This is a genomic window from Streptomyces sp. NBC_01142 (genome assembly GCF_026341125.1).
Lineage (GTDB): Bacteria > Actinomycetota > Actinomycetes > Streptomycetales > Streptomycetaceae > Streptomyces.
Genome location: NZ_JAPEOR010000002.1, coordinates 2,182,501 through 2,295,790, shown reverse-complemented (window position 1 = coordinate 2,295,790; position 113,290 = coordinate 2,182,501). Strand labels below are relative to the sequence as shown.

General features: G+C 70.2%; 102 protein-coding genes and 4 pseudogenes (2 of these 106 running past the window's edge). 49 read left to right on the top strand and 57 right to left on the bottom strand.

The genetic code is table 11. The features are described from left to right. The 3 genes from OG883_RS27840 to OG883_RS27830 all read right to left on the bottom strand — a co-directional run. On the bottom strand, window positions 1-304 hold the 5' portion of the coding sequence (locus OG883_RS27840; protein ID WP_266549507.1) for a hypothetical protein. 512 nt of this gene lie to the left of the window's left edge; 304 of the gene's 816 nt are visible here — the first part of the coding sequence; its start codon is at window positions 302-304; its stop codon lies beyond the left edge, outside the window. A 543-nt stretch (window positions 305-847) separates the two neighbouring features. Further along, window positions 848-2,068 (bottom strand): acetyl-CoA C-acetyltransferase, encoded by a 1,221-nt coding sequence (locus tag OG883_RS27835; RefSeq protein ID WP_266546132.1) that lies wholly within the window; start codon window positions 2,066-2,068, stop codon window positions 848-850. Window positions 2,069-2,649: 581 nt separating this feature from the next. Next, on the bottom strand, window positions 2,650-3,657 hold the full coding sequence (locus OG883_RS27830) for an SGNH/GDSL hydrolase family protein (RefSeq protein WP_266546129.1): 1,008 nt from the start codon (window positions 3,655-3,657) through the stop codon (window positions 2,650-2,652). Between the two features lie 147 nt (window positions 3,658-3,804). Here OG883_RS27830 and OG883_RS27825 point away from each other — a divergent pair, with 147 nt between their 5' ends. Further along, a complete protein-coding gene (locus tag OG883_RS27825) occupies window positions 3,805-5,193 on the top strand; it encodes a cystathionine beta-synthase (RefSeq protein ID WP_266546126.1) in 1,389 nt (462 codons plus the stop codon). Between the two features lie 362 nt (window positions 5,194-5,555). Here the strand turns inward: OG883_RS27825 and OG883_RS27820 are convergent, their stop codons facing one another. After that, window positions 5,556-6,413 (bottom strand): helix-turn-helix transcriptional regulator, encoded by an 858-nt coding sequence (locus OG883_RS27820; protein WP_266546124.1) that lies wholly within the window; start codon window positions 6,411-6,413, stop codon window positions 5,556-5,558. 196 nt (window positions 6,414-6,609) lie between these two features. On the opposite strand from OG883_RS27820, the gene OG883_RS27815 reads away from it, so the two are divergent. After that, window positions 6,610-7,371 (top strand): SDR family oxidoreductase, encoded by a 762-nt coding sequence (locus tag OG883_RS27815; RefSeq protein WP_266549506.1) that lies wholly within the window; start codon window positions 6,610-6,612, stop codon window positions 7,369-7,371. Window positions 7,372-7,499: 128 nt separating this feature from the next. Here the strand turns inward: OG883_RS27815 and OG883_RS27810 are convergent, their stop codons facing one another. From OG883_RS27810 to OG883_RS27800, 3 genes and pseudogenes are all read right to left on the bottom strand, one after another. Continuing rightward, window positions 7,500-7,919: a hypothetical protein gene (locus OG883_RS27810; RefSeq protein WP_266546121.1), complete on the bottom strand. Its 420-nt coding sequence runs from the start codon at window positions 7,917-7,919 to the stop codon at window positions 7,500-7,502. A gap of 11 nt (window positions 7,920-7,930) precedes the next feature. Then, window positions 7,931-9,376: a cytosine permease gene (locus tag OG883_RS27805; RefSeq protein ID WP_266546119.1), complete on the bottom strand. Its 1,446-nt coding sequence runs from the start codon at window positions 9,374-9,376 to the stop codon at window positions 7,931-7,933. Between the two features lie 60 nt (window positions 9,377-9,436). Then, window positions 9,437-9,814 (bottom strand): annotated as a pseudogene (locus OG883_RS27800) (hypothetical protein); the annotation flags it as partial. A 210-nt stretch (window positions 9,815-10,024) separates the two neighbouring features. Here OG883_RS27800 and OG883_RS27795 point away from each other — a divergent pair. The 3 genes and pseudogenes from OG883_RS27795 to OG883_RS27785 form a co-directional block, all read left to right on the top strand. Next, window positions 10,025-10,183 (top strand): annotated as a pseudogene (locus OG883_RS27795) (histidine ammonia-lyase); the annotation flags it as partial. Then, on the top strand, window positions 10,180-11,016 hold the full coding sequence (locus OG883_RS27790) for a MurR/RpiR family transcriptional regulator (RefSeq protein WP_266546117.1): 837 nt from the start codon (window positions 10,180-10,182) through the stop codon (window positions 11,014-11,016). The pseudogene OG883_RS27795 and the gene OG883_RS27790, both read left to right, overlap by 4 nt. A 156-nt stretch (window positions 11,017-11,172) precedes the next feature. Next, window positions 11,173-11,736: a hypothetical protein gene (locus OG883_RS27785; protein WP_266546115.1), complete on the top strand. Its 564-nt coding sequence runs from the start codon at window positions 11,173-11,175 to the stop codon at window positions 11,734-11,736. Between the two features lie 7 nt (window positions 11,737-11,743). Here OG883_RS27785 and OG883_RS27780 read toward each other — a convergent pair whose 3' ends face one another. From OG883_RS27780 to OG883_RS27750, 7 genes are all read right to left on the bottom strand, one after another. Next, complete coding sequence (locus OG883_RS27780) at window positions 11,744-12,118, bottom strand: hypothetical protein (protein WP_266546106.1); 375 nt, start codon at window positions 12,116-12,118, stop codon at window positions 11,744-11,746. A gap of 68 nt (window positions 12,119-12,186) precedes the next feature. Continuing rightward, window positions 12,187-12,615 carry a roadblock/LC7 domain-containing protein gene (locus OG883_RS27775; RefSeq protein WP_266546105.1) on the bottom strand — a complete coding sequence of 143 codons (429 nt, stop codon included), beginning with the start codon at window positions 12,613-12,615 and terminating at the stop codon, window positions 12,187-12,189. A 37-nt stretch (window positions 12,616-12,652) separates the two neighbouring features. Next, window positions 12,653-13,426: a transcriptional regulator gene (locus OG883_RS27770; RefSeq protein WP_266546102.1), complete on the bottom strand. Its 774-nt coding sequence runs from the start codon at window positions 13,424-13,426 to the stop codon at window positions 12,653-12,655. Further along, window positions 13,423-13,866, bottom strand: coding sequence for a hypothetical protein (locus OG883_RS27765; RefSeq protein WP_266546099.1), 444 nt, complete (start codon window positions 13,864-13,866; stop codon window positions 13,423-13,425). Before OG883_RS27765 ends, OG883_RS27770 begins: the two co-directional genes overlap by 4 nt. A 287-nt stretch (window positions 13,867-14,153) precedes the next feature. After that, window positions 14,154-15,512 carry an APC family permease gene (locus tag OG883_RS27760; protein WP_266546096.1) on the bottom strand — a complete coding sequence of 453 codons (1,359 nt, stop codon included), beginning with the start codon at window positions 15,510-15,512 and terminating at the stop codon, window positions 14,154-14,156. A 221-nt stretch (window positions 15,513-15,733) separates the two neighbouring features. Beyond that, on the bottom strand, window positions 15,734-16,201 hold the full coding sequence (locus tag OG883_RS27755; protein WP_266546094.1) for an SRPBCC family protein: 468 nt from the start codon (window positions 16,199-16,201) through the stop codon (window positions 15,734-15,736). A 4-nt stretch (window positions 16,202-16,205) separates the two neighbouring features. Next, the gene (locus OG883_RS27750) at window positions 16,206-17,555 is read right to left on the bottom strand and encodes a diaminopimelate decarboxylase (RefSeq protein ID WP_266546091.1); all 1,350 of its coding nucleotides are present in this window, start codon (window positions 17,553-17,555) and stop codon (window positions 16,206-16,208) included. Between the two features lie 118 nt (window positions 17,556-17,673). Between OG883_RS27750 and hutU the strand changes: the two genes are divergently transcribed. The 4 genes from hutU to hutI all read left to right on the top strand — a co-directional run bounded on the left by hutU (window position 17,674) and on the right by hutI (window position 23,159). After that, window positions 17,674-19,338, top strand: coding sequence for a urocanate hydratase (hutU, locus tag OG883_RS27745; RefSeq protein WP_266546088.1), 1,665 nt, complete (start codon window positions 17,674-17,676; stop codon window positions 19,336-19,338). A gap of 89 nt (window positions 19,339-19,427) precedes the next feature. After that, window positions 19,428-20,618: an allantoate amidohydrolase gene (locus tag OG883_RS27740; protein WP_266549504.1), complete on the top strand. Its 1,191-nt coding sequence runs from the start codon at window positions 19,428-19,430 to the stop codon at window positions 20,616-20,618. Continuing rightward, window positions 20,609-21,961, top strand: a complete 1,353-nt coding sequence (locus tag OG883_RS27735) for a formimidoylglutamate deiminase (RefSeq protein WP_266546085.1) — start codon at window positions 20,609-20,611, stop codon at window positions 21,959-21,961. The genes OG883_RS27740 and OG883_RS27735 overlap by 10 nt, the downstream gene beginning before the upstream one ends. A gap of 28 nt (window positions 21,962-21,989) precedes the next feature. Then, window positions 21,990-23,159 (top strand): imidazolonepropionase, encoded by a 1,170-nt coding sequence (gene hutI, locus OG883_RS27730; protein WP_266546082.1) that lies wholly within the window; start codon window positions 21,990-21,992, stop codon window positions 23,157-23,159. Window positions 23,160-23,162: 3 nt separating this feature from the next. Here the strand turns inward: hutI and OG883_RS27725 are convergent, their stop codons facing one another. Next, window positions 23,163-23,828, bottom strand: a complete 666-nt coding sequence (locus OG883_RS27725; protein ID WP_266546080.1) for a response regulator transcription factor — start codon at window positions 23,826-23,828, stop codon at window positions 23,163-23,165. Between the two features lie 5 nt (window positions 23,829-23,833). Next, window positions 23,834-24,901 (bottom strand): sensor histidine kinase, encoded by a 1,068-nt coding sequence (locus OG883_RS27720; protein WP_266546077.1) that lies wholly within the window; start codon window positions 24,899-24,901, stop codon window positions 23,834-23,836. Between the two features lie 207 nt (window positions 24,902-25,108). Here OG883_RS27720 and OG883_RS27715 point away from each other — a divergent pair, with 207 nt between their 5' ends. Further along, window positions 25,109-25,738 carry a hypothetical protein gene (locus tag OG883_RS27715; RefSeq protein WP_266546074.1) on the top strand — a complete coding sequence of 210 codons (630 nt, stop codon included), beginning with the start codon at window positions 25,109-25,111 and terminating at the stop codon, window positions 25,736-25,738. Between the two features lie 28 nt (window positions 25,739-25,766). On the opposite strand, the gene OG883_RS27710 is transcribed toward OG883_RS27715, so the two are convergent. The 4 genes from OG883_RS27710 to OG883_RS27695 all read right to left on the bottom strand — a co-directional run bounded on the left by OG883_RS27710 (window position 25,767) and on the right by OG883_RS27695 (window position 28,719). Next, the gene (locus OG883_RS27710) at window positions 25,767-25,922 is read right to left on the bottom strand and encodes a hypothetical protein (protein WP_266546071.1); all 156 of its coding nucleotides are present in this window, start codon (window positions 25,920-25,922) and stop codon (window positions 25,767-25,769) included. Between the two features lie 125 nt (window positions 25,923-26,047). Next, complete coding sequence (locus OG883_RS27705; protein ID WP_266546069.1) at window positions 26,048-26,914, bottom strand: SDR family oxidoreductase; 867 nt, start codon at window positions 26,912-26,914, stop codon at window positions 26,048-26,050. A 227-nt stretch (window positions 26,915-27,141) separates the two neighbouring features. Further along, window positions 27,142-27,939, bottom strand: a complete 798-nt coding sequence (locus tag OG883_RS27700) for a helix-turn-helix domain-containing protein (RefSeq protein ID WP_266546067.1) — start codon at window positions 27,937-27,939, stop codon at window positions 27,142-27,144. Window positions 27,940-28,284: 345 nt separating this feature from the next. After that, on the bottom strand, window positions 28,285-28,719 hold the full coding sequence (locus OG883_RS27695; protein WP_266546064.1) for a DUF6196 family protein: 435 nt from the start codon (window positions 28,717-28,719) through the stop codon (window positions 28,285-28,287). Window positions 28,720-28,789: 70 nt separating this feature from the next. Between OG883_RS27695 and OG883_RS27690 the strand changes: the two genes are divergently transcribed. Then, window positions 28,790-29,533: an aspartate/glutamate racemase family protein gene (locus OG883_RS27690; protein ID WP_266546061.1), complete on the top strand. Its 744-nt coding sequence runs from the start codon at window positions 28,790-28,792 to the stop codon at window positions 29,531-29,533. Beyond that, window positions 29,530-30,099 carry a MepB family protein gene (locus OG883_RS27685; RefSeq protein WP_266546059.1) on the top strand — a complete coding sequence of 190 codons (570 nt, stop codon included), beginning with the start codon at window positions 29,530-29,532 and terminating at the stop codon, window positions 30,097-30,099. Before OG883_RS27690 ends, OG883_RS27685 begins: the two co-directional genes overlap by 4 nt. A 323-nt stretch (window positions 30,100-30,422) precedes the next feature. Here OG883_RS27685 and OG883_RS27680 read toward each other — a convergent pair whose 3' ends face one another. Next, on the bottom strand, window positions 30,423-31,307 hold the full coding sequence (locus tag OG883_RS27680; RefSeq protein ID WP_266546057.1) for an NAD(P)-dependent oxidoreductase: 885 nt from the start codon (window positions 31,305-31,307) through the stop codon (window positions 30,423-30,425). A gap of 49 nt (window positions 31,308-31,356) precedes the next feature. Between OG883_RS27680 and OG883_RS27675 the strand changes: the two genes are divergently transcribed. From OG883_RS27675 to OG883_RS27655, 5 genes are all read left to right on the top strand, one after another. Continuing rightward, on the top strand, window positions 31,357-31,764 hold the full coding sequence (locus OG883_RS27675) for a MerR family transcriptional regulator (RefSeq protein WP_266546055.1): 408 nt from the start codon (window positions 31,357-31,359) through the stop codon (window positions 31,762-31,764). 144 nt (window positions 31,765-31,908) lie between these two features. Further along, window positions 31,909-32,844: a hypothetical protein gene (locus tag OG883_RS27670; protein WP_266546053.1), complete on the top strand. Its 936-nt coding sequence runs from the start codon at window positions 31,909-31,911 to the stop codon at window positions 32,842-32,844. A gap of 325 nt (window positions 32,845-33,169) precedes the next feature. Continuing rightward, a complete protein-coding gene (locus OG883_RS27665) occupies window positions 33,170-34,240 on the top strand; it encodes a GNAT family N-acetyltransferase (RefSeq protein ID WP_266549501.1) in 1,071 nt (356 codons plus the stop codon). A gap of 52 nt (window positions 34,241-34,292) precedes the next feature. Then, window positions 34,293-35,837 (top strand): glycosyltransferase family 2 protein, encoded by a 1,545-nt coding sequence (locus tag OG883_RS27660; protein WP_266546050.1) that lies wholly within the window; start codon window positions 34,293-34,295, stop codon window positions 35,835-35,837. Next, on the top strand, window positions 35,834-36,646 hold the full coding sequence (locus tag OG883_RS27655; RefSeq protein WP_266546048.1) for a polysaccharide deacetylase family protein: 813 nt from the start codon (window positions 35,834-35,836) through the stop codon (window positions 36,644-36,646). Before OG883_RS27660 ends, OG883_RS27655 begins: the two co-directional genes overlap by 4 nt. A 97-nt stretch (window positions 36,647-36,743) precedes the next feature. Here OG883_RS27655 and OG883_RS27650 read toward each other — a convergent pair whose 3' ends face one another. The 6 genes and pseudogenes from OG883_RS27650 to OG883_RS27625 form a co-directional block, all read right to left on the bottom strand. After that, window positions 36,744-37,757 carry a glycoside hydrolase family 26 protein gene (locus OG883_RS27650; RefSeq protein ID WP_266546045.1) on the bottom strand — a complete coding sequence of 338 codons (1,014 nt, stop codon included), beginning with the start codon at window positions 37,755-37,757 and terminating at the stop codon, window positions 36,744-36,746. Between the two features lie 74 nt (window positions 37,758-37,831). Continuing rightward, window positions 37,832-38,335, bottom strand: coding sequence for a hypothetical protein (locus OG883_RS27645; RefSeq protein WP_266546042.1), 504 nt, complete (start codon window positions 38,333-38,335; stop codon window positions 37,832-37,834). Continuing rightward, window positions 38,332-40,179, bottom strand: coding sequence for a glycosyltransferase (locus tag OG883_RS27640; protein ID WP_266546039.1), 1,848 nt, complete (start codon window positions 40,177-40,179; stop codon window positions 38,332-38,334). The genes OG883_RS27645 and OG883_RS27640 overlap by 4 nt, the downstream gene beginning before the upstream one ends. A 91-nt stretch (window positions 40,180-40,270) precedes the next feature. Continuing rightward, the gene (locus tag OG883_RS27635) at window positions 40,271-42,529 is read right to left on the bottom strand and encodes a lipopolysaccharide biosynthesis protein (protein ID WP_266549498.1); all 2,259 of its coding nucleotides are present in this window, start codon (window positions 42,527-42,529) and stop codon (window positions 40,271-40,273) included. Window positions 42,530-42,971: 442 nt separating this feature from the next. Next, window positions 42,972-44,105 (bottom strand): annotated as a pseudogene (locus OG883_RS27630) (DegT/DnrJ/EryC1/StrS family aminotransferase); the annotation flags it as partial. Window positions 44,106-44,294: 189 nt separating this feature from the next. Continuing rightward, window positions 44,295-45,236, bottom strand: a complete 942-nt coding sequence (locus OG883_RS27625) for an RNA polymerase sigma factor SigF (RefSeq protein ID WP_266546036.1) — start codon at window positions 45,234-45,236, stop codon at window positions 44,295-44,297. 296 nt (window positions 45,237-45,532) lie between these two features. Here OG883_RS27625 and OG883_RS27620 point away from each other — a divergent pair, with 296 nt between their 5' ends. From OG883_RS27620 to OG883_RS27595, 6 genes are all read left to right on the top strand, one after another. Continuing rightward, on the top strand, window positions 45,533-45,901 hold the full coding sequence (locus OG883_RS27620; protein WP_266546033.1) for an STAS domain-containing protein: 369 nt from the start codon (window positions 45,533-45,535) through the stop codon (window positions 45,899-45,901). 158 nt (window positions 45,902-46,059) lie between these two features. Then, window positions 46,060-46,554, top strand: a complete 495-nt coding sequence (locus OG883_RS27615) for an ATP-binding protein (protein ID WP_266546031.1) — start codon at window positions 46,060-46,062, stop codon at window positions 46,552-46,554. 190 nt (window positions 46,555-46,744) lie between these two features. Continuing rightward, a complete protein-coding gene (locus OG883_RS27610; RefSeq protein ID WP_266546029.1) occupies window positions 46,745-47,419 on the top strand; it encodes a peptidase in 675 nt (224 codons plus the stop codon). Window positions 47,420-47,511: 92 nt separating this feature from the next. Further along, window positions 47,512-48,372, top strand: a complete 861-nt coding sequence (locus OG883_RS27605) for a hypothetical protein (RefSeq protein ID WP_266549496.1) — start codon at window positions 47,512-47,514, stop codon at window positions 48,370-48,372. Between the two features lie 2 nt (window positions 48,373-48,374). Next, window positions 48,375-49,502 (top strand): hypothetical protein, encoded by a 1,128-nt coding sequence (locus OG883_RS27600; RefSeq protein ID WP_266549494.1) that lies wholly within the window; start codon window positions 48,375-48,377, stop codon window positions 49,500-49,502. A gap of 14 nt (window positions 49,503-49,516) precedes the next feature. Beyond that, the gene (locus tag OG883_RS27595) at window positions 49,517-50,878 is read left to right on the top strand and encodes a hypothetical protein (RefSeq protein WP_266546026.1); all 1,362 of its coding nucleotides are present in this window, start codon (window positions 49,517-49,519) and stop codon (window positions 50,876-50,878) included. Between the two features lie 94 nt (window positions 50,879-50,972). Here the strand turns inward: OG883_RS27595 and OG883_RS27590 are convergent, their stop codons facing one another. After that, window positions 50,973-52,478 (bottom strand): peptide MFS transporter, encoded by a 1,506-nt coding sequence (locus tag OG883_RS27590; RefSeq protein ID WP_266546024.1) that lies wholly within the window; start codon window positions 52,476-52,478, stop codon window positions 50,973-50,975. A gap of 464 nt (window positions 52,479-52,942) precedes the next feature. Between OG883_RS27590 and OG883_RS27585 the strand changes: the two genes are divergently transcribed. Both OG883_RS27585 and OG883_RS27580 read left to right on the top strand, forming a co-directional pair. Then, a complete protein-coding gene (locus OG883_RS27585; RefSeq protein WP_266546021.1) occupies window positions 52,943-53,620 on the top strand; it encodes a response regulator transcription factor in 678 nt (225 codons plus the stop codon). Between the two features lie 964 nt (window positions 53,621-54,584). Beyond that, entirely contained in the window at window positions 54,585-55,853 is a 1,269-nt protein-coding gene (locus tag OG883_RS27580) for an ATP-binding protein (protein WP_266546018.1), read from the top strand. 13 nt (window positions 55,854-55,866) lie between these two features. Here the strand turns inward: OG883_RS27580 and OG883_RS27575 are convergent, their stop codons facing one another. Next, window positions 55,867-56,415 (bottom strand): GtrA family protein, encoded by a 549-nt coding sequence (locus OG883_RS27575; protein ID WP_266546015.1) that lies wholly within the window; start codon window positions 56,413-56,415, stop codon window positions 55,867-55,869. Between the two features lie 202 nt (window positions 56,416-56,617). Between OG883_RS27575 and OG883_RS27570 the strand changes: the two genes are divergently transcribed. From OG883_RS27570 to OG883_RS27560, 3 genes are read left to right on the top strand one after another with little or no spacing between them, the layout of a single operon-like run. Continuing rightward, window positions 56,618-57,757, top strand: a complete 1,140-nt coding sequence (locus OG883_RS27570) for a 5-(carboxyamino)imidazole ribonucleotide synthase (protein ID WP_266546013.1) — start codon at window positions 56,618-56,620, stop codon at window positions 57,755-57,757. Beyond that, window positions 57,754-58,314 carry a 5-(carboxyamino)imidazole ribonucleotide mutase gene (gene purE / locus OG883_RS27565; protein ID WP_266546011.1) on the top strand — a complete coding sequence of 187 codons (561 nt, stop codon included), beginning with the start codon at window positions 57,754-57,756 and terminating at the stop codon, window positions 58,312-58,314. Before OG883_RS27570 ends, purE begins: the two co-directional genes overlap by 4 nt. Before the next feature lie 6 nt (window positions 58,315-58,320). Further along, complete coding sequence (locus OG883_RS27560; protein WP_266546008.1) at window positions 58,321-59,529, top strand: dipeptidase; 1,209 nt, start codon at window positions 58,321-58,323, stop codon at window positions 59,527-59,529. A gap of 168 nt (window positions 59,530-59,697) precedes the next feature. On the opposite strand, the gene OG883_RS27555 is transcribed toward OG883_RS27560, so the two are convergent. From OG883_RS27555 to OG883_RS27545, 3 genes are all read right to left on the bottom strand, one after another. After that, window positions 59,698-60,876 (bottom strand): serine hydrolase, encoded by a 1,179-nt coding sequence (locus tag OG883_RS27555; RefSeq protein WP_266546005.1) that lies wholly within the window; start codon window positions 60,874-60,876, stop codon window positions 59,698-59,700. Between the two features lie 311 nt (window positions 60,877-61,187). Next, window positions 61,188-61,733 (bottom strand): YciI family protein, encoded by a 546-nt coding sequence (locus OG883_RS27550; RefSeq protein ID WP_266546002.1) that lies wholly within the window; start codon window positions 61,731-61,733, stop codon window positions 61,188-61,190. A gap of 278 nt (window positions 61,734-62,011) precedes the next feature. Further along, window positions 62,012-63,355 (bottom strand): UDP-glucose/GDP-mannose dehydrogenase family protein, encoded by a 1,344-nt coding sequence (locus tag OG883_RS27545; RefSeq protein WP_266545999.1) that lies wholly within the window; start codon window positions 63,353-63,355, stop codon window positions 62,012-62,014. 166 nt (window positions 63,356-63,521) lie between these two features. On the opposite strand from OG883_RS27545, the gene OG883_RS27540 reads away from it, so the two are divergent. After that, window positions 63,522-64,679, top strand: a complete 1,158-nt coding sequence (locus tag OG883_RS27540) for an acyl-CoA dehydrogenase (RefSeq protein WP_266545996.1) — start codon at window positions 63,522-63,524, stop codon at window positions 64,677-64,679. 200 nt (window positions 64,680-64,879) lie between these two features. Here OG883_RS27540 and OG883_RS27535 read toward each other — a convergent pair whose 3' ends face one another. The 12 genes from OG883_RS27535 to OG883_RS27480 all read right to left on the bottom strand — a co-directional run bounded on the left by OG883_RS27535 (window position 64,880) and on the right by OG883_RS27480 (window position 74,916). Continuing rightward, a complete protein-coding gene (locus tag OG883_RS27535) occupies window positions 64,880-65,578 on the bottom strand; it encodes a site-specific integrase (protein ID WP_266545993.1) in 699 nt (232 codons plus the stop codon). 228 nt (window positions 65,579-65,806) lie between these two features. After that, window positions 65,807-66,865 (bottom strand): integrase core domain-containing protein, encoded by a 1,059-nt coding sequence (locus OG883_RS27530; protein ID WP_266540380.1) that lies wholly within the window; start codon window positions 66,863-66,865, stop codon window positions 65,807-65,809. Next, the gene (locus OG883_RS27525; RefSeq protein ID WP_266540382.1) at window positions 66,856-67,185 is read right to left on the bottom strand and encodes a hypothetical protein; all 330 of its coding nucleotides are present in this window, start codon (window positions 67,183-67,185) and stop codon (window positions 66,856-66,858) included. Before OG883_RS27525 ends, OG883_RS27530 begins: the two co-directional genes overlap by 10 nt. Window positions 67,186-67,797: 612 nt before the next feature. Beyond that, complete coding sequence (locus tag OG883_RS27520) at window positions 67,798-68,301, bottom strand: hypothetical protein (RefSeq protein ID WP_266545990.1); 504 nt, start codon at window positions 68,299-68,301, stop codon at window positions 67,798-67,800. A gap of 593 nt (window positions 68,302-68,894) precedes the next feature. Further along, a complete protein-coding gene (locus OG883_RS27515; protein WP_266545987.1) occupies window positions 68,895-69,743 on the bottom strand; it encodes a helix-turn-helix transcriptional regulator in 849 nt (282 codons plus the stop codon). A gap of 12 nt (window positions 69,744-69,755) precedes the next feature. After that, entirely contained in the window at window positions 69,756-70,244 is a 489-nt protein-coding gene (locus OG883_RS27510; protein ID WP_323180995.1) for a DUF6879 family protein, read from the bottom strand. A 10-nt stretch (window positions 70,245-70,254) separates the two neighbouring features. After that, a complete protein-coding gene (locus tag OG883_RS27505; protein WP_266545981.1) occupies window positions 70,255-70,530 on the bottom strand; it encodes a hypothetical protein in 276 nt (91 codons plus the stop codon). A gap of 245 nt (window positions 70,531-70,775) precedes the next feature. Then, window positions 70,776-71,027, bottom strand: a complete 252-nt coding sequence (locus OG883_RS27500; protein WP_266545978.1) for a hypothetical protein — start codon at window positions 71,025-71,027, stop codon at window positions 70,776-70,778. A gap of 346 nt (window positions 71,028-71,373) precedes the next feature. Continuing rightward, window positions 71,374-71,937 carry a dihydrofolate reductase family protein gene (locus OG883_RS27495; protein ID WP_266545975.1) on the bottom strand — a complete coding sequence of 188 codons (564 nt, stop codon included), beginning with the start codon at window positions 71,935-71,937 and terminating at the stop codon, window positions 71,374-71,376. Window positions 71,938-72,612: 675 nt separating this feature from the next. Next, entirely contained in the window at window positions 72,613-73,200 is a 588-nt protein-coding gene (locus tag OG883_RS27490) for a Uma2 family endonuclease (protein WP_266545972.1), read from the bottom strand. Between the two features lie 52 nt (window positions 73,201-73,252). Next, the gene (locus tag OG883_RS27485) at window positions 73,253-74,194 is read right to left on the bottom strand and encodes a helix-turn-helix domain-containing protein (protein WP_266545969.1); all 942 of its coding nucleotides are present in this window, start codon (window positions 74,192-74,194) and stop codon (window positions 73,253-73,255) included. A gap of 281 nt (window positions 74,195-74,475) precedes the next feature. Further along, entirely contained in the window at window positions 74,476-74,916 is a 441-nt protein-coding gene (locus OG883_RS27480) for an ATP-binding protein (protein ID WP_108149065.1), read from the bottom strand. 144 nt (window positions 74,917-75,060) lie between these two features. On the opposite strand from OG883_RS27480, the gene OG883_RS27475 reads away from it, so the two are divergent. Both OG883_RS27475 and OG883_RS27470 read left to right on the top strand, forming a co-directional pair. Further along, window positions 75,061-75,933, top strand: coding sequence for a helix-turn-helix transcriptional regulator (locus OG883_RS27475; RefSeq protein ID WP_266545958.1), 873 nt, complete (start codon window positions 75,061-75,063; stop codon window positions 75,931-75,933). Then, window positions 75,930-76,136 (top strand): DUF397 domain-containing protein, encoded by a 207-nt coding sequence (locus OG883_RS27470; protein ID WP_266545956.1) that lies wholly within the window; start codon window positions 75,930-75,932, stop codon window positions 76,134-76,136. The genes OG883_RS27475 and OG883_RS27470 overlap by 4 nt, the downstream gene beginning before the upstream one ends. Window positions 76,137-76,279: 143 nt before the next feature. On the opposite strand, the gene OG883_RS27465 is transcribed toward OG883_RS27470, so the two are convergent. Then, window positions 76,280-77,554 carry an LCP family protein gene (locus tag OG883_RS27465; protein WP_266545953.1) on the bottom strand — a complete coding sequence of 425 codons (1,275 nt, stop codon included), beginning with the start codon at window positions 77,552-77,554 and terminating at the stop codon, window positions 76,280-76,282. A 107-nt stretch (window positions 77,555-77,661) separates the two neighbouring features. On the opposite strand from OG883_RS27465, the gene OG883_RS27460 reads away from it, so the two are divergent. Continuing rightward, entirely contained in the window at window positions 77,662-78,210 is a 549-nt protein-coding gene (locus OG883_RS27460; protein WP_266545951.1) for an acyl-CoA thioesterase, read from the top strand. 124 nt (window positions 78,211-78,334) lie between these two features. Here OG883_RS27460 and OG883_RS27455 read toward each other — a convergent pair whose 3' ends face one another. Beyond that, window positions 78,335-79,708: an LCP family protein gene (locus OG883_RS27455; RefSeq protein WP_323181028.1), complete on the bottom strand. Its 1,374-nt coding sequence runs from the start codon at window positions 79,706-79,708 to the stop codon at window positions 78,335-78,337. Window positions 79,709-79,944: 236 nt separating this feature from the next. On the opposite strand from OG883_RS27455, the gene OG883_RS27450 reads away from it, so the two are divergent. After that, entirely contained in the window at window positions 79,945-80,958 is a 1,014-nt protein-coding gene (locus OG883_RS27450) for a glycosyltransferase family 2 protein (protein WP_266545945.1), read from the top strand. A 125-nt stretch (window positions 80,959-81,083) separates the two neighbouring features. On the opposite strand, the gene OG883_RS27445 is transcribed toward OG883_RS27450, so the two are convergent. The 4 genes from OG883_RS27445 to OG883_RS27430 form a co-directional block, all read right to left on the bottom strand. Next, the gene (locus OG883_RS27445) at window positions 81,084-82,574 is read right to left on the bottom strand and encodes an LCP family protein (RefSeq protein ID WP_266549492.1); all 1,491 of its coding nucleotides are present in this window, start codon (window positions 82,572-82,574) and stop codon (window positions 81,084-81,086) included. 242 nt (window positions 82,575-82,816) lie between these two features. Then, window positions 82,817-84,571 (bottom strand): LCP family protein, encoded by a 1,755-nt coding sequence (locus OG883_RS27440; RefSeq protein ID WP_266545942.1) that lies wholly within the window; start codon window positions 84,569-84,571, stop codon window positions 82,817-82,819. Between the two features lie 221 nt (window positions 84,572-84,792). Beyond that, window positions 84,793-86,166, bottom strand: coding sequence for an LCP family protein (locus tag OG883_RS27435; protein ID WP_266545940.1), 1,374 nt, complete (start codon window positions 86,164-86,166; stop codon window positions 84,793-84,795). A gap of 172 nt (window positions 86,167-86,338) precedes the next feature. After that, window positions 86,339-87,091, bottom strand: a complete 753-nt coding sequence (locus tag OG883_RS27430) for a TIGR03089 family protein (RefSeq protein WP_266545938.1) — start codon at window positions 87,089-87,091, stop codon at window positions 86,339-86,341. A 127-nt stretch (window positions 87,092-87,218) separates the two neighbouring features. Between OG883_RS27430 and OG883_RS27425 the strand changes: the two genes are divergently transcribed. The 3 genes from OG883_RS27425 to OG883_RS27415 all read left to right on the top strand — a co-directional run bounded on the left by OG883_RS27425 (window position 87,219) and on the right by OG883_RS27415 (window position 90,895). Then, window positions 87,219-88,616 carry a peptidoglycan recognition protein gene (locus tag OG883_RS27425; RefSeq protein ID WP_266545936.1) on the top strand — a complete coding sequence of 466 codons (1,398 nt, stop codon included), beginning with the start codon at window positions 87,219-87,221 and terminating at the stop codon, window positions 88,614-88,616. 87 nt (window positions 88,617-88,703) lie between these two features. Then, window positions 88,704-89,786 (top strand): NDP-sugar synthase, encoded by a 1,083-nt coding sequence (locus tag OG883_RS27420; RefSeq protein ID WP_266545933.1) that lies wholly within the window; start codon window positions 88,704-88,706, stop codon window positions 89,784-89,786. A gap of 98 nt (window positions 89,787-89,884) precedes the next feature. Continuing rightward, entirely contained in the window at window positions 89,885-90,895 is a 1,011-nt protein-coding gene (locus OG883_RS27415) for a DNA-3-methyladenine glycosylase (protein WP_266545930.1), read from the top strand. Between the two features lie 145 nt (window positions 90,896-91,040). Here the strand turns inward: OG883_RS27415 and OG883_RS27410 are convergent, their stop codons facing one another. The 3 genes from OG883_RS27410 to OG883_RS27400 are packed head-to-tail and all read right to left on the bottom strand — an operon-like array spanning window position 91,041 to window position 93,806. Continuing rightward, entirely contained in the window at window positions 91,041-92,339 is a 1,299-nt protein-coding gene (locus OG883_RS27410; protein ID WP_266545927.1) for a coenzyme F420-0:L-glutamate ligase, read from the bottom strand. Further along, window positions 92,336-93,292: a 2-phospho-L-lactate transferase gene (gene cofD / locus OG883_RS27405; RefSeq protein ID WP_266545924.1), complete on the bottom strand. Its 957-nt coding sequence runs from the start codon at window positions 93,290-93,292 to the stop codon at window positions 92,336-92,338. Before cofD ends, OG883_RS27410 begins: the two co-directional genes overlap by 4 nt. A gap of 13 nt (window positions 93,293-93,305) precedes the next feature. Continuing rightward, window positions 93,306-93,806 (bottom strand): cysteine dioxygenase family protein, encoded by a 501-nt coding sequence (locus OG883_RS27400; RefSeq protein WP_266545922.1) that lies wholly within the window; start codon window positions 93,804-93,806, stop codon window positions 93,306-93,308. Window positions 93,807-94,470: 664 nt separating this feature from the next. On the opposite strand from OG883_RS27400, the gene OG883_RS27395 reads away from it, so the two are divergent. The 3 genes from OG883_RS27395 to OG883_RS27385 all read left to right on the top strand — a co-directional run bounded on the left by OG883_RS27395 (window position 94,471) and on the right by OG883_RS27385 (window position 100,433). After that, the gene (locus OG883_RS27395) at window positions 94,471-94,734 is read left to right on the top strand and encodes a WhiB family transcriptional regulator (protein ID WP_023541320.1); all 264 of its coding nucleotides are present in this window, start codon (window positions 94,471-94,473) and stop codon (window positions 94,732-94,734) included. Window positions 94,735-95,043: 309 nt separating this feature from the next. Then, a complete protein-coding gene (locus tag OG883_RS27390) occupies window positions 95,044-98,850 on the top strand; it encodes a glycosyltransferase family 2 protein (RefSeq protein WP_266545920.1) in 3,807 nt (1,268 codons plus the stop codon). After that, window positions 98,847-100,433, top strand: a complete 1,587-nt coding sequence (locus OG883_RS27385; RefSeq protein WP_266545918.1) for a DUF5719 family protein — start codon at window positions 98,847-98,849, stop codon at window positions 100,431-100,433. The genes OG883_RS27390 and OG883_RS27385 overlap by 4 nt, the downstream gene beginning before the upstream one ends. Before the next feature lie 170 nt (window positions 100,434-100,603). On the opposite strand, the gene OG883_RS27380 is transcribed toward OG883_RS27385, so the two are convergent. Next, window positions 100,604-101,032 (bottom strand): metallopeptidase family protein, encoded by a 429-nt coding sequence (locus OG883_RS27380; RefSeq protein ID WP_266545916.1) that lies wholly within the window; start codon window positions 101,030-101,032, stop codon window positions 100,604-100,606. Between the two features lie 274 nt (window positions 101,033-101,306). On the opposite strand from OG883_RS27380, the gene OG883_RS27375 reads away from it, so the two are divergent. From OG883_RS27375 to OG883_RS27345, 7 genes and pseudogenes are all read left to right on the top strand, one after another. Beyond that, a complete protein-coding gene (locus OG883_RS27375) occupies window positions 101,307-101,735 on the top strand; it encodes a DUF3499 domain-containing protein (protein ID WP_266545913.1) in 429 nt (142 codons plus the stop codon). Between the two features lie 360 nt (window positions 101,736-102,095). After that, window positions 102,096-102,664, top strand: a pseudogene (locus tag OG883_RS27370) (L-lactate permease); the annotation flags it as partial. Window positions 102,665-102,914: 250 nt separating this feature from the next. Then, the gene (locus tag OG883_RS27365) at window positions 102,915-104,279 is read left to right on the top strand and encodes a phosphomannomutase/phosphoglucomutase (RefSeq protein WP_266545912.1); all 1,365 of its coding nucleotides are present in this window, start codon (window positions 102,915-102,917) and stop codon (window positions 104,277-104,279) included. Between the two features lie 200 nt (window positions 104,280-104,479). Further along, a complete protein-coding gene (locus OG883_RS27360; RefSeq protein WP_100107426.1) occupies window positions 104,480-104,662 on the top strand; it encodes a Trm112 family protein in 183 nt (60 codons plus the stop codon). A 202-nt stretch (window positions 104,663-104,864) separates the two neighbouring features. After that, complete coding sequence (locus tag OG883_RS27355; RefSeq protein WP_266545910.1) at window positions 104,865-106,001, top strand: SIS domain-containing protein; 1,137 nt, start codon at window positions 104,865-104,867, stop codon at window positions 105,999-106,001. Window positions 106,002-106,045: 44 nt separating this feature from the next. Next, window positions 106,046-107,224, top strand: a complete 1,179-nt coding sequence (gene manA / locus OG883_RS27350) for a mannose-6-phosphate isomerase, class I (protein WP_266545908.1) — start codon at window positions 106,046-106,048, stop codon at window positions 107,222-107,224. Between the two features lie 99 nt (window positions 107,225-107,323). Then, window positions 107,324-108,301 (top strand): cation diffusion facilitator family transporter, encoded by a 978-nt coding sequence (locus OG883_RS27345; protein WP_266545906.1) that lies wholly within the window; start codon window positions 107,324-107,326, stop codon window positions 108,299-108,301. A 134-nt stretch (window positions 108,302-108,435) separates the two neighbouring features. Here OG883_RS27345 and lepB read toward each other — a convergent pair whose 3' ends face one another. After that, entirely contained in the window at window positions 108,436-109,095 is a 660-nt protein-coding gene (gene lepB / locus OG883_RS27340; protein ID WP_266545903.1) for a signal peptidase I, read from the bottom strand. Window positions 109,096-109,182: 87 nt separating this feature from the next. After that, window positions 109,183-109,413, bottom strand: coding sequence for a hypothetical protein (locus tag OG883_RS27335; RefSeq protein WP_266549700.1), 231 nt, complete (start codon window positions 109,411-109,413; stop codon window positions 109,183-109,185). Between the two features lie 340 nt (window positions 109,414-109,753). On the opposite strand from OG883_RS27335, the gene ahcY reads away from it, so the two are divergent. Further along, window positions 109,754-111,211: an adenosylhomocysteinase gene (gene ahcY / locus OG883_RS27330; protein WP_266545900.1), complete on the top strand. Its 1,458-nt coding sequence runs from the start codon at window positions 109,754-109,756 to the stop codon at window positions 111,209-111,211. Between the two features lie 140 nt (window positions 111,212-111,351). Then, window positions 111,352-111,966 (top strand): hypothetical protein, encoded by a 615-nt coding sequence (locus OG883_RS27325; RefSeq protein WP_266545897.1) that lies wholly within the window; start codon window positions 111,352-111,354, stop codon window positions 111,964-111,966. Between the two features lie 21 nt (window positions 111,967-111,987). On the opposite strand, the gene OG883_RS27320 is transcribed toward OG883_RS27325, so the two are convergent. Next, window positions 111,988-113,082: an RDD family protein gene (locus OG883_RS27320; protein WP_266545894.1), complete on the bottom strand. Its 1,095-nt coding sequence runs from the start codon at window positions 113,080-113,082 to the stop codon at window positions 111,988-111,990. Between the two features lie 119 nt (window positions 113,083-113,201). Here OG883_RS27320 and OG883_RS27315 point away from each other — a divergent pair, with 119 nt between their 5' ends. Continuing rightward, on the top strand, window positions 113,202-113,290 hold the 5' portion of the coding sequence (locus OG883_RS27315) for a stage II sporulation protein M (RefSeq protein WP_266545891.1). Its footprint extends 919 nt past the window's final position; the window shows 89 of its 1,008 coding nt (coding positions 1-89); its start codon is at window positions 113,202-113,204; its stop codon lies off the right edge, out of view.

Here is a 113,290-nt window from a genome sequence, read left to right as displayed (position 1 = left end):
CCAGGCCACCGAGCAGCGAGGGAGCGTCCGCGGCGTCGCGGGTCTCCTGCGCGGCCCAGAACGCGCGCGCCTCGGCCAGCTCACGCTCGCGTTCCTCGGCGAGCGCCTCGGCGACGGCGGCGCGTATCTCGGCGGCGGGGCTGGTACGGGCATGCGGCACGAAAGGGGTGCGGCCGGTGCTGTGCACCACCGCCAGCTCGCTGCGCAGGGCGGCAACCTGCTTACGCAGACCGTGTGCGGCGTGCAGGGCAGCGGCGCCCACGGCCGTGGCTGCGGCGGTGGTCAGCAGCAGGGCAAGAAACATGGCGCTCACTGACTTACTCCTGGTTTCAATCGATCCCCCCGACTTCCTACATCAGCTTGCGGGGAGCCCGCGCCCCCTGTCAGTGCATTACGTCACGAATTGGACAGGTCTTTTGGCCCGGGGTTTAGCCCCGGAACGGTCCTGACCTGGGGGAATGGCTCTCCCCCAGGAGATAGGTCACATCCTGGGGGAGATTCAGTCACGACTTGAGCTCCGAGGGACCCGAAAAGCGCATCAGCTCAGGCATTCCGCCGCCGTCAGCTGTTGGTCGCGTTCCGCTTCGCCTGTGCTGGGGGCAGGTGCCGCCTTCGTGCCTCAGGCGACCCCTACCCTCCGCTCCCGCTCAGCTCAGCCGCGCGTTTTGTTGGTCGCGTTCCGCTTCGCCTGTGCTGGGGGCAGGTGCCGCCTTCGTGCCTCAGGCGACCCCTACCCTCCGCTCCCGCTCAGCTCAGCCGCGCGTTTTGTTGGTCGCGTTCCGCTTCGCCTGTGCTGGGGGCAGGTGCCGCCTTCGTGCCTCAGGCGACCCCTACCCTCCGCTCCCGCTCAGCTCAGCCGCTCGATGACCATCGCCATGCCCTGGCCGCCGCCCACGCACATGGTCTCCAGGCCGAACTGCTTGTCGTGGAACTGGAGGCCGTTGATCAGCGTGCCGGTGATGCGGGCGCCGGTCATGCCGAAGGGGTGGCCGACGGCGATGGCGCCACCGTTGACGTTCAGCTTGTCGAGCGGGATGCCCAGGTCGCGGTACGAGGGGATCACCTGGGCGGCGAACGCCTCGTTGATCTCGGCCAGGTCGATGTCGTCGATGGTCAGGCCGGCGCGCTGCAGCGCCTGCTTGGACGCCTCCACGGGGCCGTACCCCATGATCTCGGGCGACAGGCCGGAGACGCCGGTGGAGACGATGCGGGCGAGCGGGGTCAGGCCGAGCTCGCGCGCCTTCGTGTCCGACATGATCACGAGGGCGGCGGCGCCGTCGTTCAACGGGCAGCAGTTCGCGGCCGTCACCAGGCCGTCGGGGCGGAAGACCGGCTTGAGGCCCGCCACGCCCTCCACGGTGACGCCGGCGCGCGGGCCGTCGTCCTTGGAGACGACGGTGCCGTCGGGGAGCGTCACGGGGGTGATCTCGCGCTCCCAGAAGCCGTTCTTGATGGCTTCCTCGGCGAGGTTCTGCGAACGGACGCCGAACTCGTCCATGTCCTGGCGGGTCACGCCCTTGAGGCGGGCCAGGTTCTCGGCGGTCTGGCCCATCGCGATGTACGCGTCCGGGACCAGGCCGTCCTCGCGCGGGTCGTGCCAGCCGGCGCCCTCGCTCTGCGCGACGGCGGCGGTGCGGGCCTCGGCGTCGGCGAAGAGCGGGTTGTGGGTGTCGGGTAGCCCGTCGCTGGAGCCCTTCACGCTCCGGGAAACCATCTCGACACCGGCGGAGATGAAGACATCACCCTCGCCGGCCTTGATGGCGTGCAGCGCCATGCGGGAGGTCTGGAGGGAGGACGAGCAGTACCGGGTGATGGTGCAGCCGGGGAGATGGTCCATCCCCATCTGCACGGCGACGATACGGCCCAGGTTGTGGCCCTGCTCGCCGCCGGGGAGGCCACAGCCGAGCATCAGGTCGTCGATGTCGCGCGGGTCGAGCTCGGGGACCTTGGCGAGGGCGGCCTGAATGATCGTGGCGGTCAGGTCGTCGGGACGCAGCTCCTTCAGGGAGCCCTTGAAGGCCCGGCCGATGGGGGAGCGGGCAGCAGAGACGATCACGGCTTCGGGCATCACGGCTCCATGAGGGCGAGTAGGCAGGACTGTCAGGGAAGTTACCCGTACGTATCGCATAGGTCACCCGGCGGGCTGTGTGACGAGGGCCTCTTTTCTAAGCGCCCGCTCAGCCCGCGGGGTGCGGGCGCGTGCACCCGGGGGTTGTTCCCCTGCCCCGCCCCTTCCCATAACGGGGGACGGCACCCCCAGGCCCCCTGAGAGGAAGTGGTTACGTGGGGGCTGACGCCCCCGCACCCCCACCATGCTGCGGCTTCGCGCCGCGGGGTCCGCCGTGAGGACCTTCGAGGTGTGAGGGCTGCCGCACCCGCACCTCACGGGCCGGCCTGCCCCTGTGTGGCGTTCCGCTGGGGAGGGGCCGTGCAGGGTCGTCCCCGCAGGGGATTGGCGGCAAAACCCGGCCCACGAAAACCGGACCCTGTATGCCGCCGACCCCGAGGAGTCGAGCCCGGAGGGGCCCCGGAACCCGCACCGTGCAGGACCCCGCACCACGGGCCCGGGCCACCCGGGCCCGCACCGGACAGGACCCCGCACCACAGGCCCGAGCCACCCGCACCCGCACCCGCAGGACCCCGCACACGTCAGGCGCGGTGAGGTTCCGAGGAGGAAGAGGGGGAAGGGGCCGGTTCCGGGGACGCTGTCGGCGTGGGGAGGCGGCGCCTGCGGCGGTGCTTCAGCAGTGCCCAGGGCGCCCGCGCCCCCGTCACCTCCGTACCCGCCTCCGCCGCCGCTGTCGCCGCCGCCGTAGCCACCGGGAGCACTCTCTCGTGGCGGTCCGGCTCCGGGCGGTCCGACTCCGGCCACAGGCCCAGCACCGCGCACAGCGTCGGCAGCACCGCCATCGCCGCCGTCGCGTACCCCTCCGCCGACGGGTGGTAGTTGTCCGCGCCGAACATCTCGCGCGGGTTCGCCGCGAACTCCGGACCCAGCAGGTCGCCCAGCGAGACCGTACGGCCCCCCTGCTCCACGACCACGATCGTCTGAGCCGCCGCAAGCTGGCGCGAGACTCTGCGGGCCATCCAGCGCAGCGGCTGGTACACCGGCTCGATCGTGCCCAGATCCGGGCACGTGCCGACGACCACCTCCGCACCCGCCGTACGCAGTCTCCGCACCGCGGCGGACATATGGCGGACGGACTGCGTGGGTGGCACCCGGTGAGTGACGTCATTCGCGCCAATCATGATCACGCACACGTCCGGCGTCCGGGTCCGGTCCGCGAGCAGCAGCGTGACCTGGCGCTCCAGATCGTCCGACATCGCACCCGGAAGGGCGATGTTGCGTACTTCCACCGGCCGCTCCGCCACCGCCGCCAGCCCGGACGCGAGCAGCGCCCCCGGCGTCTGGCCCGCGCGGCGCACCCCCTGTCCCGCCGCCGTCGAGTCGCCGAGTACGGCCAGGTACAGCGGGTCGGTGTGCCCGAAGGCCAAGCCGTACAGCCCGTCACCGCGTGGCGGGACGGGCGCCGTGCCCCCGCCCACCGAGCGTTTCGCCAGCTGCACCTCGGCGAGCACCAGACCGACGGCCGCCGCTCCGAGCAGGCCGATGCCGCCACCGCCGTACGCCGCACCCGCGGCGATGCGTCGTGCCACCCTCGCCCTCGACACAGTCCCAGCCACCTCCTCGTAGCCGACCGCCGTACTTCGGTCATCAGCTAACTGCCCCGTAGCAACCGTCGCCCAATCTCGCGCTCGTCCGCATACGCTGGCCGCACCATTACGGAGACCCCGGAGAACATTGTGCGTATTCACCACTCGATGATCAGCCTCGTCGGCAATACCCCGCTGGTGAAGCTGAACACCGTGACCGCAGGAATTCAGGCGACCGTCCTGGCCAAGGTCGAGTACTTCAATCCCGGCGGGTCGGTCAAGGACCGCATCGCCCTGCGCATGATCGAGGCGGCCGAGCAGAGCGGAGCGCTCCAGCCCGGCGGCACGATCGTCGAGCCGACCAGCGGCAACACCGGCGTCGGACTCGCCATCGTGGCCCAGCAGAAGGGCTACAAGTGCATCTTCGTCTGCCCGGACAAGGTGTCCACGGACAAGATCAATGTGCTGCGTGCGTACGGCGCCGAGGTCGTCGTCTGCCCGACGGCGGTCGACCCCGAGCACCCCGACTCGTACTACAACGTCTCGGACCGGCTGGTGCGTGAGACGCCGGGCGCCTGGAAGCCCGACCAGTACTCGAACCCGAACAACCCCCGTTCGCACTACGAGACCACCGGTCCCGAGCTGTGGGACCAGACGGACGGGCGGATCACCCACTTCGTCGCGGGCGTCGGCACCGGCGGCACGATCTCCGGAACCGGCCGCTATCTCAAGGAGATCAGCGACGGCAAGGTCAAGATCATCGGCGCGGACCCGGAGGGCTCCGTGTACTCCGGCGGCTCCGGCCGCCCCTACCTCGTCGAGGGCGTGGGCGAGGACTTCTGGCCGACGGCGTACGACGCGACCGTGACCGACGAGATCGTCGCCGTGTCCGACAAGGACTCCTTCCAGATGACGCGCCGCCTCGCCAAGGAGGAGGGCCTCCTCGTCGGCGGCTCCTGCGGCATGGCCGTGGTCGCGGCGCTGCGCGTGGCCGAGGGGCTCGGCCCCGACGACATCGTGGTCGTTCTGCTGCCGGACAGCGGCCGCGGCTACCTCAGCAAGATCTTCAACGACGAGTGGATGGCGGACTACGGCTTCCTGGAGGGCGAGGGCCCGTCCGCGAACGTCGGCGACGTGCTGGCGCACAAGGAGGGCGGCCGCATCCCCAGCCTGGTGCACATGCACCCGGAGGAGACCGTCGGCGAGGCGATCGAGGTGCTGCGGGAGTACGGCGTCTCCCAGATGCCCATCGTCAAGCCGGGCGCCGGACACCCGGACGTGATGGCCGCCGAGGTCATCGGTTCGGTCGTCGAACGCGAACTGCTGGACGCACTGTTCACGCAGCGCGCCTCGCTGACCGACCCGCTGGAGAAGCACATGTCCACGCCGTTGCCGCAGGTCGGCTCGGGTGAGCCGGTCGCCGACCTGATGACGGTGCTCGGCGAGGCGGACGCGGCGATCGTGCTGGTCGAGGGGAAGCCGACGGGCGTGGTGAGCCGTCAGGACCTGCTGGCGTTCCTCGCCAAGGGCGGCAAGTAACCGGCACAGGGCGGAGCTTCGCGCAAACGGTACGAGCACGACACGTCTGCGCAGCACCCGCTTAACACGCGTCCGGCACAGTGGTGGATGTCGACAGGGAGACCAGGCAGGGACCCCGGTCGGCGACACAAGCGGCGTCTAGGACTTCCGGAGCGGCTCCCGGACTCTCACGACGCCCAGGACGCGGACCGGCCTGACCCGGCACCGTGTCCCATGCGGGGACCGCCGTCGTCCCGCCCTCCGGTTCGCCGGGGGTGCGGCGGTCCCCGCCCATCTCCATTTCGGCGATCGGTGCGCCTCCGGGGCGTCCGCCCGCTTGCCCGTTTACCGGGTTGCCCGGTCGGCCGGGGCGAACCTGCCCGTCAGCGCGCGGGCGAAGCCGCCCAGCTCGCCAGGAGCGCGAGGCGGTCCGCCGTTGCCGAGCGCGGCTCGGGAGTGTAGATCACCAGCAGCTGGTCCGGGTCGCCGGGCAGGGTGAGTGTCTCGTACGGGAGTGTCAGCTCGCCCACCACCGGATGGGCGACGCGCTTCACGCCGTACGTCTTGTCCTTGACCTGGTGGTCGGCCCACAGTCGCCGGAAGTCCTCGCTCTTCACCGACAACTCGCCCACCAGCGCCGACAGCTGACGGTCGTTCGGGTGGCGACCCGCGTTCAGGCGCAGATACGCCACGACCTCGGCGGCCACCGCCGCCCACTCCGGGTACAGCTCGTGCGCGGCCGGGTCGAGGAAGACATGGCGGGGGATGTTCCGCGCCTCGGGCGGCACGGCCGAGTAGCCGGAGACAGCGTCGCCCAGGGCGTTCCAGGCGAGGACGTCCATGCGCCGGCCGAAGACGAAGGCGGGAGCCTTCTCGATGGTGTCGAGCAGCAGTTGCACGCCGGGGCGCACCCGCCCGGCGGGGGTGGTCACGGGGCGCTTCTGCGCCGGGCGGGCCAGGGACCGCAGATGCTCCCGCTCGGTCTCGTCCAGGCGCAGTACCCGTGCGATCGAGTCGAGTACGGCGTCCGAGACTCCCCCGGGCTTCGTCCGGGAGGGGCCACCGGGTCCGCGGCCCTGTTCGAGCCGGATGTAGTAGTCGACGCTGACGCCCGCGAGCTGCGCGACCTCCTCACGGCGCAGGCCGGGCACCCGGCGCCGGCCGTACGACGTCAGTCCCACCTCCCCGGGCTGGATACGGGCGCGCCGCGAGCGCAGGAAGTCTCCGAGTTCGCCGTCCATGATGCCGAGCGTAGGCGAGAGCCCGTTATCGAGCCTGGTACTGGCAGACCCAGGAAAACCGCAGCCCTGGGTGCGGGCGGCCGCGGCGCTGACAGTGGTGGACGTCAAGCACCGAACCCGTACAGGAGAACCCGACATGAGCTACGGCATGACTCACGACCTGAGCCCCGGCATGAGTCACGACTCGAGCCCCGGCATGCGTGACGACAGTCTCGCCGGACGCACCGCGGTGATCACCGGGGCCGCCAGCGGCATGGGTGCCGCCATCGCGCGGCTGCTCGCCGCCCACGGCGCCCGGGTGGCCCTGCTGGCCCGCCGGGCCGAGCGGCTCGACGAACTGGCCGCGAAGATCACCGCTGACGGCGGCCAGGCCCTCGCGGTCACCGCCGATGTCACCGATGACACCTCCGTGGCGGCCGCGGCCGAACGCGTCCACGCCGTCTTCGGGCCCGTCGACCTGGTGGTCAACTCCGCCGGTGTGATGCTGCCGAATCCGGCAGAGGCCGGCCGGATCGACGAGTGGCAGCGGATGCTCGACACCAATGTGACGGGCGTGCTGCGGGTGATCCGGGCGTTCACCGCGGATCTGACGGCCGCGGCCGCCGACGGCCGGACCGCCGACCTCGTCAACATCTCCTCGGTCGCCGCGCACGCCGTGTTTCCCAACTACGCGGTGTACGGCGCGACCAAGGCGGCACTCACGTTCCTCTCCCAGTCACTGCGCACCGAGCTCGGGCCGCGCGATGTGCGTGTCACCAACATCGAGCCGGGGCTCACCGACTCCGAACTGCGCGACCACATCGACAACCCCGAACTCACCGGGCAGCTGGACGCCTTCGTCGAATCGATCGAGACGCTGACGTCGGACGAGATCGCCGACCTCGTGGCGTACACCGTCAGCCGCGCGCGGCACATCAATCTGCGTCAGATGGTCGTACTGCCCACGCGTCAGCCCTGAGGCGGTGCATGTTCGCCCGTGGGCGCCTGCGCCTGCGCCTGCGCTTGGGCCTGCGCTTGGGCCTGGGCCTGGGCACGGGCATGGGCATGGGACTGGGCCCATGCCCGCGCCCAAGCCCATGCCTGGGCTCAGTCCTCCCAGTCGGACTTCTCCTCGCGCCGCGGGCGCACCCACGGCCACCCGCGCGTCGCGTGGACCGTGTTCACGCCGACGATGCCGGCCCAGGCGACGATCAGGCCCGGCAGGTCGGCGTTGGCCCCCGCGATCGCCGACAGCGGGACGGCCAGGATCAGCGAGATGATGCCGAAGCCGAAGCGCTCCCCGAAGTTGGACTCTGCGGAGCGCGGGGGGCGGCTGCCTCGGGCGACGACCATCTGCTGCTCGGCCAGCTGGCGGCGGACACGGCGGTCCACCGTGCCGTCGAGGCGTTGTTCCACCTTCTCCAGGAACGATTCGACGAGCGCGGAGTCGTACTCTTCCCCCAGCTCACGGCGGGCGTGCAGGGTGGCGTCGAGCTCCTTCTTGAGCTCAGGGTCGCGGGCTTCCATAACCGTTCACGCTACGTGCGGGTGGCCGCCGCGTCAGTGGGGGTAGCCCCACTGTTTTCCCCTGGGGGTAGCTGGGGGGCGAGGATCGTACGGTCCGGGATGTGCGCGGTGTTGCGGCGGGCCAGCAGCCAGTACAGCAGGGCCGGTACGACCAGGCCGATCACCCAGGAGATGTCGGCGCCGCCCAGCGGCTCGACCAGCGGGCCGGTGTAGAAGTGCGTCACCAGGAACGGCAGCTGGGCGAGCAGCCCTGTCGCGTACACGGTCAGGGCGTCCCAGCGCCAGGCGCCGTAACGGCCGCGCGGGTCGGCGAGGGCCGGGATGTCGTACCGCTCCCGGGATATCAGGTAGTAGTCGACCAGATTGATCGCCGACCACGGGGTGAAGAAGGTCAGCAGGAAGAGCAGGAAGTCCTTGAAGGAGGCGAGGAAGCTGTCCTTGCCGAGCAGCGCGACGACCGTGCCGGCCACCATGATGCCCGCGATGTAGAGGGCCCGGCCGCGCGGTGAGAGGGACCTCTGGCCACGGAAGCCGCTGATGCTGGTCACCATCGACATGAAGCCGCCGTAGGTGTTGAGCACATTGATGGTGAGCTTGCCGAGCGCGATCACGAAGTAGAGGAGCGAGGCGATCAGTCCGGTGCCGCCGAGGGCGACGACATAGTTCACCTGGCCCGCCAGGAACGCCTCCCCGGCGGTGGCGGCGACCAGGACGCCGAAGACCATCGACCACTGGGAGCCCAGCGCCGAGCCGGAGAGCGTCCACCAGAAGGTGGCGCGGCCACTGGTCGTACGCGGCAGATAGCGGGAGTAGTCGGCGACGTACGGGCCGAACGCCAGCTGCCAGGACGCCGACAGAGAGACCGCGAGCAGGAACATCGGCAGATCGAAGGCGCGGTCGGCGAGAACGGCCGACAGGTCGATACGGTCCAGCAGACGGATGCCGAGATAGACGAAGGCGAGCGCGCAGATCACGCTGGCGATCCGGCCGAGCACATGGATGACGCGGTAGCCGATCGTCGCCATCAGGGCGGTGACCAGCGCGAAGATGACGATGCCGGGTGTCTCGCCGAGGTGGGTGAGCTCGCCGACCGCCTGGCCGGCCAGCACACTGCCGCTGGCGAAGAAGCCGACGTACATCACGATCACGAGGGCGAGCGGGATGACCGCGCCCTTCACCCCGAACTGGGCGCGGGACTGGATCATTTGGGGCAGACCGAGGCGCGGGCCCTGCGCGGAGTGCAGGGCCATCACGGCTCCGCCGAGCAGATTGCCGAGCGCCAGTCCGGCGATCGACCAGAAGGCGCCGCCGCCGAAGACGACCGCGAGCGCGCCGGTGACGACGGCGGTGATCTGGAGGTTCGCGCCGAGCCAGAGCGTGAACTGGGAGAAGGCGGTGCCGTGCCGTTCGCTGTCCGGTACGACGTCGATGGAGCGTTGTTCGACCAGGCCTGCCATGGGTCAGCTTCCCTTCTTGGTCCGGGTGTGGCGGTGCTGCGCGGTGGTGCTGCTCAACTCCTGCTGAGGACGGAGCAGTTCGTCCTGGAGCCGGGTACGCACGACCGGGTCGACCACTACGGGCAGCGCGCCGAAGAGTAGACCGACCGTCTCCAGGGGTTCGATGACGTGTCCGACGGAGCGGCGCAGCTCCGCGGCGTCCTGCGTCAGGACGTACCTGCCGCCGGCATGGAAGGCGCCGGTGTGGAGGGCGCCGGTGTGGAGAGCGCCGGCGGTCGGCTCGATCGTCCGGTCGGCCGTGCGGAGGGTGGTGGTCCTGCCGCATCCGGAGGATCCGGCCAGGCCGGTGATATCTCCCCGTTCTCTCGCCGGGGTGAGGCCGTGGACTGCCGTGGTGCCGCTGGGGAAGCGCTTGTTCACTGCCTCGGATTTGGTCATCAGTTGTCCCTTGCCCGGCTGCATATGGTCATGCAGAGTTCTTGGTGTCTGAATAAGTTGTCAATGCCCCGGGCTGAATCGCTGGTTACGGATGCTCGGAAGGCAAGACGGACCGTCCGGAGAAGGAGGGGTTTGCGCATGATGTCGTCCCAGATGCTGGACTCGCCCACCGGCGTCGTGGTCCTCGCCCTCGACGAGCCCTCCCTCACCCGGCTGCGGCCCGACCCCGGGCTCCCGGTGGGCCGGGCCTCCGAACCGGCCGGGAGTGTCCTCGAAGACGAGCTCGCCGACCGGTCGCTGACCGATGATGTGACGGGGGCGGCAGCGCTGCTCGACCGGTTCACCGATCTGATGAGGGGGATGGCATGAGCGACAGCCCTGCCGCACGGCTGCAGCAGCTCTTCGAGGGCCACCGGCTCACCCCCACCCAGCGGCGCATCGCGCACAGCATGGTGCGCCGGGCCGGTGACGTGCCGTTCCTGTCCAGCGTGGAACTCGCCGAGCTCGCCGGGGTCAGCCAGCCGTCCGTCACCCGCTTCGCCGTCGCGCTCGGCTTCGACGGCTACCCGGCGCTGCGCAAGCATCTGCGGGAGGTCGCACCCGCGGAGATCGAGGCGGGCCAGGACGCGTACAACGAGTACCAGCAGGCGGTTCAGGCCGAGATCGAGAACCTGCGCCACCTGTCCGAACTGCTCGCCGACCCCTCCCCGGTCGAGCGCGCGGGCCGGCTGCTGGCCGCGTCCCGCCCGCTCCCGGTGCTCGGCCTGCGGGCCGCGTCCTCGCAGGCCCGCGGCTTCGCGTACTTCGCGGCCAAGGTCCACCCCGACGTACGCCTGCTCGACGAGGGCGGCACGATGCTCGCCGACCGTATCGACGCGGCCCGGCGGGCGGGCGCGAGCGCGCTGCTGTGCTTCGCGCTGCCGCGCCATCCCAAGGAGGTCGTGGAGGCGCTGGCGTATGCGCGGTCGGCCGGTCTGAAAGTGGTGACGGTCGCGGACTCCGCCTTCGCGCCGGTGGCCGGGCACAGCGACCTGCTGATCCCGGCGGCGGTCGGTACGGGCCTGGCCTTCGACACGGCGTGTGCGCCGATGCTCCTGGGCCGGGTGCTGCTGGAGGCGATGTGCGACGACCTGCCGGACGCGCAGGCGCGGCTGGAGGAGTTCGACGCCCGGGCGGCGGCACGGGGCCTGTTCGCCGAGTAGCCGGGCCCGATGACCGGCCGCATCGCGCCCGGCTGCTCGATGTCCGGGCCACCGGTGATTCTCCTGATTCCCCGATGATTTCGCGCTTTCTCACGCGGGCCTCAGAAACAGCCGCTAATCTCCGCGCCCAAAAGGATCTGCGGAGGGGGTACGGACGTGGGGCGCGGGGCGCAGTCGCTGGCGAGAGTGGCAGTGGTGGTACGGGCCGGGGCAGCGCCCCTGTGGTGGTCGGGGCTTCTCGCCACCGGCGTCGGGGCGCTGCTCCCCGGGCTCACCGGACGCCGGATCGGGCTGCTGGCCGGGGCCGCGCTCTTCCTGGTGACGGCGGCCGTGGTCGCACTGGCCCGCCGCGGCCGGTACGCGGCGCTGGCGGACGGCGCCACCCGTGCCGCACGCACCGACTTCCTCCAGGACCGCCGGGTGACCTTGCGGGCCCGGCGGCGCGCCCGCCGATGGTGGCTGTTGTGTGCCTTCCTTGCCGCCGTGGGCAGTTCCTTCGTACTGCCCGGTGCCGGCGGTGCGCTGCTCGCCGGAGCCGGGGCGGGACTCTGGGCCAAGGCCGGGTGGCTCGGCCGCCGGGAGCTCGCCGCACAGACTCTGCTGTGGATCCGTACCGACTGGACCACGAAGGGCCCGGTGGGCAAGCCGGTCAAGGGCTACCGCAGCACGGGCATCGCGGCCGGCGACGCCGCGCCCGGTGGGGCGCGGCGCCGCCGCTGACCCACCGTCAGACCTCCAGATCTGCCTCGATCTTCCTGAGCTGGTGCCGGGCCATCGCGAGATTCGCGCGTTGTTTGTCCAGCGCAAGGTAGAGGAACAGGCCGCTGGTGCCACGGCCCTTGAGGAGCCGGATCAGGTGGTACTGGGAGTCGAGCGTGATCAAGATGTCCTCGATGTCTTCCTTGAGGCCGAGGTGTTCCATCGTGCGGACCTTGGCGCGGACCACATCGGTGTTTCCCGCCGCGGCCACCGTCAGGTCGAGGTCCTTGCCGCCGCCGATGGTGCCGAGGGCCATGCCACTGGTGTAGTCGACGAGTGCGGCGCCGAGGGCGCCCTCAATGACAGTGGTGGCTTCCTTGAGGGCTGTTTCGGTGTTGGCCATGAGAGGCGCACTTCCTTTCCGTCTGTTGGGTGTTCGTGCGGGTGTGGTCGAGGGGTTGGCAGCCATGGTCAGGGGCTCTCCGGTCGTTCGAGGGCGGAGTCGACCAGCTCGCCGATACGGGCGCTGGAGCGACGGGCCTCGAGGTGGAGCCGGCCCACGTTGATGCGTGGCTCGGCCAGAAGGGTGAGGACGGCGGAGGAACCTGCCGCATAGGTCGCGACATAACCCCGGTCGCCCCTCACCAGCAGCTCCCGGAACCCGCCCTGGCCGGTGGCCTCCGTGAGCCGCAGGGCGACACCGAGGGCGGCGGCGGTGAGCGCGGCGACGCCCTCCGCCTCCGTCGTGTCCGTCGCCAGCACCAGACCGTCGGCGCTGGCCGCGAGCGCGCCGGTCAGCTGCGGCACGCGGGCGCGCAGGCGCTTCAGTTCACCGAGCACATCGGCCTCGGCCGTCATGAGCTGTCTCCTCTCGGCGCGCAGCCTCAGAGCGCGCCTCATGACGGTGTGCGCAAGGCCCGGTGGGTCCAGCGGGGTGTCACAGGCTTGCCTCCAAAGCGTCGCGGAGCCGGCGTAACAGGGCGATGTCCGGGTCGGCCGGGAACTCCGAGACCCAGGACGGGAGCGGATGGGGGGCAGCCGCCGCAGGCTCGGCCGGTGTCCCGACGAGCCCGGCCGCCGCCAACCGCCGTACGTCGATGAGGGTGTTGAAGGCGGGACGGCCCAGCGTCCTGGCGATGTCAGCCGGGGTGCGTACTCCGTCGGCGAGCTCCAGCAGGGCCCGCTGGCGACGGGTGGCCGCCGGGCCGGGGGTGGTGGGACGGCGCTCGACCGGTGCCGTGTCGACCTCGGGGTAGGGCCATACGGAGTCGAGCAGTTGGCGGCGCCGTATGGCTTCGCGTTCGACGACATCGGCGGGCACCGAACGCACCCGGCCGATCCAGTGGGCGACCCCGTAGCGGAAGCGGGTCGGCCCGCTGCCCGGTGCCAGGGCGAAGAACGCGGCGTCGAAGAGGGCGCCCAGATGGCAGATCTCCAGTTCGCCGTCGCCCACTTGGCCGCTGTCGACCAGGAAGCGCGCCACCTCGCGGCGTGCGCCGGCCTGCTGGACCGCCTCGTCCCAGCCCTCGCGCGCCAGCCGTCCGTTCGCGGTCAGCAGGATGTCCAGTCCGGGGGCCGCCGGACTCTCGGCGTGCACGATCTGGCCGTCGGCCAGATAGAGCGCACCGTGGTCACGGACGAGTACACCGGTGGCCCGCTCGTCCGCGAGTCTGACGAGCATCGGGGAGACGGCCGCTCTCGCCGGGGTCATCCCAGCACCAGCCGCTCGGCGAGGTCCTGGAGGCGCATCCGGGCCAGGGCGAGATTGCCCGTGTCCCGGTCGAGCCACAGATGAAGGAACACACTGCTGTCGAAGGTCGTCTCCACGAAGCGCACCACGTGATAGCCGGTGCGTGTGGTGATGATGAGGTCCTCGACGGGCAGTCCTTTGCCCGCGCCCGAGCTCGCACTGCCACCGCTGCCACCGCTGTTGCCGTCGTTCCGGCCGGCCGGGTCGTCGGGCGCGAACGAGGCGTACTCCGCGGCCATCCTGGCCAGTTCGGCCGTCTCCGCCGCAGTCGCCTCGTGGTCACCGCCGGGCGTCTCCCCGACGGTGCCGAGCGCGAGCCCGCTGGTCCAGTCCACGATGGAGGCTCCCCGGGCCCCCGGCACCACCATGGCTTGCAGCAGACACTCGTCGATTCCGGGCACGCGGACTCCCCTCCCCGCCTCGGTGTGCCGCGCACTGGTGTGCGGCAGTGACGAGGAGATTACGCAACGTGTGCAGCGTTGGGAGGAGTTCTGGCATTTTCCAGCTGAACATGCCCGCACTCGATAAAGTCCGCTGCCGGATGACCTGTTCCTGGCGCATCAGGACCGGGTCGTTCGGCATGCCCGCGATTGGTCCGGCGTGCTCGCGGGGAGTCAGGCATGCCCGCGGGAGTCGGGCATGCCCGCGGGAGTCGGGCATGCCCGCGGACCGTCGCAGGAATTCGGGATCAGGGCAGTTCCTCGTGGCGCGCCTTCAGCACCAGCTTGTTGACCGCCCACAGCCCGATGCCGATCAGCACGAGGATGCCCGCGCGGATGTACACCTCCGCGTCCCGGTCGGCGAGCGGGCTCGCCAGGATCAGTGCGGCGATCGCGCCGAGCACGGGCAGGGCCGTCGGCGTACGGAAGTGGGCGTGCTCGACCGGGTCCTTGCGCAGGACCAGTACCGCGATGTTGACCACCGCGAAGACACACAGCAGCAGGAACGCCGTGGTGTCGCCGAGCCCTTCGATCTCGCCCGTCGACACCAGCCCGATCGCGATGACCGAGACGAAGATGATCCCGGTGACGGGCGTACGCCGGCGGGGGAGCACTTTGCCCATGGCGCGCGGCAGGATGCGCTCGTTGGCCATGCCGTAACAGAGCCGTGAGGCCATCATGATGTTGATCAGCGCGGAGTTGGTCACCGCGAACAGCGCGATCAGCGAGAAGAGTTTGGGCGGGAAGTCCAGCCCGCCCGCCTTGACGACCTCCAGCAGCGGGCCGCTGGATTTCTCCAGCGTCCGGTAGTCGACGAGCAGCGACGAGACCAGTGCGACCAGGACGTAGACGGTGCCGGTGACGGCGACACCGAGGAAGATCGCCTTGGGGAAGGAGCGGGCCGGGTCCTTGGTCTCCTCGGCCATGTTCACCGAGTCCTCGAATCCGACGAAGGCGAAGAAGCCCAGCGCGGTGGCCCCGAGGATGCTGGTCATCAGTGCGAATCCGGTGCCGCTCGCCTCGAACTCGCCCAGCCGGGACGCCTGCCCGTCGCCCGCGAGCACGGAGTACGCGCCGATGACGAGGATGACCAGCAGCCCCGAGAGCTCGACGATCGTCAGAACGACATTGGTCTTCACCGACTCCGAGACGCCGCGCAGATTGAGCGCGGCGAGGGCGAGGATGAAAAGGATCGCGATCAGCGTCGGCGGCACGGCATCGGTGAACTCGGTCAGATAGTCACCGCTGAAGGCACGGGCCGCCGCGCTCGCGGACGACAGCCCGGAGCACATCACCATGAAGGCGATGATGAACGTCAGGAAGGGGACCTTGAAGGCCTTCTGGGTGTAGAGCGCGGCACCGGCGGCCTTGGGGTACTTGCCGACGAGCTCGACGTACGACGCGGCCGTCAGGAGTGCGACGGCGAAGCCGATCACGAACGGCAGCCAGAGCGCGCCGCCGACCTTCCCCGCCACCTTGCCGGTGGTGGCGTAGATGCCGGTGCCCAGGATGTCGCCGATGACGAAGAGGATCAGCAGCTTCGGCCCGATGGCCCGCTTGAGCGGGGTGTCGCCAGAGGCCTCTGGTGCTTCGGATGTGGTGGTCATGGGACCTCCGCCGGTGTTCTGTGTGGGGAAACTTCTGCCCGGTGGGGCGCGGGTGAATACGTGCGAGATCGCGTGCGCCCGCGCGTGCGGCGGTCGGTGTACGCGACCGGCCGCGCATGCCCCCCGCCGCCGTTCCTCGCCGGCTCTCGCCGGCCCTCGACGGCCTGTGAGCCGGCCCCTGCGGCACTGCGTACGGATCAGCCCGGATCAGCCCGTACCGATCACATGGTCTTTCGCTCCACCGCGGCCGCGACGTCAGCGAGGTCCTTCGCGATCGCCTTGCTCACCGCCCGCGCGCCGAGGCCCCCGAATATCCTGGCCAGCAGCCCGGCCGCGCCTCCGGGCGGCGGGGTGGCGGAGAAGGTCATCTGTGCGACGGTCGCCCCGGGCCCGTCGGCCTGCAGGACGAACTCCGACACATAGTGGGTTCCGTGCGAGTCGGCCTCCACCACGTACGTCAGCGGTGGCTTGCTGGCCGTCACATACATTTCCTCGGTGGCCTGCTTGCCCAGCATCCGGCGGGTCTCGCGCCAGCGGGTGCCGACGCCGAAGGGGCCCTCGGACAGGACCTCCACCTTGTCCACGCCGCTGAGCATGCGCGGGATGCCCTCCAGGTCGGTCATGGCGCGCCAGACCTCCTCCGCGGGGGCTTCGATGCGGCGCTCGACGACAACGCTCTCGTTGGCCATGCCTTCATGGAAGCAGCCGGGTCCGGTAATCGCCCCCCGACTCGGCGACGATCTCCTCCAGGCGCTGCGGGGCCCGTACCGTCATGAACCGAACGGCTGCCCCCTCCGCGTCGTCCGCAGTGCCGTCCGCACGGCCTTCGTCGGTGACAAAGCCGTGGACGCCGGGGCGGGGGAGGCTGTTGTAGCCGTAGTGGCTCGAGAAGTAGTACGCGCCGGTGTCGAGCGCCGCGATCACATCGCCCGGCCGGAGCAGTGGCAGCGAGCGGCTCTCGGCGAGCAGATCGCCCGCGAAGCAGGCAGGTCCGGCGACATCCTGCACGACGTCGGGCCCGGCTTTGGGGCGGCCCTCGGCGTCGTACGCGGCGATGCGCAGCGGCCAGGAGGCGGGGTCGTACACCGTGCGGGTGGCGACCTGGACGCCGGCGTGGGTGACCGCGATGGGGCGGGAGCCGGCGCTCTTGGAGTACTCGACCCGGGCGAGGATCAGGCCGTGCTTGGCGAGCAGGGACCGGCCGAACTCGGTGACCAGGCCGTAGCGGCCGTCGAAAAGCCCGGGCACCTCCTCCTTCAGCAGGCCGGCGTACTCGGCGAAGGTCGGGGTCTGCTCGTCGGAGGCGAAGTTGACCGGGAGGCCGCCGCCGATGTCGAGGGTGTCGATCTGCTGGCGGCCGGCCGCCGTGTTGATCTCCTCGGCCAGCTCGTACACCGCCCGGATGCCGTGTGCCAGGAGAGTCAGCGGTATGCCCTGGGAGCCGGAGTGGGTGTGCAGCCGGGTCAGCCAGGGGCGGTCGAGATATGCCCGGACGACCCAGTCGCGGGCGCCCTCGTCGCGCAGCGCGACACCGAACTTGGAGGTCGGGGTGGCGGTGGACAGGGCGGTGATGGAGCCGCCGCCGACCTGCGGGTTGACGCGCAGGCCGAGCGGCGGGGCGGGGTCCGCCGTGCCGACCAGGGCGTCGATCCGCGCCAGCTCCTGCGGGTTGTCGGCGTTGACGGCGATGCCCAGATCGAGAGCCTCACGCAGCTCGGCGGGCGTCTTGGCGGGGGAGTCGAGGACCATGCGGTCCGGGCGCACCCCGGCCGCGCGGGCCAGGGCCAGCTCGCCCGGACTCGCGACCTCCGCGCCGATGCCCTCGGCGTCCAGCAGTGCGAGTACGGGGACGAGGGGAGCCGCCTTCACGGCGAAGGCGTGCAGTACGGGGGCGTCGGTGACGGCGGCGAAGGCGGCCCGCAGACAGGCGGCGGAGGCGCGGATCCCGGCCACGTCCAGGAGGGCGGCGACCGGCTGCTCCTCGCTCAGGAGCCCCTGTTCCACTGCCGCGCGTACGGCCTGATCCCGACGGTCTGAAGCCATGTGTGCCAGCCAATCATCCAGCAGGAGGCGTCGCAGCTGTTGACTACAACTATTCAGCGCGTCAGGATGTGAATAGATAGACCAACAGTCATGGTCGCAGTCGCGAGGAGGCATTGCCATGTCAGGACCCCGCCCCGTACGGGCACCGCGCGGTACGGAACTGAGCGCCCTGGGATGGCAGCAGGAAGCCGCCCTCCGCATGCTCCAGAACAACCTCGACCCCGAGGTCGCCGAGCACCCCGACAAGCTCGTCGTCTACGGCGGCACCGGCAAGGCGGCCCGCGACTGGCGCTCCTTCGACGCGATGGTGCGCACGCTGCGGACGCTGAAGCAGGACGAGACGATGCTCGTCCAGTCCGGCCGGCCGGTCGGCGTCATGCAGACGCACGAATGGGCGCCGCGGGTCCTGATCGCCAACTCCAACCTCGTCGGCGACTGGGCGAACTGGGAGGAGTTCCGGCGGCTGGAGGCTCTCGGGCTCACCATGTACGGCCAGATGACCGCCGGGTCGTGGATCTACATCGGCACGCAGGGCATTCTGCAGGGCACGTACGAGACGTTCGCCGCCGTCGCCGCCAAGAAGTTCAACGGCACGCTGGCCGGGACGATCACGCTGACGGCCGGTCTCGGCGGGATGGGCGGCGCCCAGCCGCTCGCCGTGACGATGAACGACGGCGTCGCGATCTGTATCGATGTCGACCCGCGCGCCATCGAGCGCCGTATCGAGCACCGCTACCTGGACGTCCGCGCGGACTCCGTGGAGCACGCGCTCCAGCTCGCCGTCGAGGCCCGCGACGCCCGCCGCCCGCTCTCCATCGGCCTGCTCGGCAACGCCGCCGAGCTGCTCCCGCGCATGCTCGCGGAGGGCGCCCCGATCGACATCGTGACCGACCAGACCTCGGCCCACGACCCGCTCGCCTACCTCCCGCTCGGCGTCGACTTCGACGACATGGCCTCGTACGCCGCCGAGAAGCCCGCCGACTTCACGCAGCGCGCCCGCGAGTCCATGGCCAAGCACGTGGAGGCGATGGTCGGCTTCATGGACGCCGGCGCCGAGGTCTTCGACTACGGCAACTCCATCCGCGGCGAGGCCCAGCTGGCCGGATACGACCGGGCGTTCGCCTTCCCCGGCTTCGTCCCCGCCTACATCCGGCCGCTCTTCTGCGAGGGCAAGGGCCCCTTCCGCTGGGCAGCCCTGTCCGGCGAGGCCTCGGACATCCACAAGACCGACAAGGCGATGCTCGAACTCTTCCCGGAGAACGAGTCCCTGCACCGCTGGATCAAGATGGCGGGGGAGAGGGTCCACTTCCAGGGCCTGCCCGCCCGTATCTGCTGGCTCGGCTACGGCGAGCGCGACAAGGCCGGCGAGCGCTTCAACGACATGGTGGCGAGCGGCGAGCTGGCCGCTCCCCTGGCCATCGGCCGCGACCACCTGGACTGCGGCTCGGTCGCATCGCCGTACCGCGAGACGGAGGCCATGCTCGACGGCTCCGACGCGATCGCGGACTGGCCGCTGCTCAACGCCATGGTCAACGTCGCCTCGGGCGCGTCCTGGGTCTCGATCCACCACGGCGGTGGCGTGGGTATGGGCCGCTCCATCCACGCGGGTCAGGTCTCGGTGGCCGACGGCACCAAGCTCGCGGGCGAGAAGATCCGCCGCGTGCTGACGAACGACCCGGGCATGGGCGTCATCCGCCATGTCGATGCCGGTTACGACATCGCGGAGTCGGTCGCGGACGAGAAGGGCGTGCGGGTCCCGATGCGCGAGGGCGGGACGGCGTGACCGAGGAGACGTTCCCCCGCCCCGCCCACGCGGCGCAGCCGCATATCGATGCTGCGGGAAGGGGCGGGGCCGGGGACTCCTTCCACCGGATGTGGCAGGACCTCGCCCCCATCGGGCGCGACACCTCCACCCGCGGCTACCGCCGCTACGCCTGGACCGCCGCCGACGCCGACTGCCGCGCCTGGTTCAAGGCCCAGGCCGAATCCCGCGGCCTGACCTACGAGCTCGACCGCAACGGCAACCAGTGGGCCTGGCTCGGCGACCCCCTCGCCGGTGACGCCGTCGTCACCGGCTCCCACCTCGACTCCGTCCCCGACGGAGGCGCCTTCGACGGCCCCCTCGGTGTCGTTTCCTCCTTTGCCGCGCTCGACGAACTCCGCCGCAGGGGAGCCGAGCTCACCAGGCCGCTCGCCATCGGCAACTTCGGCGACGAGGAGGGCGCGCGCTTCGGCCTCGCCTGCGTCGGCTCGCGCCTCGCCTCCGGACAGCTCACCGCGGAGAAGGCGTACGCACTGAAGGACGGCGACGGGATCAGCCTGCCCCGGGCCATGGAGGCGGCCGGATACGACCCGTCCGCGATCGGCCCCGACCCCGAGCGGCTCGCCCGCATCGGCGCGTTCGTCGAGCTCCATGTCGAGCAGGGCCGGGCGCTCGACCTGTCGAACGACCCCGTCGGCATCGCCTCCGCGATCTGGCCGCACGGCCGCTGGCGGTTCGACTTCCACGGCGAGGCCAATCACGCGGGCACCACACGGCTCGTCGACCGCCGCGACCCGATGCTGACGTATGCCGAGACGGTCCTCGCCGCCCGCCGCGAGGCCGAACTCGCGGGCGCGGTCGCCACGTTCGGCAAGATCTCCGTCGAGCCGAACGGCGTCAACGCCATCCCGTCGCTCGTCCGCGGCTGGCTGGACTCCCGCGCCCCCGACCAGGCCTCGCTCGACACGGTCGTCGCAGCGATCGAGCAGGCCGCCAAGGAGCGGGCCGAGCGCGACGGCGTCGACCTGAACATCGTCCGCGAGTCCTTCACCCCCGTGATCGAGTTCGAGCATGCGCTGCGCGACGAGCTGAACAAGATCCTGGGCGGCCGGATCCCCGTGCTCGGCACGGGCGCCGGACACGACGCGGGTATTCTGTCCGGTTCCATTCCGACCGCCATGCTGTTCGTACGGAACCCCACGGGTGTCTCGCACTCCCCGGCCGAGTTCGCGGCGGAGGACGACTGCGTGGCCGGGGTGCTCGCACTCGCCGACGTACTGGAAGGGCTCGCGTGCAGGTGACGACGTACTGGCTGGAGCACGCCTGGCTCGACACACATGTCGAGCCGGGTGTGGCGGTGTCCGTGACCGACGGACGGATCACCGAGGTACGCACGGGGGCCGAGGCCCCGCCGCAGGGGGCCGTACCCCTGCGCGGCCTGACGATCCCGGGCCTGGCCAACGCGCACTCGCACGCGTTCCACCGGGCGCTGCGGTCCACGGTGCAGGTGGGGTCGGGGACGTTCTGGACCTGGCGCGAGGTGATGTACCAGGTCGCGTCCCGGCTGACCCCGGAAACGTACTTCTCGCTCGCCCGTGCGGTGTACGCGGAGATGGCGCTGGCCGGGATCACGGCGGTGGGCGAGTTCCACTATGTGCACCACGCGCCCGGGGGTGGCGCCTACGCCGACCCGAACGCGATGGGCGAGGCGCTGATCGCGGCGGCGGCGGACGCGGGAATCCGGATCACGCTGCTGGACACGGCGTATCTGTCGTCGGCCATCAAGAACAAACACAGCGGCCAGGCCCCCAACCAGCACCAGCTCCGCTTCTCCGACGGCACGGCGGAGGCGTGGGCGGAGCGGGCGTCGGCGCTCAAGGACAGCGACCACGCCCGTATCGGCGCGGCGATCCACTCCGTACGGGCAGTGCCCGCAGGGCAGTTGAGCACCGTCGCCGAGTGGGCGGCGTCCCGGAACGCCCCGCTCCATGTCCACCTCTCCGAACAGACCGCGGAGAACGACGCCTGCCGGGCGGCCCACGGCTGCACCCCCACCCGGCTGCTCGCCGACCACGGGGTCCTGGGCCCGCGCACGACCGGCGTCCACAACACGCACCTCACCGACATGGACATCGCGCTCCTCGGCGGTACGAACACCGGCACCTGTATGTGCCCGACGACGGAACGCGACCTGGCCGACGGCATCGGCCCGGCCGCCGCACTGCAGCGGGCGGGCTCCCCGCTCTCGCTCGGCAGCGACAGCCACGCGGTGATCGACCTCCTCGAGGAGGCGCGCGCGATGGAACTCGACGAACGCCTGCGCACCCGCACCCGCGGCCACTGGACCGCAGCGGCCCTGCTCCGCGCCGCCACGGCCGACGGCCACGCGGCCCTGGGCTGGGACGGCGCGGGCAGCATCGAGGCGGGTGCGCTCGCGGACTTCGCGACGGTGGCACTGGACTCGGTCCGCACGGCGGGACCGCTGCCGCGCCTGGGCGCGGAGACGGCGGTGTTCGCGGCGACGGCGGCGGATGTGCGCCACACGGTGGTGGCGGGCCGTCAGGTGGTCCGGGACGGATCCCATGTGCTGGTGCCGGACGTGGCGTCGGCGCTGTCGGAGGCGATCGCCGCCCTGCGTTCGTGACGCTGCAACCCCCCACCGAGAGGAACCCATGCGCACCACACTGATCACCAACATCGGCAGCCTCGTCACCAACGACCCCGCCCTCGGCGAAGGCCCTCTCGGGCTGCTCGAAGACGCGGCCGTCGTCATCGACGGCGACCGCATCGCCTGGGTCGGCCGAACCCAGGACGCCCCCGCCGCCGACACCGCGTACGACGCCACCGGCCGCGCCCTCATCCCCGGGTTCGTGGACTCCCACTCCCACCTCGTCTTCGCCGGCGACCGCACCAAGGAGTTCAACGCCCGCATGTCCGGGCGCGCCTACTCCGCCGGCGGCATCCGTACCACCGTCGCCGCGACCCGCGCCGCCACCGACGCCGAGCTCAGCGCCAACGTCGCGACCTACATGGCCGAGGCGCTGCGCCAGGGCACCACCACCTTCGAGACCAAGTCCGGCTACGGCCTGACGGTCCAGGACGAGGCCCGCGCCCTGCGGATCGCGCAGGAACACACCGACGAAGTCACCTACCTCGGCGCACACATCGTCTCCCCCGACTACGCCGACGACCCCGCCGGCTACGTCGCCCTCGTCACCGGCGAGATGCTCGACGCCTGTGCTCCGTACGCCCGTTGGGTCGACGTCTTCTGCGAGAAGGGCGCCTTCGACGGCGACCAGGCCCGCGCGATCCTCACCGCGGGCAAGGCCAGGGGCCTGCACCCCCGCGTCCACGCCAACCAGCTCTCGTACGGCCCCGGCGTGCAGCTTGCCGTCGAACTCGACGCCGCCTCCGCCGACCACTGCACCCACCTCACCGACGCGGACGTCGACGCCCTCGCCCACGGCGCGACCGTCGCGACGCTGCTCCCGGGCGCGGAGTTCTCCACCCGCGCCGAGTGGCCCGACGCGCGCCGGCTCCTCGACGCGGGTGCGACCGTCGCGCTCTCCACGGACTGCAACCCCGGCTCGTCGTTCACGTCCTCGATGCCGTTCTGCATCGCTCTCGCCGTACGCGACATGAAGATGACCCCGGACGAGGCGATCTGGTCCGCCACGGCGGGCGGCGCCCAGGCCCTTCGCCGGGAGGATGTCGGACGCATCACCCCCGGCGCGCGCGCCGACCTCGCGCTCCTGGACGCCCCGAGCCATGTCCACCTCGCCTACCGGCCGGGCGTTCCGCTGGTCTCGGTGGTCTGGCGACGCGGGGTACGCGAGGTCTGAGCTTCAGGCGCCCGGCTCCACCAGGCCCGTCGCCCATGCCCAGGCGGCGATGGCGACCCTGTTCCGTACGTCCAGCTTCGCCTGGATGTTGGCGACATGGGTCTTCGCCGTGCCCGCCGAGATGAAGAGCTCGGCCCCGATCTCGGCGTTGGTGCAGCCGCGCGCGATCAGGCGGACGATGTCCTGTTCGCGCTCGGTGAGCGGGTTGGGGCGCGCGGGCGCCGGTGACGCCGACGCCGGGGGAGCGGTCAGCTGCCGCAGCAGCCGTACGGTGATCTGCGGACTGATCAGCGCGTCCCCCGCCATCGCCGCTCGGACCCCCTCGATCAGCAGCGCGGGGCCCGACCGTTTCAGCAGAAAGCCGCAGGCGCCGTTGCTCAGCGCCGTATGCACATAGTCGTCGAGGTCGAAGGTGGTGACCACGACGACCCGGGTCGGCTCCGCGGCCTCCGGTCCGGCGAGCAGCCGGGTCAGCTCCAGGCCGTCGAGGCGCGGCATGCGGATGTCCGCCAGGACGACGTCCGGCCGCAGGCGGCGCGCCAGGTCCAGTGCGGCGGCGCCGTCCGCGGCCTCGCCGACGACGGTCATGTCCGGCTGGGAGTCGAGGACGAGGCGGAAGCCGCTGCGTACGTCGTCCTGGTCGTCGGCCAGCAGTATGCGGGTGGTCATGTCGTTCATGATCCACCCGCCGGGAGTACGGCCGTCAGCCGCCACCCGCCGTCGTGCGGACCGGCCGACAGCGTGCCCCCTGCCGCCTGCACCCGCTCGCGCAGCCCGGTCAGTCCGTGCCCGCCCCTCCCGAGCCGTGGGCGTGGCCGGGCCGTCCCGCGGTCGTTGGTCACCCGGACCTCGACGGCGGGGGAGCCGTCCGGCAGGCGTATGGCGGTGAGGGTGACGTCCACCCGCGTGGCGGCCGGTGCGTGCCGGCGGACATTGGTCAGGCCTTCGACGACCACGCGGTAGGCCGTCGCCCCGGCATCGCGCGTCATCGTGTCCGCCGCCCCGGGCGCGAGCAGGAGGTGGGCGGCGGTGGTCCCGGCAGCCGTGAACCGCTCGACGAGGGAAGGGAGTTGATCCAGTCCCGGCAGCGGCTCCACGCTTCCGCCGTGGAGCATTCCCACCATGCGGTCCAGGGAGGCGAGCGCGTTCAGCCCGGCCTTCTCGATACGTTCCAGGGCGGGGCCCGCCTGGTGCGGGTCGGAGGCGGCGACATACTGCGCCGCCTGCGCCTGCACCACGATGCCGCCGATGTCATGGGCGACGAAGTCATGGAGATCGCGGGCGATGTGGAGCTGCTGGGTCCGCCGTGCCGCGAGGACCGCCTGCCGCCGGCGTTCCTCCATCAGGCGCGGGTAGCCGCCCGCTACGGCCGCGCCCGCCGTGGGCAGAGACCAGAAGGCGAGGGCGCCGACCCGCTCCAGGAACGAGCCGGAGGGCATCAGCGGCAGGGTCCACACCGCGACGGCGAGCCAGACGATCACAACGGCCGGAACCGCCTGCCGTACGGGAGCCCAGCGGAACACCGCGGTCAGCAGCGCGGACAGGGCGGTCATCTCGACGAGCCGCCACAGCGAGGCCCCTTCTGTCTTCGGCGTAGTGGCGGCGACGGTGGTCGCCAGCGAGAGGACACCGGCCAGGGCGACGGGGAGGGCGAGCCGGTTGCGGATGCGTGAGCGGCGGGCTGCCACCCACGGCAGCAGCGCGACGGCCGCGGCCACGGATCCGATGCCTATGACATTCACGCAGTTGATCTTAGGGAGGGCGGCGCGTCGGCACCCTCTGCCGAACGGCAGAGGCCGGGCCCCCGCCCGCCACCACGATCCGCTGATCGGCAGATGGCCGCGGGTCGGTCCCCTGGAGCAGATTTGAGGCATCGCAACACGGCGTCGAACCAGGTCGAATCACTCGGACAACACGGCGTCGAACCAGTCGGATCAAGGGAGTTCATCATGAACCGCAGGACCGTCACGACCGCCCTCGCTGCCACCGCGGCACTGGCCGCCCTCGCCGGAATCTCCTCCTCGGCCTCCGCCACCACCCCCGCCCCGGAAAAGACGGCAAGCATCAGCGGCTCGGCACGCATCGACTACGCCTACTCGCCGAACGACGACATCCGCTTCAGCTTCGACGCCCGGGCCGTCCCGTTCTCCAAGCCGCTGCCCGGCCTGCCCACGGGCCTGCCCACCGATGCCCGCGGAACGGTCAAGATCTCCCACTGGTTCGCCGCCGAGAACAAGACCGTACGGGCGGAGGGCACGGTCGACTGCCTGGTCACCGGCGGCAGGACCGCGTCGTTCACGGCCGTCATCACCCGGGCCGACCCCGAGGTCGCCGACTGGGTCGGCAAGCGGCGGGGCTTCAGCGTCTACGACGGCACGGGCAAGGGCGGTGACCGCGACCGCTTCGGCTTCCACTGGGGCGTGAGCAACCTGGACACCGACGACAAGGGCGAGGCCGTCCAGGCCAAGGTCGGCACCTGCATGGCGCCGGCGCCCTTCGCCCCGGTCCGGACGGGCGGCTTCACCGTCCGCCACGCGGACCTGCCCCCGCTGCCGGCCGCCGCGCCGACGCGTCGCTGAAGGAGCTGAAGCGGCCGAAGGAAGCGGGCTAGGCGAAGACGAAGACGAGGATGAGCAGCACAAGGAGAAGGCCGAACATCTCCCAGCGGGTCGCACGCCTGAGCGTACGCAGCGATATGGGCTTCCCGGACCGCGAGGTCGGCGATGGGCTGTAGGTGGCGTCATCGGACGTGTCGTCGCTCATCCCGTCATGCTAGCCACGTCGCATCCGGTGCTCCCGTCCACGACCGCCACGGCACCCGTTGATCACCGCGATGATCCGGCCCCGACGCATCGGATGATCGTCCGGACATGGCCTGGCCGAAGGAGCTAGGGGAGGAGATGCCGGTAGCTGTCCGGGTTCTCCTTCAGGAACTGGGCGAGGGTCCTGGCCGGATGGCCGGTCAGCCGCGGTACGACATCGGAGACGGTGGCCATCTCGCCGGTGGCCATCGCCTCGTACGACGACACCCAGCCGGCCACCTCCCACTGCTCTGCGCCGTACTCGGCCCGCGAGGCGTAGGCGTCCTCGCGTGTCTCGGCCACGTAGCGCACCGTGCGCCCGGCAGCGCGGCTCAGTTCGGCGGCGGCCTCGGCAAGGGAGAACGCCTCGGGCCCGGTGATGTCGTACGTGGCCCCGTCGTGCCCCTCGCCCAGCAGCACGGCCGCGGCGACGTCCGCGATGTCCTCGTGCGCGACGGCGGCGACCCGCCCTTCGCCCGCCGGCCCGCGGATCACCCCGTCGGCCCCGGCCAGCGCCGGGATCGCGGCGAGATAGAAGTTGTCCCGCAGGAAGGTGTGGCGCACCCCCGAGGCGCGGATGTGCTCCTCGGTGTGGAAGTGGTCGCGGGCGAAGGTGAAGGTGGCGTCGGGCGTGGCGCCCATGAAGGAGATGTACACGATCCGCCCGACTCCTGCGGCGACGGCGGCGTCCACGGCACTGACATGCTCCCGCACCCGGTCGGCCGCCTCGTGCGCGGAGACCAGGAAGAGCGTGTCCGCACCCTCCAGTGCGCGCTGCATGGCCGCGCTGTCCCCGTAGTCGGCGGGCGGCGCTTTGACGGAACCGGTCAGCTGGGCCAGCCGCGCGGGATCACGGCCCAGCAGACGGGTGCTCACCTCCCGCTCGGCCAGCCGCCGCGCGACCCGCACGCCGACGCGGCCGCTCGCTCCGGTGACTGCGATGACTGGAGCCATGGGAGTGTCCTCTCGTGCTGACGCTTCGTCGTGCTGAGCCTCCGGTTCACGACCCAGTGTCGGCGACCCCTCCTCACATCGCGGGGATCTCCGGCTCGACCTGGCGGGTCAGGCGGGCCATGGCCGATTCCAGCAGGCCGGTCGGAAGGCTCCGGGAGAAACCTTCACGGAGCAAGTGGCCTTGTTGGTCAGTGGCCTCGTTGAATGCGGGCTCACCCTGCGGACGCTCACGCGGCGCGGGTCGCCGGAGGACAGTCGCTGCAGCGGCCCGGCTCCGGGGCCCGGAAGGCTCGCTCGCAGCCGTCGCAGGTCTGGAATGGGTCGGGCGGGGCGGCCGATGCCGGAGCCGCGGGCAGCACGGGTGGCAGCCACTGGGTGAGCCGGTGGGCCAGGAGTCCCGCCGGGCGCCGGATGATCCCCGCCGGGAGGTCCCCGGTGAGTGTGCGGGCGACCTGTGCGGGACCGACGCCGCGGTCGAGCCAGATGCGGACGGCGGGGGCGAGGCGGCGGACATCCCGCTCGGAGAGCAGCAGCCGGGGGTCCTGGCGGCGGAGCCCCGCGAGAAGTCCGGCGGCGAGCGGATCACCGGGCTCCGGCCGCGGTGCCTCTGTGCGTACGGGCGCGGGTACGGGCCCCGGCTCGGCCGGGACCTGCGCGGCGACGGGCGGGGCGCCCGGCTTCTCGTACCAGGTCGTACGGGTCACGACCCGCCCACCGGCTACCCGCTCGCGCCGCCGCTCCAGGTATCCGGCGGCCTCCAACTCCCGCAGCGCGCGGCCGATACGGACCTCGCCCTCCGGGAAGCGCTCGACGAGCTGCGCGATGCCGACGCGGGAGCCGTCCGGGAGGGACTGGATGTGGACACCGATGCCGATCGCGACGGCGGAGAGCTCACGGTGCTGGGCGAGGTGGTTGCCGACGACGGTGAAGCCGGAGTCGTGGCGGTGCCGGACGTGGATCACGCCGGCATGAGGGTCGGTCTCGGCGCGCGCGGACACGGGCGCGCTAAACTGCGTCGCAGTCATCGGGAAGCCCTACTTCCTGGATGAACAGGCCCTCGTTGGGATGCCAGTCCCGGCGGGGGCCGTCGTCATATGCGGTTGGTATGGCGCGACCGTACCGCCCCTCCCCGAACATCTGCCACTTCGTCACCTGAACGAGTGAGAAGGCCGGTTGGGTTGAGGAAAGTTCTTTCCCTGATTCTTTAAAGGGACCTCCAGCAGGGCCGGTTGACGGCCCACCGCCCCCCGGAATCCACACCCCCGGCGCAAGCGCCCTCAGCCCGCGCGCAGTTCGGCGCGCACCAGCAGCGTGCCATCCAGCTGTCCGACGACTTCATCGCTTCCCCGAACCCGAGCCCCTCGCCGATCTCAGGCCGCCCGCAGCTCCGCGATCGCCTTGATCGCCTCGGCGGCCAGGTCGGCCGGGCACCCCCAGTAGTCGTAGATCCCACCGCGGCCGCGGTTGCTGCCGCAGACCACGAAGACACCCGTGCCCAGGCGTGCCTTCAGATGGGTGGCCAGCCAGCCGACGAAGCCGCTGTTGTCCGCGCCGTCGGGGAAGTGGAAGGAGAAGATCCCGAACTTTTCGGCATCGCCCCCGTCCGTTGCCGCGGGGGCCAGTCGGCTCCAGCTGATCTCGTCGCGGACCACCGCCAGCGTGTCGGCGGTCAGCGCCGGCGGCCGGTCCGCCGGGAATTCCTCGAAGGACCAGACGCCCTCATGGATCATGAAGTCTGCTTCGGCGATCACGCGTTGCAGGCGCTCCTCGGTCTGCTGGGCCGTCTCGACGCTGACACTGACCATGAGCGCTCTCCTCGATGCCTGGGAAGCCTGGGATCCAGATCCAGATCCAGGTTGAGGCTAACGTGGGGCGATGAGAACCATCGGGCTGATCGGCGGCATGAGCTGGGAATCCAGCGCGGAGTACTACCGGCTTCTCAACGAGCTCGTACGCGAACGGCTCGGCGGGCTGCACTCCGCCAAGTGCATCCTGCACTCCGTCGACTTCGCCGAGATCGAGGAGCTCCAGGTCGCCGGCGAGTGGGAGCGTGCCGGCGAGATCCTCGCCGAGGCCGCCAGGGGTCTCCAGACCGCGGGCGCGGACCTGTTGCTGATCTGCACCAACACCATGCACAAGGTCGCGGGTCAGGTCGAGGCGGCCGTCTCCGTGCCGCTGCTGCATCTCGCGGACGCCACCGCCGATGCCGTACGGGCGCGGGGGCTCACCAGCGTCGGGCTGCTGGGGACCGCCTTCACCATGGAGCAGGCCTTCTACCGGGACCGGCTGGCCGGACACGGCCTCGAGGTGCTCACTCCCGACGACGAGGGGCGTGCCCTGGTGCACCGGGTGATCTACGAGGAGCTGTGCCTTGGTGTCGTACGGGAGGAGTCCCGCGCGGCCTACCAGGACGTCATCGGCCGGCTCGTGGCCGCCGGGGCGGAAGGCGTCGTGCTCGGCTGTACCGAGATCGAGCTGCTGATCGGGGAGAAGGACAGCCCGGTGCCGGTCTTCCCGACGACCCGGCTGCACGCCGAGGCCGCCGTGAATGCCGCGTTGCATGCCGCGTTGAGTGCGCGACACAGCGACAGCCCCGGTGATGACAGGATGAAGCAATGACTGCGAAAGATGGGGATGCCTCCGAGGTCTGTGCTGCTGATCCCGGGCACTGGTCGCGCGGGGAGCCGGTCCATGGTGACCTTCTCGCGGCGAAGGCGCTGGTGTACGACCCGAGCGGGTTCACGTGTTCACGGCCGGTACCCGAGGTGGAGAGCGCCGAGTACGGGGCGTACGAATTCACTCTCGACGGCCTCTGCGTCAGGTTCCGTGCAGCCAAGACAACCCCGACAAAGGTCGGCCAGTTCGTGACGGTGTGGAAGCGGTCCGCGGGTGGGCCGATTCAGCCCTTCGACGCTGAGGATCCCGTCGACATCGTCGTCGTCAGCACGCGTGACGGCCACCACTTCGGACAGTTCGTGTTTCCGCGGGACGTGCTCTGCGAGCGGGGCATCATGTCGCGGAATGGTTCCGGCGGGAAACGGGCATTCCGCGTCTATCCACCGTGGGTGACGACGACCAGCCGCCAAGCCGGCAGTACGCAGGCGTGGCAGGTGAAGTATTTCCTGCCTGTTCATGAGGACGGGCCGGTCGACACTGCCCGTTCCCGAGCGCTCTATCACCCCTAGCCTCGATGTTTCGTGACGGGTCATCAGCTCTGCTGGTGGCCCGTTCCCCCGTGTCGATAGAGGTGCGGGCAGGCGGGGGGCCCGGCTGTCGCGACGGGTGGGCGCCGGCTTCTCGCGGCGGTGATGACATCGGTCCAGGGCCAGTGCTGCGCCGGGTAGGAGCCGAAACGCTGCTTCACCTGGAAAGTGCCTCCGGACCACGCGCGAACAAGGACCTCGGCAATCCTCAATTCTCGCTGGGCAGAGGCATTCCTCGTTCGTGATCACGATCCGGGCAGCCCGCCGCGCGAAACCCCGAAGCCAGAGCCCGGTGTCGGGATCGGTCAGTCGTTGCGGGGTTTGCCGAACTCTTCGATCAGCACGGGATACTGCTCCCCACCGTGTCCGGCGGCGATCGAGCGGTCGGCCATCGCCTTGATCAGCTTCGGCAGTTCGGCGTTGACACCCACCGCCTCGCTCTCCTCGATGAGGTGTGCCATCGCCCGCGCGTCGTTCTCCAGGGCCGACACCTCGGCCGGGAAAGATCCGTTGTCGATCTGCTCGGCATACCCGGGCAGCCATGCGGCCACACCGACAGCGATCTGCTGCGCAAACGGCGCATACGTGGTGGCGTCAACACCGGCCGTCCTGAGCAGGGCGGTGCCCTGGAGCCAGGCGTTCAGGACGCTCCACATCATGGCCAGGCCCGCGACGTCGTACAGCGACGCCAGCCCATGGTCCGCACCGAGGTGGGTGACGGTGCCGAGCGCGTCGAGTGCTGACTTGTGTGCCTCGAAGTCGGACTGCGGCCCGCTGTTCAAAATCACCGCCTCGGCGGTCCCGATCGCCGACGGGATGGCCATGATGGCGCCGTCCAGGTAACGGGCGCCGCGCTGCTCGGCCCATTGGGCGGCTTCCCGGGCCTGGGCCGAGTCGCCCGAGGTCAGGTTGATCAACATCGTGCCGTCCAGCTCGGTATCGCTCGCACCGAGCAGCTCGTGCATGGCCTGGTAGTCGGTGACGCAGATGATCGTCAGGGAACCTGCCGTGAGCGCGTCGCCAACCGTTGGTGCCAGCTGTGCACCCTCGGCCACCAGCTGGTCGGCCTTGGAGGCCGTACGGTTCCACACGGTTGTGGGGTGCCCGGCCTTCAGGAACGCGCCGGCGAGTGCCTGGCCCATCAGTCCGAGTCCGATGACTGTCACGGGTGTTTCGGGTGTGTTGTTCATGGCAGCATCGTCAACGTTGATACCGGTCTGAAGGTCAAGTGAGGTTTCGATGCGCATCGGGGAACTGGGTCGTCGGACGGGCGTCAACGCCCATCAGTTGCGCTACTACGAGGCCCAGGGCCTGCTGGAGGCAGACCGCGGCGCGAACGGTTACCGCGAGTTCGACGAGAACGCCGTGCTGCGGGTGAAGCAGATCCGGCACCTGCTCGGTGCCGGTTTGTCCTCCGAGGACATCGCGTACCTGCTGCCCTGTGCGGTCGGCGAGGCCCCGGAGCTGCCCGGGTGTCTCGAGTTGCTGACCGCGATGCGGTCACGGCTGCAGCGACTGGACGATCAGATGGACAGGCTCGCTCAATCCCGCGACGCTCTCGCCGACTACATCGATGCGGCCGAGCGAATGGGCAACGAGAGCTATCCGCCCTTTGAGGATGCTGACCTGGAGCCCGTCCCCGCCTGAGCGGCCGGGGTGTCCCGTCTTGCGGACCGTCTCGACCAGCAGCACCCCCGTCGGCCCCTTCGGAAGCCGTATCGCCCGCAACTCCCCCAGCGGCCTGCCCGCCACATCACGTCGATGTCGGTCGCGTCCGTTTCAATGTGCGCCATGGATGAACAGGAAGAGCTTCTCTCGGCCGTCCACCACCTGGCCTGGCCGGGCACGGGCGATCTGGCGTGTGACGAGGCAGGACATTCCGCAGGACACGTATGCCTGGCGCCTTCGGACGAGAACAATCTCTCCGTGCTCCAGGAGGCGCTCAGCGGACGGTACGGGCGGCCGCGCACCCTGGCCATGGGCGGGTTCGCCGATCCGACCGTGAACGACCGGACCGGGCTTCCGCTCCTGGCCCCGTTCGGCGATCGGATCGTGGAGATGCGCGCGTGGGCGCACGCGGGCCGATGGATCGGCTGCGGAACAGCCCGCTACGACGACGGCGTACGCATAGTGGCGCTGGTCGCGGAGCGGGAGGATCCGGCGGCGGACCTGGCGGAGGTGACGTCCTGGGTGGACGGGGTCGTCGCCGTCACGGGATGGGACACAACGCGTGTGCGTACGGTCGACTGGGCGGCGGTCGAGACCCGGATCGGGACCGCGCTGCCCGGTGACTACAAGCGGCTCGTCGAGGTGTTCGGGCACGGCGCGTTCGACGGCTACCTCCAATTCCACGTACCCAACGCCGATTTCAAGAGCGATGACATCGTCCTGCACACCGAGTGGCTGGGCGAGTGGGCCACAACGCACCGCAGCGGCCTGTGGGAGCCGTACGAGGTGTACCCGGTCCCCGGCGGGCTGCTGGAGTGGGCTGGCTCCGAGCAGGCCGACCAGTTCTACTGGCTCACCGAGGACCCGGACCCCGACAGGTGGCCCATCCTCGTGAAGGAGGACATCCCCGACTCGTGGCAGCGGTTCGACGAGACGACTGCCGAGTTCGTCTACCGCATGCTCACCGACCGGCAGCACCCGTTCTCGACGGCCCGATACTTCGACACCCACTGGTTCGAAAGCTACGAAAGCGAAGGTCAGGCCGTAACCGAGATCTGAAGGATCTCCTCGCCCCGCACCGAGATCACAAGTGGGGGCACCATCGAACAGCGTGGCAACTCTCAGGTGCACCGCGGCGATCGAGACCCCTGTCACTCCACCGCCTCCTGCCTCAGCCGTCACTCGCACACCACCCATCTCGCCCCTTTCCGGCTCCTTCACGGATCGGTCACAAGAAGGGCGGCGCTCCCTACCCTGTCGGGATATCGACCGGTAGCGTCCTGTCCGGGGGAAGCTCAGGGAACAGCTCAGGGAGCGGCTCGAGCAGCGGCTCGAGCAACAGCTCACGGGGCATGACCGGGGGGTCGAGTTGAGCGGTGTACGCATTCGTGTGGTGAAACCGGATGAGCTGGGCGAGGGAGAGATCGAAGCCTGGCGGGAGCTGCGCGCCAAAACCGGTGCGCCCGCCAATCCCTTCATGGAGCCGGAGTTCACTCTCACCGTCGGCCGCGTGCGGCCCGCCGCGAGAGTGGCCGTGCTGTGGGAGGACGGGGAACCGGCCGGCTTCTTCCCGTACGAACGAGGGCCGCTGGGCCACGGCCGCGCCATCGGCATGGGGGTGTCGGACTGCCAGGGCGCCGTCCTGCGGGCCGGGCTGACGATCACGCCCCACGAACTGCTCCGCGCCTGCGCGCTGTCCACCTGGGAGTTCGACAATCTCGAAGCGGGCCAGGCGGTGTTCCGGCCTGACTCCGCCGAGGAGTTCGGCTCTCCCGTCATCGACATCGGCGCGGGATACGCGGCGTACGAGGCCGTACTGCGCACGCAGTCGCCCAAGTTCCTCAGGACCACGCTGGCCAAGGAGCGCAAGCTGGGGCGGCAGGCCGGCCAGGTGCGGTTCGTCTTCGACGAGCGCGACCCGGCCGCCCTGCGCACGCTCATGGAGTGGAAGTCCGCGCAGTACCGCCGCACCGGCCGCCGGGACCGCTTCGCCAAGGAGTGGATCAGCACCCTGGTGCGCCGGCTGCACGTGACACGCACCTCCGGCTGCTCCGGAGTGCTGTCCGTCCTGTACGCCGCGGACAAGCCCGTCGCCGCACACTTCGGTCTGCGCTCGCGCACCGTGCTGTCCTGCTGGTTTCCCGCGTACGACCCCGAGTTCGCCACGTACTCACCAGGTCTGATCCTGCATCTGCGGATGGCCGAGGCCGCCGCCGGCGAGGGCATCGGCATGCTCGACCTGGGGCGCGGGGCGGCGGAGTACAAGGACGCGCTGAAGACCGGCGAGCTGCGGGTCCACGAGGGCTCCTCGGTACGGCCGGGGGCGCGAGCCGCCCTGTACTGGCTGAGCCGCGAGCCCGCGCGCCGCGCGCACAGCTTCGTACGCAGCCGGCCGCGGCTGGCCGGATACGCGCAGAAGACCCTGAACCAGGTGGGCAGATTGCGGGGCCAGTGAACAGCCCAGCAAACCGGAGCACCCGGAACATCCACGTCAGTGGGGGAGTCGCATGCCCAGCACACCGCAGGGAACGCCGCACATTCCGCAGTTGTCCGGGATGCGGTCCGAGATTCATGTCGCCGAGCTGGACCTGGACGGGCCCGGCGGCGCCGTCCTGAAATTCGGCCCCGCCCTGGACGGCGGCAGCCCCGCCGTCCCCGGCGGTGACGTCTACGCCCTCGTCCGTCTGCGCGGCCGGCCCGTCGCCACCGTCGTCTGCCGTGTCCCGCCGGGCGAGGACCCCGCGGCCGCCGTCGCCGCGGCAGCCCGGAGCGAGCTCGCGCACTACGAGCCGCCCGCACCCTCGGCTGCCGTCGGGAGAGCCGCCCACCGGGCAGCAGCCGCCAACGCCCCCGGCCCACGGCGGCCACAGGACTCCGTACTGGCCCCGCCGGGCGATCTGCCCCGTACCAGCGTCGTCGTCGCCACCCGCGAGCGCGCCGACCAGCTGGCCCGCGCGCTCGACTCGCTGCTCGCCCAGGACCACCCGGACTTCGAGATCGTCGTCGTCGACAACGCGCCCGTCACCGGCGCGACGCAGGACCTCGTCGAGAACAAGTACGGCGGGTACGGAGAGTGCGGCGGGTACGGAGAGTGCGGCGGGTACGGAGAGCATGGCGGAGACGGCGAGTACGGCGGCTACGGCAAGCGCGTCCGGTACGTCCGCGAGCCCGTGCCCGGCCTCGCCGTCGCCCACAACCGCGGCATCGCCGTCGCCGACGGCGCGCTCATCGCCTTCACCGACGACGACGTCGTCGCCGACCCGCACTGGCTCACCGCGCTGACCACGCCGTTCGCGCAGGACCCGGGCCTCGGCTGTGCCACCGGACTGATCCTTCCGGCCCGGCTGCGCACCCCGGCCCAGATCCTCCTGGAGAGCCACGGCGGCTTCGCCAAGGGCTTCGTGCCGCGCAGCTACGACCCCGCGCACCCGCCCGCCGACGAGCCGCTCTTCCCGTTCACCGCAGGCAGCTTCGGCTCCGGCGCCAACATGGCCTTCCGGGCCACGGTGCTACGCGAGATGGGCGGCTTCGACCCCGCCACCGGCACCGGAACCCCGGCCAGGGGCGGTGACGACCTGTACGCCTTCGTCAGTGTCCTCGCCGCCGGCCACCGGCTGCGCTACACGCCCGACGCGCTGGTCTGGCACCACCACCGCGAGACCTGGCAGGACCTGAAGAACCAGGCGTACGGATACGGAGCGGGCCTCACCGCCTACCTCACCGCCATCCTGGTGCGCCGGCCCGCCCTGTTGCCCGCGCTCCTGAAGAAACTTCCGCAGGGCCTGGCCCACGCCCGCACCATCACCGCCCACCGCGAGACGGGCGGGGCGTCGGTGCCCGGCGCACACGGGGCGCAGGGATATCCGTGGCCGCGCCAGCTCTCCCGGCTGGAGCGGCGCGGGATGCTGGCCGGGCCGCTCGGCTATGCGAAGGCGCGTCGACGGGTACGCGGCGTACGGCCTCCCTGGGAACAGAGCCCGCAGCGGGAGGAATGGCGACAGGAAGAGCAGCAGGAGAAGCGGGAAAGCCGGGAGAGGTGGGAGGAAAGATGAGAGGCAACGCTACGACGGTGCCCCGGATACCCGTGCTGCTCTACCACGCGGTGATGGACGATCCCCCCGACTGGATCGCCGAATTCGCCGTCGCCCCGAAGGAGTTCGGGGCCCAGCTCGACGCGATCGTGGCGAGCGGCCGCACCCCGGTCACCATCAGTGCGCTCGTGGACCATCTCGCGGGCCGCGGCCCGCTCCCGCCCCACCCCGTCGTCCTCACCTTCGACGACGGCTTCGCCGATCTCCCGGGCCCCACCGCCGAGGCGCTCGCCTCCCGCGCACTGCCCGCCACCGTCTACCTCACCACCGGGGCCATCACCCCGGGCCGGCGCAGCCTGCTGCCGCCCGCGCCGATGATGACCCTCTCCCAGACGCCGCTGCTGGAGCAGTACGGCATGGAGGTGGGCGCGCACACCGTCACCCACCCCCAGCTGGACACCCTTCCGCCCAAGGCACTCCGCCGTGAACTGGCCGAACCCAAGGCGGTGCTCGAGGACGTCCTCGGCCACGCGGTGACCCACCTCGCCTATCCGCACGGCTACAACAGCCGTGGTGTGCGCAGGGCCGCAGCCCGCGCCGGCTATGCGTCCGCGGCCGCCGTGCGGCACGCCCTGAGCTCGGAGGCGGACCAGGCGTACCGCATCGCCCGCCTCATCCTGCGCCGCAGCCACACGGTGGCGGACATCGAGACATGGATGGAGGGCGGGGGCGCCCCCGTCGCACCGTTCCCCGACTCGCTGCCGACGATCGGCTGGCGGCTGTACCGGCGTGCCCGCGCGGCCGTGAAGGGCCCGGTGTTCGCGGGCTAGGCACCATGAGCCGTACGGACCCGGGCCAGGCACCTTAGGCCGTACGGACCCGGGCCAGGCGCCGTCGGGGGCCGCCCGCGCACACCGGGCATCTTCCTCAGGTTCCTCGGGGCCGCGGCTGGTTGAAGTACGGATCGGCCGCGACCTTGCGCAGGCTCTTCCAGGACTCGTCCCTGGCCAGCGCAAGATCACACCCCGGCCCGGGGTCGCGGTAGTTCCACTGGAGCGCGGCCCGTACGCCGTCCAGCTCCTTGACCACACGCGGCACTTCCTCGTACCACTCGGCCTGTGCCTTCGGCTTCGAGGGATCGTCCGCCGTGCCGAACTCCGAGAGCATCAGCGGCTTGTCGTCGGAGAGGTTCTTGCGGATCCAGTCGTGCGACGCCGTCTGCGTCTGCTCGAAGCTCTGCCACTTCGCCTTGTGGCAGCGGTAGTAGTTGTACTGGTTGTAGCCGATCCAGTCGACGTACGCGTCTCCCGGATAGAGCTTGCGGAAGAGCTCGCTGTGACCGGTGTAGCCGGTGATGACCCAAGCCCACACCACATTGGTGACACCCAGCTCGCGGAACCGCTCATGGATGTGGCGGTAGGCGGCGACGTACTCGGCCGGTGTGCCGTTGTCCGGCGTACGGGTGTCCATCTCCAGGTCGAAGGAGAGGAAGAGCGGCTTTCCGTACTTCTTGATCCGCTCGGCCTGGACGTCGATGACGGTCTCGTCGAGTGCCCCCGAGGCGATCTGCTTCCAGCTGGGCTGCTGGGCCGGGGTGCCGTTCCACCACTTGCTCTCCCAGGACAGCAGCAGCATCCGCTCCTTTCCGACGCGCTGCTCCTGCTCCGTCAGCAGTGTTCCCTCCAGACCGTCGTCCACGGACATGTCGTGGTACGCGTAGACGATGTCCAGCGTGCGGCCGATGCGCTTCTCGTAGGCGAGGACCTTCTCCTCGAGGTCGGGCTTGCTGTGCCGTACATAGGCACCGAACCAGGCGCCGCACTTCGGTACGAGCAGTTCGGTGGGCCGGCATTCCGCGCTGTGCGCCGAGGGGTCGGACCCCGACGACTTCTGCAGGGCGAGTACGCCGGCGAGCAGCACTGTGACAGCGGCTGTGGACACGGCCAGCAGCCGGCGGCGGTCGCGCGGCCTGCGATGGATGCCTGGCGCCCCGTCACCGGGGCGTCGGGTTAACGTCACAGAGGTGAGCCTTTCTGTGGCTGCTGTGGCTGCTGTGGCTGCTGTGGCTGCTGTGGCTGCTGTGGCTGCTGTGGCTGAGGCGGCGAGGGCGCGCGTGCTGTCCGTGCCCGGCCGGGCAGCGGCGGACAGCAGGCGGCGAGCATCGTCAGCAGAGTGAGCAGCACCAGGACCCGCTGCCCGCTGAAGGCATGCACGGCCATCAGCGCGGTGGCGCAGACGAGCGTCGCGCTCACACTCAGGAAGATCATCAGAAGGAGCCGCTCGATGCGGTCGGAGTCCCGTGCGAAGCCGTGGTCCCAGCTCTCCGCGGGCCCGACGGCCTGATGGGCTCCCAGGGCGGGTGCGCAGACACGCAGGACGGCGGCGCCGGGGCCGGCGAGCAAAAAGACGGCGACGGGCGCGGCCCGCAGCGCCGAGCCCGCGGGCAGTACGGTCGCACCGATGGCGACCCAGCCCGCGAAGGGTGGCAGCAGCCGGATCGCGAGGGTCTGGGGTCTCATGGGGTCCTCCCCGTGGAACTGGTGGAACTGCCGGTGCGCTTCAGTTCGTAGATGACACCTGCGTCGTTGCGGCCCACCTGTTCGAAGAGCGGCGAGGCGGCGACGGATCTCTCGACGCTCCGCAACTGGTCTGCGGTGAGCATGCCGTTCATCTCGGAGTTGGCGATCTGGCCCTGGGTGAGCAGGAGATACGCCCGGGCGGGCGGCTCCACCGCCGCCATGTCCCGGGCGAGCGTGCCGGCCGGGTCGTTCAGGATCTCCTCGACATGGCTCTTCGCGTCGTCGAGGAACCAGTAATGCTGCACATTCCAGTACGAAGCGTATGCGAGCGGGTAGTTGCGATGTGCGGCAACGACGAGAGAGCCCTCGGGCGCCCGGTCGAAGACCTGCCGGACCAGCGCGACCTCCTGCGGCGGGAAGTAACTGAGCCGGTCCTTGCCCGAGTAGCTGGGCACGAACGCCGGGGTCAGCGCGAGCAGCACCACACCTGGCAGCACGGCGAAGCGCAGGCCGACCGCGGGCCGCGGGGCCCCGGCGCCGTCCGGATCCGCCGCCAGCGGCCGTACGTCGGGCAGCAGCGCGGCGGCCGCGAAGAAGCAGGCCCCGGGCAGCATGAACAGCAGTACGCGGAAGATCATTTCGCTGCCGTAGTCATTGGCCACCAGCATCAGCAGCGGCACGGCGGCGAGCAACAGCAGTGGCCGGGCCCGGTGGCGCAGCACACGCCGGCGCAGTACACCGATCGCGGCGAGCAGCAGTACGGACGCCGACAACAGCCGGGCCACCCAGGAGACGATCACCGGTCCGGTGCCGGTCGGCGTCGACCCGTACCCCGTCTCCAGATTGCCGCTCACATCGCCGAACGAACGCACCATCTCGGGCACGGCCTCCCGCAGGAACGGAAGCGAGGCGGTGAGGTTCCATGCCAGGAACACCAGCAGCAGAGTGACCAGCAGGGTCCAGTCGCGGTAGCGCCGGGTCAGACACAGCGCGGCCAGGCTCGCGATCAGCATCACCGGCGTGAGCTGGTGGGAGATGACGATGGCGGTGATCAGGGGGATGAGCAGTACGGTCCACAGCGCCTGCCGCGGCCTTCTGCCGCGTACGGGACGCTCGCCCCGGCGCAGCACGATCGCGATCACGCCGAGATAGAGGGCGAGGGCGAGGGACTGCGGCGAGAAGTAGTCCTGTCCCACCCAGTTGGCGACGTAGAAGAGCCAGACCGCGGTCCAGATCAGGCGGCGGTCCTGGGTGAAGGTGCGGTAGATCAGCAGCAGCGGCGCCAGCAGCATCAGGCTGGAGATCAGCGGCCACCACGCCATGAACATCGCCGCGTTCTCCACCCCGGTGAGCCGGACCAGTGCGGCCTGGGCGGCGAAGAACCCGGGCCACTGGTCGTACACGGCCATGTCGCCGAGCTGATCTCCCCGCTGGAGCCCGCCCGCGGTGAGCAGATGCTCGATGACCGCGTCGTGTTTCCACGCCCAGGAGTAGAGCGGGGTGGGATAGACGACGGCCTGGGTGGCGCGCTCCAGCACGATCAGTCCCACCGTGTACGCCAGCGGCCATCCGTTGCTGCGCAGCGGGTCGCGTACACAGATCCAGAAGCCCGCCGTCAGCAGCGCGAGCGCGATCCAGAACACGACGGGCAGCGCCCCGACGAGACCGAACGCGCCGAGTGCGGTGGTGTCGGTCCGCACCATGGCGTACGTCCACAGGGCGAGCGCCGCGGCGAGCGGTGCGGCCAGTCGCAGCGGCCCGGCCCAGCGGCCGCGGTCCGGGCCGGGCAGGTCGGCGAGATCCATGGCGGGATCGTTGGCGGGCTGCTGGTCGGGGGCGGCCACAGGTCTCCCGGCTGCTGAGGTGGCTGGCTGTTGCACGCTTCCCCCTGGTGGATCAGATCTGTGCCGATGTGGAACGGGCCGCACGCCGCCGTCATTCGCGGCTGCGGCTGCGGCTGCGGCTGTGTTTGTGGCTGCGGGTGTGGCTGCGATGTCGGATGAGTACGAGCGTCAACGCCGCGCAGGAAAGGCCCAGTTGAAGCGGGAGTGCAGCGGGCGCGAGGTGCTTCTGCAGGGCCCAGCCGCACACCGCGAGCAGCCACAGCGCACCCCACTGCGCCGCCACCGGCAGCCGGGTTGCCCCGAGAATCGGCAACAGCGCGACAAGGCAGAGCAGCTGGAACACGGTCGGCAGCCAGCGCAGCAGTGGGTCCGGGCTGTCGAGACCGGCGGCCACGGCGAGGAAGCTCGCCAGTGACTCGTACCACGCGCCCCGAACGGGCTCCGGTTCCCAGCCGAGCACCGCGGGCGCGGTGTGCAGCGCGGCGAAGGTGACCAGCAGCCCCGCGCCGAGCAGCACCGGGCGCGGGCGCAGCAGCGAGACGGCGGCGCTGTGGACGACGATCAGCAGGACACCGGCGGTGAGGGTGACCGGCGGCAGGGCCCGCAGCAGCTGCGAGCCGGAGAGCTGCTCCATGGTGGGGCCCGGGGCGATGTCCGGGGCCTGGAAGAGCGGAATCCAGAACAGCCCGGCGGCGAGTCCGAGCAGCAGCCACAGCGCGGTGGCCAGCCTCCCCTCGCCCGGGTCGACGGACGGCCGGCCGGCCTCCCCGTCCGCGGTCCGCTCCCTTCCCGACCGGTCGTCTCCGGACCCCTCCGGTCCAGGCCCCTCCTGCCCCGTCCCCTTCGGTCCGGGTCCCTCCTGCCCCGTCCGCTCCTGTACGTAGACGGGGAAGCCGAAGGCGGGTGTCGCGGTGTCCTCGTGCACCCCGCGCAGATACGCGGTCTGCCGCGCCCAGTCCGTCCCGTACTCCCGCGCGTACTCCGCCGCTGCCTCCGCCCGCCGCTCGGCGGCCCGGCGCGCCCAGGTCGTGCCGTACTCCTCCTCCACCTCGGCGCCCCGGTGCCGCACCAGCCTGGTGAACCAGGCCTGCCGGGGCTCGCGGCCCGACAGCGCGGCGCGCAGCCCCGGCGCGGCCACCAGGGCCGTCAGCGACATCGAGAGCAGCATCGCCAGGCCCGCCCCGGAGATCCCGGTGGGGCCGAGCAGCAGGGCCGCGCTGCCCAGTACCAGGGCGCACATCGTGCCCTGGAGGGCGGCGAGCATGCCCGTACGTCCCTGGACCCGCAGGACCCCGATGTAGAGCTCGACGACGACCCGAGGCAGCGCTGCGGCGGCGAGCAGCCGCAGCACGGTGGTGCCGTGCGCGGCGTAGTCGTCGCCGAACGGGGCGAGGATCTGCGGGGCGAAGACGACGAGGAACAGCACGACGGGCACCAGCAGCACGCTCATCCTGCGCAGCGCGCCGCGCACCCCGGCGGCCAGGGTCTCCGGGCTGTGCGAGGCGTGCGCGGTCAGCGAGGAGGCCATGTTGATGGCCATGAACTCCATCGTTCCGCCGACGGTGTACGCGATGTAGAAGAAGCCGTTGTGCGCGGCGTCGAAGCGGACCGCGACCATCACCGGCAGCAGATTGATCATTGCCAGTGAGAAGAGCGAGCCGACCGAGTCCCCGGCGAGGAAGCGCCCGATCTCGCGGATGCGCAGCGGTTCGCGGTCGTGGTCGGCCGCGGCCTGGCGGGGGATGAGCCTGCGGAAGATCAGCCAGCCGAGGGGCAGTACGGACACGGCGATGGCCGCGGCCCAGGAGACGAAGATGCCCAGTACGGGCAGGGCGGTGGCGAAGACGGCGAGCAGCAGCAGCTTGCCGATGGAGAAGGCGGCGTTGCCGACCGGTACCCAGACGGCTTTGCGCAGCCCTGTCAGCACCCCGTCCTGGAGGGTCAGCAGCGCCCAGCCGACGCAGGAGGCGGTGAAGATCAGACCGGCGCCGAGCCCGCCGAGGGGTGCGTACGAAGGCCCCCAGAGGTCGAGCGTGAACAGGAACGCCACGGACGCGAGGCACACCACCAGCGAGCTGAGCGCGTAGGCGCGCCACACCAGGGGCCCGGTGGCGCGGCCGGCCCGGGGCACGTACCGCACGACCGCGCCGATCATGGTGGTGGCGGTGAGGGAGGCGAGCAGCCGCATGGCGGCGATGGCGGCGGAGCCCTCGCCCACGGCCTGCTCGGTGTAGTAGCGGGCGGCAACCAGCCAGAAGCCGAGGCCGAGCGCGGCGGAGACGCCGGTGGAGAGCATCAGGGCGTAGGCGTTGCGGAACATCGAGTCGCCGCTGGCGGCGGTGGAGGTCACCGCACCGTCCGCCGCGGGCGGCGGGGCGGCGGAGGCATCCGGCTTGTGCAGCCGTGCGGTATCAGACACCGGTCCCGCCCGGCCCCGGAGACCGCCCCGCGCCGTCGGCGGCCGGTTCCGGCGGTCGACCTGCGCCGCCGTCGGCGGCCGGTTCCGGCGGTCGACCTGCGCCGTCGTCGGCGGCCGGGCGTGCCGACCGGTGTGCGGCGGGTCGTGCGGCGGGTCGTGCGGCCGGGCATGTGGTCGGGTGCGCGGCCGGTTGTGCGGCGGGGCCGGGACCGCCGCCTTGTGGCGGTGCGCCGATAGGGCCGGAGTTCTCTGCGCCGCCGCCGACGGCGGGGCCGGGACCGGCGCGTCCCGGCGGCTCGCCGGCGCGGGCGGAGCCCCGGCTCGCGACGGCGGCGACGCCCCGTCCGGCGGCTGTGGGGTGCGAGCCGAGCTCCGGGGGTATCTCCGCCCGGCGCGCGCCGGATGCTCTCAGCACCGCGATGGCCCGGTCCGCGTGCAGCGGATCCACCGGCAGCACATGGCGTGCGAACCAGGCCGCCCGCTCGGGAGCCGGCGACGGGTCCGTGAAGACCTCGCCCGCGTACGCGTCGAGCGGCGGGTCGTAGAGATAGCCCACGGTCATCCGGTGGCGGGCGAGCGCGGCGACGGCGGCGTCGCGGTCGGCGACCAGCAGCGGCACCCGGAACAGCGGCTGTACGGGACCGGGCCGCGGCACGGCCCACCGGGTGTCCAGCAGCCGCTGTGTACCCGCTCGATGTGCGGCGAGCCGGCGATCGAGGCGGGCCAGCAGCCGTTGCGTGCGCCGCAGCCGCAGCCCGCCGGGTCTGAGCCGGTAGTCGTGCATGTCCACCCGCACCCAGGAGTGGAACTCCGCGAGCCCGGGCGCCGCCGCCACCGCCTGTTTCAGCTCGCCGGGCCGCAGCTCCATCCGGATGTCCTCGCGCTCCTGGAGGCCGAGCTGCCGCAGGGTGGCGCGGGCCGCGCCGGCCAGCCGCAGTCCCCGTACCCCCGCCTCGGCATACGGTCGCAGGCCGTACGCGATCTCCGCCGACAGCCGTGCCGGTTCGAGGAGCTCGTCCCGTGCCCGCTCCAGTCCCGCCCGCAGCGACGGGTCGTCGATGGCCAGGAATCCGCCCGTCTTGGCCCCGGTGTGCTTGGAGAGGCTGAAGACGGACGCGTCGCCGAAGCTGCCGACCGGCCGGCCCGACACCTCGCTGCCGATCGCGTGCGCGGCGTCCTCCAGCAGCGGGATCCCCAACTGGTCGCAGTGCGCCCGCAGTTCGGGAACCGGATCGGGATTTCCGTACAGATTGGTGGTGAGCACGGCGGACAGTCCGTGCCACTCGGCGGCCGGGACGGCGGCCGCGTCGATCGAGCCGTCCTCGGCCTTCAGCGGCGCCTGTACGGGACGCAGTCCCGCGGCGAGCACCACAAAGAAGATCACGTCGTCGTTGACCGGTGACATCAGCACCCGGCCGCCGGGAGGGCACCAGTGGCGCAACGCCACATAGAGCCCGAGACGGCATGACGGCACGTACAGGCATTCTCTGCCGAGGCGGCGGTGCATCAGCTCTTCCAGACGTGCGTATGCCGCCGGGCAGCCCTCCCCAAGAGCCATGTTGGTCCCCCCACTTACCCCGGGCTCAATGTGGACCAATCCGGACTGCCCCGTCAATAACGGGGAAGGGCCCATTCCTTGAGGAATGGGCCCTTCCAACGGCGCCGGTGCGCTGCGTCCCCGGTTGCTACTGCTCGGTCACTCCTCGAGCGTGAGGCCCTTTCTGAGCCTGACCAGGGTGCGCGACAGCAGTCGCGACACATGCATCTGCGAGATCCCGAGCTCCTCGCCGATCTCCGACTGCGTCATATTGGCGACGAATCGCAGGGAGAGAATTTTACGGTCCCGTGGCGGAAGGCTTGCGATCAGCGGCTTCAGCGACTCGACGTACTCGATTCCTTCGAGTCCGTGGTCCTCGTAGCCGATGCGGTCCGCGAGGGCGCCCTCGGTCTCGTCCTCCTCGGGCTGGGCGTCCAGCGAGCTCGCGGTGTACGCGTTGCTCGCCGCCATGCCCTCGACGACCTCGTCCTTGCTGATGGCGAGCCGCTCGGCGAGTTCACCGACGGTGGGCGCGCGGTCGTACTGCTGGGAGAGCTCGTCGCCCGCCTTCGCCAGGTCGAGCCGCAGCTCCTGGAGGCGGCGCGGCACCCGCACCGACCAGCTGGTGTCGCGGAAGAAGCGCTTGATCTCGCCGACGATGGTCGGCATCGCGAAGGTCGGGAACTCGACGCCCCGGCTGAGCTCGAAGCGGTCGATCGCCTTGATCAGACCGATCGTGCCGACCTGGATGATGTCCTCCATCGGCTCGCTGCGGGAGCGGAACCGGGAGGCGGCGAACTTCACCAGTGCCAGGTTGAGTTCGACCAGGGTGTTGCGGACGTACGCGTACTCGTGCGTGCCCTCTTCGAGGGATTCGAGACGCCCGAAGAGGGTCTTCGACAGCGCTCGCGCGTCCAGCGGTCCCACCTGGTCGAAGGGCGGGATCTCCGGGAGGCCGTCGAGGCTCTCCAGGTTCTCCACGCTCTCCAGGTTCTCCAGGCCGTCCTGGACGGGGCCCTCGGCCGGTTCGGTGGCGGGGATGGGCAGTGTCGACGGCGCGGTGCGCGATTCGTCGAGCCGGGGTGACATGGTCTCCTCCATCGTTCTCGGCATATGGCCGCCGATGCCAATACATGCTGCTGCGGTGAGCGGCGCCTCCAAAGCCGGCCGTGGTCGGTTGTGTCTGTACTAGGCCTACCCGGTCCCCATGGACAGTTGCAAGTGTCAAATGTCCTATTTGTCGGTTTTGATGGGGAGTTCGGCTACCGGTCGACGCATGGAAGGCGTAATGTTCGTCGGACGTCACGGCCGTCCTGCGACGGTGTGTGACGCTGGGTGCGACACGACGGACGGCGCGGCGCAATGCGCGGCAAATGACACGGCGAAAAGGGACGGGCATGGACCGCGGGACGGTCGGCAGCGCGAACCGGGGCCGACTTCAGGTAGAGGTTCGGACCGAAGGCCTCAGCGAGGTTGTAAAACCGGCGGGTGAGTTGGATCACCACACCGCCGATTTGTTGCGTGCGCCACTGGACGAGGCGCTCGAGCAGGGCCGCGTACGACTGGTCATCGACTGCTCGGAGCTCGAGTTCTGCGACTCCACCGGACTCAATGTGCTGCTCGGAGCCCGGCTGAAGGCCGAGGCCGCCGGGGGAGGGGTGCATTTGGCCGGCATGCTGCCCGTGGTGGCCAGGGTCTTCGAGATCACCGGAGCGGAGGCGGTCTTCACCGTGCACGACTCCCTCGGGGCGGCCCTGCCCGACTGAGCGACCCACCCCCTGTTGCCCGCGTCACGCGTATCGCGTGACGTAGTGGGTGTTGTCACGATGAGGCCGGGCAGGAGAACCCCGCAGACCGTTGAAGGCCCTGCACTCTGTGTATCGATGTAATTGGCAAATTGGTGAATCGGTGAGGTGAAGCGCTGATGAGCACCACCCGGCAGCAGCCGCCGGGCGACCTCGGCCCTGAGCCGGAAGGCGCCGGCGCCACCCCTGCCTCGGGGGTACCCGGCGGTGCGGTGCGTCGCCTTGCCCTGCGCAGCGCCAGCGGCATCGTTCCGCTCGCCCGCGACTTCACCCGCCAGGCGCTGTACGACTGGGGCTGGCTCCCCGCCGCCTCGGCCGACCGCCGGGCGGCGGCCGAGGACGTACTGCTGGTCGTCTCCGAGCTGGTCACGAACGCCTGCCTGCACGCCGAAGGGCCGGAGGAGCTGCGGGTCGGCTGCGACGGGAAGGTGCTGCGCCTGGAGGTCACGGACCGGGGCACGGGCCAGCCCGCTCCGCGCACCCCCCACCGGGCCGGACGGCCCGGCGGGCACGGCATGTTCATCGTCCAGCGGCTCTGTCTCGACTGGGGAGTTGTACGGTCCCCGGGTGCCGCGGGCAAGACGGTCTGGGCGGATCTCGCCGCCCCCTCGTAGCTCCCCCACCGTGCGTTCGCAGCGCGTTCGTGGCGGTGTACGGCAGGTTTTGAATCTCTTGTAGAGCACGTCAATACGGCGTGCTCTTTGTCTTCCCTCCCCAAGGTCCCAGGCGTACCTTGAGCGCCCGATCTGATGTGTCGTCAGTAACTTTCGCTGTTGGCGACTTCCGGCATGAGGGGAACTCGAGGTGTTGTACCCGAAGCGGACAGCCCACGCGCTGGCAGCAGCGGTGGCGGGCTCGGTGGTGCTGATGGCCGCCCCCGCCGCCCATGCCAGTGTGGTGGACGTCGACTACCAGTGTCAGACCCCGATCGGGCCCAAAGGCGCGGTCTCCCCGATCGACATCAAGGCTGTGAAGAGCGGCAGCGGCTACAAGCTCACGATGTCCTTCCAGAAGGGCGTCTCCTCCAGCCCGGTCGAGCTCGGCAAGGGAGCCATGAAGCCGAGCGCGCTCATGGTGCTGGGCGGCGCGGGCGAGGGTACGGTCCCCGTCTCCGGGCCACCGAACGCTGAGGCGGTCCCGGCCAACACGCCTATCAAGATCAGTGACTTGTCGGGGACGTACACCCCGAAGAAGAGCGGCAAGGTCACGTTCACGGCCGGGGTGCTGACGATCAAGGCGCTCGGTACGACGACCACCTGCACGCCCAAGAACAACCCCAAGCCGTCGCTGGAACTCGACGTCACGGGGGCGGGCGGCGGCAGCAGCCTGCCCACACCGTCCGGTGGCGGCGAACTGCCGAAGACCGGCCCGCTCGACTCGGCGACGGCGCTCGGCACGCTCGGTGGCACAGTGCTGCTGGCCGGGGCGGCCGGGGTGCTGTGGCTGACCCGGCGCGGCGGCGGCCGGACCGCGAGCTGACCGTGCAGGCCGTGCTGTCGGTGCCGTTCGTTCCGTTCGCGCCGTCCGTGCTGTCGCGCGCCGCCGGCATCCTTGCCGCGCTGCTGTGTGCGCTGTGCGCCCCCACGGCGTGGGCGGCGGACACCCCGGCATGGACGGCGACGGGGGGAGACAGGCCGTACGTCTATCTGGAGGGACCGCCCGGCACCGTACTGGAGGACACACTGTCGGTGACGAACCCCGGCGCGAAACCGCTCACCGTACGCCTCCGGCCGGCCGACGCGTACAACACCGAGGGCGGCGCCTTCGCGGTGCGCGACGCCCGCGGGTCCAAGGACACCGGCACCTGGATCACGCTCGCGGCAGACCGTGTCACGGTCCCGCCCCGCACCCGGGCGGAGGTCCCCTTCTCGGCCACCGTCCCACCCGGTGCGGTCCCGGGCGACCACCCGGGCGCGATCATGGCGGCGTCCGGCGGACGTGAGGTGGGTGTACGGATCCACCTGCGGGTCAGCGGCCCGACGCTGGCGGCGCTCACGGTCGAGGACGTCTCCTTCTCCGGCGGAAAGATCCACTACGCCCTGGTGAACCGGGGCAACACGGCCCTGACCCCCAGCCTGACGGTCCGCGCGGACGGCCTCTTCGGTGAGGTCCTCCACCGCAAGCCCCGCAGACTCCCCCTGGAACTGCTCCCCGGCCAACGCGTCACCCTCACCGAGGACTGGCCCGACCCCCCGTCCCTGGACGCGGTCGGCATCCACCTCCGGGCCACGGCACCGGGCAACGCGTCCGGCGAGTCGACGGCGTCGGCGACCTTCGTCCCCTGGCCGGAGGCGGCGGCCACGGGCGGGTTGCTGCTGGCGGCGGCCACCCTCACGGCATGGCTGCTCCACAGCCGCCGCCACCCTCCGGACCGGACCGAGCCCCCCGAAGAGACCGCGAACGAACGGCACTTGGCGAGGTCAGGAGCATGACGATGCAGGTCGACACGCCCCCTCCGCGCGGCGAGGACGAGGCACGGACCGGCCCGGGTGACGCATCGCGCGTCCTCGTCCTTCTCGCCCTTCTCCCCGTCCTCCTTCTGCTCCTCCCCACCGCCCCCGCATCCGCCGCCGGGTCCGCCGACGCCACCCCCGCCGTCGAGCTTTCCCAGGCCCAGGCCGGCAAGGGCGGCGACATCACCGTCAGTGGCTCGGGATGGCGGCCGGGCACCCTCCTCATGATGCTCATCTGCGGACAGGCCGTGCCCGGCAGAGGCGTGATCGGCGGCACGAACGCCTGCGCCAACTCCGACGGCCGCGCCGTCACCACCGACTCCAAGGGCGCCTTCAGCAAGAAGATGCCGGTCGCCGAGCCGCCCAAGCCCTGCCCCTGCGTCGTGCACGTGGCCACTGTCACCGGTGAACAGGCCACCGTCGACGCCGAGTTCACCGTCGCCGGGCACCCCACCGCGCCGCTCCCGCAGCAGACCGACGGCGGAAAGCTCGCCGTACTCGCCGCCACCCGACTCGAGGGCGACTCCGGCATCCTCGTCTTCTTCGGGGCCCCGCCCTCCCGTCGGCTGGAGTTCACCGTCGGCAACCTCGGCTCCGCCCCGGTGAAGGATCCCGTCTTCCACATCGGCACCGCGCACGGCGTCTTCGCCCCGCAGTGGGAGGAGCAGCAGTGGCGCGGCACCATCGCGCCCGGCCGGAAAGTGCAGGTCAAGCTGCCCGTCCAGCTCACCGCAGGCGCACACGGCGACTATCAGATCTCCGTGAAGTACGGCACGAAGGTGCTGGCCGAACAGCCGTGGGGCGTCGGCCGGCCCTGGGGCGTCACGCTCTTCTGGATCCTGCTGGCCGTCGTCGTACCCGCCGCCGTGTTCCGCATCGGCATGGCGATCGTCGACCGCGTCCGCCCCCACTCCCGCCCGCGCTCCGGCCCCCACGGCAACGGCCGCCACCGCACGGTCCGGCTGCCCACGTTCCGCCGCCCCGGCTCCCGGCCACGTACCGAACCGTCCGTGGCGCCGGAAAGCGCCACGGACACCACGGCTCTGCCGTGGTTCACAGCTGACTCCGCACCGTCAGAGAACCGATCCACGACGAAGGGACATTCGTGAGTACGCAACGGAGGATGAGCGCGGCCGGCGTCGCGCTGATGCTCGGCGGTGCGGGGATCCTGCTGACCGCAAGCCCCGCCCAGGCAGCCGAGGTGTCGTACAGGACGGAGTGCATACCGCCACCCATCTCGGGCCTGCCACCCGTACAGGGCACCACCAAGGTGCAGATCACCGCACCCGCCGAGGCCAAGGTCGGCGACGAGGTCGAGGTGGTGTGGAAGTTCGTGGAGGCGGCTTCCAAGAATCCCGACATCCTCGACCTGGAGAAGGACACGGTGAAGCCGGCCGGCACGCTCAAGGCGGCCGGCGCACAGACTGCGGACATCGCCATGGAGGGGACGCGGACGAACCCGCCGATCCCCAAGAACAGCCCGATGGTGCTGTCCGACATGAAGGGCAAGATCAAGCTGACCAAGGCGGGTGAGGTCACGCTGACGCCCGACGCGTACAACATCAATGTCTCCAAGCCGATGTCCACCGACACCAAGTGCGCGCCGAAGGAGACGGTCAGGGCCGCGGCGACGATCAAGGTGTCGGACGGCGGAGGGACCACGTCCGGAGGCACGACGAGCGGCGGTACGACGAGCGGCGGTACGACCTCCGGAGGCACGACCACCTCGGGTGGCACCACGAGCGGCGGCACGACCTCCGGGGGCACAGCCTCCGGAGGTACGACCACCGGTGGCGGCACCACCTCCGGCGGGGGCGGCGGCGGCCAAACCGACTTCCCCGGCAAGGAGGTCAGCGTCACGTTCGCCTGCACGTCGCCCGGACCGGCGAGCATCAACTCCAAGGTGACGATCAACGCCAAGAAGAACGGCGGCAGTTACGACCTCGTCGTCAAGACGGCCAAGGGCGTCATGAACAGCCCGGCCGCACTCCCCGCGGGCGCCCTCAAGCCGTCGATGGCGGTCCTTCTCGGTGGCGTCGACAAGGGCACCGTTCCCGTCACAGGCCCCGCCAACAAGGATCCGCTGGAGGCAGGAAAGCCGGTGGACCTGGCTGACATGACCGGTACGTACAAGCCGGGCGCCAGCGGCAAGTCCACACTCAGCCCGGGCACCCTGGCGATCGACGTCACCCTGGGCGGCCAGAAGATCCATATTCCGTGCACGGTCAAGGGCACGGCGGAGGCCTCCCTCGAGCTCGACACCTCGGCCCAGCCGGGCGGCGCGTCCGGCGGCACCGCGAACGGCGGCGCCGCAGGCGGCGGTACGAGCAGCGGCGGTACGAGCACGAGTGGCGGCCTCGCCCAGACCGGAGCCGAGGACAACGGTGCCCTGCGCGCCCTCGCCCTCGTCGCCGGCACGGTGATCCTGCTGGGCGGCGCGGTGTTCACGTTCACCCCGTGGCGGCGTTTGCGCGGCACACGCTGACCTTGCCGGGCAACGGTCCGGTGCATGGCAGAGGGCCGGCACGAAGAACTCTTCGTGCCGGCCCTCTGCCATGGCGCCCGTTGGCGCGGGGGAGTTACTTCACGTCGCCCATGAGCGCGCGGATCTTCTTGCCCGCCGTCATGAAGGCGAGGCCCGCTGCGACAGCGATGATCGCCCACAAGGTGTAGTAGACGGCGTCGCCCAGCGGGGCGTTGAGCTTGGTGGTCCAGCCGTTCAGGGCGTTGCCCGTCGAGGTGGCGAGGAACCACAGACCCATGATCTGGCCGACGAACAGCTTCGGGGCCAGCTTGGTCGACAGGGACAGGCCGACCGGCGACAGGCACATCTCACCGAGGGTCTGGACCAGGTAGACGCTCAGCAGCCAGAAGATGGTGACCTTGCCGGTCTCGCTGTTCGCCGCGGCGGCGCCCGCCAGGCCCATGATGCCGAAGGAGCCGCCGATGAGGAGCATCGCCAGGGCGAACTTCATCGGAGTGCTGGGCTCGCGGTTGCGCGTGGCCAGTTTGACCCACAGGGCGGCGAAGAGGGGGGCCAGGATGATGACCATCATCGGGTTGACCGACTGGTACCAGGAGGCCGGGAACTCCCAGCCGCCGATCATGCGGTCCGTCTTGTTGTCGGCGAAGATCGTCAGCAGCGAGCCGGACTGGTCGTAGATCATCCAGAACAGCACGGCGGTCACGAAGAACCATACGTACGCCTTGATCTTCGGGCGGTCCTCGCTCGTGAGCGCCGGGTTCCGGAAGATCGTGACGAAGTACACGATCGGGACGACGATGCCGAGGACGGCAAGGACGTTGACGATGTGCTCTATGTCGTACGTGCCCACGACGAGGTCGGTCGCCAGCGCGGCGGCAGCGATGCCGGCCCACAGCGCAACCTTGCGCAGGACCGTCCGCCGCTCCTCCGGCGAAGCCGGCTTGGCCGGCTCCTTGCCGATGTCACCGAGGTGACGGCCGCCCAGCACGTACTGGACGACGGCAAGAGCCATGCCGACACCGGCGACGGCGAAGCCGAGGTGCCAGTTGACGTTCTCACCGAGGTAGCCGACGACCAGCGGGGCGGCCATACCGCCGATGTTGATCGCCATGTAGAAGAGCGTGAAGCCGGCGTCGCGGCGAGCGCTGGACTGGCCCTCGTAGAGGCCGCCGACCATCGCGGAGATGTTCGGCTTCAGTAGACCGGTGCCGACCGCGATCAGCGCGAGACCGCAGAAGAAGGCGATGTCGGACGGGATCGCGAGGGTGAAGTGCCCCAGCGCGATGACGATGCCGCCGACGAGAACGGCCTTGCGCGCGCCCCAGAGGCGGTCCGCGACCCAGCCGCCGGGCATGGCGGCCATGTAGACCACAGCGTTGTAGACGCCGTAGATCGAGGCGGCGAGTGCCTCGCGGCCCTCGAGGGGACCGTCGAGGACGGCGGCCACCAGGTAAAGCGTGAGAATGCCGCGCATCCCGTACCAGGAAAAGCGCTCCCACATCTCCGTCATGAAGAGGGTGGCCATACCGCGGGGGTGGCCGAAGAAGGTCTTCTCGCCGGAGGGTGCTCCGGAGGTGTCCTTCGTCAGGCTGGACGCCATGGTCGATCCTTGCTTGCTCGGGACGCGGTGCTTCGTGAGCGGTACGCGCCCGGTGGGGGGTAGCCGGCACCGGCAGGGGTCCGCCCCGACCCACGCCCAAGGGCTCGCTCCGCGGGTGTTGGAGCGAGGGACGGACCGCACCGGGATCCACGCCCCGCGCGCGACATCGCGCTCGGGGTCCGGCCCAGAGGTCGTTCACTGTCTTCGAGGCCGGCAGGCCAACCTCACGCAGAAAAGAGACCCTTGGCTGGTTCAGCGAGCCAAAGGTCCCCGTTTACCGCAACAGGCGTCTCGCCACCATACGACACGACACAGTGGGATATGGAAGGACTTGAGAGATGGATCACAGGTGTACGGGGAACCGTCTGCCCTGAATCGAAGGTCGTAACCAGGATCGCATCCCAAATTCGCAGGGCTTGTCGATCACGCACCGACGGGTACGTCATGCGGACTACCATCACCCCATGACGCGTGTACTGCTCGCCGAGGACGACGCTTCCATCTCGGAGCCGCTGGCCCGCGCCCTGCGTCGGGAGGGTTACGAGGTCGAGGTGCGCGAGGACGGCCCGAGCGCGCTCGAAGCCGGACTGGCCGGGGGAGTCGACCTGGTGGTGCTCGACCTGGGGCTGCCCGGAATGGACGGCCTGGAGGTCGCCCGGCGACTGCGTGCCGAAGGCCACACGATCCCCATCCTGGTGCTGACCGCGCGCGCCGACGAGGTGGACACGGTGGTCGGCCTGGACGCCGGCGCCGACGACTACGTCACCAAGCCGTTCCGCCTCGCCGAACTGCTCGCCCGGGTACGGGCCCTGCTCCGGCGCGGCGCCACCGAGCCGGTCCCGGCGCCGTCGACCCACGGCGTACGGATCGATGTCGAGTCGCACCGCGCCTGGATGGGCGACGAGGAGCTCCAGCTCACGGCGAAGGAGTTCGACCTGCTGCGGGTCCTGGTCCGGGACGCGGGCCGGGTCGTCACCCGCGACCAGTTGATGCGGGAGGTCTGGGACACGACGTGGTGGTCGTCCACCAAGACACTGGACATGCACATCTCTTGGCTCCGCAAGAAACTGGGCGACGATGCGGCGAATCCGCGGTACATCGCGACGGTGCGGGGTGTGGGCTTCCGCTTCGAGAAGAGCTGACCCGGGGGGCCCTTGAGGCCCGCGGGGACTGACGCCCCCACACCCCGCGCCGCCGGCTCCGCCGGGAAGCCCGAGGAACGGGCCGACCACCGGTGCCGTGCGCCAACTTCGCACCGCCCAGGCGCGCGCGGGGTTGTCCCCTTCCCGAACTGGGGGCGGTGCCCCCAGCCCCCGAGGGGCTGCGTGAGGGCTGACGCCCCCGCACCCCCACCACGCTGCGGCTTCGCGCCGCCGGATCCGGCTCGGCGAGGACCTCCGATGCCCGCACCCCACGGGCTGGCCCACACCCATTTCACGTTGCGCTGGGGAGGGGCCGTGCAGGGTCGTCCCCGCAGGGGATTGGCGGCAGGACCCGGCCCACGAGAACGGGGCCCTGTATGCCGCCGAGCCCGAGGAGTCGAGCCCGGAGGGGCCCCGGAACCCGCACCGGACAGGACCCCGCGCCACGGGCCCGAGCCACCCGCGCCCGCACCCCACCGGCGGCCTGCCCCTGTGTGGCGTTGCGCTGGGGAGGGGCCGTGCAGGGTCGTCCCCGCAGGGGATTGGCGGCAGGACCGGGCCCGCGAAATCGGGGCCCTGTATGCCGCTGACCCCGAGGAGTCGAGCCCGGAGGGGCCCCGGAACCCGCACCGGACAGGACCCCGCACCACGGGCCCGAGCCACCCGCGCCCGCACCAGGCAGGACCCCGCACCACGGGCCCGAGCCACACCCGCCCGCACCAAACAGGACCCCGCACCACAGGCCCGAGCCACCCGCACCCGCACCCGCAGGCCCCCCGCACCACAGGCCCGAGCCACCCGCGCCAAACAGGACCCCGCACCGGAGGTGCCACGGCCACCCGCACCCGCACCGGACAGGCCCCCCGCGCCACAGGCCCGAGCCACCCGCGCCCGCGCCCCCCTCCGAGGCGCATACGCTCACGGGTGGGCCATCCCGTACACCGCGTCCCGCCCGGAGGGCACCTTGCGTCGCCGACTGATCAACTCCACGCTCGCCGTCGTGCTCGTCGTCATCGCCGTCTTCGGCGTCTCCCTCGTCATCGTCGAGACCCGCACGATCAGCAGCAGCGCCCAGGAAAGCGTGGACTCCGAGGCCCTCCGCCTCGTCAGCATCGTCGACAGCCGGCTCATCGGCGGGGAACCGGTCAACCCCGACATCCTCTCCGAGCAGAGCGGCGCCAAGCGGTACGCCCTGATCGAGATCCCCGGCCGCCCGCCCATCGAGATCGGCGAACGCCCCTCCGGCAGCGTCATCCGCGGCGTTGCGAAGGGCGAGCGCGACGAGACCGTCACCGTCGAGGAGTCCCGCTCCTCCGTCACCCGCGAGGTCGGCCGCACCCTGCTGATCATCGGCGGCGTCGCCCTGCTCGCGGTCATCGCGGCCGTCCTGCTCGCCGTACGCCAGGCCAACCGCCTCGCCTCGCCCCTCACCGACCTCGCCGAGACCGCCGAACGCCTCGGCTCGGGCGACCCGCGCCCCCGGCACAAGCGGTACGGCGTGCCCGAGCTCGACCGGGTCGCGGACGTTCTCGACGCCAGCGCCGAGCGGATCGCGCGGATGCTCACCGCCGAGCGCCGGCTCGCCGCGGACGCCTCGCACCAGCTCCGTACGCCGCTGACCGCGCTCTCCATGCGGCTGGAGGAGATCACGGTCACCGATGACCTCGCGACGGTGAAGGAGGAGGCGAGCATCGCGCTCACCCAGGTGGAGCGGCTCACCGACGTGGTGCAGCGGCTGCTCACCAACTCCCGCGATCCCCGCATCGGCTCGGCCGTCGCCTTCGATCTGGACGAGGTCGTCAAGCAGCAGCTGGAGGAGTGGAAGCCTGTCTACCGCAGCACGGGCCGGGCGATCGTCTGCTCGGGCCGGCAGGGCATGCGGGCCGTCGGCACCCCGGGCGCGGTCGCCCAGGTGCTCGCGGCCCTGATCGAGAACTCCCTGATGCACGGCGGCGGCACCGTCGCCGTACGCACCCGCGTCACCGGCAACCAGGCGGTCATCGAGGTGACGGACGAGGGCCCGGGCGTACCGGCCGACCTCGGTGCGCGGATCTTCGAGCGGACCATCAGCGGCCGCAACTCCACCGGCATCGGGCTGGCCGTGGCCCGCGATCTGGCGGAGGCGGACGGCGGCCGACTGGAACTGCTCCAGCAGCAGCCGCCGGTCTTCGCGCTCTTCCTCAGCCGGGTGGCGCGCAGCCGTAAGGAAGACCTCGGGCCGACGGTCCGCTAGGACACCCCCTGGCTCAGCGGGCTACCCGGTCGGGTTCGGGCCGGGGCCGCGGCTCGGATCCCGGCCCCGGACGGGCCCCGGACGGCTCCTGCCCCAGGAAGGATTCCGCCGTCTGCACGGCCTCGCGCGCCGGCAGCGCCCGGAACACCCAGGTCCGGTACGACCAGAAGCGGAACAGCGTCGCGATGCCGATGCCGAGGAACTTGAAGATGTTGCTCTGCAGCGGGCTGTCCCAGCCGAAGCCGTACGTCGCGACGTACAGCACGCCGCTCTGGATCACCAGCCCGACGACGCTGAACAGCAGGAAGAGCGTCAGCTCCTTGGTCCGGCGGCTCTTGTCGCGGTCCCGGTAGGTGAAGTAGCGGAAGCCCAGATAGTTGCAGCCGATCGCGACGACCGTGGCAACGATGCTCGCCCGCACCACGGGGATGTCGGTGAGGTGCCGTACGAGATTGAAGACCCCGAGGTCCACCAGGAGCCCCACACCACCGACCGCGCCGAACTTCGCGAACTCACGCGTGAGCTGCTCAAGCCGCACGCGCAGCGCGCTTCGTTCACTCATGGTGATTGCTCAGCCCCGTTCGGGTCGGTGTGCCAACCCGGCAATGCTAACCAGCACCCCTCGTTTCCGCCCGCGGGTGCACCTTGTCGTGTGGCGGGGCTGTGACAACGGCGGCGGAGGCGCGGGAGCCGGGCGCGCCGAGAGCCAGGGGCCGGGAACCACGGGCGACAGGAGGTTCCCTGGCGGCGGATACTCTAAGAGGGTGACGTTCCCGGTAGTCGGCATGGTCGGCGGCGGTCAGCTCGCCCGTATGACCCACGAGGCGGGCATCCCCCTCGGCCTCAGATTCAAGCTCCTCAGTGATACTCCACAGGACTCCGCAGCCCAGGTGGTGAGCGATGTCGTCATCGGCGACTATCGCGACCTGGACACGCTGCGTGACTTCGCACGCGGCTGCGATGTGATCACTTTCGATCATGAGCATGTCCCGATCGAGCACATGAGGGCCCTGGAGGCGGACGGCATTCCCGTCCGCCCGGGGCCCGACGCATTGGTGCACGCCCAGGACAAGGGTGTGATGCGCGCGAAGCTCATGGAGATCGGCGCGCCCTGCCCGCGCCACCGCATCGTGGCGGACCCCGCCGATGTCGCGGCGTTCGCCGAGGAGGTGGGCGGCTTCCCCGTCATCCTCAAGACGGTGCGCGGCGGCTACGACGGCAAGGGCGTCTGGTTCGTGCATACGGCACAGGACGCCGAGGCTCCCTTCCGGGCCGGCGTCCCGGTCCTTGCCGAGGAGAAGGTCGCTTTCACCCGCGAGCTGGCGGCGAATATCGTCCGCTCGCCGCACGGCCAGGCCGTCGCCTACCCCGTCGTCGAGTCGCAGCAGGTCGACGGCGTCTGCGACACGGTGATCGCGCCCGCGCCGAATCTGTCGGAGGAGCTCGCGGGGCAGGCCCAGCAGCTTGCCCTGCGGATCGCGAAGGATCTCGGCGTCGTCGGCCATCTCGCGGTCGAGCTGTTCGAGACGACCGATGGCCGGATCCTGGTCAACGAGCTGGCCATGCGCCCGCACAACTCCGGCCACTGGACGCAGGACGGTGCGATCACCTCGCAGTTCGCCAACCATGTCCGCGCCGTACTCGACCTCCCGCTCGGCGACCCGCGCCCGCGCGGAAAGTGGACGGTCATGTGCAATGTGCTGGGCGGCGACTACCCCGACATGTATGCGGCGTACCTGCACTGCATGGCCCGCGACCCGCAGCTGAAGATCCATATGTATGGCAAGGACGTCAAACCCGGCCGCAAGGTGGGGCACGTCAACACCTACGGCGACGACCTGGACGACGTGCTGGAGCGCGCCCGTCACGCAGCCGGCTATCTCAGAGGAACACTGCTCTCATGAGTGAAACGGGTCCCATGACCACCTCTCCCTCGTCGCCGTCCCCCCTCGTCGGCATCGTGATGGGCTCGGACTCCGACTGGCCCGTCATGGAGGCCGCCGCGCAGGCCCTCGACGAGTTCGAGATCCCCTACGAGGTCGATGTCGTCTCCGCGCACCGCATGCCGCGCGAGATGATCGCGTACGGCGAGCAGGCCGACGCCCGCGGCCTCAAGGCGATCATCGCGGGCGCCGGAGGAGCGGCCCACCTCCCGGGCATGCTCGCCTCCGTCACCCCGCTCCCGGTGATCGGTGTGCCGGTGCCCCTGAAGTACCTCGACGGCATGGACTCGCTCCTGTCCATCGTGCAGATGCCCGCCGGTGTGCCCGTCGCCACCGTCTCCGTCGCCGGTGCCCGCAACGCGGGCCTGCTCGCGGCCCGCATCCTGGCCACGCAGGACGCCGAACTCCTCGCGCGTATGCGGGAGTTCCAGCAGGAGCTGAACGACCAGGCGACCGAGAAGGGCAAGCGGCTGCGTGCGAAGGTCGAGGGTGCGGCAGGCTTCGGTTTCGGGAAGTAAGAGCGAATGGACTCAGCCACGGACTACCTGACCCGGGCACGCGAACTGCTCGCCGCCCACCCCGTTGTCGACGGCCACAACGACCTTCCCTGGGCGCTGCGCCAACACGTCCGCTACGACCTGGACCGGATGGACATCGCCGGTGACCAGGCCGGCCGGCTGCACACCGACATACCGCGACTGCGCGCCGGCGGGGTCGGCGCGCAGTTCTGGTCCGTGTACGTACGCAGCGAGATGGCGGGCGACGAGGCGGTCAGCGCGACCCTCGAGCAGATCGACGTGGTCACGCAGCTGCTGGAGCGCCACCCGGCGGACCTGGCCCGCGCCCTGACGGCCGACGATATGGAGAAGGCGCGCGGCGAGGGCCGTATCGCTTCCCTCATGGGCGCCGAGGGCGGCCACTCCATCAACAACTCCCTCGCCACCCTGCGGGCACTCCATGCCCTGGGCGTCCGCTATATGACGCTCACCCACAACGACAACATCGCGTGGGCGGACTCGGCGACCGACGAGCCGGGAGTCGGCGGTCTGTCGGCCTTCGGCCACGAGGTCGTACGGGAGATGAACCGCACCGGCATGCTGGTCGACCTCTCGCACGTCGCCACGTCGACGATGCGCCACGCGCTTGCCACGACGGTCGCGCCGGTGGTCTTCTCGCACTCCTCGTCCCGGGCGGTCTGCGACCACCCGCGCAACATCCCCGACGACGTGCTGGCGCTGCTGCCCGCCAACGGGGGCGTCGCGATGGTCACCTTCGTACCGAAGTTCATCCTGCAGGCCGCGGTCGACTGGACCCTGGCGGCGGACGAGAACATGCGCGCACACGGCTTCCACGCCCTGGACGCCGTCCCGGAGGCGATGAAGGTCCAGCACGCCTTCGAAGCCGCTCACCCGCGCCCGATAGCCACCGCCGCGACGGTCGCCGACCACCTCGACCATATGCGCGAGGTCGCCGGGATCGAGCACATCGGCATCGGCGGCGACTTCGACGGCACGGCGTTCACACCGGCCGGCCTGGAGGACGTGGCGGGCTACCCGAACCTGATCGCGGAGCTGCTGCGCCGCGGCTGGTCGGAGTCCGACCTGGCGAAGCTGACGTGGCAGAACGCGGTGCGCGTGCTGCGGTCGGCCGAGGACGTCGCGCGCGACCTCCGGGCGGTCCGGGGCCCGTCCAACGCGACGATCGACCAGCTCGACAGGACCGACCGGGGCTGACCGGCTCGACGGCTGAGGGGCGTTCGGGGGTGCGGGGCCCGTACCCCCGAACGCACTTCTCCGGCCCCGCACTCCCGACCGGCCCGGACTCCCACCGGCCGCGGACGCACTTCTCCGGCCGCGGACGAAGCGGCGCGGACCGCACGATCGGCCTCGTGACTGCGGTGTTCAGGTATCGCTCGGGCAGAACGTCGTCCGGAGCAGATCGGTGAAGATGCCGATGGGGTCGTCCCAGCCACCGTCGGCCCAGTCGCCGTTGACGTTGGCCGTGACCATGTGTTCGCCGTCGCGGGTGCCGTAGGTGTAGGACCACGAGCCGAAGAGGGCACCACCCATGCCCCAGACCGTTTCCCCGCAGGGCAGCATCACCGAGGACACGCCGAGACCGTAGGTGGCGTGGGGAATCCAGTCGCGGGTGGGGATGCTGGTGAACATGTCGCGCTGCTGGTCCGGTGGCAGTATTCGGCCGCCCAGCAGAGCGCTGAAGAACCGGTTGAGGTCCTCGGCGGTGGAGATCATGCCGCCGGCCGCCCAGAACGTGGACGAGTCGAGCTCGGTCGCGTCGTGAACCGGGGCGCCGGGGTCGGTTCGGAACAACTTCGTGTAGTGACGGGAGTGCGGTCCGTCGATCGCCGGATCGCTGCCGATGGGCAGGTACGTTGCCGTCAGGCCGAGCGGGCGGGTGATCCGCTCGGCGATCTCGTGGGCGAGCGCCCGGCCGGTGGCGCGTTCGATGATCATGCCCGCGAGGACGTAGTTGGTGTTGGAGTACCCCCAACCCGTGCCCGGTGCGAAGGCGGCCGGATGGGACATGGCAATCTGCACGAGCAACTCGGGGGTGTAGGTCTCGTGACCGCTCTGTGCCTCTTGGTCGTCGGTGCAGTTGAAGATCCCGCTGGTGTGATTGAGCAGCATCCTGACGGTCACCCTGCCGCCATCGTGGTCATGGCCGCGGACCATGCCGGGCAGCCACTGATCCGCGGTGTCGTCCAGGCTCAGCGTGCCTTCAGCCGCCAGTTGCAGCATCACGGTGGCCACGAACGTCTTGCTGATGCTGCCGATGCGGAACCGGTCCTGCGCTAAGCGCATGCGGCCGGTCGCGGTGTCGGCCACCCCTGCCGTGCCGAACCACCGCTGCTCGCCGTCGCGGATCTCCGCAAGGATTCCGGGAAGGCCGCCTTGGGCCACGGCCTGGTCGAGTACGCGCTGGATCGCCGCGTGGCCGTCGACCACTGAGGTCGGCGCGGGCGCAGACACGGCACCCGCAGACACGGCACCCGCAGCCTCGGCCGCCGCCGCCGCGGCGCCCGGCCGGCCGCGGTCCGTGTGAGTGGCACGTTGGTGCATGTGAATCTCTCCTTGTCGGTTGGGTGAGCCGTGCACGGCCGCACGGCCCCCTCTTCACGCCGAGATTCATCGGCCCACCGGCACTCGCCAGGCGTTCGGGGCACAGCGCAGTGCGCGATTCATCGTGTGTGAAGGACTTGCCTCACAGCGCGGCGCGGGCGAGCGGCCAGGGCCGGGCTTCGGGAAACAGACGGTGTCAGCCGTCTCCGGTGGTCACTCGTCCTCGTCGCTGAGTGTCTGCCGTACGCGGTTCACCAAGTCGGCCTGATCGACGCCGGCCAGGGCGAGAGCGCGTGGCACGGTGCCGGCGGTCATGACGGCCGCCCGCCGAACTGCCAGTTGTGCACCTCGATCTCGGCGTACCGGTCCGGGGTCAGGATGGCGCGTGCCGTGTCCGGGTCCGGCGCCCGGACCAACGCCGCCGTGCCCAGCCAGGTGGCGCCGTTATCGGACAGCAGCGGCCCGTAGGCGATCAGCTCGTCCCGGTCGGGCGGCACCGCGAGGTCGGCGGCATGCCCCGTGCCGAGGCCGAGCACCAGGTATCGGGTGCCACCGGTCGGGCCGCCGGGGAAGTCCCACATGGTGCGTCCCAGCATGTTGCGCCACCGTCGCAGCAGCACGTCCCGGTACACGCCGGCCTGGTAGTTCGGCTCGTCGAAGGCGAACGCGCGGGCGGCGACGGGATCGGGCAGGTCGACGAAGTGCACGCTGCCGGTGGGTGTGTCGTCGGCGAGGGTCGGGCCCCGGGCGATCATCTCCTTCGCGTACTGGTCCATATAGGACCAATGCTCTTCCAGCAGCTCGTCGCGCAGCGCTACGGAGTCGGGCCGGTCGCGGTGGTAGCAGAGGAACTCCATGCCACAGGATCTCTTCAGGGAGGTATCCAGGTCGAGCGGGTTTCACTGCGCCGGCCGCTCGGCAGCCTCAGCCAGAGGCATGCGTGCCGACTCCGCGTAGCGGATGGCCGTCTTCTCGTCGTCGACGCGGAGCCGTTCTGCCCGGGCCCTCCGGACGCGCCCTAGAAGACCGATGAAGATCTTACTCTGACCGCCCGACTCACCCCGGATTGCCGGTAAATGTCAATCGCCATGAACTTGGGCAAGTCAGGCGCGATTTCAAGATCTTCAGGACACTTCTAGGCCCGCGGGCGTCCCATCGCCCGGTAGGTCCAGCCCGCCTTGCGCCACAGCGCGCTGTCCAGCGCGTTCCGGCCGTCCAGGATGATGCGGGCCGACGCGACCTCACCCAGCGTCGCCGGATCCAGCTCGCGGAACTCGCGCCACTCCGTCAGGTGCAGCACCACATCCGCGCCGCGCACCGCGGCCAGCGCCGAGTCCGCGTACGCCAGCGTCGGGAAGAGCCGGCGCGCGTTCGCCATGCCCTTCGGGTCGTAGACCGTGACCTGGCCGCCCTGCAGATGGATCTGACCGGCCACATTCAGCGCGGGCGAGTCCCGCACATCGTCCGAGTCCGGCTTGAACGTCGCGCCGAGCACGGCCACCCGCTTCCCCAGGAAGCCACCGCCCCCGAGCGCCTCGCGGGCCAGCTCCACCATGTGTCCGCGGCGGCGCATGTTGATCGAGTCGACCTCGCGCAGGAAGGTCAGCGCCTGATCCGCGCCCAGCTCGCCGGCCCGCGCCATGAACGCCCGGATGTCCTTCGGCAGACAGCCGCCGCCGAAACCGATCCCGGCCCGCAGGAACTTCTTCCCGATCCGCTCGTCGTAGCCGATCGCCTCCGCCAGCTTCACCACATCGCCGCCGGCCGCCTCGCACACCTCGGCCATCGCGTTGATGAACGAAATCTTGGTCGCGAGAAAGGAATTCGCGGAGGTTTTCACCAGCTCGGCGGTCGGGAAATCGGTCACCACGAACGGCGACCCTTCGCCGACCGGCGTCGCGTACACCTCGCGCAGCAGCCTCTCCGCGCGCTCGCTCTCGACACCCACCACGATCCGGTCGGGGTGCAGTGTGTCCTGTACGGCGAAGCCCTCCCGCAGGAACTCCGGGTTCCACGCCAGCTCGGCGTCGGCCCCGGCCGGAGCCAGCTCCGCGAGGCGCGCCGCGAGCCGGGCGGCGGAGCCCACCGGCACGGTGGACTTGCCGACGACGAGCGCGGCCCGCTTCAGCTGCGGCGCCAGGGACTCGAAGGCGGAGTCGACGTACGACATGTCGCAGGCGTACTCGCCGTGCTTCTGCGGCGTGTTCACGCAGACGAAGTGCACATCGCCGAACTCCCCGATCTCCTCCCAGGAGGTCGTGAACCGCAGCCGCCCGCTCGAACCCTCGAACCCGGCCACGTGCCGCCGCAGCAGATCCTCGAGGCCCGGTTCGTACATCGGGACCCTGCCGGCCGCCAGCATCTCGATCTTCTCGGGTACGACATCGAGGCCGAGCACCTCGAAGCCCAGCTCCGCCATGGCCGCGGCGTGCGTGGCGCCGAGATATCCGGTGCCGATCACGGTGATCTTGAGGGCCATGCGGTGCTCCAAAAAAGATGCGGGGCTCGGAATGCGAGCCCGAGCATAGTCGGGCGTTCGACGGGGAGGATTTCCGCTGTCGCCAAGCTCACGTATGCCTATGAGCGGACGACCGTCTAAAATTGGGTTACTTAACGGTAGTTAGCACCTTGGGGAGTGAGAGACCTTGGCGGGATCGCAAGACTTCGACCTGTACCGGCCGGCCGAAGAGCACGACATGCTCCGGGAAACCGTCCGCTCGCTCGCCGAGGCGAAGATCGCGCCGTTCGCCGCACAGGTGGACGAAGAGGCCCGCTTCCCGCAGGAGGCCCTCGACGCGCTGGTCGCCTCCGAACTTCAGGCAGTCCACGTCCCCGAGGAGTACGGCGGCGCCGGCGCCGACGCGCTCGCGACCGTGATCGTCATCGAGGAAGTGGCCCGCGTCTGCGCGTCCTCCTCCCTGATCCCGGCCGTGAACAAGCTGGGCTCGCTCCCGGTGATCCTCTCCGGCTCCGAGGAGCTGAAGAAGAAGTACCTGGGTCCGCTGGCCGCGGGCGACGGGATGTTCTCGTACTGCCTCTCCGAGCCGGACGCGGGCTCGGACGCCGCCGGCATGAAGACCAAGGCCGTCCGCGAGGGCGACTTCTGGGTCCTCAACGGCGTGAAGCGCTGGATCACCAACGCCGGCGTCTCCGAGTACTACACGGTGATGGCCGTCACCGACCCGACCAAGCGCTCCAAGGGCATCAGCGCCTTCGTCGTGGAGAAGTCGGACGAGGGTGTCTCCTTCGGCGCACCGGAGAAGAAGCTCGGCATCAAGGGCTCCCCGACCCGCGAGGTCTACCTCGACAACGTCCGTATCCCCGCCGACCGCATGATCGGCGAGGAGGGCACCGGCTTCGCCACGGCGATGAAGACCCTGGACCACACCCGCATCACGATCGCGGCCCAGGCTCTCGGTATCGCCCAGGGCGCCCTCGACTACGCCAAGGGCTACGTCCAGGAGCGCAAGCAGTTCGGCAAGCCGATCGCCGACTTCCAGGGCGTGCAGTTCATGCTCGCCGACATGGCGATGAAGCTGGAGGCCGCCCGCCAGCTCACCTACTCGGCGGCCGCCAAGTCCGAGCGCGTCGACGGCGACCTGACCTTCTTCGGTGCGGCGGCGAAGTGCTTCGCCTCCGACGTCGCAATGGAGGTCACCACGGACGCGGTCCAGCTGCTCGGCGGCTACGGCTACACCCGTGACTACCCCGTCGAGCGCATGATGCGCGACGCCAAGATCACCCAGATTTATGAAGGCACGAATCAGGTGCAGCGGATCGTCATGGCAAGGAACCTGCCGTAGCAGGGTTTTTGCAGGTCAGTGGCCCTGTGGCCCGGTCAGGGAAGCTGGCTCGGGTTCCCGTCTGTTCGAGCCCGTTCCGGGGTGATCCTGGGCGTCATGCTGGGGAAATCCTGGGCTGACGCTGGTACTGAAACCGCCTTTGAGCTGCACAAACACTGCGGCCCCCGGCATCACGCCGGGGGCCGTTGCTATGGCCTAGCTCAGGCCACCTCTGTTCGCTCTGTGGGGTCGTCCGTACCTGGGGTCAGCATCGTGGCGATGGCTGCCCGCCCGCGCTGCTCGGCCCCCTCAAAGATGTAGTGGTAGTGCTCCCGGAGCACGTCAGTGCTGCTGTGCCCCATCCAGTCCGCTACGTCGTTCTCAGGGACGCCCGCGTACAGCAGACGCGACCCGTAGTAGTGCCGCATGGAGTGTGGCTTGCAGTACGCCACTCCTCCCTTGGACAGGGCCACCATCCACGGGAAAAGCAAGCGTTCCGGTCCCCACACACCCTGGTTCTTGATGTGCCTCCGCAGTTCGAAGGCCACGTTGGGCGGCAGTGGCACGACACGCCCCGGCTCCTCTGCGTCGCGTGCCTTGATGTGGCGTCGCTGTAGTGCGCTGTTCTTGCCGGATTCAGATTCGCCATCCTCCGCGATCTGGAAATCGACGCGTAGTACCTCTGCCTTGGAGTCGATCTGATCGCGTGAGACGGCCATGGCCTCCCCAAGGCGGAGGCCGCAGCCCGCCATCAGCCAGAGCATGGCCCTGTACCGGGGCGGAGCCCCGTCGAGCATCGCCAGGACTTCCCGAGTCGTCAGCCGCCGGGCCGTGCTCTTGTGCTCGCGTATCTCCTTGGCACGGCTGCCAGCGTGCCTGATCTTCTTGCACGGGTTGCGGCCGATGATCTCGTTGACCACGGCCCAATCCATCATCCCGGAGAAGAACGAGAAGCGCCGACTCCCCGAAGCTGAAACGGCAGCCACTCAGCATTGCCGACAAGGTTCGGGCACGCATCGAGATGCACGGGGGTCGGGCCACGTCGTCTCAGGTTCTCCCGTACGTGGGAGCAACCGAGGTGTGTCTGAGTCTTTGAGCCAAGGTCAGGGTTAAATACCCAACCAGGACGTGACGGATATTGAGGATTCTCAGTTCTGTTTCCGACGGTAGGCGATGCGGTGTTCGCGTGCCTGCTGGAGACCGTGGGCGCGGGCCGTTCGGATGGCGTCGGCGCGTCCGGTGTGCTCGTCGTCGGGGGTGACGTAGCCGAGCCCGGCGTGCAGGCGCACGGTGTTGTACTCGGTGTGGACCGCGTCGAGTTCGGCCTCGAGTTCGAAGGGGTCGCGGATCTTGGTCAGGTGTGGCCACTCGCCCTTGACGTGGCTGAACAGTGATTCGATCCAGGCCTGGTCGTTGGGGGTGTGAGGGCGTCCGAAGTGCTGGCCGATCAGGCAGGCGGCCATGAAGGTGCGGGTATCCGCGGAGCGCATCTGGGGGCCGTTGTCCGAGACCGCCAGCAGGACGGGCTGTTCGTCGGGCGGTGGCCCGGGGGCGGTGAGTTCGGCACGCATCCGGCGCTCGGCGAGGTGCCCGAGGTCCTCGGAATGCAGCGCGGACAGGAACGCGGTCTCGACCTGGAGGGAGGACTCCTGGGCGGAGACCAACGTGGTGATCCACTTGCGGCTCACCAGGTCCATGATTGCGAGAGCGCACCTGCGTGCTGCCGTGAAGTGCGTGAAGTCGTAGATCCAGATTGATCTCGGGCGCCAGAGCGCCCAGTCGGGAAACGGTTTCTTCTCGCGGTGTTCGCGTACCGGGCCGCCGGGCAGGCGGATGCCCTGGTCGTCCAGGACCCGCAGCACGGTGGATTCCGAGACGTGGACCCAGCCCAGGCGGGAGCCGCGGTGGGCGAGTTTGCGGTGCGAGCGGTCCGTGCCGCCCCACTCCTCGGCGAGTTTGACGATTGCCTCGCGCTCGAAGTCCAGCAGCGCGTGCACCGCAACGTTCGGGCCGGCCGGGCTGTCCTCGAGCCGTCCCGCCACGCGGCGCTGCTGCCAGCGCAGCACCCGCATATGGTCGACGCCCAGTGTGTCGGCGGCATGGCGCACCGACCAGCCGGCCCGCCCTGCATGGTCGACCAGCTCCAGAAGCCCGGCCTTGATCTCCGCGTGCACGCGTGGCGCGACGGGGCCGGCGCTCAGGCCCATCGTGCTTTTCCCTGCTGCAGATGGAGCGCGACTGCCTGCTCCGTGATGGTGGCCCGCAGCCGTTCCACCTCCGCGCGGGCCTCGGCCAGCGCGGCTTGCTCGACGGTCATGCCGGGCCGGCCCGGCACCGCGGCGGCGAACCCGTCGAGCACGCTCTGCTTCGCACACCGCAGCACTGCGATCACGGTGGAGCGGTCCACGCCCCAGCGTTCCGCGGCCTCGCGCTGCGTGTGCTGACCGGTGAGCACCGCCACGAACATCTCGTACTTCTCCGACGGGGCCAGCCGCTTACGCGGCTTCCGGGGAGTAACTCCTGCCATGATCGAAAACCTTCCAGATCAAGGCCCGAAGGCCAGAGACCTGGCTGGGTGTTTCCTCACGATCTTGGCTCATTCACTCAGACGCATACCGGCAACCGCCAGTGAGGTCAAGGAACTGCCCGGAATCGTCGTCACCGTGGAACGGTCGGGGAAGACCGGCCGACCAGCAACAGTTTTCACACTTCGCGAGGACAGTTCCCAGCGCGAAGAGTCAGGGCCGGCGAAGCGGACCGTAATGGAAAGTAACGGGACCAAGGTCGTCCGTCTGGACGCCTACCGCCCTACACCTGAGCAGGCACCTGCCCCCGAACCAGCGAAGCGGCCCGAACCGCTCGCCCCTTCCAACCCCTTCCGCGCACTCCTCTAACCAACCAAAGAGACAGCCCCGGCCACTGGCCGGGGCTTCTTTGTTTGTTCCGGACGTTGGGACTCAGCGGCCACGCCGCAATCCGACTCGGCTCCGTACGAGAACGCCAGCATTGTGCAGGTGTCTGCCACCGTGCTCCCAGCGCCACAGCCGGAAGCGCTGGCGACGGTTCAGCGCCACGTCAGAGACGGTGCCAAGGTCCAGTGAGGCCACGATTTCCGGGTGGTCCTTCGCCTGCCTGATCATCAACACTGCTCCTTGCTGACGACTGCTCCGGGAGTCTCCGCACCGCCGGAGTCCGGTCCGTCCGGGTCCTTCAGTGCCTCAACGGTCGCCTTCATACGGACCCGGTAGAAACCGGGCTGGCAGCTTACCGAGGTCTCCACCTTCTTGAGGGCACCCTTTCCGGGAGAAAGATGGTTCGAATTGCGGCTCACCTCGTCCCAGCCGCCCCCCGGCCCCCTCTTGTCCAGGATGACCGTGAGGGAGTGATTCAGCACCGCTTCCCGGCATGTGGCGTCCGCGTAGCCCCAGACCCTGCCCCCGCTCGCGTACGCCTCCGCGACGCGCTGCGTGCAACGGCCTCCGATCACCTGGCCGTACGTCTTGCCCTGGGGCTGCTCAGCCTGTCCGCCCTGACCGCCGTTCACGCTCCCCGTGGTCGAGTTACAACCACCCTGCTCTGCTCCCAATAACGCCGAGATGATCACGGGTATCGCTGCGAGTCGTGCCACTGTGCCCCATCGCATGAACTCTCCTTGTGTAGATGAATGCCGTGCACGACGGAGCCCCGGCCCAATGCACGGGGGAAGCATCGAACCGGGGCTCGTCCGCACCCGCCCCTACCGCCTTGCGCCGCCGCGATCACGGGAAGGGCGGGAGATCAACGACCCTTGCACCGCCAGCACTCACACGGCGGCCATTCCGAGGTCACCATGGGGGCAAGGTTCTCGGTGCTGCGTACGGTCCGCGTGGGCCCCCACGTTTCCCCGTCGTCCCGAGACACCCGCAGCGTCATCAGCGGCCGGTCGGTCAAGAGTGGGACCTCTGCCGTCGCTCATGACGGGTGCGCATCTGCCTGGTGCTGGCGGAGCTCCACATTGCAGTCAGATGCCCCGCTGTAGTCGCCCCTGGAACGCGCGTTCTCCCTGGCAACCACGATGGACAGGCAAGCGGAACAACCCGGCTTGGCGGAGGGCTCGGCCGGTGGCTCAGTCAGGATGTATCCCTGCGGTTTCTGCGTCACCATGCGTGGCCTCCCCGGCTATTCGGCTCGCGATGCAACGACCGTACGGAGTGGCGAAGTTGCCGTTCCATGAGGTTGCACGAGATTGCATGGCAATCACCCGAGCGAGTCCATCGCAGCCGTAATCAGCGCGCGTGCGCTCGCTCCGTAGACGGCCAAGTCGGTCAGCTCGGCGAAGGTGTCGGCGTACATGGCTACCTCGCTGGGCTGCGTGATCGTGAGATAGCCAGAGACCAACTCGACATTGACCTGTGCCGTGTCGAAGATCCAGAACCCCTCTACTGGCATCCTGGAACGGTCCGCCCGCATTGGCACCACACCCAAGCTGACGTTGGGCAGTGATCCGACCGTAAGCAGGTGGCCAAGCTGTCCGATCAGCACGTCTGTTCCGCCGATGCCGTTCCGCAAGACCGACTCCTCAACGAGGAAGGCAAACCGCCGATTTCCCTCGTACAACACGCGCTGGCGTTCCATGCGGACGGCCACGGCTTCGGCCACATCGTCCACCTCTACCCTGCGGCGCTGAACTGCGCGCAACACGGCCTCGGTGTAGCCGTGCGTCTGGATCAGACCCGGCACGAACCAGGACGAGTACGAGCGGAAACGGTGTGTGCGCTCGAACAGCGGCAAGCGGGCTTCCTGCGCCTGCTTGAGCCCGGCACGCTCCATGCGCCGCCAGCCAACCCACATACCCTCGGCTGTCCGAAGCGAGGCAGTCAGATCGGCGGTCTGGTCCTCGGCTCCGCACGCCCGGCACCAGGCTCGAATGTCGTCGGCGGACGGCGGCGTCCGGGCGTTCATGATCCGAGACGACTTGGACGGATGCCAGTCGCAACGATCGGCGATATCGCGCCCGGTCAGCCCAGCATCCCGGCAGAGCTCAGCGAGTCGATCTGCTAGCGCCTGCCGGGCCTGCTGGGCACTCGAAGACGGAGAGAGAGCCATGATTGCGATGGGTCAGCGGGGCCGGTACTCCTCGTGCGGAATCGCGCGTTGCCACACAGCCTCGAAGGCGTCGGCGCACAGCTTCACCCGCGCTGGATCGTCCGTGTACTCCCGGCCGTCCTCGTCCAACTGACCATTTCCGGTGAAGTGGTGAAAGAGCGCTTGTGCGCCGTCGAACACCCAGAAGTCCGTACCGGGCAAGGCAAGATCGGTTGCCTTCCGCCTCGGCAACCAACGAACCAACTCACCCGCTGCAATGTTGGTGAATGTGCAGTCGAATTCGTACCGCACGTAGTCGCTGATCGGCTCCGAGACGATGCGCGCACGCCGGACCACGACGCCACGGGCGACCGCATCGCGCACCGCGTCATGCCAGCCGCCCCACCACAAGGACCGGTCGGCGGGGTCAAGCCGCTTGCCCTGCTTCCATGCGATGAACTCGGGGTCATCCAGCATGTAGCTATCGCGCAACTCAAGGTGAACCGCTGAGCGTTGCGCCATAGCCAGGGCGTTACGCGCTGGTGGCTGCACTTGCCGTCTCTCCGTTGTCGTCGTTCGGGCGGGGGATGTACTTCAGCATGACCGCTGGAAGCCTGATGATCGTCTCGTGGTCCGGGACATCCGTGGAGTGGCCGGGGATCGAACCAACCTCCTGGCACTCCTTCACTTCCTCTTCAGTCGCCTTGTACGACTGGATCAGAAGGTCTCCCGTCTCCTCGTGGAGCCAGATCGTCGGAGACTCGTCGGTCGGCGTGTTAGGGATGATCCCGAGGAACTTTAGGGTCACAGTCACTCCCGGTGTCGAGTGGGTTGCACCAGCGTGCACGACGCTCACCCTCCGGTATCAGCCCCGTCAAGGGGGCGGGTGCAGCGTGCGGAAGCGTGACGGTTCCGTCCCAGCATCGCCGCACGGCGGTCCGCGTGGTCTGACCTGGGACAGCTCTGGTTGACCATGGGGAAATGCTGGGTGAGCCCTCCTCTGAAGGGCCGTAGGTGCAGGTCAGAGCTTTGGATGCCGTAAAGCACCCAGATCTACGAGGGCACGAACCAGGTCCAGCGGATCGTCATGTCCGGCTGATGGCCGCAGCCGGCAACCGGGTCTTCCTGCTGAACGACGGAACGATTGCCGCCATGCCTAGTTGAGACGGAACTTTGCCGGAGGGCGTCGCAACCGCAGACAAGTGGGCGGGCCGCGCCATCGGCATGGGACTGGGGGAAATCCCCATCGCCGGCGACGCGGTCGGCTGAGTTGTCGAAGGCATTCAGGAATCGGTCGTCGAGCATTACACCCGCGACTCCAGCTCTGCGGCAACCGTGGAGAGAGATGAGTTCCTGGAACAGCAACGAGCGAGCTCAGCGAGTGCAACGGCTGATGGCAGCGAGTAAGTCGCCAAACGCGCGAAGGTTGAAGACTTGGGGAATCTTCGCCACTCTGGCAATTCTTGCATTCGGAGGATTGGCTCTCTGGAAGTTCTGGCCCTCGACGGAACCCTCAGTCCCCATTCCGGAGCGCGTATGCAAGGAGAAGCTCCCCGGCCCCGTCGTTGCGGGCCTAGTACCCAAGAAGGGTGCCGCCTTCAAAGAGTCAGTTGACTGGCCCGTTCTTCCTAGGACTCGGCGGACGAGCCGGTTAACGCGCCACGCGGTGGCGGAGGTGGACGACTCCCGAGCTGAAGGTGCGGGTCTCGACGAGTTCGAGATCCACCCGGCGCTCACGTTGGGGAAAGAACGGAATGCCACCGCCAACCAGCACCGGGTAGACCATGGCCTGGTACTCGTCGATCAGACCCAACGCGGCCGCCTCGGCGGCGAGAGTCGCGCCGCCGATTGCGATGTCGCCCTCACCCGGCTCGGCTCGCAACCGCTCGATCTCCTCCGCCAGGCCGCCGGAGGCCAGGCGGGCATTGCCCTGCACCGCCGACAGCGTGGTGGAGAACACCACCTTTGGGAGCGGCTTCCAGAGCGCGGTCCACTCGCGATCTGAGTCGTCGAGCGTTGGATTCTGGTCGGCGGTCTCCCAGTACAGCATCGTCTCGTACAGCCGTCGTCCCAACAGGTGGACGCCGACCTGTCGAATCTCGTCGATCCAGAAGCGAAAGACCTCCTCGTCGGGGGCCGTCCAGTTGAAGTCGCCGTCCGGTCCGACGATGTAGCCGTCGAGTGAGACGTTCATCGAATAGGTCACGCTGCGCATCAGAAGTCCTCCTCGGGAACGGGTTCGACAGTATGACCGCCGGACGCCGCAGGACTCATCGCGGCTCGCGGGATCCCCTGGGCCGAGTCACCTCACGAGATCATTTCGTTGAGAAAACCTCAGTGGGTGCCGATTTTGAGACACCCGAGTGCGGCACCATTCCAGAATGTCGACTCTACGCCGGCGGCCAAGGGGTCAGTATTCGCTATAACCACCTCAGCGACAGCGGCCTTGGCATCGCAAAGGAGTGGAGGGCCAAGAATGAGCAAACAGCCAGCCAATCCGGCTTCTCTCCCATCCGTCTCGGCGCAGCAAGTGGGTACGCGGGACCGCAAGGTGCAGGGCTGATCGTCGACTTCCCGGCGCCATCAGATAAGGCAGCCATTCTGCTCGTCGATGTCGAATACTTGCGATCTCCCCATGGGGGTAACGCGGACACTCGCGCGAAGTTTGCGAAGTTTGCGAAGTTGGCGCCGGAGGTATCGCGAGTCACGGCTCAGGACATTATGAAATGCACAGGCGCCGAGGATCTTCCGGATGGGTCTCCGCGGGTTGGCTGAGCGAAGCCTCGCAGCGGAAATCAAGGACAGCCTCAGTTCCGGTTCCCGTTGCACCGCCCTGCGGGCCAGTGCGGTCCGTACGCCGACGGTCCGGGCGACGGGCGACGGGCACGGGCTATGTGTACCGGGGGAGGTCCCCGGTCGGGATGGTCCAGTCGCCGATGGTGACGTCCTCGCCGTACACGAACTCCTTGCGCGTGGCGTAGCGAGGACCCGCCGGGGTGGAGTGGATGTCGCAGAGCACCGCTCCCGAGCCGGTGCGCGGATCGAAGACCGCGTAGACCGGGACGCCGAGGAGGGGGTAGTCCCGCATCTTGCTCACCCAGTCGTTGTCCGGGTTCGACCACGAGACGACCTCGATCGCGGCGAGGAGCGTGCGGGGATCGAAGGAACCTTCGCCCTCCATGTCGGCCTCGGCGATCACCATCACGTCGGGGTGCCGCATGATGCCCTCGGGCGCGTGCTCCACGTCCGGGGTGCCCGTGTGGGCCACCAGATCCTCCGGCAGGACCTTTTCGAGGCGCTTGCGTACCCGCAGCACGGTGAGTTCGTGCGGTCTGGCGGGCGACATCATGTCGTGGACGATCCCTTCCTTGGTGATCTCGAATTTGCCGGGAAGGGTGTCGTCCATCGACGACACGAACTCGCGCATGACCAGGTACTGGCGGGCGTCGTGCTGCGCGTCGTCCGGGGCGATGGTCATGGTGCTCGCTCCTCGTCGTCCGTACCCGGCGGCAGGGGTCGTCCCCTTCATGCTAGGCGGCCTCGGCGAGGTCGGTTCTGCAGTCGCGGCACCGGCCTGGTTCCGGGGCGCGGAACGCGCGGTCGCACCTGTCGCAGTTCTGGAGCGGGCCGCGGGGTCTCGCAGGCGTGGGTGCGGCGGGCAGTGGGGGCGGCAGGAGCGCGGTGAGCCGGTGGGCGAGGAGTCCCGCGGGCTGTTTCAGGTGGTCGGGCAGGTCGGTGGTGAGGGCTTGGCGTACGGCGTCGGGGTGGGCGTCGCGTTCGAGCCAGGCGGCGACGGCGGGGGCCAGCCGGCGGACGTCGTGCTCGCCCAGGAGCAGCCGGGGCTCGTCGCGGCGCAGGCCGGCGAGGAGATCGGTGGCCGCGCGGTGGCGCTCCAGGTCGGGGGCCTGCGGCTGGGGGAGCGGCGGGCGCGGGCGCGCTGGCGGCGGCGATGCGGGTGCGGGGGTGGCCTCCGCGGCAGGGGCTGCCGGCGGGGCGGGTTCCGGGGCCGGGGGCTCTGCGCGTTCCGGTGCCGGTGCGGGATGTGGGGGCCTGGCCGGGAGGCTGGGCTCGGTCTGCGGCTGGGGCGCTGCGGCGGGGGCCGGGGCGGCACCGGGCTGGTTGTACGAGATCGTGCGCGTGACGAGCTTGCCGCCGGGCAGGCGCACCAGCGTGCGCTCCAGGTAGCTGTGCTCCTCCAGTTCGCGCAGCGCGGCGGCGATACGCGCCTCGCTCTCCGGGAAGCGGTCGACGAGCACCTTGATGCCGACCTTCGCCCCGTCGGGCAGCGACTGGATGTGCACGGCGAGCCCGATCGCGGTGAGCGACAACTCGCCGTGCTGGGCGAGGTGGTTGCCGACGATCGTGAAGCGGCTGGTGTGGGCCGAGTCCACGTGGATCACACCGAAAGCGGTGACGCGTCCGGGTACACGGGACGAGGCGCGCGAGGGCGCGCTAACCTGCTGGGTATCCATCGGGAAGCCCTTACTTCCTCGGTGGTCAGGCCCTCGATCGGGATTGCAGTCCCGGCCGGGGGCCGTCGCATGTCTGCGGTTGTCGCGGCGAGCATATGCCCGCCAACCCGCCCAAAATCCAGCCCGATTGGCCAACGTCACCCGTGAGGGTGACGGGGGTGGGGTGGGGTTGGGTGGGTACTTTCCCCGGTTCTTTCAAAGGTTCTTGAAAGCATTTTGCATCGTGTGGCATCGGGTCGCTGACAGCCGGGTCGCAGGTATCCGCGACCCGGTGCGACCAGTCACGGTACGAGGTCGAGCTCGGCCCAAACGGTCTTACGGGGTACGGGGCCTGACGCGACACCCCAGCGGTCGGCGAGCGCTTCGACGATCAGCAGACCGCGGCCGGACTCGGAGTCGGCGGCCGGGGCGGCGGGGGTGCCGGGACCGGGCGGAAGGCGGTCGCCACAGGTGTCGGTGACCTCGATCCGGAGCCGCTTGCCGTCGTCCTGGACGGCGAGATCCAGCCGGAAGTCCCTGCCCTGTACGCGGCCGTGGACCGTGGCGTTGGTGGCCAGCTCGGCGACGATCTGCGCGGCCGCCTCCGAGGGAAGCCCCCAGGAGGCCAGTTGGGCCGAGGCCAGCAGACGGGCGAGCCGGGCACCCCGGCGGGTGGGGGAGAGCAGCACGGCGAACTGCCGGGCAGGAGCGGAAGGTTCGGTTCGGGTGATTTCCAGATTCACGTGACTCAGCGTGGCCGGTACGTGCTTACGCTGAACAGAGCGATGCGTGTACGGACAGTGACTGTCCAGCTGATGTCCGGGCCTGTCCATCCGGTACGGCGTCGAGCGCGGGCATGGTGCGGACACGGTGAAGGCGGGTGTCGTATGGCGGACGGGGTCGGCAGGGACGGTACGACGGACGGCGCGGACGAGCCGGACCGGGACGTGGACCTGGAGGACGACTCGGGAGCGGTGATCGCTGCGGTCGGCCGGCAGGTCCGGCTCTGGCGCGAGGCGGCGGGGATGCGTGCGGCGGAGCTGGGCGCGGCGATCGGGTACGGCGAGAACCAGGTCTACAAGGTGGAGACCGGCAAGCGCATCCCGAAGCCGGAGTTCTTGGACAGGGCGGACGAGGTCCTGGGCGCGGGCGGGAAGTTGGCCGCGATGAAGAAGGACGTGGCGGAGGCCAGGTACCCGAAGAAGGTGCGGGACTTGGCGAAGCTGGAGGCGGACGCGGTCGAGCTCGGCGCGTATGCCAGTGCCGTGGTGCACGGGTTGCTCCAGACCGAGGAGTACTCGCGCTCGCTGTACGGGGGGCGGCGGCCCGCCTTCTCCGAGGACCAGGTCGAACACCTGGTGACCGCGCGGATGGCCCGGCAGTCGGTTTTCGAGCGGCAGCCCGCGCCGCTTCTGACGTTCGTCCAGGAAGAGGCGACGCTGAGGCGGCCGACCGGGGGCAGAATGGTGTTGCGTCGACAGCTCGAACACCTGCTGGAAATCAGTGCGTTGAGGCACGTCGAGATCCAGGTCATGCCGACGGAGACCGAGGAGCACGCGGGTCTGGACGGCTCGCACCAGGTGCTTAAGCTGAGCGACGGCACGGCTGTGGGGCACAACGAGGTCCAGCTCACCAGCCGTCTGATCAGCGACCCCAAGGAGGTCCAGATCCTTGAGATGCGGTACGGCCTGATCAGGTCGCAGGCGCTCACACCTCGGTTGTCGCGGACCTTCATCGAGAAACTGGCGGGAGAGACATGAGTGTCAAGCCCTCGGCCGGAGACCCTTCCGGGCTGACGTGGTTCAAGAGCAGCTACAGCACAGCCGACGGCCCCGAGTGCGTCGAGGTCGCGGCGGCCGTCAGCACGGTCCACGTCCGCGACTCCAAGAACGTGCCGGGCCCGCGGCTCGGCTTCACGCCCACCGCGTGGGCAGACTTCGTTATGTACGCGTCCAGGAGCTGACCGCCGAGCAGTCGCTCCCCGAGCCCGGTTGATCCGGGTTCGGGGCACGGTGCTGTCGCAGCGCCGCCGGCCGGATGAGGCACGGCAAAGGCTCCGGACCCGTGAGGTCCGGAGCCTTCGGCCGGGCACGCTGCCCGGGTGCGTCAGCGGTCCGACGTGACCGTGACCTTCTCGTCGTTCTTCAGCTGCTCCACCAGCTGCTTCACCTTGGTCTTGTCCCAGACCAGATTGCCGGCGCGGCTGCCCGAGATCGGCATGTTCATCGACTTGCCGTCACCACCCGTGACGCCCTTCATCGCGAAGAACATGTTGCCCAGGGACCACAGGGACATGTCCTTGTCGACGATCAGCGTGTCCAGGCCCGCGCCCATCGTCGGGTAGAGCTTGAACGGGTTGAGGACCGTGCCCGGCGTCGCCGTCTGACTGGCCAGCGCCGCGAGGAACTTCTGCTGGTTCTTCGTACGGTCCAGGTCGCTGCCCGCGAAGGCGTACCGCGTCCGTACGAAGGCCAGGGACTGCTCGCCGTCCAGCGTCTGCTTGCCCGCCTCGAAGTCCGCGCCCGACTTCTTGTCCTTGAAGGCCTTCGGGATGTCCATCTCCACGCCGCCGATGGCGTCCACGATGTTGGCGAAGCCGGCGAAGCCGATCTCGACGTAGTGGTTGATACGCAGGCCGGTGTTGTGCTCGACCGTGCGGACCAGGAGCTCGGGACCGTCCTCCGAGTACGCCGCGTTCAGCTTCACCCGCCGGCCCTCGGCCGGGAAGAGCTTGCCGGACTGCGAGCCCTTGAAGGACGGTATCTCCACGTCCGAGTCGCGCGGCAGCGAGATCAGGGTCGGGCCGTTCGAGCCGTCGTGCAGGATCATCATCGAGTCGGTCCGCTTGCCGTCGGCCGAGCCCGTGTGGAGCTTGCTCTTCTCGTCGGCCGACATGCCCTCACGGCTGTCCGAGCCCACGATCAGATAGTTCGTGCCCTCGCCCTCGCCCGGGCGCTCGATGACCTTGGCGAGGTCGACCTCGCGCTTGAGCTTGCCGTCGGCCCAGAAGTACGTGCCGATGGAGACCGCGAGCAGCACCACGACCAGGGTCAGCGAGCCGATCTTGAGGCGGCGGCGCCAGTCCGGAGCAGGGCCGGTGCGGGGCGGGCGGCCCGGCGGGGGGCCGCCCTGGCCGCCGCCCGGGGAGCCGTAGACCTGGCCCGTGTTGTAGTCGCTGTCGTAGGCCTGCTGGTCATAGCCTTCGTCGTACCCCCGCGACTGCTGCGGAGGGACTCCACCGTGCTGCGGTGCAGCCGGACGCTGCACATGGCGCATCACCTGCGCGCCCTCGGGCTGCGCACCGGCGCTGCCGCGGCCGTAACCGCGCCGTCCGTTGCCGTTGCCGCGGTCGTCGGACCATCCATCGGGCCAGTCATTCATGCCGACCAGTGTGCAGTCCGGGTGCCCGTGTCTTACAGGGAGGGTGGGAAATCGGACCAGGGCTGTTGCGAAGCTGATGCAATGCGGCCCGGCATATGGTGGAGGGCATGACAGATCAGGCCCAGCGCCCGGAGCCAGAGATTCCGGGCAAGCCCACCGCGGCGTCCCGTACCACCCTCAGCCACATCATGACCGGCAGTGACACCAATCTCCTCGGCACGGTGCACGGCGGCGTGATCATGAAACTGGTGGACGACGCGGCCGGTGCCGTTGCGGGCCGGCACTCCGGCGGGCCCGCGGTCACCGCCTCCATGGACGAGATGGTCTTCCTGGAGCCGGTACGGGTGGGTGATCTGGTTCACGTGAAGGCGCAGGTCAACTGGACCGGCCGGTCCTCGATGGAGGTCGGCGTACGGGTCCTGGCCGAACGCTGGAACGAGTCGACCCCCGCGCAGCAGGTCGGCAGCGCCTACCTCGTGTTCGCAGCCGTCGACGGGGACGGCAAGCCCCGTGCCGTACCGCCCGTGATCGTGGAGACCGAGCGCGACCAGCGCCGTCACCAGGAAGCGCAGATCCGGCGCACCCACCGGCTCGCCCGCCGGCGTGCGATCAAGGAGCTGCGGGAGAAGCGCGCCGCCGAGGGCATGGAGGCCTGACCCACCGCGGGGGCGGGGAGCCCACGGCCCCAGGGGGCAGGGGCCGGGGGATCAGGGATCAGGGGCCGGGGGCCCGAGCCCCTCGGCCCGGCCCCGGCCGAGCCCCTCGGCCCGGGCCAGGGGATCAGGGGCAGACCACCTGGTCGCCGGTGACCGCGCCGAACTCGCCCCGATACGGGTCCTCCGCGCGTACCGGCGTCACCTTCTTGAAGTCCGCCCCCGCCGTCACCCGCAGCGTCGATCCCTGCCCCTTCGCCACCCGCAGCTCGCACCCGGGCAGCGCGGCGGCGAGCGACTTCGCCGAGCGGTCCCAGCGTGGGTCGTATGTCACATAGGTGCGCCGTACCTCGCGGCTGTCGCCGGTCAGCGGGGCACGCGTGGTGTTGAAGCCGGTGGCGCGCAGCGCCGTGTCGACGCTCCTGCCCAGCCCGTCGGTGTGCGTGCCGTTGTAGACCTGCACCCGGATCTGCTGCGGCGACACCTCGACCAGCGACGCGTGCGGCCGCTGAGGCCGGTCCGGCCGGTGCAGGGCCAGCGGTTTGTCCTCACGCAGCATCTGGAAGAGCTTCTGCGACTTGACCGTGTCCCACTTCACCGTGGAGCCGACGCCCTTCACCGGATAGCTGAGGTCGCCGACCGGCACCGAGGTGAACTCCGACGAGGCGGGGGTGAAGTCCTGCATCGCCTTGCCGAGGGCGAGCATCTGCTCGGTGCCGAAGCCCTCGTCGGCCCGTACGGAGTTCAGCATCGTCGAGGTGACCTGCCGGAGCTTCACCGGGTTGAGCAGGACGCCGCTGCCGGCCGCCTGCTGGATGAGCCCCGCCAGGAACCGCTGCTGGCGCTGCATCCGGCCGAGGTCGGCCGCTCCGTCGATATGGCGCGAGCGCACATACTGCAGCGCCTGCCCGCCGTCCAGCCGGTGCGTGCCGGCGGGCAGGTCCAGGCCGGTGTGGGTGTCCTTCATCGTCCGGGCCGTGCAGATCTCCACCCCGCCCAGCGCGTCCACCGTCTTCATGAAGCTGGTGAAGTCGATCTCCAGATAGTGGTCGATCTTCACCTTGGTCATGTGCTCGACGGTGCGGACCGTCAGGCCCGGCCCGCCCTCCGCGTATGCCGCATTGATCTTCATCGGGTGGGGTCCGTGGTGCCGGCCGGTGGTGGCGTCGGTGTGCGCGGGGATCTCGGCGTAGCTGTCCCGCGGCAGGCTCACCACGCTGGCGCGCTCCAGGTCCTCCGAGATGTGCACGATCATGATCGTGTCCGTGCAGCGGCACGGCGCACCGCCGAGGCGGTACTTCTGCCGCTCCGCCGACGTGATCTTTTCGCGGCTGTCCGTGCCGACGACCAGCAGATTCATGCCGTGGCCCGCCTCGGGCCGGTTCTTCATGTCCTTGAACGGGTCGACCCGGCCGATCTTGGTGTCCAGGCTGGTCACCACCGCGTGCCCGATACCGCCTGCCGCCAGCACCAGGCAGGAGAGCGTCGTCACCATCCGCATTCCCCACCGGGGCCGCCGGACCGGAGGCCGTCGGGTCCTGCGCCGGGCGGCGGCGGAGGAGGTGGCGGCGGAGGTGGCGGGGCGGGGGTGGCGGGAGCGGGGCGGCGTGGGCACGGGAGGACACCTCCGCGGGTGAGGGGGGATCGTGAGCACAGTAGGCCCATACGATCTGCGACACCGTGCAGTGACCGGCCGCCGCGCGTCCGTATCCCCCGTTCGCGGTAACGTGGCGCCCGATGAACGCCACGCCCGCTGTCTCCGTGATCATGCCGGTCCTCAATGAGGAGCGGCACCTGCGCAACTCCGTCCGTCACATCCTGGAGCAGGAGTACGACGGCGAGATGGAGGTGGTGATCGCGCTCGGGCCGTCCACGGACCGCACCGACGAGATCGCCGCCGAGCTCGTACGGGAGGACTCGCGCGTCCACACCGTCCCGAACCCGACGGGCCGTACCCCGGCCGCGCTGAACGCCGCCATCAAGGCATCGCGTCACCCGATCGTTGTGCGCGTCGACGGCCACGGCATGCTGTCGGCCAACTACATCGCCACCGCGGTCCGGCTGCTCGAGGAGACGGGCGCGCAGAACGTCGGCGGCATCATGCACGCCGAGGGCGAGAACGCCTGGGAGGACGCGGTCGCCGCCGCGATGACCTCGAAGGTCGGTGTCGGCAACGCGGCCTTCCACACCGGTGGTGACGCGGCCCCGGCGGAAACCGTGTATCTGGGTGTCTTCCGGCGCGAGGCGCTGGAGCAGCAGGGCGGCTACAACGAGGAGTTCATCCGCGCCCAGGACTGGGAGCTGAACTTCCGTATCCGCGAGGCGGGTGGCCTGATCTGGTTCTCGCCGGAGCTCAAGGTCCAGTACCGGCCGCGGCCTTCCGTACGCGCACTCGCCAAGCAGTACAAGGACTACGGGCGCTGGCGCCATGTCGTCGCCCGCTACCACCAGGGCTCCATCAACCTGCGCTACCTCGCCCCGCCGACCGCGGTCTGCGCGATCGCGGCGGGCATCGTGGTGGGCGCGACGCTCACCCCGTGGGGCTTTGTCGTCCCGGCCGGCTATCTGGCCGCGATCACCGCCGGATCCGTTCCCGCGGGCAAGGGCCTGTCGCTCAAGGCGCGGCTGCAGATCCCCGTCGCGCTGGCCACGATGCACATGTCGTGGGGGTACGGATTCCTCACCAGCCCCCGCTCGCTGGCGAACAAGGTCATCGCGAGCCGCCGCCCGGCCGTGAAGGCGACTGTCTGACCCTCGTCCGAGGAGGTCTGACGAACCGACGGGAAGGGGCTCCGTACCGCTCGGTCGCGGTGCGGAGCCCCGTCGGACGGTTTCGAGCCGTCACCACACCCTGTCGGGCGGGGGGAAGCCGGGCACTACCAGCGGTACGGCTCGTACACGGGCATGCAGGCTTCATCGTCCGAGCCGTTGATGACGTCGGCGTTGTCGGGCAGGTCGCCCGCCTTGGGTGCTTCCTTCTTCGGATAGGTGGTGCCCTCGCGCCAGTCGGCACCGACGGTGAGCGTCATCTTTTCGACCTCACCGGAGGCCCGGAGCGAGCTGTCCGGCAGGCCGAGCGCCTTGGCCACGGAGAGCGCGTCCGACGTGCCCTGCGCCCCGCTGTCCCTGGGGTAGGAGAGCACGGTCTCCTTGAGCGGGTTGGCGGTCCGCGCAGCCTCGGCCAGGGTGAAGCCCTTGCCGCGCAGGGTGTCGGCGACAGCCCCGGCCCGGCCCTGGGCGGAGATCTGGCCGTCGCCCGCCGTGCCGTTGACGACGCTGACCGTGAGGGTGCCCGGCGCGGCGGCCGGCGGACCGGTCTTCTTCGGGGCGGGCTTCTCGGCGGCGTCCCCCGGCTTGCCGTTGGCGTCGAACGCGATGTCCTTGCGGAGCATCTGCCACAGTCTGTCGGCGTCCTTGTCGACGGCCACCAACTGGTCCTTGTTCCTGGAGTACTCGACCGTGGGCAGCGTCGTCATGGTGATGCGGTTGGTGGGCACGCTCTTGAGCTCCATGGCCAGATCGAAGAGCTTCTTGACCGAGTCGAGCCCGTCGGAGACCTGGAGCGCCTTGGTGCCGGTCTCGGCCAGGTCCATGATCCGGCCGGTGTCGGTGAAGGCGTTCTGCGCCTTGAGTTCCCGGAGCATCGAGTTCATGTACATGTGCTGAGCCTTGGCCCGGCCCTGGTCGTTGAAGAAGGCGTGCCGGGTGCGCAGCCACTGGAGCGCCTGCTTGCCCTTGATATTGGTCTCGCCGGCCTCGAGCCGCAGACCCGAACCGCCCTTGACCAACCTGGTCGGCCGGTCGTGGACGTTGTGCTCCACACACACCGGGACACCGCCGACCGCGTCGGCCATGCTCACCACACCGGCGAAGTCGACCATCATCCAGTGGTCGATGTAGATGCCGGTCAGCTTCTCCCAGGTGGTGAGGGTGCAGCCGGGGCCGCCGCGCGTCAGGGTCTCGTTGATGATGGCGTTGCCGGCGCGGAACGTCTCGCCGGTCTCCGAGTCCTTGCACTCCGGGATGTCGACCCGGGTGTCGCGCGGAATGCTGATCACCGAGGCGTTCTTGCGGTCGGCGGAGATGTGCACCAGCATCTGAACATCGGCCCGTGGCTTGGTGCCCACGGAGTCCCGGCTGCCGCCGAGGTCCACGTTCGCCTCGGAGTTCCGGCTGTCGGAGCCGATGAGAAGGATGTTGAGCGGGGTGTTCCCGGCCGCGTTGGGCTCGGGCTTCTTCACTCCGCTTTCGCCGCCGCTGCGTCCACCGCTGCGGATGTTGTTGTTGAGGTGCTGGATATAGAGGTAGCCGGCGCCGGCCGTCCCCAGTATCAGCAGGGACAGCACGGAGGCGACCCAGCGCAATATGCGCCGTTTGCCGCCTCTGCCCTGCTGGGTGCTTCGCCGTGGCCCGCCACGCCGGTGGCCTCCACCAGGAGCTTCGGCCTCTGCCGCAGCCCCGTCCGTGTCCGGCTCGGACGGACTGTCGTCCACGCCGAGTTCACGGGCATGCGGTACGCGTGACCGCGTCCCCTCCCCACGCACGCTGCTCTGTCCCACGCCAGGTCCCCCCCTGTCGATTCAGGCGCGCCCGGCCGCGTGTCTCCACGTCACTTGGCGCACACCTGTTTGTCGGCTCCGACCTTCTGGACACCCTCCGGCGCCTTCGCCGGACCGGTGATGGGCACCCCCGCGTCCTCGAAGTCGGCACCGAGGGTCAGCGTCATCGCCTGAAGTCCCTCGGCGTCCTTGGTGCCCCGCTTGAGAGCCGCGGCCGGCAGACCCATCATGTCCGCGAGTTTGCGGGCCTGATCGGCCTGGTTCGGCGCGTACTCCAGTGTGGTCTTGGCGATCTGCTGCGGGGCGTTGCTCTTGTTGCTGGACTTGAAGACGCCCATCTCGTTCTGCAGCCAGCTGATGGTGGACTGCGCGGCGCCCCGGGTGTCGCTGCCGTTGTACACGTCCACGCGTACGGCCGAGGCATCGGCGCGTGGCCCCTTCAGCAGCGCGGCCTGCGCGTTCTTCGCGTCCTGTTCCTTCTGCTTCACCTCGGTGAGCGAGGTGTCGTTCTGAATCATCGCGAACAGCGGCTTGGCCTTGGCCTCGTTGAGCAGCACGGTCGCCTTGTCGGTGTTGTCGACCACCGGAACCGTGGTGAAGGTGATGTTCTTCGGGTTCACCTTGGCCAGCTCCATGCCGAGATCACGCAGCCTGGAGATCTTGCCTATGCCGCTGTCGACTGTGAGCGCCTTGGTGGCGGCCTCCGCGAGGTCCCACATCTTCCCCGGGTCGGAGAGGGTGTCGCTGGACTTCATCTTGCGGATCAGAGAGCTGAGGAACTGCTGCTGGATCTCGATCCGGCTCAGGTCGCCGCCGAAGCCCACCGAGTGACGGGTCCGGACGAACGCCAGCGCATCCTCGCCCTCGAGATTGTGCTTGCCCGCCGGAAGGTTGAGCTTGGAGTCCTTGTCGTTGATGTCCTTGGCGAGGCACACCTCGACCCCGCCGACCGCGGAGGTCATCGTCTTGACCGCGTTGAAGTCGGCCATCATGAAGTGGTCGACGGTCACGCCGGTCAGCTGCTTGACCGTACGCATGGTGCAGCCGGGGTCGCGGCCCTCCTGGCCGAGGCTCTCGTTGAACCGGGTCCTCTGCGTGCCGCCGATGACCTTTGTGCCGTCCTCGGTCTTGGTCTCGCAGTCCGGGATGTCGGTGATCAGGTCGCGCGGGATGGACACCGCGGTCGCGTTCGTCCGGTCCTTGGAGACATGGAAGAGGAACGTGGTGTCGGCATGGCCGGCGCTGCCGGAGTCGCCGTAGCCCTCGTTGCCCGCGCCGCTGCGCTTGTCCGTACCGATGACCAGGATGTTCACCGCCTGGTCCTTCTTGAAGCCACCGCTGCCCGCGCCCCCGACGTCGACCGTGTTCAGGTTCGAGTCGAAGTGCTGATAGATCGCGTACACGGCGACGGCACCGGCGACGAGGATGAAGGACATCACGCCGCCCGTCCACATGAGCGCTTTCTTCTTGCCCGACTTGGCCGGCTTGCGCTTGCGGCGGCCTGCCGTGGGGGGCGTCGTACCCCCCGGGCCGCTGCCCGACGCACCGCCCGAGGCGTTGTCCGAGCGGCGCGAACGCTGGCTCGGGACTTCGCGGCCGCGGGCCGGCTCCTTGCCACCCGGGGCCTGGCTCCCGGGGGCGTTCTTGCTCCGGCGCGTGGTGGACCTGGAGGGGGTGGCTCTCGAGGAGGATGACTGCGGTGCGGATTGTTCCAGTCGCAGTTCGTAATTGCCGGTCTGCGGGTTGAGTACCCACTGGTCGGCGGGGTCGATCTCGTCCGCCCGCCCACGGCTTTGCGCATCCACGGTTTCTTGAGTCCTCCGTCGGTGCCACGCGAGGCGCCTCCCCCCGAAGGGCGCTCGGTCTATCGGTACAGCAGTGCGTGACCCATGGTTCGTACGCACGGATCGCGTCACACTATCTGCCCTGTTCAGCGTCGAGCGACGTCCGTGACAAATTCCACGGCCCTTACACCGGGCAATCCGCCCAATCTTCTTGGACTGCCGACTCCGGCTTGGCCATTGCTTTACTCGCACATGCCTTCAGCGGCATTCGTGCCGGAGAACGTCGGCGTCGGAGTCGGGCTCGCGGGGCCGGAGTCGTCCGGCTTCCCGTCCCTCGAGCCCGGATTCGTCGACGGCTCCGGGGCCGCGCTCCCGCCCACTTCCTTCTCGTCTTCCTTCTCGTCCGCCGGGACGATCGCGAGGGGCGCATCCTCTCGCAGAGCCTTGAAGAGCAGGCTCGCCTCCGGCTCGATGAGTTCGTCCCGGTTCGCATCGACGCGGTATGGCTGGCGCGGAACCGTCAGGAATTGAACCTTTTCAGTTGGTACGTTACGGACCGCGCGGGTCAGCTCGTACAGATCCTTCAGCGAGTTCAGCCCCGGGTCCGTGGTGATCGACTTGGTCGCCGCGTCCAGTACCGGAAAGAGCCGGGCCGGATTGAGCAGTACGCCGTTGCTCTGCACCTTCTTCACCAGCGCGCCGAGGAATTGCTGCTGCCGGTCCATGCGGTCGGTGTCGCTGCCGTTGCCGAGTGACTTGCGGGCCCGTACGTAACCGAGAGCCTCCTCGCCGCCGAGCGTCTGCTTGCCCGCGGCGAGGTTCAGATGCGCGGCCTTGTCATTGATCGGCTCCTTCAGGCAGACCTCGACCCCGTCCACCGCGTTGACCATGTCCTTGAAGCCGCTGAAGTCCATCACCATGTGGTGGTCGATACGGATGCTGGTGAACCGCTCGACGGTACGGACCGTGCAGGCGGTGCCGCCGAGCTCATAGGCCGAGTTGAACTGCGCGAACTGTTCCCGGGTGCGGGTGCCGTCGGACGTGCCGCAGCTCGGGACGGTGACCATCAGGTCGCGCGGGATGGACATCGCCGTCGCGCTCTGCCGGTCGGCGGCGATATGCAGCAGGATCGTGGTGTCGGACCGCTGACTGCCGGGCTTGTCCCGGCCGTACTTGCTGTTGCCCTTGCCGGAGCGGGTGTCGGAGCCGAGGAGCAGGATGTTCTGCGCATCGGTGACGACGGGGACGGGGCGCTCCTTCTCGTATGTCTCGAGCTCGGCGGCGGCGGTGATGTCCGTGGTGATGTTGGAGTCGAGCTTGCGGTAGAACCACCATCCGGCACCGGCGGCGGCGAGGACGACGACAGAGGTTCCCAGGGCGGCCCAACGCAGCACGTGACGCTTCGGTTGGGGAACCGCTGCCCCGGCCCGGGGGGCGTCCCCGTTCCCCTCACCGGCCCCGCCTTCGGCCCTGTCGTCGGCGTCGGTGCTCCCGGCACGCTCCGAGGCGGCGGTCTCGTCCGGCCCGGGCCCGGACGTTTTGGCCTGCGGCTCGTCGTCGGCCGGGCTGGCCGGTTCGGCGGGCGTGCCAGCACTGTCCGTCACGTGTGCGTCCATCCTTCATGGCGTCGGCGGCGCGCTGGGTCGCCGATCGCAGGACTAGACGGCTGAACCTCGCGCATGGTTGTGCGTGGAAGCACGGGTATCGCCGATCATGTACCGGAGTTGGGACTCGGGCCCGCGGGCTCGGCCCGAGTGTGCGCCACATGGGTGGACTGTCAGACCCTGGTCATACCGAGGTGTTGGTGACGCGCTCGGCCTCGACCCGCTTGTCGAGGCCTTCCTGGGACAGCTCCCCGAGATTTCGGCACAGCACCACGGACCCGCCGGCCGCGAGCGGTGCGAAGAGCCCAGCGGACAGCCCTTCCCAGGAATCGTAGGCACGACCCGACAGGAGCCGCGACCCCGGAGCAAGGCCCAGCCCGGCCGCATCCGCGCGGGCACGCTCGACCAGCTGGGCGCCCGTGAGCTCCGTACCGCCCACGGTCAGCGCGGGAGCGTCCGGGTCCACCGGTGCGTACGGCGCGAAACGGTCGCCCTGGCCCGGTACCTCCACCGCGTAGTCCGCGAAACCGGCGGGCGGCTGCGGGAAGCGGCCGCCCAGGGGACGCAGCGCGAGAGCCACCCTCTCCCCTGAACAGGCGCGCGCGGCTTCCAGCGTGTCCGGGCCGCTGACGACGAGATCGGCATCCGCCGGGTCGCCATCCACCTCGACGGTCACACCGACCGAGGAGCAGGCGAGCAGCCAGACCGCACTCTGCCAGTGGGCGGGAAGCAGCAGAGCGAGCCGGTCCCCGGGCGCGGCGGCAAGATCGCCCTGGAGCAGATTCGCCGTCTTGGCCACCCAATTGGCGAAGGTGGCGACGGACAATTCGACACGCTCACCGGTGGCGTCGTCGTAGAAGGTGACCAAGGGGCGCGCCGGGTCCGCGGCGAGTGCGGATTGCAGCAGGTCGGCAGGGGTACGGTCGCTGGCGTTCACCCGCACAAGCGTACGCGGCAGGGCGTCGGACAGGCCGCCGTACCAGTGACGCGGTCCACCGGTCGGACCGATGGGCCGCCGCTTTCCCGGCAAGCGAAGTCGCCGGGCCCGGCTCAGGATCGGGGCCATGCGTGGATTCCTAGCTTCTTCGATCGGCGTCGCGTGTTCCGCCGCGCTCGTACTCCCGCTCTCGCTGACCTCAGGCGCGGTCGCCATGCCCTCTCGGCCGCCCGTTGTGCCCGGCTCCACCCAATCTCTGCCATTGGAGGCCGCCGGAGGGGCGGCATCGAACCGGTCCCTCGGTCCGGCCGCGGAAAAGGGGCTGGCCGAGCGGGACGTCAGGCCGTTCTCACTGGTGGGCGTCGTCTGGGACGACGCGAGCGCCGAACTGCACGGCACCGTCCAGATCCGCACCCGGGCAGCCGGCACCCACGACTGGTCCGGGTGGCAGGACGTGGAGACCCACAACCAGGATCATGCCCCCGAACAAGGCACCTCGGAGAGCGAGTCGGGGACGGTACGCGGTGCCACCGCGCCGCTCTGGGTCGGCGAATCGGACGGCGTGGAGGTTCGCGTACGACCGGAAGCGGGTGAGGATACGCCGCTGCCCGAAGGGATGCGGCTCGAACTCGTCGACCCCGGCGAGGAGGCCGAGGAGGCCGGGGAGGCCGAGGAGGCCGGGGAACCGCGGGCGGGCACGCAGGGTGCCGGGGAGGTGCCGGCGACGGGGGCGGAGTCGGGCAAGGAACTCCCGGCCCTGACCGCTGCGGAGACGGAGGCGCAGGCACTGGACGGGAGAGGGGAGGTGAAGGAGGCCGAGACGGAGGTGCAGGCACTGGACGAGAGAGGGGAGGCGGAGGGGGCCGAGACAGAGGCGGAGGTTGATGCGGCACCGGCACCGGCACCCGCCGCGAAGCCGTACATCGGACCGCGCCCGGGCATCACCACCCGCAAGGGGTGGGGCGCCAGCGAGTCGCTGCGAGAGAAGGGCTTCGTCTACACGAAGAAGGTGAAAGCCGCATTTGTGCACCACACCGCCACCGGCAACAACTACTCCTGTGAGCAGGTGCCCTCAGTCCTTCGCGGTATCTACCGCTACCACGTCAAGAGCCTGGGCTGGCGCGATATCGGCTACAACTTCGCCGTCGACAAGTGCGGGAACATCTACGAAGGGCGCGCGGGAGGCGTGGCCAGAGCGGTGCTCGGCGCGCACACCCTGGGTTTCAACACCAACAGCATGGGCATTGCCGTGCTCGGCACCTTCAGTTACTCCAAGCCGCCCGCGGCGGCCGTGACCGCGATTGCCCGCCTGACCGCCTGGAAGCTCGGACTGTTCGGCGCCAACCCGCGCGGCAAGGTGGTGCTGACATCGGGAGGAAGCGGTAAGTACGCGAAGGGCAGGAAGGTCAAGCTCAACGTCATCTCGGGGCACCGGGACGGATTCTCCACGGAATGCCCGGGAGGCCGCCTCTACCGCAAGCTCGGCACCGCCCGCAAAGCCTCGGCCGCGTACCAGGGCCGCTGACCGGCAACGGAGCGAACCCCACTGCATACACTGGCCGGTCTCGAACGAGTGAGCACCCCGGCCCCGGCAGGAAGCAGAGACGACAAGGTGACAGAAGCGATCCTTCTGGTCGGAGGCAAGGGCACCCGGCTGCGTCCACTCACGGTCAATACGCCGAAGCCGATGGTCCCTGCGGCGGGTGTTCCCTTCCTCACGCATCAGCTGGCGCGGGCACGGGCGGCGGGTGTCGAGCACATCGTGCTCGCGACGTCGTACCTGGCGGAGGTCTTCGAGCCGTACTTCGGCGACGGGTCTGCGCTCGGTCTCCATCTCGAGTACGTCACCGAGGAGGAGCCGCTCGGCACGGGCGGGGCGATACGCAATGTCGCCTCCCGGCTGCGCTCGGGCCCCGACGACCCGGTCCTGATCTTCAACGGGGACATCCTGACCGGCCTGGACATCGAGGCGCTCGTCGCCACCCACCGGTCGTCGGGCGCGGACGTCTCGCTGCATCTGACCCGGGTCGAGGACCCCAGGGCCTTCGGCCTCGTCCCGACGGATGCCGACGGGCGCGTGCAGGCCTTCCTCGAAAAGCCCCAGAGCCCCGAGGAGATCGTCACCGACCAGATCAACGCGGGGGCGTATGTCTTCCGCCGCTCGGTCATCGACACGATCCCGGCGGACCGCCCGGTCTCGGTGGAACGCGAAACCTTTCCCGACCTGCTGGCATCCGGAGCCCACCTCCAGGGCATGGTCGACTCCACCTACTGGCTGGACCTCGGCACCCCGCAGGCCTTCGTCCGCGGCTCGGCCGACCTGGTCATGGGCCGTGCCCCGTCCCCGGCGGTCCCGGGCCGCTGCGGCGACCGCCTGGTCCTGCCCTCGGCGTCGGTGGCGTCCGACGCAAAACTGACCGGAGGCACGGTCATCGGCCGCGGCGCGGTGATCGGCGCGGGCGCCCGCATCGACGGAAGCGCGATCCTGGAGGGCGCGACCGTGGAAGCGGGAGCGGTGATCTCCGCCTCCCTGATCGGCGCGGGAGCGCGCATCGGAGCGCGTACGACCCTGTCGGGCGTGGTGATCGGCGACGGCGCGTCGGTGGGCGCGGACAACGAACTGTGCGAGGGCGCCCGCGTATGGTGCGACGCGACCCTCCCCCCGGCGTCGGTCCGCTTCTCCTCGGACCAGTAGCGGTCTCCTCGGACCCGTAGCGATTTCGGGAAGGGGCGGGGTGCGGGAACCGACACACCGCCTACCCTCGTAGGGCGACCCCGATCCCGAGGACCCCCGTGGCAGGACGTTTCAGCCCCCGCCCCACCCGCACCACCGTGCGTGGCGGTCACACCGCCGTACCCACAGGCGTCCCGGCACAGGCGCAGGCGCAGGCCCGCCCCGGCTCACTGCACCGGCGCTGGGCACCACCCGGCCCCCTCGATCTCGGACTCGTACTCGGCCCGCTCCGCCGCGGACCTGCCGATCCCACCTTCCGCACGAGCCCGGACGGGTCCGTCTGGCGCGCCAGCCGTACTCCCGACGGACCCGGCACGCTCCGCGTGGCGCTGCGCACCGGCACCGCCGATGCCGAGGCGTGGGGCCCCGGCGCCGACTGGCTCCTGGAGCACCTCCCCGCCCTGCTCGGCGAGGCGGACGACCCCGCCGCCTTCACCCCCCGCCACCGCCTGCTCGCCGCCTCCCAGCACCGCAGCCCGGGGCTCCGCCTGACCCGCACCGGCCTGGTCCTCGAGTCCCTGATCCCCTCGATCCTGGAGCAGAAGGTCACCACGGACGAGGCGTACCGCGCCTGGCGGCTGCTCGTACGGAAGTACGGCGAGCCCGCCCCCGGGCCCGACATGCGCCTGCATGTGATGCCCGACGCCCGCACCTGGGCGCTGATCCCGTCATGGGAGTGGCACCGCGCCGGCGTGGACTCGAAGCGGTCCTCGACAATCCTGCGCGCGGTCCGGGTTGCCCGCCGGCTCGAGGAAGCCGCGGCCATGCAGCCCGAACAGGCTGCCGCCCGGCTGGAGTTGATCCCCGGCATCGGCCCCTGGACCTCGGCCGAGACGGTCCAGCGCAGCAACGGCGCCCCCGACGCCGTCACCGTCGGCGATATCCATCTGCCGCGCATCGTCGGCTACGCCCTGGCGGGCGACCGCAACGCCGACGACGCGGCGATGCTGGAACTCCTCGCCCCCTACGCGGGCCAGCGCCACCGCGCCGCCCGCCTCATCCTCCTCAGCGGCCGCACCCCACCGCGCCGCGAGCCGAAGATGCCACGCGTCGACATCGGCACGCTCTGACGGACGAGTCGGCCGGCGGAGCCGCACAGCGGACCGGCGGACGACCGCACCGGACGAGCGGACCGGCGGACGACCGCACCGGACGAGCGGACCGGAGGCCGACCGCACCGGCCGGCCCGCAGGCAGGCGGCGCCGCGGTCAGCCGTCAGCGCACCTCGACGAAGGCGGAAGCCGACCGCACCGGCCGTTCCTTCGGCGTCCCGGCCGCGTGCCCCACGGCCACCGCGCCCATGGGGTCCCACCCGCCCGGCAGCCCCAGTACGTCCCGTACGACCTCGCGGCAGAACATCGTCGACGACACCCACGCCGAGCCGAGCCGCTCGCCCGCCAGCGCCACCAGGAAGTTCTGCACCCCCGCGCCCGCCGCCACCACGAACATCTCGCGCTCGGCGGTATCGCGCCGAGGGTCCCCGTAGTGGTGCGAGCCGTCCATCACCAGGCACGGCACGACCAGGTACGGCGCCCTGCGCAGCACGTCCCCGCGCCGCACCCGCTTGGCGATGGACTCCTCCGACTTGCCGTCGGCCCGCAGATCCGCGATCCACGCGTCCCGCATCGCGTCGAGCAGTCCGGTGCGCGCCTCGGCGGACTCCAGCAGCACAAAGCGCCACGGCGTCGTGTGATGCGGCGCCGGAGCCGTCACCGCGGCCGCGACCGCGCGCCGTACCGCACCGCCGTCCACCGGCTCGTCGGTGAACTCGCGCACTGTGCGGCGCAGAGTCACCGCTTCCCGTACCGCCTCGGAGGTTCCCAGCCGGAACATGTCGTCGGCCGCGCTCCGCACCATCGCCCGCGCGCCCTCGGCGGAATCGGCCACCACATGGGACAGGCCACGGACCACCGCGACCGGCAGCCCCTCCGTTTTGCCCTTTACCAGGTCACCGGCGGCAGCCAGTTCGTCCGCGGTGGCCACGACGGTCGCACTCAGCGGATTGCCGTGCGCGTCCGTTCCGCCGCGCAGATCGTCCAGCACCCGTACCCCGGCCGCGCCGATGGCGACATCGGTCAGCCCGTTGCGCCAGGGCCGCCCGGAGGTGTCGGTGACGATCACGCCGACATCGACGCCGAGGGTGTCCCGCAGCCCGTCGCGGATCGCCCGCGCCGAAGCATCGGGATCGGAAGGCAGCAACAGCACTGTCCCGGCAGGGGTGTTGGAGGCGTCCACCCCGGCAGCGGCCATCACCAGGCCCTGCCGGTTCTCGACGATGCGAAGGGTGCCGCGGCGCGCCACCACCCGTACCGTCTCCGCGTCGATGGCCGTCTCGCGGTCGGTTGCCTCCACGATCCGTCCCTCGGCCTTGCTCACGATCTTCGAGGTGACGAGCAGGACATCGCCGTCCACCAGTCCGGGCGATGCGGCGGCGATCAGCTTGGCCAGGTCGTCGCCCGGCCGGACCTCGCCGAGGCCGGGCAGCGCCCAGACCCGGTACGACGGCGAGGTCACGCCCGTACCTCCTCGGCCAGTTCCAGCGCCTGACGCACCATCTCGGCGGTCGCGTCCACGTCGCTCATCAGCAGTGGTACGGCACGGCAGCGGATCCCCGCCCCCTCGACGTCCGCCACCGCGCCCGCGTCGACCGTGTCGACCAGCCAGCCGTCGAGCAGCCCCGAGCCGTAGTGCCGGGCGACGGCCGCGGCGGTCGCCTCCACACCCACCGCCGCCAGGACCTTGTCGGCCATGCCGCGCACGGGCGCGTCCCCGACGATGGGGGACAGGCCCACGACCGGGACGCCCGCGTCGGCGATGGCTTCGCGGATGCCGGGCACCGCGAGGATCGTGCCGACGCTGACGACGGGATTGGACGGCGGGAAGAGGATGACGTCCGCGGAGGCGATGGCCTCCAGCACTCCGGGCGCGGGCTTGGCCTGGTCCGCGCCGACGGGGACGACGGCCTCGGCGGCCACCGACGCCCGCAGCTTCACCCAGTACTCCTGGAAGTGGATCACCTTGCGCTCGCCGTCCACCTCGACGGCGACGTGTGTCTCGACGCGGTCGTCGGACATCGGCAGCAGCCGCACGCCGGGGTTCCAGCGCGCGCAGAGCGCCTCGGTGACGGCGCTGAGCGGGTAGCCCGCGGCGAGCATCTGCGTACGGACGATGTGGGTGGCGAAGTCGCGGTCGCCGAGCCCGAACCACTCGGGACCGACGCCGTACGCCGCGAGCTCGCTCTTGACCTGGAAGGTTTCGTCCGTACGCCCCCAGCCCTGCTCCTCGTTGATGCCACCGCCGAGGGTGTACATCACCGTGTCGAGGTCGGGGCAGACCTTGAGGCCGAACAGATGGATGTCGTCACCGGTGTTGCCGATCACCGTGACGTCCGCGTCGGGCGCGGCCTGCTTGAGGCCGCGGAGGAAACGGGCGCCGCCGATGCCGCCGGCCAGAACCACAATGCGCATGAACAGCAGTCTGTCAGGCGTGTACGACATCCCGGTCGGCCGGGGAGCACTGTGCGCTGTGCATCGGCATCTCGGTCAGACCCGGGTAGTAGATGTGCAGGCTGACGGCAGGTTCGAACGAATCGTTGACAACCTCGTGCACATAGCCGGGCGCGAACACCCGCTGCGCGCCGGCGGCCAGGGAGCGCGACGACCGGTCGGTGCGCTCGGTCAACTCTCCCTCGAGGACGGTCAGCACACCCGAGGACAGGCCGTGGTCGTGCAGCCCGCTGCCCTGCCCCGGGATCCAGGACAGCAGCCACACCTCGTAGCCGGGGCCGGTGCGCAGCCGGTGGTACCAGCGGGTGGTGGTGTCGTACTGGACGAGATGGGCCCACTGCGCACGGTCGTCGGCGAGGGAGCGGGCGAGGCCGGCGAAGTCGGCGACGGTGGCCGGGTGCTCGGGGGCGGGCTGGAGAAGGTGCTGTACGGCGAGGATGTCGCCGGCGATCTGGAGGTCGCTGTCGCTGTTCATGGGTGCGGTGGTTCCTCGGCAGAGACGGTGCAGTGCTGGGGGAGGGTGTCGCAGGACATGCGGTGCATGCGCGGATGAGCTGCATGCGGTGGGGAAGCCGGAGCGCTAGGGCATCAACAGCTGGAACAGCAACAGCGCGCCTGGACAGCGCTGCGGAACCCACGGATGTGGGTCGCGATGAGCGCTGAGGTCACTGGCATGGAACCAAAGGTGACCGGTGGGACGTCCCACTGTCAACCCAATGACCGATTTGGCGGTAATGTTTCACCTCATCCGGTTAATGCGGGCGGAGAAAGGTTTGTGCAGGCCTGACCGCGGAGACATGGCGCAGCAACCGTGCTCGCAAACGCCGTTACGGCCCCGTGATCGGACTGTGATCCGGATCGCTTCATTGGCTCGATCGCAACAAGGTCGAACTCTGCGACGTCTTCCCTGTAGGGGAAGTGGAGAGCGGAGTGCGGAGCAGGCCACTGGCATGTGTCAGGTTTTTGGTGATTTGAACACTTTCCGCATAGCCTTGGTTCCGCAGAGTGAATACCGGGCCCAATAGCAGATCTCAGCTTGACTGGCCTGTATCCACACACTTGTAATTTCACTCGTGTCGTTCGGCCGGAACGGATAACGGCGACATCACGGGGACGCATAAGACAGACGAGGGGCGCACATGACCGAGCTGTTCGAACAACTGCTGGTCGAGGACGCGGACGAGGAACTCGGCTGGCAGGAGCGCGCGTTGTGCGCCCAGACCGATCCCGAGTCCTTCTTCCCCGAGAAGGGCGGTTCCACCCGCGAGGCCAAGAAGGTCTGCCTCGCCTGCGAAGTCCGCTCCGAATGCCTCGAGTACGCCCTCGCCAACGACGAGCGATTCGGCATCTGGGGCGGCCTGTCCGAACGCGAACGCCGCCGGCTGAAGAAGGCCGCCGTCTGAAAACCGACGCGATAACCGAACCGACATCCGAACTGCCGCGCGAGCCTCTGTGCGAGTCCGTGCGGGACCGCATGGCCGAAGCCCGGCCAAACGCCACAAGCCTGTACGTAAAGCACGGTCCGTCGCCTGCATCCTGTCCGCAGCCGGCGGACCGTTCTTGTTCCCGCCCGTCGCCCCACCGCCGGACCGCCGCCCCCCACCGAGACGCTTCGCGCCACAGCGCTTTTTCCTACCGTTAGTGTGGGGCCCCGTCCGAGACGCTCCAACGCCCCTACGGGGCGACCCCCCGGCCGGAGGGCCCGTACCTCAATGTCCGCCACCACAGCCGCGTTTGTTCCCGCACACCCGCCAGAGTTCCCGCGGCATGTCGTCACCGCCGTGCTCGTCTCCCACGACGGTGCACGCTGGCTCCCCGACGTCCTCGCCGGGCTGCTCGGCCAGGAACGCCCCGTACAGAACGTCGTCGCCGCCGACACCGGCAGCGCCGACGACTCCGCGCGGCTGGTCACCGAGGCGCTCGGCGCCGAACGCGTACTGCATCTCGCCCGCCGCACCGGCTTCGGCACCGCCGTCGACGAGGCCGTCCGCACCGCCGGCGTCCTCACCCCCGACGACCTGCCCTACCTGAAGCGGCCCAGCGGCTGGGACCCGGTCAGCAGGAGCTGGCGCGACGACGCCTACGACATGCCCGAGCTGCCCCACGGCGAGCCCGTGCAGTGGCTGTGGCTCCTCCACGACGACAGCGCACCCGAACCCGGCGCCCTCGCCGAGCTGCTGCGCGTCGCCGACTCCGACGAGTACGCCGCCGTCGTCGGACCCAAACTCCGCGGCTGGTACGACCGCAAGCAGCTCCTCGAAGCAGGCGTCTCCATCGCCAACAGCGGACGCCGCTGGACCGGACTCGACCGGCGCGAACAGGACCAGGGACAGCACGACCAGATCCGCTCCGTCCTGTCCGTCTCCTCCGCCGGCATGCTCCTCCGCCGCGACGTCTTCGAGCAGCTCGGCGGCTTCGACCGGCGGCTGCCCCTCATGCGCGACGACGTCGACCTGTGCTGGCGTGCCCACGCCGCCGGTCACCGCGTCCTCGTCGCCCCCGACGCCGTCATGCGGCACGCCGAAGCCGCCGCACGCGAACGCCGCACCGTCGACTGCGCGGGACGCTCCATCGCCAACCCGCACCGCGTCGACAAAGCCGGCGCCGTCTACACCCTCCTCACCAACGCGCGCGGCGCGGCCCTCCCGTACGTACTCCTGCGCATCGTCCTCGGCACCCTGATGCGCACCCTCGCCTATCTCGTCGGCAAAGCACCCAGCCAGGCCGTCGACGAGGTCATGGGACTCTTCGGCACCCTGCTGCGCCCCGAGCGGATCATCGCCGGCCGCCGCAGACGAGCCAGACAAGGCGGCGCCGTCGAAGCGAGCGAACTGCGCCCGCTCTTCCCGCCGCCCGGCGCGACCGTCAGAGCCACCGTCGAACAGCTCGCAGGCAGCCTCGGCAGCCGCTCCGACGCCGACACCGGAGGCTCGCGGCACGGCGCCGTGGAAACAGGACCCGGCGGCGACGACGCGGACTTCCTCGAGATCGAGCAGTTCGCGCGGCTGAAAAAGATCGCCCGCAAGCCCGGCCCCGTGCTGTTCGCCGTGCTGCTGATCGTCTCCCTCGTCGCCTGCCGCTCACTGTTCGGCGGCGGATCGCTGGCCGGCGGCGCCCTGCTGCCCGCACCCGCCGATGTCTCCGACCTCTGGGCGCGCTACGCCGACAGCTGGCACCCCGTCGGCACCGGCGGCACCCAGACCGCGCCTCCCTACCTCGCCGTCCTGGCAGCCCTGTCCGCACTGTTCCTCGGCTCCACCGGTTTCGCGCTCACCGTGCTGCTCGTCTGTTCGGTGCCGCTCGCCGGACTCACCGCGTACTTCGCCTCCCGCCCCATCGTCGAATCCCGGCTGCTGCGGGCCTGGGCGAGCATCGCGTACGCATTCCTGCCCGCCGCGACCGGCGCACTGGCCACCGGGCGGATCGGCACCGCCGTACTGGCGATCCTGCTGCCGCTCATCGCCCGCGCGGGCGTCGCCGCACACGGACTCCGCGGCGGCTCCGGCAGCGGCAGCGCGCGCGGCAGCTGGCGAGCCACCTGGGCGTACGCCCTGCTGCTCACCCTCTGCATGGCCTTCACGCCCATCGTGTGGCCGATCGCGCTCGTCCTCGGCCTCGGCGTCCTCGTCCTGCGCCGCCAGGACATCACCGCCTACGCGCTGCGCTTCCTCGCCGCCGTCGGCACCCCGCTCCTGGTGCTCGCGCCCTGGTCGCTGACGCTGCTCACCGGTCCGTCCGGATTCCTCCGCGAAGCGGGACTCGCCTTCGGCACCGGATCGGCGTCCGCGCTCGACCTCCTCGGCATGAGCCCCGGCGGCCCCAAGACCGCCGGCGGAATCCTGCTCATCGGCATCGTGCTGGCGGCACTCGCCGCCCTGCTGCGTGACGAGCGGCAGTTCGCGATCCGTGCCGCCTGGGCCGTCGCCCTCATCGCACTGATCTTCGCGGCACTCGCCAACGGCTCCGGATGGGCAGGCCCCGCCACCCTCGTCTACGGCATCGCGCTGCTCGCCGCCGCCGTCCTCGGCGCCGAAGGCGGCCGCACCCGCGTCGCCGCCCAGAACTTCGGCTGGCGCCAGCCCGTCGCCGTACTCATCGCCCTTGCCGCCGGCCTCGCCCCGCTGCTCGCCGCCGGCAACTGGATGCTCAGCGGTGCCGCCGGCCCGCTCGAGCGACGCGACCCCGTACAGGTGCCCGCCTTTGTCGCGGAAGAGAGCGACACCCGCGACCAGCCCCGCACCCTCGTCCTCGGGGGCGCTTCTGCCGCCAAGGTCTCCTACACCCTCGTTCGCGGCTCCGGCAGCCGTCTGGGCGACGCCGAACTGACCGAGGCGGCCGGCAGCGACACCCGCCTCGACAAGATCGTCGCCAATCTGGTCGCGGGCTCCGGCGCCGACCAGACCAGCCAGCTCAGCGGCTTCGCCATCCGCTACGTACTCGTACGCGACGGAGCACCCCGCCAGACCAGCCGCGTCCTCGACGCCACCCCCGGCCTGAACCGGATGAGCCAGCTCGACGGCAGCTCCCTGTGGAGCGTCGACCGGCAGGTCGCCCGGGCGACCATCGTCACCGGCAAGAACGACCCGCTTCCGGTCGCGTCCGACGCGGTCGAAGCCCACGCGAAGATCCCCGCCGGGGAATCCGGGCGCGTACTGCGCATCGCGGACCGGGCGGAGGAAGGCTGGCAGGCCACACTCGACGGCCGCGCACTGACGAAGACCGTCGTCGACGGCTGGGCGCAGGGCTTCGAACTCCCCGCCGAGGGCGGCCGACTGGACCTCACGTACAACGACCCGGCCACCCACACGGCCTGGATCTGGGGCCAGGGCGTGCTCGCGCTGGTACTGCTGGTGCTCGCCCTGCCGGGCCGCAGGCGGGAGATCGACGACGACCTGCCGGAGGAGGAGATCGCCGTCCCCGCGCAAGCGATGGAGGGCGAGGGGCGCAGGGCCCGCAGGCTCCGCGCGCAGGCGGAAGCGGACGCGGAAGCGGTGGCCGGGGCGGAATCCGCTGCCGATCCGGCCGGGGCGGCGCAGGCCTTCCCGGACCCGTACGCCCAACTCCCGGCGGAACAGGGCCCTTTCGCCCAGCAGCAGGGCGAGCAGCAGCCGTCGCCGTACGCGGCGGTGCCCCGGCAGCAGCAGTACGGCGAATGGGACGCCCAGGGCTACCCGGACGCCGGATACGCCGCTCCTGCCCCGTACGGCAACGAGCAGCAGTACCAGGGCCCGGACCAGGGCGCTCAGTACGGCGGTGAGCAGCAGTACGGCGCCGATCAGTACCAGCAACAGCAGCCCTACCAGGCCGATCCGTACCAGGCAGCGCCCTACGGGGACGGCCAGTACCAGGAGGGCCAGTACCAGCAGGGGCAGTACGACCCCTACGCCTACGGACAGCAGACCGACCGGCCCTACGCCGACGGCAGCGAGCCCGAGCAGCACCCCGACCCGAACGGCAACCAGGCCCCGGGCCAGGGGCAGTGGCCGACCGGCAACCCATCGCGAGGCGAGTCAGAGTGAAGCGCACAACCATCTCCCTGATCGCGGTCACCACCGCCCTCGCCGCGGTCACCGCCGTCGCCACGCTCACCGCGCCGGAGGGCGGTGCCACGGCGGAGGCGAAGGCCCCGGCGCGCCTGCCCGTCGAACGTTCCAGCCTGCTCTGCCCGGCGCCCAGCAGCTCCGAGCTCGCCGAGACCGAGTACACCTCGTTCACCCCGGTGGGGGACGCCGGTGAAGCGAAGGACGACGCGAAGAACGGCACGGCCGAACTGAAGCCGTCGTCCTCCGTCACGTTGGCCGACCCGGACACCGAGCTGAAGAAGGACGATCCGAAGGACGACACGAAGAACGGCACGAAGAAGGACGACGAGGCGAAGGGCGCGAAGAAGCCGGGCCGGGACAAGGCGCTGCTCGCGCTGAAGGAGCCGGGCAAGCCCGTCGCGGCCACGGCGAGCGGCGGCGACGCCCCCGCCCTCGTCGGCACCGCCACCGGTCGTCTCGCCCCCGGCTGGGCCGCCCAGCAGACCACCACGGTCACGGCGGGCGGCGGCGCCGGACTGCTCGGCGTCAGCTGTACCGCGCCCGACACCGACTTCTGGTTCCCCGGTGCCTCCACCGCCAAGGAGCGCCAGGACTACGTCCACCTCACCAACCCGGACGACACCGCGGCCGTCGCCGACATCGAGCTGTACGGCAAGGACGGCACCCTCAAGACCACGCTGGTCGACGGCGTCACGGTCCCCGCCGGATCCAGCGTCCCCGTCCTGCTCTCCACGCTGACCTCCGCCGAGCCCGCCGCGGACTTGACCGTCCATGTCACGACCCTGACGGGCCGCGTGGGCGCGGTGGTGCGGGCCGCCGACGACGAGCGGGGCAGCGACTGGCTGACCCGCTCGGCCGACCCGTCGGGCACCGCGGTACTGCCCGGCATCCCGGCGGACGCCACCTCGGTGCAGCTGGTCGCCTTCGCGCCCGGCGAGGCCGACGCCGACCTGAAGATCCAACTCGCCGGCCCGGGCGGCCGGATCACGCCGGCCGGACACGAGACGCTGCACGTCAAGTCGGGCATGACCGCGAGCGTCGACCTGGCGGACGTCACCAAGGGCGAGGCCGGGTCCCTGATCCTCAGCCCGGCCCAGAGCGGCCGCGCGACCCCGGTGGTGGCGGCGCTGCGCGTCGTGCGCGGCAAGGGCGACGAGCAGGAGATGGCCTTCATTCCGGCGACGGCTCCGGTGGGTGCGCGGGCGACCGCGGCCGACAACCGGGCCAAGGGGGCGATCCTCTCCCTGACCGCGCCGGGCGCCGCCGCCCGGGTCAAGGTCACCGCATCGGCGGGCACGGAGGCGGGCGCCCAGGTCGTCAAGACGTACACGCTCAAGGCCGGGACCACGCTGGCGGTCACCCCGCCGGTGCCGTCCGGACTGAAGGGCTCGTACGCGCTGACCGTGGAGACGGAGTCGGGCGGCCCGGTGCACGCGTCGCGCACGCTCACGCTGCCGGAGGACGGCATCCCGATGTTCACGGTGCAGACGCTGCCGGACGACCGGGGGACGGTGGCGGTGCCCGAGGCGGAGCAGGACCTGTCCGTACTCGACGACTGAGCCGTACCCGAAGACTGAGACGCCGGCCGGCGTCGCGGTCGTGGGCCGACGACCCTCGTCCGTCGGCCCCGGGCCCCGTTCGGCTTTCGAGGGTCCTCGTGCGGCCGCCCAGGGTCGTCGTCCGTCGGCCCAGGGTCCTCGCTCGGCGGTCGCCGTTCGTCGGCCGCCGGTCAGTCCTGCCCGTACCGCGGGTCGACCGACTCAGGGGCCAGCCCCAGCAGCTCCGCCACCTGCTCCACGACCACCTCGTGCACCAGCATGGCGCGCTCGTCGCGATTCTTCGTCCGGATCTCGACGGGCCGTCGGTAGATCACGACGGTGGCCGGCCGTTCCTTGTCCGCGGGAACAGAGCTGCCCAGCGGCACCGACTCCTCCGGCGCGCCCGGCACGTCCAGTACGAGGAAATCGACGTCCGCCAGCTGTGGCCAGCGCCGCTCCAGCCGTTCCACCGAGTCCTGCACCAGGTCCCGGAACGACTCGGACCGGCTGGTCGCGAGGGGGACCTGGGGCGGGGCGACGGGCCCGCGCATGCCGCGGCCGTGGCGGTCGCGGCGGCGCGGCCGTGGTTCGGTCGGGCGGGGCGGTACAGGACTGTCCATCACTGACGCAGGGTAGCTCTCCACGGCGTACGGCGATCGAGTCTGCGCCTCAGGTCCGCTGCATGTCGCCAATTGAGCATTTCGGCCAAGGTTGGGCCCGATTGTGCAACACCCGGCGATCGGAGATCACATCGTGATTGTCCTTATTTACCCCAAGTCATGATCGCATCACGGGCGGTCGCCGCCCGCGCACTTCTCTTCCCGTGCAGGTCAGGCCAGTTGCTCGGGGAGCGGCCAGGCCGGGCTTCGCGGCACGACACGGGGGAGTGACCTGGTGGAGAGTCGTCGCAGCCCGCTCAAGAGTGCGGTACCGTCCAACGTCGTGAGCCCTGTACGTCGCTGTTCGCGCACCGCGTGCGGCCGCCCTGCCGTCGCGACACTGACGTACGTCTATGCCGACTCGACTGCGGTCCTCGGCCCGCTCGCCACCTACGCCGAGCCCCACTGCTACGACCTGTGCGCCGAGCACAGTGAGCGGCTGACCGCCCCGCGCGGCTGGGAGGTCGTGCGGCTCACCGATGGTTCCGCCCCGGCCCGCCCCAGCGGCGACGATCTCGAAGCGCTTGCCAATGCCGTACGTGAGGCGGCGCGTCCCCAGGGACGGACGGCGGAGGCCGGCTCCCCGGGCGGTCGCCGGACGGCAGACCCGAGGGAGGTCGCGCGCCGCGGCCACCTGCGGGTGCTGCGTTCCCCGGATCCCTGACCCACCTGGCCCGCGGGGTTCCTGAGCCCCGGGCTACGTGGCCCGCGGATTCCTTGGGTCTTGGGCCACCTGGCCCGCGGGATCCTTGAGTCCGGGCTGCCTGGCCCCCGGATTCCTGCCCCGGATTCCTGCCCTGGGCTCCTCGCCCGCGGGATTCCTGATGCCCGGGCTCCTCGGTCCCGCGCTCCCCGCTCCTGAGCCCCCGCCTCTCTGCCGCCCTCGCCTCCCGTGCCCTCGCCTCGCGGCAGGCTCCGCATCCCGCCGCTCACTCTCATTCATTGAACCCTGCACGGAATTCCGTCCGGGCCATCGACCTCCACTTGCCGCGGACACGCCCATTCCCTCGCTTGCTGGGGATCGCACTGCGACATCCCGCGGCGTTCTTTCGGCCGGCTCCCCGACGCCCCCCCGTAGCCGGGTGCTCGGCATTGCCTTCTGCCGCGTACCTGCTCGAAGCCCTCGCCGGTTTCGGCGCGCCGGTCGCCATCTGCGCGGTGGTGCTCGTCGCGCTCGGCGTCGACCCGGTATGGCTGCGTCGACCCGGTCAAGGCCGCGGTCGTCGCCCTCGTTGCAAACACCGCGTCCGTCGCCTTCGGCGGGATGGACATCCTCTTGGTGACACTCGCTCAAGTCACCGACCTGCCACGGGATTCGGTTGCCTCGATGGTCGGCCGACAGGCGCCGCTTCTCGCCCTCGTCGTACTGCTCGTGCTGGTCGCTCTGGTGGACGGCCGGCGAGCGGTCTGCGTGAAACCTGGGCGCCCGCGCCCGCGTTCGCCTGCGGATTCGCTTTCGCCGCAGCCCAGTTCGCGGCAGCCGACCGTGTCTCGGTCCAACTCGCCTGCATCAGCGCTGTGTTGTTCGGCGCGACGGCCCTGATGGCTGTGCCCGCGCACGCGAGCCGGCCAGAGGAACCGGTGCCATCGGCTACTTCGTCGCGGCGGCGGGGGTGGAGCTCGCTTGTCTGCCGCCGGGTCAGGACGATCGCGTGCGCGGCACATCGGGCTCGTGGGGAACGAGGTCGATCTGCTGCGCAAGATGCTTCCCTGGAGCCCGGCGACCGCTGCCGGCCATGCGCATGATCGTCACGGCACGGAGCGCGGCGGCACTGGGCTGGATGCTGACTCAGCTTGTCCGGGTAGTTTGGGGTGACCGCAGAGACTTCAGGAGGGATGGCCCGTGACTGCTGATCTGTCGCAGATCGTGAAGGCGTACGACGTGCGCGGGGTGGTGCCGGATCAGTGGGACGAGGCGCTGGCGGAGCTGTTCGGCGCGGCGTTCGTCCAGGTGACGGACGCTTCGGCGATCGTCATCGGCCATGACATGCGGCCGTCGTCGCCGGGACTTTCGGGGGCCTTCGCGCGCGGCGCCGCCGCCCGGGGAGCGGATGTCACGCTGATCGGCCTGTGCTCGACGGACCAGCTGTACTTCGCTTCGGGGAAGTTCGGCCTGCCGGGCGCGATGTTCACCGCCTCGCACAACCCGGCGCAGTACAACGGCATCAAGATGTGCCGGGCGGGTGCGGCGCCGGTGGGCCAGGACACCGGTCTGGCCGACATCCGCGCACTGGTCGAGCAGTGGTCGGAGTCGGGTGCCCCGGCCCCGGCCGACGTGCCGGGCACGGTGAGCGAGCGGGACACGCTGACGGACTACGCGGCGCATCTGCTGTCGCTGGTGGACCTGTCGGCGATGCGTCCGCTGAAGGTGGTCGTGGACGCGGGCAACGGCATGGGCGGGCACACGGTCCCGACCGTTTTCGAGTCCCTCCCGCTCACTCTCGTACCGATGTACTTCGAGCTGGACGGCACCTTCCCCAACCACGAGGCGAACCCGCTGGACCCGGCGAACATCGTCGACCTGCAGGCTCGTGTGCTGTCCGAGGGCGCCGACCTGGGCATCGCCTTCGACGGCGACGCGGACCGGTGCTTCGTCGTGGACGAGCGGGGCGAGGGCATCTCCCCGTCGGCGATCACGGCGCTGGTCGCGGCCCGCGAGCTGGCCAAACACCCCGGCGGCACGGTGATCCACAACCTGATCACCTCCTGGTCGGTGCCGGAGGTCGTACGGGAGAACGGCGGCGAGGCGGTCCGTACCCGGGTCGGCCACTCCTTCATCAAGGAGGAGATGGCCCGCACCGGAGCGATCTTCGGTGGCGAGCACTCGGCGCACTACTACTTCCGTGACTTCTGGAACGCCGACACGGGCATGCTCGCGGCGCTGCACGTCCTCGCCGCCCTGGGCGGCCAGGACGGCCCGCTCTCCGAGCTGGTCGCCCAGTACGACCGCTACAGCAGCTCCGGCGAGATCAACTCCACGGTCGACGACCAGGCGGGCCGTGCGGCGGCGGTGAAGGCGGCGTACGTATCCCGTGAGGGCGTCACGCTCGACGAGCTCGACGGACTGACGGTGACGGCGGCGGACTGGTGGTTCAACCTCCGCGCGTCCAACACGGAGCCGCTGCTGCGCCTGAACGTGGAGGCGCGGGACGAGGTGACGATGGCGAAGGTCCGCGACGAGGTCCTGGCGCTGGTACGCGCGTCCTGAGGGAGGCGGGGCGGGGGTACGGGTAGGAAACACGTACCCCCGCCCCGTACCCCCTGCCGCGCACAGCAAGGACCCGGCACCCCCCAGAACGCGCCGCACCCCGCCCCCCGGCGGTAGGCTGACGTGGCTCAAACCGCATGACCGCGACAGCGTGCTCGACCACCGTCGACATGCGACATGCCCGAAGGGACAACCCTCATATGCCGCTCGAAGCCGGCCTCCTGGAGATCCTCGCCTGCCCGGCCTGCCACGCCCCGCTGGACGACCGCACGGCAGCCGACACGCCCGAGCTGATCTGCACCGGCAAGGACTGCGGCCTGGCCTATCCGGTACGGGACGGCATCCCGGTTCTGCTCGTCGACGAGGCACGCAGGCCCGCGTAAGCACGCACCGGCGCCGAGCACCCCGGCACGGCCCAAGCTCGGCACCACGGCACGCACAGACTTACCGCAGCACCGCACGCCACAGATTCACCGCACCACCGCACCGCACCAGCTCACCGAGTCATCACTCAGAGCAACCGCACGGACAAGCGAAAGCGCACCACCCCCCTCGCACGTGCACGGCGATCGGAGGCCCACCCACATGCTCGACGAGTCGCTCCTCGATGCCCCGGACGCCCTGGCCCGCGCAGATCGACGAGGCCTCCTCCGTGGCGCTGCCGAGGCCGGGGCGCGTGTGCGCACCGCCGCCCGGCACGCCGCCGAGGCCGGCATCGCCGAGCTGACGCCCGAGGGCCGCCCCCGCGCCGTCCTCGTCGCGGGCCCCGGCCATGCCGCCACCGGCGTCGCCGACCTGATTGGCGCCCTCGCCGGCGCCGCCGCCCCCGTCACCCGGCTGCACCCCACCGGCGTCGCCCCGGCCGCCGGCGCCCTGCGCTGGGCGCTCCCCGGCTGGGCGGGCTCCGTGGACCTCCTGCTCATCGCGACGACCGACGGCAGCGAACCCGGCCTCGCTCTCCTCGCCGAGCAGGCGTACCGCCGCGGCTGCACCGTCGTCGCCGTAGCCCCGCAGCGGTCCCCGCTCTCCGAGGCGGTCGACGGCACGCACGGCATGGTCGTTCCGATGGCCACCGCCCCGCACGAGCTGTACGAGGAGACGCAGGCCGCGAGCCCCGGCGCCCTCTGGGCGCTGTTCACTCCACTGCTCGCCCTCCTCGACCGCCTCGACCTGCTCGAAGCGACCCCGGAGACTCTCGCCAAGGTGGCCGACCGCCTCGACAGCACCGCCGAACGGTGCGGCCCGGCCATCGCCACGTACAGCAATCCGGCCAAGACGCTTGCTGCCGAACTCGCCGACAGCCTGCCGCTCATCTGGACGGAAGGCGGTGGCGCCGGCCCCGTGGGCCGCCGCTTCGCCGCCGTACTGGCCGAGCTGGCCGGCTGTCCCGCCCTCGCCGCCGAGCTGCCGGAGGCGCTCCCCGCGCACGGCGTGCTCCTGGTGGGCGACTTCGCGGCCGGTGCCGACCCGGAAGACTTCTTCCGTGACCGCGTCGATGAGCCGCAGGCCCTGCGGGCTCGTGTCGTACTGCTCCGCGACCGCCCTGCCGGCGGACTCACCGCCGCCCCCGCCGCCCGTGAGCTGGCACTGAGTCACGACACCGCGATCAGCGAGCTCGAACCGGCGGAGGGCAGCGAGCTGGAGTCGATCGCCGAACTCCTCGCCGTCACCGACTTCGCCGCCGTCTATCTGGCCCTGGCCGCGCCGGGCGTCCCGACGTAACGGCCACACTCGGCAAGGAAGACCAAGGAAGATCAAGGAAGACGATGGATCGCCTCTCCAACACCGTGCGCCCATACGCCTGGGGTTCCAGGACCGCCCTTCCGGAACTGCTCGGCATCTCGCCGACCGGCGAGCCGCAGGCCGAGATGTGGATGGGCGCCCACCCCGGCGCCCCCTCCCGCATCACCCGCAACGCGGGCAGCGAGGAACCCCTTTCCGGCCTCATCGCCGCCGACCCCGAGCGGGAACTGGGCGCCGCGGCGGTCGCGAAGTTCGGCCCGCGCCTTCCCTTCCTCCTCAAGGTTCTCGCCGCCGGCGCCCCCCTCTCCCTCCAGGTGCACCCGGACCTCGCACAGGCGAAGGAGGGGTACGCCGCCGAGGAGAGCGCGGGCATCCCGATCGACGCCTCCCACCGCAACTACAAGGACGCCAACCACAAGCCCGAACTGATCTGCGCGCTCACGCCGTTCGACGGCCTGTGCGGATTCCGCGAGCCGACCGAGTCCGCCGACGCCATCGCGGCGCTCGAGGTGAACTCGCTCAAGCCGTACGTCGACCTCCTCCGTGCCCACCCGGAAGAGGCCGCGCTCCGCGAGGTCCTGACCGCCGTCCTGAGCGCCGACCCCGCCGAGATGGCGACGACAGTCGCCGAAGCGGCGGCCGCGGCGGAACGGCTGGGCGGCGCCTACGCCCCGTACGCCTCGCTCGCGCACCACTTCCCCGGCGACCCGGGCGTCATCGCCGCCATGCTGCTCAACTACGTTCAACTGCAGCCCGGCGAGGCCCTGTTCCTGGGCGCCGGCGTCCCGCATGCGTATCTCAACGGCCTCGGCGTGGAGATCATGGCCAACTCCGACAACGTGCTGCGCTGCGGACTGACCCCCAAGCATGTGGATGTCCCCGAACTGCTGCGTATCGTCCGCTTCGAGGCGCGCGACGCGGCCGTCCTGCGCCCCGAGGCCTCACCCTCCGGTGAAGAGGTCTACGACACCCCGATCGACGAATTCCGCCTCTCCCGCTACGTCCTGGCCGCGGGCGCAGCGCCCCGCGACCTGACCGCTCCCACCCCCCAGATCCTGCTCTGCACGGCGGGCAGCGTCACGGCCGGGGATCTCACCCTCGCCCCGGGGGAGTCGGCGTTCGTCCCGGCGGGGGGCAAAGCGGAGATCTCGGGCACCGGACCGGGTTCCGGCACGGTCTTCCGCGCGACTGTGGTGGCCTGAGGCGACGCCGTCTTCGGGTGCTGCAACAATGGCGCACCGCAAAGACCGGGCAAAGCCCGGGCGGCGACCGACGTACGCACGAAGGGACATCCGGCACACATGAGCGCGTCAGGCGGAACCAAGGCGATCGTGGCGGCACTCGCCGCCAACCTCGCGATCGCGGTAGCGAAGTTCGTTGCGTTCCTGTTCAGCGGCTCGTCGTCGATGCTGGCGGAGAGCGTCCACTCGCTCGCGGACTCCGGCAACCAGGGGCTGCTGCTCCTCGGCGGCAAGAAGGCCCAGCGCGAGGCCACCCCGCAGCACCCCTTCGGCTACGGGCGTGAGCGCTACATCTACGCCTTCCTCGTCTCCATCGTCCTCTTCTCGGTCGGCGGCATGTTCGCGATCTACGAGGGCTACGAGAAGATCAAGGAACCGCACGCGATCGAGGCCTGGTACTGGCCGGTCGGCGTCCTCGTCTTCGCCATCATCGCGGAGACGTTCTCCTTCCGGACGGCCATCAAGGAGTCCAACACGATCCGCGGCAAGCTGACCTGGACCCAGTTCGTCCGCCGCGCCAAGGCCCCCGAGCTTCCGGTGGTCCTCCTGGAGGACCTGGGCGCGCTGGTCGGTCTGGTGCTGGCGCTGGGCGGCGTGAGCCTGGCGCTGGCCACGGGCGACGGCGTCTGGGACGGCATCGGCACGCTCTGCATCGGTGTGCTGCTGATCGTGATCGCGATCGTCCTGGCGGCCGAGACCAAGTCCTTGCTGCTGGGCGAGGCGGCCGGCACGGAAGACGTCGAGAAGATCAAGGCGGCCATGGTGGACGGTGAAGTGGTCACCGGCATCATCCACATGCGTACGCTGCACCTCGGCCCGGAGGAGCTGCTGGTCGCCGCCAAGATCGGGGTTGCGCACGACGGCACGGCCAGTGAGGTCGCGGATGCGATCAACGCGGCCGAGGACCGGATCCGTACGGCGGTTCCGATCGCCCGTGTGATCTACCTGGAGCCGGACATCTACAGCGAGTCGGCGGCGGCGTCGGGCACCAACCCGGCCAAGTCCCCGGGCGGCTCGACCCCGGACACCGCCCACTGACCTCATGAAGCATGGAGAAGGCCCCCCGCCACTGGGCGGGGGGCCTTCTCCATGCGCCTACGCGTATTCATGCGCTACGCCTACGAGTTCATGCGTTGCGCGTTCACGCGTTCACGCGCTTCCGAGTACGAGTTCTACGCGTACGAGAACGGAGGCGGCGCGGCAGCCGACCGGTACGGCTTCCGCCCCACCAGCCACCCGGCCAGCCCGCAGCCCATACCGACCAGGGCCAGTACGCCCCCGAGCGGGACACCGGCCATCAGCAGCATCGGCACGGCCACGTCGTCGGTCAGCCGGCCGTGCACCTGCGCCCCCGCGAACGTGCCGGAGTGCTCGGAGAGGAAGAAACGCGAGTCGTTCGAGTTCCCGCGGTTGTCCCCGAGCAGGAACACCCGCCCCTGCGGCACCGTGACGCTGTAGCGCCCGTACCCGTTGTCGGCGGAGACACCCTTCAGATACGGCTCCGAGAGGGGCATGCCGTCCACGGTCACCTGCTGCTCGTCCGTACAGCACGCCACCTGGTCTCCGCCCAGCCCCACGATGCGCATGAGCGCGTATCCCTCGTACCGGTCGGGCGAGCTGACGAGAACGACATCGCCCCGGCGGAGCTTCCCGCTGTCGACCTTTTCGGCAAGGAGCCGATCACCTCGGCTGTAGGTCGGCTCCATGCTGGCGCCCGCGGCAAAGGCGGTGATGTACCCGGCCTTGACGAGCAGGAAGGACACCACCCCCAGCACCACCCCGAGGGGCACCAGAACCCACCCGGCGATCCTCAGCCCCCGCCCCTGCCGCATATCCGACCCTCCTGCAAACCGTGTGACTGTGCGCGCGGAGAGTACAGCCGGACCTCGCACGGCCGAGCGTGCGGGACCCGGTTGCGTTCACTGCGTACGTGGCTGCGTCCACGGCGTCCACGGCGTCCACTGCGTCCACGGCGTATGACGCACAAACGGACTACTGGATCCCGCCCAGCACCCGAGGGCCGCCGCCTCGTCGGGCGCCGCCGTCAGCCGCTCCCGGAAGCCGGTGTCCATGAGCTTGCGCGCCACCAGCTTGCGGGACAGCAGCGTCAGAATCCGCAGATGTTCATCGCCGGCGGCAGCCTCCGGCACCGTGCGTGCGGGACGGCGATCGGCAGCCGCAGCAGCAACGTGCAACAGCTGCGCGCGACCGTAAAGTGCCGTCAGCCCACGCGTCAGGCCCGCCAAACCTCGGAATCGGCTGGATCCCGGCGCGGGTGGGCTGGGGTCCACTGGGCCGATCGGTGTAGATTCGTGACCAGAGTCAGACGTCGCTGCTGATGGCGGTCGGGCGGTCCTGTTTCTGCAGACCGACCGAGGGAGAGAGGGCCTCCGACGGACTGCACTGCGAGGGCCCGGGCATTCGTATGCCCACGGCCGCCGCAGAGCCAGCCGTACCCACCCTCGACCCACACCACGAGGAGCAGCTCGCATGTCGACTGTCGCCACTGGCCAGGACTTCAAGGTCGCCGACCTTTCCCTCGCCGTTTTCGGCCGCAAGGAGATCACTCTCGCCGAGCACGAGATGCCCGGTCTGATGTCGATCCGTAAGGAGTACGCGGCTTCGCAGCCGCTGGCCGGTGCCCGGATCACCGGTTCACTGCACATGACGGTGCAGACTGCCGTCCTGATCGAGACCCTGGTCGCACTGGGCGCCGAGGTCCGCTGGGCGTCCTGCAACATCTTCTCCACCCAGGACCACGCGGCCGCCGCCATCGCGGTCGGCCCGAACGGCACCCCGGAAGCCCCCCAGGGTGTCCCCGTCTTCGCCTGGAAGGGCGAGACGCTGGAGGAGTACTGGTGGTGCACGGAGCAGGCGCTGACCTGGCCGAACACCCCCACCGGTGGCCCGAACATGATCCTGGACGACGGTGGTGACGCCACCCTCCTGGTCCACAAGGGTGTGGAGTTCGAGAAGGCCGGCGCGGCCCCGGACCCCTCGACCGCGGACAGCGAGGAGTACGGCTACATCCTGCGCCTGCTGAACCGCACCCTCGGCGAGGCACCGCAGAAGTGGACGCAGCTGGCGTCCGAGATCCGTGGTGTCACGGAGGAGACGACGACGGGTGTGCATCGTCTGTACGAGATGCACCGGGACGGGAGTCTGCTGTTCCCGGCGATCAATGTGAACGACGCGGTGACGAAGTCGAAGTTCGACAACAAGTACGGCTGCCGGCATTCGCTGATCGACGGGATCAACCGTGCTACCGATGTGCTGATCGGTGGCAAGGTCGCGGTCGTGTTCGGTTACGGCGATGTGGGCAAGGGCTGTGCGGAGTCGCTGCGTGGTCAGGGTGCCCGGGTGATCATCACTGAGATCGACCCGATCTGTGCGCTGCAGGCGGCGATGGACGGCTACCAGGTGGCCACGCTGGACGACGTGGTGGGTGTCGCGGACATTTTCGTGACCACGACGGGCAACAAGGACATCATCATGGCCGCGGACATGGCCAGGATGAAGCACCAGGCGATCGTCGGGAACATCGGTCACTTCGACAACGAGATCGACATGGCCGGTCTGGCCCGGACTCCGGGGATCGTCAAGGACGAGGTCAAGCCGCAGGTGCACACCTGGACGTTCCCGGACGGCAAGGTGCTGATCGTGCTGTCCGAGGGCCGTCTGCTGAACCTGGGCAACGCGACCGGTCACCCCTCCTTCGTGATGTCGAACAGCTTCGCGGACCAGACGCTGGCCCAGATCGAGCTGTTCACCAAGCCGCAGGAGTACCCGACCGACGTGTATGTGCTGCCCAAGCACCTGGACGAGAAGGTCGCCCGTCTGCACCTGGACGCGCTCGGCGTGAAGCTGACCACGCTCCGTCCCGAGCAGGCCGCCTACATCGGCGTCGAGGTCGACGGCCCGTACAAGCCCGACCACTACCGCTACTGATCGGCTACTGACACACCCTCAGCAGCAGGTACCAGCGGTACCAGGCAGGCCCCCGCACCCCCGTGTCGGGGGCCTGCCCCATACCGGCCTCGAACGGCTCCCCGGCAAGAGCCTCACCGCACAAGGACACCCAAGCGCCCATGCCCCGCGGCCGCTATTCGCTCCACGATCCGCACGATCACACCCCCCTCGGCGAAGAACACTTCCAGTGCGCGCCAGGCCCCTCCGGCTGGCGCTACGTCTCCCAGATCACCACCCCCTCCGGCGACCACGCCGGCTCTGTCGACCTCGCCCTCGACGAGCTCGGCCGCCCCATCCGTCTCGAACTCCACGCCGCGAGCTGGCAGGTCCGCGGCGCCGCCCTCGACGGTGTCACCTGGGTCCGTACCGACCCCACCGGCACTTACGCCACCGAAGGCAACGTCCGCGCCCACGCCTTCACCGGCACATCCCCCGCCTTCCTTGTCGCCACCGCACGTCTCCTCCGCCTCACCCCCGGTTCCCCCGCGACCCGCGTCCGCCTCGTCGCCTTCACAGACCCGGTCCTCGCCCCCCGCACCGTCGACCAGTCCTGGGCCCTGATGAAGAGTGAAGCGCATGCCACTGACAATGGCCCCCTGATGGTGGACGCATACCAGGTCAGCGCCCTGGACACGGGCGAACAGCACGTCGTCCACGTCGCCGGGGACGTGGTCCTGACAGCCCCCGGCATCGAACTCGAAGACCTGGAGACCCCGCCCTCGGTCTTCCCCTGACCGCTGGGCCTTCCGCTCGGCCTACGCGGGCGGCGCAAACCCCGTGGCCGAAGACGTCCCGCCGTCCGGCGTCCCCCGCCGCTCCGCACCCGGCACCGCACCGGGCATCCCCCGCCGCTCCGCACCCGGCACCGCACCGGGCATCCCCCGCCGCTCCGCACCCGGCGCCGGCTCGGTCTTCGCGGCCGCCCCGAGCGGCAAGCCGGCCTCCCCGGCATCTGCCGCCGCACCCCCCGCCGGAGCCCAACCGCCACCAGCGGCATCACCCGCCGCCACCACCCCTGCGGCCCCCGGGGCCCCACCACTCGCCGGTACCGCGCCGTGGACCACCGGCCCCGGAACCACCCCGGCCGACCGTCCTCCCGCCGCCGCCCCGAAGGCCCGCCGGGCATCACGTGCCTGCCGCTCATTCACCACGGCGGCCAGATACGAGGCCGACGGCACCCCCTCCGGCGCGGGCGCCCCCGTGCACGCCGCCAGATCAGCGGCCAGTCGCCCCGCCATCGACCGGCCCACGGCCGGGTCCAGCTGCCTCATCCGCGTCAGGTACTGACGTATCGCGAGCCACAGATCATCCGGCACCCCCGACAGATCCAGCTCGGCGAACCGCCCCACGAGCCACGGCGGAGGCGGCGGCACCACCATCCCCCGCCCCGACGGCACCCGCTCCCGCACCACGAGCGTCCCCGCGAACACATCCCCGATCCGCCGCCCCCGCGCCGACACCAGCGAGGCGATGCAGGCGATGACCCCGAACGACATGAGGATCTCCACCACGCTCAGCGCCCCCCGCACCAGCGCATGCCGGAACCGGATCGGCCCCCCGTCGTCCCGCACCACCCGCAGCCCACAGGCGAGTTTTCCGAGGGACCGCCCGTGGCTGAGGGTCTCCACGGCTATCGGCGCCCCCACCAGGACCAGCAGAAACGTCGCTATCGACACCGCCATGACCGCCGCCTCGTCCAGCGAGGCCGTCGCCACCGCAAGCCCGATCGACACCAGGAGATACGCCGCCCATACCACCGCAAGATCAATCACCACAGCGAGCGCCCGGCTGGGCAGTCTCGCCGGCTGCAGGCCCAATACGACCGCGTCCCCCGTCACAAGCGCACTCACTGCAGCCCCTTTGCCGTCGAACTTCCCTGCCCCTTGATTCCTCAGTCTGCCAAGCTGGCCCGCAGCGCGCCGCAGTAGTACGGACCCGTACGCACCAGTGCCTGGAGCAGCAGCCGACCATGGACCTCGATGTCTTCGTGACCGCCCACCGCGCCGAGTGGGACCGCCTGGACTACCTCCTGCGCAGGGGGCGCCATCTCACCGGCGC

Excerpts from the sequence above, each read along its gene's own strand:
- OG883_RS27435 (WP_266545940.1), bottom strand. The coding sequence starts at position 86,166 with ATGGACGCACACGTGACGGACAGTGCTGGCACGCCCGCCGAACCGGCC.
- OG883_RS27485 (WP_266545969.1), bottom strand. The coding sequence starts at position 74,194 with ATGGATACCCAGCAGGTTAGCGCGCCCTCGCGCGCCTCGTCCCGTGTA.
- OG883_RS27715 (WP_266546074.1), top strand. The coding sequence starts at position 25,109 with ATGAACCGCAGGACCGTCACGACCGCCCTCGCTGCCACCGCGGCACTG.
- OG883_RS27475 (WP_266545958.1), top strand. The coding sequence starts at position 75,061 with ATGGCGGACGGGGTCGGCAGGGACGGTACGACGGACGGCGCGGACGAG.
- OG883_RS27625 (WP_266546036.1), bottom strand. The coding sequence starts at position 45,236 with ATGGAGGAGACCATGTCACCCCGGCTCGACGAATCGCGCACCGCGCCG.
- OG883_RS27560 (WP_266546008.1), top strand. The coding sequence starts at position 58,321 with ATGGACTCAGCCACGGACTACCTGACCCGGGCACGCGAACTGCTCGCC.
- OG883_RS27755 (WP_266546094.1), bottom strand. The coding sequence starts at position 16,201 with ATGGCCAACGAGAGCGTTGTCGTCGAGCGCCGCATCGAAGCCCCCGCG.
- OG883_RS27425 (WP_266545936.1), top strand. The coding sequence starts at position 87,219 with ATGCGTGGATTCCTAGCTTCTTCGATCGGCGTCGCGTGTTCCGCCGCG.
- OG883_RS27835 (WP_266546132.1), bottom strand. The coding sequence starts at position 2,068 with ATGCCCGAAGCCGTGATCGTCTCTGCTGCCCGCTCCCCCATCGGCCGG.
- OG883_RS27390 (WP_266545920.1), top strand. The coding sequence starts at position 95,044 with ATGTCCGCCACCACAGCCGCGTTTGTTCCCGCACACCCGCCAGAGTTC.
- OG883_RS27810 (WP_266546121.1), bottom strand. The coding sequence starts at position 7,919 with ATGGAAGCCCGCGACCCTGAGCTCAAGAAGGAGCTCGACGCCACCCTG.
- OG883_RS27515 (WP_266545987.1), bottom strand. The coding sequence starts at position 69,743 with ATGGCTCTCTCTCCGTCTTCGAGTGCCCAGCAGGCCCGGCAGGCGCTA.
- OG883_RS27620 (WP_266546033.1), top strand. The coding sequence starts at position 45,533 with ATGGACCGCGGGACGGTCGGCAGCGCGAACCGGGGCCGACTTCAGGTA.
- OG883_RS27595 (WP_266546026.1), top strand. The coding sequence starts at position 49,517 with ATGAGCGCGGCCGGCGTCGCGCTGATGCTCGGCGGTGCGGGGATCCTG.
- purE (WP_266546011.1), top strand. The coding sequence starts at position 57,754 with ATGAGTGAAACGGGTCCCATGACCACCTCTCCCTCGTCGCCGTCCCCC.
- OG883_RS27815 (WP_266549506.1), top strand. The coding sequence starts at position 6,610 with ATGCGTGACGACAGTCTCGCCGGACGCACCGCGGTGATCACCGGGGCC.
- OG883_RS27530 (WP_266540380.1), bottom strand. The coding sequence starts at position 66,865 with ATGGGCCTGAGCGCCGGCCCCGTCGCGCCACGCGTGCACGCGGAGATC.
- OG883_RS27380 (WP_266545916.1), bottom strand. The coding sequence starts at position 101,032 with ATGGACAGTCCTGTACCGCCCCGCCCGACCGAACCACGGCCGCGCCGC.
- OG883_RS27450 (WP_266545945.1), top strand. The coding sequence starts at position 79,945 with ATGAACGCCACGCCCGCTGTCTCCGTGATCATGCCGGTCCTCAATGAG.
- OG883_RS27360 (WP_100107426.1), top strand. The coding sequence starts at position 104,480 with ATGCCGCTCGAAGCCGGCCTCCTGGAGATCCTCGCCTGCCCGGCCTGC.
- hutI (WP_266546082.1), top strand. The coding sequence starts at position 21,990 with ATGCGCACCACACTGATCACCAACATCGGCAGCCTCGTCACCAACGAC.
- OG883_RS27510 (WP_323180995.1), bottom strand. The coding sequence starts at position 70,244 with ATGGCGCAACGCTCAGCGGTTCACCTTGAGTTGCGCGATAGCTACATG.
- OG883_RS27805 (WP_266546119.1), bottom strand. The coding sequence starts at position 9,376 with ATGGCAGGCCTGGTCGAACAACGCTCCATCGACGTCGTACCGGACAGC.
- OG883_RS27460 (WP_266545951.1), top strand. The coding sequence starts at position 77,662 with ATGACAGATCAGGCCCAGCGCCCGGAGCCAGAGATTCCGGGCAAGCCC.
- OG883_RS27750 (WP_266546091.1), bottom strand. The coding sequence starts at position 17,555 with ATGGCTTCAGACCGTCGGGATCAGGCCGTACGCGCGGCAGTGGAACAG.
- lepB (WP_266545903.1), bottom strand. The coding sequence starts at position 109,095 with ATGCGGCAGGGGCGGGGGCTGAGGATCGCCGGGTGGGTTCTGGTGCCC.
- OG883_RS27770 (WP_266546102.1), bottom strand. The coding sequence starts at position 13,426 with ATGACCCCGGCGAGAGCGGCCGTCTCCCCGATGCTCGTCAGACTCGCG.
- OG883_RS27520 (WP_266545990.1), bottom strand. The coding sequence starts at position 68,301 with ATGCGATGGGGCACAGTGGCACGACTCGCAGCGATACCCGTGATCATC.
- OG883_RS27495 (WP_266545975.1), bottom strand. The coding sequence starts at position 71,937 with ATGCGCAGCGTGACCTATTCGATGAACGTCTCACTCGACGGCTACATC.
- OG883_RS27780 (WP_266546106.1), bottom strand. The coding sequence starts at position 12,118 with ATGGCCAACACCGAAACAGCCCTCAAGGAAGCCACCACTGTCATTGAG.
- OG883_RS27675 (WP_266546055.1), top strand. The coding sequence starts at position 31,357 with ATGCGCATCGGGGAACTGGGTCGTCGGACGGGCGTCAACGCCCATCAG.
- OG883_RS27820 (WP_266546124.1), bottom strand. The coding sequence starts at position 6,413 with ATGGACGGCGAACTCGGAGACTTCCTGCGCTCGCGGCGCGCCCGTATC.
- OG883_RS27655 (WP_266546048.1), top strand. The coding sequence starts at position 35,834 with ATGAGAGGCAACGCTACGACGGTGCCCCGGATACCCGTGCTGCTCTAC.
- OG883_RS27465 (WP_266545953.1), bottom strand. The coding sequence starts at position 77,554 with ATGAATGACTGGCCCGATGGATGGTCCGACGACCGCGGCAACGGCAAC.
- OG883_RS27525 (WP_266540382.1), bottom strand. The coding sequence starts at position 67,185 with ATGGCAGGAGTTACTCCCCGGAAGCCGCGTAAGCGGCTGGCCCCGTCG.
- cofD (WP_266545924.1), bottom strand. The coding sequence starts at position 93,292 with ATGCGCATTGTGGTTCTGGCCGGCGGCATCGGCGGCGCCCGTTTCCTC.
- OG883_RS27545 (WP_266545999.1), bottom strand. The coding sequence starts at position 63,355 with ATGGCCCTCAAGATCACCGTGATCGGCACCGGATATCTCGGCGCCACG.
- OG883_RS27470 (WP_266545956.1), top strand. The coding sequence starts at position 75,930 with ATGAGTGTCAAGCCCTCGGCCGGAGACCCTTCCGGGCTGACGTGGTTC.
- OG883_RS27615 (WP_266546031.1), top strand. The coding sequence starts at position 46,060 with ATGAGCACCACCCGGCAGCAGCCGCCGGGCGACCTCGGCCCTGAGCCG.
- OG883_RS27575 (WP_266546015.1), bottom strand. The coding sequence starts at position 56,415 with ATGAGTGAACGAAGCGCGCTGCGCGTGCGGCTTGAGCAGCTCACGCGT.
- OG883_RS27355 (WP_266545910.1), top strand. The coding sequence starts at position 104,865 with ATGCTCGACGAGTCGCTCCTCGATGCCCCGGACGCCCTGGCCCGCGCA.
- OG883_RS27645 (WP_266546042.1), bottom strand. The coding sequence starts at position 38,335 with ATGAGACCCCAGACCCTCGCGATCCGGCTGCTGCCACCCTTCGCGGGC.
- OG883_RS27710 (WP_266546071.1), bottom strand. The coding sequence starts at position 25,922 with ATGAGCGACGACACGTCCGATGACGCCACCTACAGCCCATCGCCGACC.
- ahcY (WP_266545900.1), top strand. The coding sequence starts at position 109,754 with ATGTCGACTGTCGCCACTGGCCAGGACTTCAAGGTCGCCGACCTTTCC.
- OG883_RS27670 (WP_266546053.1), top strand. The coding sequence starts at position 31,909 with ATGGATGAACAGGAAGAGCTTCTCTCGGCCGTCCACCACCTGGCCTGG.
- OG883_RS27705 (WP_266546069.1), bottom strand. The coding sequence starts at position 26,914 with ATGGCTCCAGTCATCGCAGTCACCGGAGCGAGCGGCCGCGTCGGCGTG.
- OG883_RS27500 (WP_266545978.1), bottom strand. The coding sequence starts at position 71,027 with ATGCTCGACGACCGATTCCTGAATGCCTTCGACAACTCAGCCGACCGC.
- OG883_RS27790 (WP_266546117.1), top strand. The coding sequence starts at position 10,180 with ATGAGCGACAGCCCTGCCGCACGGCTGCAGCAGCTCTTCGAGGGCCAC.
- OG883_RS27550 (WP_266546002.1), bottom strand. The coding sequence starts at position 61,733 with ATGGAGTTCCTCTGCTACCACCGCGACCGGCCCGACTCCGTAGCGCTG.
- OG883_RS27600 (WP_266549494.1), top strand. The coding sequence starts at position 48,375 with ATGCAGGTCGACACGCCCCCTCCGCGCGGCGAGGACGAGGCACGGACC.
- OG883_RS27760 (WP_266546096.1), bottom strand. The coding sequence starts at position 15,512 with ATGACCACCACATCCGAAGCACCAGAGGCCTCTGGCGACACCCCGCTC.
- OG883_RS27695 (WP_266546064.1), bottom strand. The coding sequence starts at position 28,719 with ATGGTCAGTGTCAGCGTCGAGACGGCCCAGCAGACCGAGGAGCGCCTG.
- OG883_RS27660 (WP_266546050.1), top strand. The coding sequence starts at position 34,293 with ATGCCCAGCACACCGCAGGGAACGCCGCACATTCCGCAGTTGTCCGGG.
- OG883_RS27555 (WP_266546005.1), bottom strand. The coding sequence starts at position 60,876 with ATGCACCAACGTGCCACTCACACGGACCGCGGCCGGCCGGGCGCCGCG.
- OG883_RS27345 (WP_266545906.1), top strand. The coding sequence starts at position 107,324 with ATGAGCGCGTCAGGCGGAACCAAGGCGATCGTGGCGGCACTCGCCGCC.
- hutU (WP_266546088.1), top strand. The coding sequence starts at position 17,674 with ATGTCAGGACCCCGCCCCGTACGGGCACCGCGCGGTACGGAACTGAGC.
- OG883_RS27325 (WP_266545897.1), top strand. The coding sequence starts at position 111,352 with ATGCCCCGCGGCCGCTATTCGCTCCACGATCCGCACGATCACACCCCC.
- OG883_RS27590 (WP_266546024.1), bottom strand. The coding sequence starts at position 52,478 with ATGGCGTCCAGCCTGACGAAGGACACCTCCGGAGCACCCTCCGGCGAG.
- OG883_RS27775 (WP_266546105.1), bottom strand. The coding sequence starts at position 12,615 with ATGAGGCGCGCTCTGAGGCTGCGCGCCGAGAGGAGACAGCTCATGACG.
- OG883_RS27400 (WP_266545922.1), bottom strand. The coding sequence starts at position 93,806 with ATGAACAGCGACAGCGACCTCCAGATCGCCGGCGACATCCTCGCCGTA.
- OG883_RS27455 (WP_323181028.1), bottom strand. The coding sequence starts at position 79,708 with ATGCGGATGGTGACGACGCTCTCCTGCCTGGTGCTGGCGGCAGGCGGT.
- OG883_RS27585 (WP_266546021.1), top strand. The coding sequence starts at position 52,943 with ATGACGCGTGTACTGCTCGCCGAGGACGACGCTTCCATCTCGGAGCCG.
- OG883_RS27680 (WP_266546057.1), bottom strand. The coding sequence starts at position 31,307 with ATGAACAACACACCCGAAACACCCGTGACAGTCATCGGACTCGGACTG.
- OG883_RS27740 (WP_266549504.1), top strand. The coding sequence starts at position 19,428 with ATGTGGCAGGACCTCGCCCCCATCGGGCGCGACACCTCCACCCGCGGC.
- OG883_RS27725 (WP_266546080.1), bottom strand. The coding sequence starts at position 23,828 with ATGACCACCCGCATACTGCTGGCCGACGACCAGGACGACGTACGCAGC.
- OG883_RS27490 (WP_266545972.1), bottom strand. The coding sequence starts at position 73,200 with ATGACCATCGCCCCGGACGACGCGCAGCACGACGCCCGCCAGTACCTG.
- OG883_RS27700 (WP_266546067.1), bottom strand. The coding sequence starts at position 27,939 with ATGACTGCGACGCAGTTTAGCGCGCCCGTGTCCGCGCGCGCCGAGACC.
- OG883_RS27690 (WP_266546061.1), top strand. The coding sequence starts at position 28,790 with ATGAGAACCATCGGGCTGATCGGCGGCATGAGCTGGGAATCCAGCGCG.
- OG883_RS27395 (WP_023541320.1), top strand. The coding sequence starts at position 94,471 with ATGACCGAGCTGTTCGAACAACTGCTGGTCGAGGACGCGGACGAGGAA.
- manA (WP_266545908.1), top strand. The coding sequence starts at position 106,046 with ATGGATCGCCTCTCCAACACCGTGCGCCCATACGCCTGGGGTTCCAGG.
- OG883_RS27685 (WP_266546059.1), top strand. The coding sequence starts at position 29,530 with ATGACTGCGAAAGATGGGGATGCCTCCGAGGTCTGTGCTGCTGATCCC.